105 protein-coding genes and 2 pseudogenes (1 of these 107 running past the window's edge) are annotated in these 115343 nt (G+C 63.6%); 44 read left to right on the forward strand and 63 right to left on the reverse strand.

Features of this window, described 5'->3' with window-relative positions; all coding sequences use genetic code 11:
• Together PXJ20_RS06080 and PXJ20_RS06085 are read right to left on the reverse strand one after the other, a co-directional pair.
• The coding region (locus tag PXJ20_RS06080; protein WP_421057414.1) for a UTP--glucose-1-phosphate uridylyltransferase at window positions 1-381 on the reverse strand (381 nt) is incomplete at its 3' end.
• A 107-nt stretch (window positions 382-488) separates the two neighbouring features.
• A complete protein-coding gene (locus PXJ20_RS06085; RefSeq protein WP_421029542.1) occupies window positions 489-1652 on the reverse strand; it encodes a hypothetical protein in 1164 nt (387 codons plus the stop codon).
• 673 nt (window positions 1653-2325) lie between these two features.
• Here PXJ20_RS06085 and PXJ20_RS06090 point away from each other — a divergent pair.
• Window positions 2326-3327: a GlxA family transcriptional regulator gene (locus PXJ20_RS06090; RefSeq protein WP_017776362.1), complete on the forward strand. Its 1002-nt coding sequence runs from the start codon at window positions 2326-2328 to the stop codon at window positions 3325-3327.
• A gap of 356 nt (window positions 3328-3683) precedes the next feature.
• On the opposite strand, the gene PXJ20_RS06095 is transcribed toward PXJ20_RS06090, so the two are convergent.
• The 5 genes from PXJ20_RS06095 to PXJ20_RS06115 form a co-directional block, all read right to left on the reverse strand.
• Window positions 3684-5066, reverse strand: coding sequence for an undecaprenyl-phosphate glucose phosphotransferase (locus tag PXJ20_RS06095; RefSeq protein ID WP_421029543.1), 1383 nt, complete (start codon window positions 5064-5066; stop codon window positions 3684-3686).
• Window positions 5067-5688: 622 nt separating this feature from the next.
• Window positions 5689-7146 (reverse strand): sigma 54-interacting transcriptional regulator, encoded by a 1458-nt coding sequence (locus PXJ20_RS06100; RefSeq protein WP_421030930.1) that lies wholly within the window; start codon window positions 7144-7146, stop codon window positions 5689-5691.
• A gap of 259 nt (window positions 7147-7405) precedes the next feature.
• Entirely contained in the window at window positions 7406-9199 is a 1794-nt protein-coding gene (locus PXJ20_RS06105; RefSeq protein WP_421029544.1) for an MASE4 domain-containing protein, read from the reverse strand.
• Window positions 9200-9390: 191 nt separating this feature from the next.
• Window positions 9391-12273: a winged helix-turn-helix domain-containing protein gene (locus PXJ20_RS06110; protein WP_421029545.1), complete on the reverse strand. Its 2883-nt coding sequence runs from the start codon at window positions 12271-12273 to the stop codon at window positions 9391-9393.
• 384 nt (window positions 12274-12657) lie between these two features.
• Window positions 12658-13434 (reverse strand): SDR family oxidoreductase, encoded by a 777-nt coding sequence (locus tag PXJ20_RS06115; RefSeq protein WP_421029546.1) that lies wholly within the window; start codon window positions 13432-13434, stop codon window positions 12658-12660.
• Window positions 13435-13502: 68 nt separating this feature from the next.
• Here PXJ20_RS06115 and PXJ20_RS06120 point away from each other — a divergent pair, with 68 nt between their 5' ends.
• Window positions 13503-13994 (forward strand): winged helix-turn-helix transcriptional regulator, encoded by a 492-nt coding sequence (locus PXJ20_RS06120; protein ID WP_277596434.1) that lies wholly within the window; start codon window positions 13503-13505, stop codon window positions 13992-13994.
• A 32-nt stretch (window positions 13995-14026) separates the two neighbouring features.
• On the opposite strand, the gene PXJ20_RS06125 is transcribed toward PXJ20_RS06120, so the two are convergent.
• A complete protein-coding gene (locus tag PXJ20_RS06125) occupies window positions 14027-14782 on the reverse strand; it encodes an SDR family NAD(P)-dependent oxidoreductase (protein WP_421029547.1) in 756 nt (251 codons plus the stop codon).
• 135 nt (window positions 14783-14917) lie between these two features.
• On the opposite strand from PXJ20_RS06125, the gene PXJ20_RS06130 reads away from it, so the two are divergent.
• Window positions 14918-15835, forward strand: a complete 918-nt coding sequence (locus PXJ20_RS06130) for a LysR family transcriptional regulator (protein WP_421029548.1) — start codon at window positions 14918-14920, stop codon at window positions 15833-15835.
• Window positions 15836-16048: 213 nt separating this feature from the next.
• Complete coding sequence (locus PXJ20_RS06135) at window positions 16049-16672, forward strand: flavin reductase family protein (RefSeq protein WP_421029549.1); 624 nt, start codon at window positions 16049-16051, stop codon at window positions 16670-16672.
• A 54-nt stretch (window positions 16673-16726) separates the two neighbouring features.
• On the opposite strand, the gene PXJ20_RS06140 is transcribed toward PXJ20_RS06135, so the two are convergent.
• The 9 genes from PXJ20_RS06140 to PXJ20_RS06180 all read right to left on the reverse strand — a co-directional run bounded on the left by PXJ20_RS06140 (window position 16727) and on the right by PXJ20_RS06180 (window position 27814).
• Window positions 16727-17170: a MarR family winged helix-turn-helix transcriptional regulator gene (locus PXJ20_RS06140; RefSeq protein ID WP_026121766.1), complete on the reverse strand. Its 444-nt coding sequence runs from the start codon at window positions 17168-17170 to the stop codon at window positions 16727-16729.
• Window positions 17171-17262: 92 nt separating this feature from the next.
• Complete coding sequence (locus PXJ20_RS06145; protein ID WP_421029550.1) at window positions 17263-18021, reverse strand: maleate cis-trans isomerase family protein; 759 nt, start codon at window positions 18019-18021, stop codon at window positions 17263-17265.
• A complete protein-coding gene (locus PXJ20_RS06150; protein WP_421029551.1) occupies window positions 18018-19049 on the reverse strand; it encodes a carbon-nitrogen hydrolase family protein in 1032 nt (343 codons plus the stop codon). Before PXJ20_RS06150 ends, PXJ20_RS06145 begins: the two co-directional genes overlap by 4 nt.
• Before the next feature lie 37 nt (window positions 19050-19086).
• The gene (locus PXJ20_RS06155; RefSeq protein ID WP_413212133.1) at window positions 19087-20037 is read right to left on the reverse strand and encodes a fumarylacetoacetate hydrolase family protein; all 951 of its coding nucleotides are present in this window, start codon (window positions 20035-20037) and stop codon (window positions 19087-19089) included.
• A 49-nt stretch (window positions 20038-20086) separates the two neighbouring features.
• Window positions 20087-21211 (reverse strand): cupin domain-containing protein, encoded by a 1125-nt coding sequence (locus tag PXJ20_RS06160; RefSeq protein ID WP_126878408.1) that lies wholly within the window; start codon window positions 21209-21211, stop codon window positions 20087-20089.
• Window positions 21212-21281: 70 nt separating this feature from the next.
• Window positions 21282-23609: a bifunctional salicylyl-CoA 5-hydroxylase/oxidoreductase gene (locus PXJ20_RS06165; RefSeq protein ID WP_421030931.1), complete on the reverse strand. Its 2328-nt coding sequence runs from the start codon at window positions 23607-23609 to the stop codon at window positions 21282-21284.
• A 13-nt stretch (window positions 23610-23622) separates the two neighbouring features.
• Window positions 23623-24048, reverse strand: coding sequence for an acyl-CoA thioesterase (locus PXJ20_RS06170; protein ID WP_413212135.1), 426 nt, complete (start codon window positions 24046-24048; stop codon window positions 23623-23625).
• The gene (locus tag PXJ20_RS06175; protein WP_421029552.1) at window positions 24045-25562 is read right to left on the reverse strand and encodes an indolepyruvate oxidoreductase subunit beta family protein; all 1518 of its coding nucleotides are present in this window, start codon (window positions 25560-25562) and stop codon (window positions 24045-24047) included. The genes PXJ20_RS06170 and PXJ20_RS06175 overlap by 4 nt, the downstream gene beginning before the upstream one ends.
• Before the next feature lie 53 nt (window positions 25563-25615).
• Window positions 25616-27814, reverse strand: a complete 2199-nt coding sequence (locus tag PXJ20_RS06180) for a thiamine pyrophosphate-dependent enzyme (RefSeq protein ID WP_421029553.1) — start codon at window positions 27812-27814, stop codon at window positions 25616-25618.
• Window positions 27815-28310: 496 nt separating this feature from the next.
• Between PXJ20_RS06180 and PXJ20_RS06185 the strand changes: the two genes are divergently transcribed.
• Window positions 28311-29285: an AraC family transcriptional regulator gene (locus PXJ20_RS06185; RefSeq protein WP_421030932.1), complete on the forward strand. Its 975-nt coding sequence runs from the start codon at window positions 28311-28313 to the stop codon at window positions 29283-29285.
• A gap of 83 nt (window positions 29286-29368) precedes the next feature.
• On the opposite strand, the gene PXJ20_RS06190 is transcribed toward PXJ20_RS06185, so the two are convergent.
• The 6 genes from PXJ20_RS06190 to PXJ20_RS06215 all read right to left on the reverse strand — a co-directional run bounded on the left by PXJ20_RS06190 (window position 29369) and on the right by PXJ20_RS06215 (window position 35466).
• Window positions 29369-30163, reverse strand: coding sequence for a cyclase family protein (locus PXJ20_RS06190; RefSeq protein ID WP_277596445.1), 795 nt, complete (start codon window positions 30161-30163; stop codon window positions 29369-29371).
• Between the two features lie 47 nt (window positions 30164-30210).
• Entirely contained in the window at window positions 30211-30756 is a 546-nt protein-coding gene (locus tag PXJ20_RS06195) for a flavin reductase family protein (protein ID WP_421029554.1), read from the reverse strand.
• Between the two features lie 10 nt (window positions 30757-30766).
• A complete protein-coding gene (locus PXJ20_RS06200) occupies window positions 30767-32011 on the reverse strand; it encodes a styrene monooxygenase/indole monooxygenase family protein (protein ID WP_421029555.1) in 1245 nt (414 codons plus the stop codon).
• A 36-nt stretch (window positions 32012-32047) separates the two neighbouring features.
• Window positions 32048-32845 carry an SDR family oxidoreductase gene (locus tag PXJ20_RS06205; RefSeq protein WP_017776339.1) on the reverse strand — a complete coding sequence of 266 codons (798 nt, stop codon included), beginning with the start codon at window positions 32843-32845 and terminating at the stop codon, window positions 32048-32050.
• Between the two features lie 267 nt (window positions 32846-33112).
• The gene (locus tag PXJ20_RS06210; protein ID WP_421029556.1) at window positions 33113-34225 is read right to left on the reverse strand and encodes a porin; all 1113 of its coding nucleotides are present in this window, start codon (window positions 34223-34225) and stop codon (window positions 33113-33115) included.
• A 218-nt stretch (window positions 34226-34443) separates the two neighbouring features.
• Window positions 34444-35466: an AraC family transcriptional regulator gene (locus tag PXJ20_RS06215; RefSeq protein WP_421057415.1), complete on the reverse strand. Its 1023-nt coding sequence runs from the start codon at window positions 35464-35466 to the stop codon at window positions 34444-34446.
• Window positions 35467-35645: 179 nt separating this feature from the next.
• On the opposite strand from PXJ20_RS06215, the gene PXJ20_RS06220 reads away from it, so the two are divergent.
• Window positions 35646-36557 (forward strand): LysR family transcriptional regulator, encoded by a 912-nt coding sequence (locus tag PXJ20_RS06220; protein ID WP_017776336.1) that lies wholly within the window; start codon window positions 35646-35648, stop codon window positions 36555-36557.
• Between the two features lie 63 nt (window positions 36558-36620).
• Here the strand turns inward: PXJ20_RS06220 and PXJ20_RS06225 are convergent, their stop codons facing one another.
• The 3 genes from PXJ20_RS06225 to PXJ20_RS06235 all read right to left on the reverse strand — a co-directional run bounded on the left by PXJ20_RS06225 (window position 36621) and on the right by PXJ20_RS06235 (window position 40319).
• Window positions 36621-38207 carry a phytoene desaturase family protein gene (locus tag PXJ20_RS06225; RefSeq protein ID WP_421029559.1) on the reverse strand — a complete coding sequence of 529 codons (1587 nt, stop codon included), beginning with the start codon at window positions 38205-38207 and terminating at the stop codon, window positions 36621-36623.
• Between the two features lie 20 nt (window positions 38208-38227).
• On the reverse strand, window positions 38228-38770 hold the full coding sequence (locus PXJ20_RS06230; RefSeq protein WP_017776334.1) for a VOC family protein: 543 nt from the start codon (window positions 38768-38770) through the stop codon (window positions 38228-38230).
• A 109-nt stretch (window positions 38771-38879) separates the two neighbouring features.
• Window positions 38880-40319, reverse strand: coding sequence for a purine-cytosine permease family protein (locus PXJ20_RS06235; protein WP_277596453.1), 1440 nt, complete (start codon window positions 40317-40319; stop codon window positions 38880-38882).
• Window positions 40320-40771: 452 nt separating this feature from the next.
• On the opposite strand from PXJ20_RS06235, the gene PXJ20_RS06240 reads away from it, so the two are divergent.
• From PXJ20_RS06240 to PXJ20_RS06250, 3 genes are all read left to right on the forward strand, one after another.
• Window positions 40772-42340 carry a methyl-accepting chemotaxis protein gene (locus tag PXJ20_RS06240; RefSeq protein WP_421029560.1) on the forward strand — a complete coding sequence of 523 codons (1569 nt, stop codon included), beginning with the start codon at window positions 40772-40774 and terminating at the stop codon, window positions 42338-42340.
• A gap of 177 nt (window positions 42341-42517) precedes the next feature.
• On the forward strand, window positions 42518-44062 hold the full coding sequence (locus PXJ20_RS06245; RefSeq protein WP_413212145.1) for a methyl-accepting chemotaxis protein: 1545 nt from the start codon (window positions 42518-42520) through the stop codon (window positions 44060-44062).
• 46 nt (window positions 44063-44108) lie between these two features.
• Window positions 44109-44741, forward strand: coding sequence for a YadA C-terminal domain-containing protein (locus PXJ20_RS06250; RefSeq protein WP_421029561.1), 633 nt, complete (start codon window positions 44109-44111; stop codon window positions 44739-44741).
• Between the two features lie 25 nt (window positions 44742-44766).
• Here PXJ20_RS06250 and hcaD read toward each other — a convergent pair whose 3' ends face one another.
• From hcaD to hcaE, 5 genes are read right to left on the reverse strand one after another with little or no spacing between them, the layout of a single operon-like run.
• Window positions 44767-45999, reverse strand: coding sequence for a 3-phenylpropionate/cinnamic acid dioxygenase ferredoxin--NAD(+) reductase subunit (hcaD, locus tag PXJ20_RS06255; protein ID WP_421029562.1), 1233 nt, complete (start codon window positions 45997-45999; stop codon window positions 44767-44769).
• 20 nt (window positions 46000-46019) lie between these two features.
• On the reverse strand, window positions 46020-46832 hold the full coding sequence (gene hcaB, locus PXJ20_RS06260) for a 3-phenylpropionate-dihydrodiol/cinnamic acid-dihydrodiol dehydrogenase (protein WP_421029563.1): 813 nt from the start codon (window positions 46830-46832) through the stop codon (window positions 46020-46022).
• Entirely contained in the window at window positions 46829-47152 is a 324-nt protein-coding gene (gene hcaC, locus PXJ20_RS06265) for a 3-phenylpropionate/cinnamic acid dioxygenase ferredoxin subunit (protein WP_114811155.1), read from the reverse strand. The genes hcaB and hcaC overlap by 4 nt, the downstream gene beginning before the upstream one ends.
• Before the next feature lie 2 nt (window positions 47153-47154).
• Complete coding sequence (gene hcaF, locus PXJ20_RS06270; RefSeq protein ID WP_413212149.1) at window positions 47155-47697, reverse strand: 3-phenylpropionate/cinnamic acid dioxygenase subunit beta; 543 nt, start codon at window positions 47695-47697, stop codon at window positions 47155-47157.
• Window positions 47694-49052 (reverse strand): 3-phenylpropionate/cinnamic acid dioxygenase subunit alpha, encoded by a 1359-nt coding sequence (gene hcaE / locus PXJ20_RS06275; protein ID WP_199539739.1) that lies wholly within the window; start codon window positions 49050-49052, stop codon window positions 47694-47696. The genes hcaF and hcaE overlap by 4 nt, the downstream gene beginning before the upstream one ends.
• A 126-nt stretch (window positions 49053-49178) precedes the next feature.
• Between hcaE and hcaR the strand changes: the two genes are divergently transcribed.
• Entirely contained in the window at window positions 49179-50072 is an 894-nt protein-coding gene (hcaR, locus tag PXJ20_RS06280; protein WP_421029564.1) for a DNA-binding transcriptional regulator HcaR, read from the forward strand.
• Window positions 50073-50102: 30 nt separating this feature from the next.
• Here the strand turns inward: hcaR and PXJ20_RS06285 are convergent, their stop codons facing one another.
• The 6 genes from PXJ20_RS06285 to PXJ20_RS06310 form a co-directional block, all read right to left on the reverse strand.
• Entirely contained in the window at window positions 50103-50978 is an 876-nt protein-coding gene (locus PXJ20_RS06285) for an alpha/beta fold hydrolase (protein ID WP_421029565.1), read from the reverse strand.
• 98 nt (window positions 50979-51076) lie between these two features.
• The gene (gene dmpG, locus PXJ20_RS06290; protein ID WP_199539737.1) at window positions 51077-52108 is read right to left on the reverse strand and encodes a 4-hydroxy-2-oxovalerate aldolase; all 1032 of its coding nucleotides are present in this window, start codon (window positions 52106-52108) and stop codon (window positions 51077-51079) included.
• A gap of 15 nt (window positions 52109-52123) precedes the next feature.
• Complete coding sequence (locus PXJ20_RS06295; protein ID WP_421029566.1) at window positions 52124-53089, reverse strand: acetaldehyde dehydrogenase (acetylating); 966 nt, start codon at window positions 53087-53089, stop codon at window positions 52124-52126.
• 39 nt (window positions 53090-53128) lie between these two features.
• Window positions 53129-53914: a 2-keto-4-pentenoate hydratase gene (gene mhpD / locus PXJ20_RS06300; protein ID WP_199539735.1), complete on the reverse strand. Its 786-nt coding sequence runs from the start codon at window positions 53912-53914 to the stop codon at window positions 53129-53131.
• A gap of 24 nt (window positions 53915-53938) precedes the next feature.
• Window positions 53939-54880 carry a 3-carboxyethylcatechol 2,3-dioxygenase gene (locus PXJ20_RS06305; RefSeq protein ID WP_421029567.1) on the reverse strand — a complete coding sequence of 314 codons (942 nt, stop codon included), beginning with the start codon at window positions 54878-54880 and terminating at the stop codon, window positions 53939-53941.
• Window positions 54880-56688, reverse strand: coding sequence for a bifunctional 3-(3-hydroxy-phenyl)propionate/3-hydroxycinnamic acid hydroxylase (locus PXJ20_RS06310; protein WP_126878385.1), 1809 nt, complete (start codon window positions 56686-56688; stop codon window positions 54880-54882). Before PXJ20_RS06310 ends, PXJ20_RS06305 begins: the two co-directional genes overlap by 1 nt.
• 152 nt (window positions 56689-56840) lie before the next feature.
• On the opposite strand from PXJ20_RS06310, the gene PXJ20_RS06315 reads away from it, so the two are divergent.
• Complete coding sequence (locus PXJ20_RS06315) at window positions 56841-57635, forward strand: DNA-binding transcriptional regulator (protein ID WP_017776317.1); 795 nt, start codon at window positions 56841-56843, stop codon at window positions 57633-57635.
• A 211-nt stretch (window positions 57636-57846) separates the two neighbouring features.
• On the opposite strand, the gene PXJ20_RS06320 is transcribed toward PXJ20_RS06315, so the two are convergent.
• Both PXJ20_RS06320 and PXJ20_RS06325 read right to left on the reverse strand, forming a co-directional pair.
• The gene (locus PXJ20_RS06320) at window positions 57847-58320 is read right to left on the reverse strand and encodes a DUF2501 domain-containing protein (protein WP_421029568.1); all 474 of its coding nucleotides are present in this window, start codon (window positions 58318-58320) and stop codon (window positions 57847-57849) included.
• A 90-nt stretch (window positions 58321-58410) separates the two neighbouring features.
• Window positions 58411-58563, reverse strand: coding sequence for a hypothetical protein (locus PXJ20_RS06325; RefSeq protein WP_421029569.1), 153 nt, complete (start codon window positions 58561-58563; stop codon window positions 58411-58413).
• Here PXJ20_RS06325 and PXJ20_RS06330 point away from each other — a divergent pair.
• The 4 genes from PXJ20_RS06330 (at window position 58562) to PXJ20_RS06345 (ending at window position 60615) form a co-directional block, all read left to right on the forward strand.
• Complete coding sequence (locus PXJ20_RS06330; protein ID WP_026121761.1) at window positions 58562-59146, forward strand: RNA polymerase sigma factor; 585 nt, start codon at window positions 58562-58564, stop codon at window positions 59144-59146. The two genes, PXJ20_RS06325 and PXJ20_RS06330, sit on opposite strands and share 2 nt — an antisense overlap.
• A 12-nt stretch (window positions 59147-59158) precedes the next feature.
• A complete protein-coding gene (locus PXJ20_RS06335) occupies window positions 59159-59467 on the forward strand; it encodes a hypothetical protein (protein WP_026121760.1) in 309 nt (102 codons plus the stop codon).
• 1 nt (window position 59468) lies between these two features.
• On the forward strand, window positions 59469-59765 hold the full coding sequence (locus PXJ20_RS06340) for a 4Fe-4S dicluster domain-containing protein (protein WP_199539730.1): 297 nt from the start codon (window positions 59469-59471) through the stop codon (window positions 59763-59765).
• A 133-nt stretch (window positions 59766-59898) separates the two neighbouring features.
• The gene (locus PXJ20_RS06345; protein WP_421029570.1) at window positions 59899-60615 is read left to right on the forward strand and encodes an O-methyltransferase; all 717 of its coding nucleotides are present in this window, start codon (window positions 59899-59901) and stop codon (window positions 60613-60615) included.
• Between the two features lie 235 nt (window positions 60616-60850).
• On the opposite strand, the gene PXJ20_RS06350 is transcribed toward PXJ20_RS06345, so the two are convergent.
• Both PXJ20_RS06350 and PXJ20_RS06355 read right to left on the reverse strand, forming a co-directional pair.
• On the reverse strand, window positions 60851-61234 hold the full coding sequence (locus PXJ20_RS06350; protein ID WP_421029571.1) for a cupin domain-containing protein: 384 nt from the start codon (window positions 61232-61234) through the stop codon (window positions 60851-60853).
• 2 nt (window positions 61235-61236) lie between these two features.
• Complete coding sequence (locus PXJ20_RS06355; RefSeq protein ID WP_413212160.1) at window positions 61237-61827, reverse strand: LysE family translocator; 591 nt, start codon at window positions 61825-61827, stop codon at window positions 61237-61239.
• A 101-nt stretch (window positions 61828-61928) separates the two neighbouring features.
• On the opposite strand from PXJ20_RS06355, the gene PXJ20_RS06360 reads away from it, so the two are divergent.
• Entirely contained in the window at window positions 61929-62819 is an 891-nt protein-coding gene (locus PXJ20_RS06360; protein WP_277598115.1) for a LysR substrate-binding domain-containing protein, read from the forward strand.
• A 145-nt stretch (window positions 62820-62964) separates the two neighbouring features.
• Here PXJ20_RS06360 and PXJ20_RS06365 read toward each other — a convergent pair whose 3' ends face one another.
• The gene (locus tag PXJ20_RS06365) at window positions 62965-65124 is read right to left on the reverse strand and encodes a heavy metal translocating P-type ATPase (RefSeq protein WP_421029572.1); all 2160 of its coding nucleotides are present in this window, start codon (window positions 65122-65124) and stop codon (window positions 62965-62967) included.
• 60 nt (window positions 65125-65184) lie between these two features.
• Between PXJ20_RS06365 and PXJ20_RS06370 the strand changes: the two are divergent.
• Window positions 65185-65340, forward strand: a pseudogene (locus PXJ20_RS06370) (MerR family DNA-binding transcriptional regulator); the annotation flags it as partial.
• Here the strand turns inward: PXJ20_RS06370 and PXJ20_RS06375 are convergent.
• The 5 genes from PXJ20_RS06375 to PXJ20_RS06395 all read right to left on the reverse strand — a co-directional run bounded on the left by PXJ20_RS06375 (window position 65304) and on the right by PXJ20_RS06395 (window position 70274).
• On the reverse strand, window positions 65304-66254 hold the full coding sequence (locus tag PXJ20_RS06375; RefSeq protein WP_421029573.1) for an ornithine cyclodeaminase family protein: 951 nt from the start codon (window positions 66252-66254) through the stop codon (window positions 65304-65306). The pseudogene PXJ20_RS06370 and the gene PXJ20_RS06375 sit on opposite strands and share 37 nt — an antisense overlap.
• 117 nt (window positions 66255-66371) lie before the next feature.
• On the reverse strand, window positions 66372-67397 hold the full coding sequence (locus tag PXJ20_RS06380; RefSeq protein WP_421029574.1) for a 2Fe-2S iron-sulfur cluster-binding protein: 1026 nt from the start codon (window positions 67395-67397) through the stop codon (window positions 66372-66374).
• Window positions 67398-67450: 53 nt separating this feature from the next.
• Window positions 67451-67930 (reverse strand): GlcG/HbpS family heme-binding protein, encoded by a 480-nt coding sequence (locus PXJ20_RS06385; protein ID WP_413212164.1) that lies wholly within the window; start codon window positions 67928-67930, stop codon window positions 67451-67453.
• Between the two features lie 67 nt (window positions 67931-67997).
• A complete protein-coding gene (locus PXJ20_RS06390; protein WP_421029575.1) occupies window positions 67998-69455 on the reverse strand; it encodes an aldehyde dehydrogenase family protein in 1458 nt (485 codons plus the stop codon).
• 87 nt (window positions 69456-69542) lie between these two features.
• Window positions 69543-70274, reverse strand: a complete 732-nt coding sequence (locus PXJ20_RS06395; protein WP_017776303.1) for a TenA family transcriptional regulator — start codon at window positions 70272-70274, stop codon at window positions 69543-69545.
• 328 nt (window positions 70275-70602) lie between these two features.
• On the opposite strand from PXJ20_RS06395, the gene PXJ20_RS06400 reads away from it, so the two are divergent.
• The 9 genes from PXJ20_RS06400 (at window position 70603) to PXJ20_RS06440 (ending at window position 77656) form a co-directional block, all read left to right on the forward strand.
• On the forward strand, window positions 70603-70908 hold the full coding sequence (locus PXJ20_RS06400; RefSeq protein WP_017776302.1) for a 2Fe-2S iron-sulfur cluster-binding protein: 306 nt from the start codon (window positions 70603-70605) through the stop codon (window positions 70906-70908).
• On the forward strand, window positions 70905-71243 hold the full coding sequence (locus PXJ20_RS06405) for a hypothetical protein (RefSeq protein WP_421029576.1): 339 nt from the start codon (window positions 70905-70907) through the stop codon (window positions 71241-71243). Before PXJ20_RS06400 ends, PXJ20_RS06405 begins: the two co-directional genes overlap by 4 nt.
• 45 nt (window positions 71244-71288) lie before the next feature.
• Window positions 71289-71567, forward strand: a complete 279-nt coding sequence (locus PXJ20_RS06410; protein ID WP_017776300.1) for a 2Fe-2S iron-sulfur cluster-binding protein — start codon at window positions 71289-71291, stop codon at window positions 71565-71567.
• Window positions 71561-72538: an alpha/beta hydrolase gene (locus tag PXJ20_RS06415; RefSeq protein WP_421029577.1), complete on the forward strand. Its 978-nt coding sequence runs from the start codon at window positions 71561-71563 to the stop codon at window positions 72536-72538. Before PXJ20_RS06410 ends, PXJ20_RS06415 begins: the two co-directional genes overlap by 7 nt.
• A gap of 23 nt (window positions 72539-72561) precedes the next feature.
• On the forward strand, window positions 72562-72783 hold the full coding sequence (locus PXJ20_RS06420; RefSeq protein ID WP_421029578.1) for a hypothetical protein: 222 nt from the start codon (window positions 72562-72564) through the stop codon (window positions 72781-72783).
• Window positions 72784-73246: 463 nt separating this feature from the next.
• Window positions 73247-74341 (forward strand): porin, encoded by a 1095-nt coding sequence (locus PXJ20_RS06425; protein ID WP_421029579.1) that lies wholly within the window; start codon window positions 73247-73249, stop codon window positions 74339-74341.
• Window positions 74342-74440: 99 nt separating this feature from the next.
• The gene (locus PXJ20_RS06430) at window positions 74441-76021 is read left to right on the forward strand and encodes a hypothetical protein (RefSeq protein WP_421030933.1); all 1581 of its coding nucleotides are present in this window, start codon (window positions 74441-74443) and stop codon (window positions 76019-76021) included.
• A gap of 12 nt (window positions 76022-76033) precedes the next feature.
• Window positions 76034-76759, forward strand: a complete 726-nt coding sequence (locus PXJ20_RS06435) for a YjbE family putative metal transport protein (protein WP_421029580.1) — start codon at window positions 76034-76036, stop codon at window positions 76757-76759.
• A 183-nt stretch (window positions 76760-76942) separates the two neighbouring features.
• Window positions 76943-77656 (forward strand): GntR family transcriptional regulator, encoded by a 714-nt coding sequence (locus tag PXJ20_RS06440; RefSeq protein ID WP_421029581.1) that lies wholly within the window; start codon window positions 76943-76945, stop codon window positions 77654-77656.
• Between the two features lie 281 nt (window positions 77657-77937).
• Here PXJ20_RS06440 and PXJ20_RS06445 read toward each other — a convergent pair whose 3' ends face one another.
• Window positions 77938-78873, reverse strand: a complete 936-nt coding sequence (locus PXJ20_RS06445; protein WP_413212171.1) for an electron transfer flavoprotein subunit alpha/FixB family protein — start codon at window positions 78871-78873, stop codon at window positions 77938-77940.
• A gap of 14 nt (window positions 78874-78887) precedes the next feature.
• The gene (locus PXJ20_RS06450) at window positions 78888-79685 is read right to left on the reverse strand and encodes an electron transfer flavoprotein subunit beta/FixA family protein (RefSeq protein WP_421029582.1); all 798 of its coding nucleotides are present in this window, start codon (window positions 79683-79685) and stop codon (window positions 78888-78890) included.
• A gap of 341 nt (window positions 79686-80026) precedes the next feature.
• On the opposite strand from PXJ20_RS06450, the gene PXJ20_RS06455 reads away from it, so the two are divergent.
• Window positions 80027-80482 (forward strand): MarR family winged helix-turn-helix transcriptional regulator, encoded by a 456-nt coding sequence (locus PXJ20_RS06455; protein WP_017776290.1) that lies wholly within the window; start codon window positions 80027-80029, stop codon window positions 80480-80482.
• Between the two features lie 83 nt (window positions 80483-80565).
• Here the strand turns inward: PXJ20_RS06455 and PXJ20_RS06460 are convergent, their stop codons facing one another.
• The 4 genes from PXJ20_RS06460 to PXJ20_RS06475 all read right to left on the reverse strand — a co-directional run bounded on the left by PXJ20_RS06460 (window position 80566) and on the right by PXJ20_RS06475 (window position 86326).
• Window positions 80566-81534, reverse strand: coding sequence for a PDR/VanB family oxidoreductase (locus PXJ20_RS06460; protein WP_421029583.1), 969 nt, complete (start codon window positions 81532-81534; stop codon window positions 80566-80568).
• A gap of 117 nt (window positions 81535-81651) precedes the next feature.
• Entirely contained in the window at window positions 81652-83472 is a 1821-nt protein-coding gene (locus tag PXJ20_RS06465; protein ID WP_126878368.1) for an acyl-CoA dehydrogenase family protein, read from the reverse strand.
• Window positions 83473-83476: 4 nt separating this feature from the next.
• Entirely contained in the window at window positions 83477-85150 is a 1674-nt protein-coding gene (locus PXJ20_RS06470; RefSeq protein ID WP_421029584.1) for a 3-hydroxyacyl-CoA dehydrogenase NAD-binding domain-containing protein, read from the reverse strand.
• Window positions 85151-85156: 6 nt separating this feature from the next.
• Window positions 85157-86326 carry a thiolase domain-containing protein gene (locus PXJ20_RS06475; protein ID WP_421030934.1) on the reverse strand — a complete coding sequence of 390 codons (1170 nt, stop codon included), beginning with the start codon at window positions 86324-86326 and terminating at the stop codon, window positions 85157-85159.
• A 151-nt stretch (window positions 86327-86477) separates the two neighbouring features.
• On the opposite strand from PXJ20_RS06475, the gene PXJ20_RS06480 reads away from it, so the two are divergent.
• From PXJ20_RS06480 to PXJ20_RS06555, 16 genes are all read left to right on the forward strand, one after another.
• Window positions 86478-88415 carry an AMP-binding protein gene (locus tag PXJ20_RS06480; RefSeq protein WP_421057416.1) on the forward strand — a complete coding sequence of 646 codons (1938 nt, stop codon included), beginning with the start codon at window positions 86478-86480 and terminating at the stop codon, window positions 88413-88415.
• Between the two features lie 46 nt (window positions 88416-88461).
• Window positions 88462-89262, forward strand: a complete 801-nt coding sequence (locus PXJ20_RS06485; protein ID WP_421029586.1) for a crotonase/enoyl-CoA hydratase family protein — start codon at window positions 88462-88464, stop codon at window positions 89260-89262.
• A 57-nt stretch (window positions 89263-89319) separates the two neighbouring features.
• Window positions 89320-90537 (forward strand): Rieske 2Fe-2S domain-containing protein, encoded by a 1218-nt coding sequence (locus PXJ20_RS06490; RefSeq protein WP_026121754.1) that lies wholly within the window; start codon window positions 89320-89322, stop codon window positions 90535-90537.
• A 118-nt stretch (window positions 90538-90655) separates the two neighbouring features.
• Entirely contained in the window at window positions 90656-91339 is a 684-nt protein-coding gene (locus tag PXJ20_RS06495; RefSeq protein WP_017776282.1) for an RraA family protein, read from the forward strand.
• Between the two features lie 3 nt (window positions 91340-91342).
• Complete coding sequence (locus PXJ20_RS06500) at window positions 91343-91999, forward strand: RraA family protein (RefSeq protein ID WP_126878364.1); 657 nt, start codon at window positions 91343-91345, stop codon at window positions 91997-91999.
• On the forward strand, window positions 91996-92670 hold the full coding sequence (locus PXJ20_RS06505; protein WP_421029587.1) for a 4-carboxy-4-hydroxy-2-oxoadipate aldolase/oxaloacetate decarboxylase: 675 nt from the start codon (window positions 91996-91998) through the stop codon (window positions 92668-92670). Before PXJ20_RS06500 ends, PXJ20_RS06505 begins: the two co-directional genes overlap by 4 nt.
• Window positions 92671-92707: 37 nt before the next feature.
• The gene (locus PXJ20_RS06510; protein ID WP_126878362.1) at window positions 92708-93703 is read left to right on the forward strand and encodes an extradiol ring-cleavage dioxygenase; all 996 of its coding nucleotides are present in this window, start codon (window positions 92708-92710) and stop codon (window positions 93701-93703) included.
• 52 nt (window positions 93704-93755) lie between these two features.
• Complete coding sequence (locus PXJ20_RS06515) at window positions 93756-94754, forward strand: amidohydrolase family protein (RefSeq protein WP_421029588.1); 999 nt, start codon at window positions 93756-93758, stop codon at window positions 94752-94754.
• Between the two features lie 166 nt (window positions 94755-94920).
• The gene (locus PXJ20_RS06520; protein WP_421029589.1) at window positions 94921-96087 is read left to right on the forward strand and encodes a porin; all 1167 of its coding nucleotides are present in this window, start codon (window positions 94921-94923) and stop codon (window positions 96085-96087) included.
• Between the two features lie 145 nt (window positions 96088-96232).
• Window positions 96233-97690, forward strand: coding sequence for a spinster family MFS transporter (locus PXJ20_RS06525; RefSeq protein ID WP_277596484.1), 1458 nt, complete (start codon window positions 96233-96235; stop codon window positions 97688-97690).
• 93 nt (window positions 97691-97783) lie between these two features.
• On the forward strand, window positions 97784-98677 hold the full coding sequence (locus tag PXJ20_RS06530) for a fumarylacetoacetate hydrolase family protein (RefSeq protein WP_277596485.1): 894 nt from the start codon (window positions 97784-97786) through the stop codon (window positions 98675-98677).
• On the forward strand, window positions 98674-99615 hold the full coding sequence (locus PXJ20_RS06535) for a cupin domain-containing protein (protein WP_421029590.1): 942 nt from the start codon (window positions 98674-98676) through the stop codon (window positions 99613-99615). Before PXJ20_RS06530 ends, PXJ20_RS06535 begins: the two co-directional genes overlap by 4 nt.
• Window positions 99616-99638: 23 nt before the next feature.
• Window positions 99639-100844, forward strand: coding sequence for an FAD-dependent monooxygenase (locus tag PXJ20_RS06540; RefSeq protein ID WP_421029592.1), 1206 nt, complete (start codon window positions 99639-99641; stop codon window positions 100842-100844).
• A complete protein-coding gene (locus tag PXJ20_RS06545; RefSeq protein WP_421029593.1) occupies window positions 100841-102046 on the forward strand; it encodes a CaiB/BaiF CoA transferase family protein in 1206 nt (401 codons plus the stop codon). The genes PXJ20_RS06540 and PXJ20_RS06545 overlap by 4 nt, the downstream gene beginning before the upstream one ends.
• Window positions 102047-102057: 11 nt before the next feature.
• The gene (locus tag PXJ20_RS06550; protein WP_421029594.1) at window positions 102058-102876 is read left to right on the forward strand and encodes a citryl-CoA lyase; all 819 of its coding nucleotides are present in this window, start codon (window positions 102058-102060) and stop codon (window positions 102874-102876) included.
• A gap of 186 nt (window positions 102877-103062) precedes the next feature.
• Window positions 103063-105084: a methyl-accepting chemotaxis protein gene (locus PXJ20_RS06555; protein WP_421029595.1), complete on the forward strand. Its 2022-nt coding sequence runs from the start codon at window positions 103063-103065 to the stop codon at window positions 105082-105084.
• A 51-nt stretch (window positions 105085-105135) separates the two neighbouring features.
• Here PXJ20_RS06555 and PXJ20_RS06560 read toward each other — a convergent pair.
• The 8 genes and pseudogenes from PXJ20_RS06560 to PXJ20_RS06595 all read right to left on the reverse strand — a co-directional run.
• A pseudogene (locus PXJ20_RS06560) lies at window positions 105136-105309 on the reverse strand (Arm DNA-binding domain-containing protein); the annotation flags it as partial.
• Between the two features lie 216 nt (window positions 105310-105525).
• Window positions 105526-106368, reverse strand: coding sequence for an alpha/beta fold hydrolase (locus tag PXJ20_RS06565; protein WP_413212183.1), 843 nt, complete (start codon window positions 106366-106368; stop codon window positions 105526-105528).
• A 62-nt stretch (window positions 106369-106430) separates the two neighbouring features.
• Complete coding sequence (locus PXJ20_RS06570; protein ID WP_421029596.1) at window positions 106431-107555, reverse strand: porin; 1125 nt, start codon at window positions 107553-107555, stop codon at window positions 106431-106433.
• A gap of 104 nt (window positions 107556-107659) precedes the next feature.
• On the reverse strand, window positions 107660-109165 hold the full coding sequence (locus tag PXJ20_RS06575) for an aldehyde dehydrogenase family protein (RefSeq protein ID WP_421029597.1): 1506 nt from the start codon (window positions 109163-109165) through the stop codon (window positions 107660-107662).
• Window positions 109166-109205: 40 nt separating this feature from the next.
• A complete protein-coding gene (locus PXJ20_RS06580) occupies window positions 109206-110579 on the reverse strand; it encodes an MFS transporter (RefSeq protein WP_421029598.1) in 1374 nt (457 codons plus the stop codon).
• Window positions 110580-110711: 132 nt separating this feature from the next.
• Complete coding sequence (locus PXJ20_RS06585; protein WP_421029599.1) at window positions 110712-112262, reverse strand: AMP-binding protein; 1551 nt, start codon at window positions 112260-112262, stop codon at window positions 110712-110714.
• Window positions 112234-112716, reverse strand: a complete 483-nt coding sequence (locus PXJ20_RS06590; protein WP_042263368.1) for a MaoC/PaaZ C-terminal domain-containing protein — start codon at window positions 112714-112716, stop codon at window positions 112234-112236. Before PXJ20_RS06590 ends, PXJ20_RS06585 begins: the two co-directional genes overlap by 29 nt.
• 29 nt (window positions 112717-112745) lie before the next feature.
• The gene (locus tag PXJ20_RS06595) at window positions 112746-113585 is read right to left on the reverse strand and encodes a p-hydroxycinnamoyl CoA hydratase/lyase (protein WP_421029600.1); all 840 of its coding nucleotides are present in this window, start codon (window positions 113583-113585) and stop codon (window positions 112746-112748) included.
• A gap of 137 nt (window positions 113586-113722) precedes the next feature.
• On the opposite strand from PXJ20_RS06595, the gene PXJ20_RS06600 reads away from it, so the two are divergent.
• Window positions 113723-114220, forward strand: coding sequence for a MarR family winged helix-turn-helix transcriptional regulator (locus tag PXJ20_RS06600; RefSeq protein WP_017776262.1), 498 nt, complete (start codon window positions 113723-113725; stop codon window positions 114218-114220).
• A gap of 9 nt (window positions 114221-114229) precedes the next feature.
• Here PXJ20_RS06600 and PXJ20_RS06605 read toward each other — a convergent pair whose 3' ends face one another.
• Together PXJ20_RS06605 and PXJ20_RS06610 are read right to left on the reverse strand one after the other, a co-directional pair.
• Window positions 114230-115225, reverse strand: a complete 996-nt coding sequence (locus PXJ20_RS06605; protein WP_421029601.1) for an ornithine cyclodeaminase family protein — start codon at window positions 115223-115225, stop codon at window positions 114230-114232.
• Between the two features lies 1 nt (window position 115226).
• On the reverse strand, window positions 115227-115343 hold the 3' portion of the coding sequence (locus PXJ20_RS06610) for a hypothetical protein (protein WP_421029602.1). 438 nt of this gene lie beyond the right edge of the window; 117 of the gene's 555 nt are visible here — the last part of the coding sequence; its start codon lies beyond the right edge, outside the window; it ends in the stop codon at window positions 115227-115229.

Below are 115343 nucleotides of genomic sequence, written 5' to 3' on the forward strand. Positions count from 1 at the left end.
GAACGGGTTGTCGCCCACGAGCTTTTCGGCGCACAGCACCGCGTGGCCCAGGCCCAGCGCTTCGGGCTGCCGCACGTAGAAGCAGTCGACGTGGCTCGGCTTGATGCTGCGCACGAGTTCGAGCAGCTTGTCTTTGCCGCGCGCCTCGAGTTCGGCCTCGATCTCGTAGGACTTGTCGAAGTGGTCTTCAATGGCGCGCTTGCTGCGTCCCGTCACGAAGATCATTTCGGTGATGCCGGCGGCCATCGCCTCTTCCACCGCGTACTGGATCAGTGGCTTGTCCACGATGGGCAGCATTTCCTTCGGGCTCGCCTTGGTGGCGGGCAGAAAGCGCGTGCCGAGACCGGCCACGGGGAATACCGCCTTGGTTACTTTGAGCATGTGAACTCCGGAGTGAGGTGAATGCGCGGGGAAGCGGCGGAGGCTTGCGGAGTGCGGCTTCGTGGCGACGTGGTTCGCGTCAGGCTGCGGCGCGGATTCACGGCAGCTCAGGCGCCGAGCCCGATCGCAGCACGCAAGCCCGCGCCGAATGAATCGAGCAGCAGTTCCTGCGCATGACGCTCCAGCGTGTCGCGCAGCAGCGCCATCTCCTTGCCGGAAAACAGGCGCAGCGCGTCTGCACTCGCCACGAGCTGACGCGCGGCCTCGTGATCGAACGCGGCACCGAAGCCGTTCAGGCGCGCCTGTTGCGCCTCGGACAACGGCGTGCGCTCGCACAGGCCATCGGCGCCCGGACCATCAGCAGCGCCGATCAACGAGGTAAGCATGACGTCGGCGGCGGCGAGAAGCTGCACGTCGCACGCGACGTCACCGTGGGCGACAGCGGATCCCGCATGGCTCACGCGCCCGCCAAAACGTTCGACGAGGCGACGCAGCTTCGGCCGGTCGAGCGCGCGGACCTTCCCGTGCAGCGCGAGGTGCACACCCGGCACCTCGGCCAGCCGCTCCGCAGCGGCAAGCCATGGCGCCGGGTCGCCACCCGCGGCGGGATCGAGCGCCGCCGCCATCACCAGCGTCGCGGGCGCGAAGTTGAAGCGCTCGCGTGACTGCCTGCGCTGCGCCAGAGCGAAGTGGCCGTGCCACGGGTCGGGCAGCACCACGATCTCGCGTTGACCAATGCGATGTCCGCGCAAGGCATCGTCGAACGCGATCAACGTGGCGTCGGCCGCATTCAGAGACTTCACCGCTTGCCGCCCTAATGCGCCGCTCTTTCCCGATGCCTTCAGTTCTCGCGCCAGCAGATCCTCTGTGTTCTGCATCAATACGGAAACGCGCGAGCGTGCAAATCGTTGCTTGAGCGAAGAGGCGTGAACAGAAAATGCATCGAGATATTCGTCGGCGCCCGGGAAAATCAGGTGAGCTGTTTGATCATGCGTCACCACTTCCGCGCATGCATTCAGCAACGCGTCCATGCGATCGGCATCCACCCGGCCCACAGCCGCACCGCCGAAGTCGATTGGCGCCTGCACGATATGCACCTGCTGCCACGCTGACATATCGAGCCGGGTCAATTCCGCGCTTGCGAAATCCATACGCGTAATGACGAAAATCGGGTACATTGAACGTTTGCGGATGGCCGATATCGCACTGGCAAGCACCTCCAGGCGAAAGCCGCGCGCCACCGGCTCGATGATCAAAATGGGTGTGGTCACGTCGCGAGACGCTCTCATTGTCGTGTGTGCGAGACTCGATACCGGTTGTTACAGGCGCCCATGCTGATATTTGCACCTCTTTCTGGATACCGAATCACGCAATCAAAAGGCATTACGCACTATTTCTGTCTGCATACGATAAGCCAGCAGCATTGGCATATTCCGACAAAGGTTTGTCATTTACGACCGTCGTGAACAATGTCGCGCGAAAGAATTGGCAACAATTTCAGTCGCGCCAAATGCAGCAAGCCACTCTCCAAAACCAGTATGACGCGGGCACATAAGCCGCGACCCCGGATGACCGTCCGAGGGCCTTCGACCCGGTACGCTCGCGTTGCGTCCGTCGTGCATGGCACGACCTCGTGCAGCCGCACGCGCGTTGGGGCGAACGGCTGCTAATGTCACACGCGATTCAAGCCCCATTTATGCACAATGATGAAAAAGCAAACGTTTCAACCGAAGACTATTGCCGGTTTGGCATAGCCACATGCGCGATATGCGCTTCAATTCGGCATTAATAATTCGCTTATCTGACCGTGGACGATATCCGACAAATTATTGGCGAAATCGGCCAGTAAATTACGCTTGAGATAAACGCCAGGTAGCATCGAGCGACCAATTAATCCGCCTCAATGCCAGTCGGAGTGGACCACCTATCTTTCGGGGAAGTCAGATGGAGTGCATTGTCAACGTCCAGGTCAATCGTGCAGCACCGGCGAGCGTCATGCCTGAAACGCGCATCACAAAACGTATTGGCATCGCGTTGTTCAACGGCTTTGCCCTTCCTGGTGCCGCCACGATCGTGGAAGTCTTCCAGGCTGCGAACGACTTCACCAGTTCGCAGCGCGGCGGCACGCGCTATGAGGTGTGCCTGCTCTCGGCATCGGGCGGCCGCATCGCAAGCTCGTCTTCCGTGTTCGTCTGGACCGAGAGTGTGGAGGCGCATCGCCTCACCGACCCGTTTCATACGCTCTTCATCGTGGGCGGCGTGGGCGTGAGTCACGCGCTGCGCGACGAGCGTCTCATCACGTGGCTGCGCCGCGCGTATCCGCGCAGCGAATCCATCGTGCCTATCGGCGAAGGCCGGCTGCTGCTCGAAGCAGCGGGTATCGCGCAGACGGCAGGCAACGACTCGCACGGCGAGCGCATGGGCGAGCTCACGCGCAATGCACCCGGCAACCGCATCTTATCCGAGTGCGTGAATCCATTGCGCAGGGCGCTTGCTGTCGTGCAGGAAGACCACGGCTCGGATGTGGCGCGGCAGATCGGCAACTGGGTGGCGCCGCCCGCCGAAACGCAGTTCACGGCCATCGTGCGCAAGAACGCGTCCATCTGCATCAGCGAACAGATTCAGGCTTCAGCACGCTGGATCGAGGCGAACGGCGACCGCCAGGTCTCCATAGACGACGCCGCGCAGGTGGCCGCCATGAGCGAGCGCAATTTCCTGCGGCGCTTCAAGATGGAAATGGGCGTAACGCCTTCCGAATACCTGCTCTACGTGCGCCTCGACATGAGTTGCCGCCTGCTTACCGAAACGAATCTACCCGTCGACAAGATCGCACGCCGGTGCGGCATTGGCAGCGGCGGACGTCTCTCGAAGCTGTTCCGCAAACACCTCGGTTCGACGCCGACCGAATATCGAGCAACAAGGCGGCCTGCGGTCAAGACCATGTAGCTGCGCCGCGCACATAGTCCGCCCAGCATGACGTGAAACGACAGAGGGGGTCGCGCGACCGGAGCCGCGGCGCGCAGGTCACGTCATGCAGCTTGCGTATGCGTCTGATGTAACGCGTGAGGTTTGGCCCCGTTTGCGCCCGCCTGTTGTATCGGCGGGTTCTTTTTTGGGGCGAATTCGCGGGGGCGCTACCGGAACACAAGCGCATGCTCGCGCGCCCAGCGTGCGTGGCCTGGACGGACGAGCAAGCGTTGGCTGGGAGACTAACGAAGAAAGCAGAGAACAGCGGAAAGAGCGGAGCCAGCAAGAACCGCCGAGGCGACCGGAGCGCCCGCGCTCCCGCCGCTCAGCCCAATTCAATAAGCATTACGATGCATGAAGCCCTTCGCGATGGTCGCGAAGACGATGCGCATGTCGAGCGCGAAGGACCAGTTGCGCAGGTAGTAGAGATCGTGTTCGACCCGACCCTGCATCTTCTCGAGCTGGTCGGTCTCGCCGCGGTAGCCGTTTACCTGAGCCCAGCCGGTGATGCCGGGTTTGATGCGATAGCGATGGATATAGCCGTCGACGATCTTCCGGTACAGCTCATCGTGCTCGATGGCATGCGGCCGCGGCCCCACTACGGACATATCGCCCAGCAGCACGTTGAAGAACTGCGGCAGTTCGTCGAGGCTCGTGCGTCGCAGAAACGCGCCCACACGCGTGATGCGCGAGTCGTTGCGCGTAGCCTGCCGCACCACACCGGGTTCTTCGCGATGCACGCGCATGGAGCGGAACTTGTAGATACGAAAAACGCGTCCGTCCGCGCCCTTGCGGAACTGCGTAAAGAGCACGGGCCCCGGCGACGAGAGCTTCACGGCAATGGCGATCGCGAGCAGCAGCGGCGAGAGTGCGACGAGCGCAACGGCGGCGAAGCAGCGGTCGAACAGTTCCTTCTTCAGCTTCGCGTGAAGCGGCAGCGGCGAGGCCATCAGGTTGATGGCGGGCACGCCGATCAGCTCGATCATGCTGCTGTCGAACAGCGTCATGTCGCTCACGTCCGGGATGAAGCGGATGTTCACGAGGTCGTCGCGAAACTCGTTCACAACGCGCGCGATCATGCGCTCCTCGGACAACGGCAGCGCGAGCCACACTTCCTGCACACGCTCGGCGCGCACGTACTGCACGAACGCGTCGAGGTTAGCGAAGGCAGGCAGCGTGGCGTGCCCGGCAGCGTTGCCGGCGTCGCGCAGATCGAAGCGTGCGCATGCGCGAAAACCGCTCGCCGCCGACACCTCGATGTTGCGCAGCACCTGATCGGACCGCCCACCGAACCCGACCACTGCGACGCGCCGCAAATTCAGTCCCGCGTTGCGCAGTCGGGCGAGCACGAGGTGCGAGGCCACCCGCGAAGCGACCAGCGCAACGCCCGTCATGGCGGTCCAGTACGCGAACCACAGCCGCGAGATCAGCACGCTCTGGTGCAGAACGAACATGAGCGCCACGCCACAGGCCTGCACCACGAGCCACGCGAGCAGCAACTGGCCCGCATGGTGCAGCGTCGAACGGCCCCGCCACGATTCGTAGATGTCGAAGGCCGGCAGCACAGCGAGCGCAAACGCTGCGGCAAACGCGATGAAGGCAGCGGGAGAATGCGCGTCTGCGAGTTCCTCGAAGCGGATACGCGACGCGAGCGCGCCGCCGCCCACGATCAGCGCGACATCCACTGCGCGCGCGAACACTCCCTGGAATCCGGCCATGTCTGCTTTCTCCGTTGCGAGGATGCGTAGCTCAATTCGAAGCGAGGTCGTGCAGGCGAGGAAGACAACGACCGGACACAAGCGATAAATCGGTTAGCGGATCCATTACCGCATTTGATTTGTCATTGCCATTTTTCGATCAGGCATTCGGCTTGACTTTCAAGATGCCATTTCCAATATCGGAAATAGCTGCAAAAAATCGCCGCGTGAATAGCGCTCCACCGCGACCACATTCGGGTGCGAAATCACGCGCGTGCTCACGCTAAAACGGCAAGCCGCTCCCCTCGCCGCCTACACGATCGATAGACCAAACGGCCTTGAAAGACGGGCCTCACAGCGAAACGCTGCGAGCGCATCGCGCTCGCCCGGCTTGATGCAACCCATGGCTAGAAGGATATGGCAAGCCAAATGTCGAATTCCGTCACGCTCGTGATGGATTCCGCCAAGTTGCTGCACGCGCACATAACGCCGATTCAAGTAAGCATCGGCACGACGCAGGAAAAGGAAATGCCCGATTGAGAAAAACGGGAGAAATGCGAAAAAAAACGCGGAAAAAAAGCGGAAATAAACGCAATGTTCAGGTCAGGCCCGTTGCGGCGCTCAACGCGCCACAACGCCGCCGTCAGACCGGGTTTCCGCTATCGCCGGACGGTGCGCCGGCCTCCGGCGCCGTGCCGCCATCGGGAGACGCCGGGGTTGTGTCGTCATGGGTTGCGTCTTGAGGTGCGTCTTCCGCCGCCGGGCGCATGCCATACGCATTCATGAGCCGGTACAGCGTGATGCGCGACACGCCAAGCGCTTCGGCCGCTTCGCCCACGCGGTTTCGCCGCCGCAACAGCGCGGCTTCGATGGCGCGCTTTTCAGCGGCCTCCCGCACCTGGGCGAGCGTCATCGGCCCCTCGTCGGCAGGACGCAGTTCAAGGTCGTGAGCAGAAATGAGCCGATGCTCCGCCAGCACGATGGCACGACGCACCCGATTGATGAGTTCGCGCACGTTGCCAGGCCAGCCGTACGAGCGCATCGCCTCGATGGCGTCGGGCGTGAAGCCGCGAATGCGCCGCGTGCTGTCCGAGCGGAACTTCGCCAGCATGTGATTCGCGAGCAGTTCGATGTCGGCGCCGCGCTCGCGCAGCGGCGGCTCGTCGATGCGAAGCACGCACAGGCGGTGAAACAGGTCTTCGCGAAAGCGTCCTTCACGCACCGCGCCTTCAAGGTCAACGTGCGTGGCCGAGATCACGCGCACATTCACCGCCACGGATTGCAGGCCGCCCAGCCGTTCGATCTTGCCCTCCTGGAGAAAGCGCAGCAGGCTTGCCTGCGCCTCGATAGGCATGTCGCCGATTTCGTCGAGAAAGAGCGTGCCGCCTTCGGCCGCTTCCACACGGCCGGTCTTGCGCTGCGTCGCGCCCGTGAACGCGCCCGCTTCGTAACCGAAGAGTTCGGACTGCAGCAGGTGATGCGGAATGGCTCCGCAATTCAGCGCGACGAATGGCGCGCCGCGGCGCGGCGAGTGTTCGTGGATAGCGCGCGCCGTAAGCTCCTTGCCCGTGCCCGATTCGCCGGAGATGAACACGGGCGCATGGCTCGTCGCGATCTTGCGGATGGTGCGAAAGAGCTGCCTCATCGCATCGCATTCGCCGATCATCGCGTCATGACTCGCCCCTTCGGCAGTCTGCAGCTGGGCGCCCAGCGCGCCCATGCCGAGCGCATGCCCCAGCCGCTCGGCGAAGCGGTCCCACGGAATGGGCAGCGTGACGTAGTCGAAACAATATTGGCTGATGAGGCGGCGCACGGTGGGATCGGCGAGCTGTTTGGTCTTTGCGGTGGCAACCCAGCCGAGCGGCGAGGTCTTCAGGCAAGCTTCGAGTTCCGCGAAGTCGCGTGGTGCGAAGCCGGACAGGTCGATGAAGCCTGCGGTGCTCGCGCCGCACGCCGCCTTTTCCGCGCGAGCCGGCGTACGCGCGGCCACGACTTCCCAGCCGGCCTCGCGCAGGTAGGCCATCAACGATTCGTCATGCTGACGGGCCACGTAGACGAGCCGCCGCACGTGAGCGTCCGCGCGCGCGTCGTCGCCGGCCACTTCCGCCGCATGCGTCTGAAGCGTATCGGTCTTCCCTTTGGGCACCTTCTGCACGTTCTTGTCCGATGAAAATGGTGTCGCTGGATGCAGCGCGGCCTGTCGTTCATCATAGGCGTCCGCGCGGCGCGGCCAAAATCCCGCAGCATGCAGTGTGGCGATTTCGGGCCGCGTGCTGTATCGGTCGTGGCCGTAATCGGTGTAGGACTTGTGGACCCGGCGTAGGAATTTTCCGATTTCGTGGCGCTCGCGGCACACGCCGTCAGCGGATCGTATTCGGCAGGGTGCCGTTCTGCGGCGCCGGCTGGCCGCTGCCACCGGTCGCGTCCGCGCTGAGCGGAAGATGGACCTCGACGTGCGTCCCCTTTCCCGGCGACGTATCGATGCGCAACGTGCCGCCCACCAGATACGCGCGCTCGCGCAGCCCCACGAGGCCGAACGAAGTGGGTTTGCGCGTGCTGCCCGGGTCGAAGCCAACGCCGTCGTCGCGAATGGTGAGGGCGAGCGTGCCGTCACGATAACGCAGGTCCACTTCGGCGTGCGAGGCCTGCGCGTGCCGCGCGATGTTCGCAAGCGACTCCTGAACGATGCGAAACACGGCCGTTGCATAGGGTTCGGCCAGCGCGAGGTCGGCCGGCTCGATATGCAATGAGCAACCCATCCGGTAACGCTTTTCGAAGTTCTCCACGAGCCATTGCGTGGCCGCGGTGAACCCGAGGTCGTCGAGCATCAACGGACGCAGGTCGGCGGCAATGCGCCGCGTGGACCCCACGGCGTCGGTGAGCAAACCATGCATGCCCGCAATCTTGCGCGCGAGCGCCGCGTCGTCCTGAGGCACGCGCTCCATAAGCCACTCCAGATCGATTCGCAAGGTGGCAAGCGTCTGCGCGAGTTCGTCGTGCAGTTCGCGCGCAATGCGCCGCTGCTCCGCTTCGCGCGCCGACGCGCTGATGGCCGACATCTCGCGCAACTCCTCACGCGACGCGGCAAGGTCACGCTGCGCGCGCTGGCGCTCTTCCACCTCGCGCCGCAGTTCGTCGTTGGATGCGGTGAGTTCCGCCGTGCGCGCCATGACGCGCTGTTCGAGCTGCTCGTTGGCTTCGTTCAACTCGTCGGTCTTCTCCTGTACGAGGCGGTGCTTGAAGCGCTCGCCTTCCAGCGCCCGCACCGTCTTCGCGTACAGCTTGCCATTCTCGAACAGCAGCGCGAACAGCACGACGGTCGAAGCGAGAGAGCCATATACGCGCCCCGCGTAGAAACCCAGGTCGAAGCGGCCGTGATTGAGTACCGCGGACACCGCGATATCGCATAGCCACGCAACGAGCACGATCATCACGCAAAGATCGAGCACCGAGCGCGGCGTGCGGCGCCACACCGCCACGAGCGCGGCCACGTTCAGCGCCCAGACCGTGCCCACCACGACGAATATGCCCGACGCCATGGTCGAGCCGCGCATGATGCGCGGCAGCGCGTCGTGCCAGGTGGTCGCAAGGAGGATGAAGGCGACTGCGCCCACCGCCACGCCGACAACGCACAACGCAACCGGTATGGCGGCACCGCGCGCCGACGCGGGGCGCGAGCCGCCCTCGCCGCGGCTCGATGCATAGCCCATCACCGCGACGGGAAACGCGCCGTGCCAGAACATATAGAGCCAGGCGGTGGTCTGGTCGTGCGCGCCGAGCAGTCCCGACGGCGCGAACAGCCCGGGAAAACTCAGCATGTGCGCGCACGCGATCAGGCTGGAAAACAGATAGCCGCCCGCAAGGAGCAGCAACGAACGGGAACGCAGAATCGAGAACTGGCTGAGCAGCAGCCAGGCCGTGACCAGGTCGATGACGATGATCGCGGTTTCGTAGACGGGAATGAAGGCCCAGACCGCAGGCAACTGCACGCGCGCAAACGGCGCAAGCGCGGCCAGCATCGCCACGGAGGCGACCATCATGACCGCCGCAAGCCGGCGCTGGCGCCGGTCGGGCGGCAGCGTCGACAGGAACAGATGCGATACGTCCGTGAGCGCCCTCAATTCGCCTCCCCCGATGGCCTGACCCGATCGCATGCAATGGCCCACCTACCGTTCGCGAATCGGAAACTTATTCTCGCACATGAAAAACCTGCCGTAACTACCGGGTTTTTGTGGGTTTTCGGGGCCTGTTTTCGCAGGCATAACGCTATGCGCCAGGCATCGTCGTCACGCTTTGTCGCGCGACCTGGAGCCCAGACAGCGGGCGTTTGCCGCGTCAACGGCCGCTACTGCGGCAAACGCGGTGCGCCCATGGCGGCGCGAATCTCGGGCGCCGCCGCGAGCGGCCGGTCGAGGTCGCCTGTCACGGCCGCGACGGTGCGCCGCGCGGCACTATCGCCGTAGGGCGTGCCGAGTATTTCGTCCTGGATGCGCTCCAGCGCCTCCTTGTACCAGCGCGCACCGCTCTGCTCGCAATGACGGCCTGCCTCGCCGATCACCGCGAGCGCTTCACCGTCGCGTGCTTCGTTCATGAGTGCGCGCGCGAGCTGGCCCGAGAGCATCGGCAGCGGCGCGAGAAAGCGCGTGGCCCGCAACGCGGCAATGGCGACCGCGAGGCGCGCCGTGGCGTCAGGCCCAGGCTGCGTCAGCGTGGCGAGCCAGGCGTCGTAGCAGGCGCAACAGGTACTCCAGATCGTGAGGCCGAAACGCGTGGACAGGCGCAGCAATACGCCGATGCCCTGCTTCGCCGCGGCCGCATCGCCATTGAGGAGCGCGAGCGGCACAGCCGCCTCCACGAGCACGTAGCACGTGACGATCTCGTGGTCCGCGCGCATGGCGGCGTGAAAGCTCTGGGCGGCCAGTTCGCACGCGTCGTGCCGTTCGCCTTGCGTCCACAGCACCCGGGCGAGCGTGGCCCGCGCGACGACGCTATGGTCGATGCGAAAGCCCGTTGTGTGCCAGCGCGCAAGCGGCGCTTCGTATTGCCCGATCATCTGTTCGAGCAACTCTCGCGCGCGCGGCTGATTGCCCGCGTAGTGTTCCGCGATGCCTTCCACGCGGGCCGCGAGCACGGCATGAATCGCCTCGCCGGTCGCGCGCGCCTGCTCGCCGAAACGGCGCGCGAGCGTAAGCGCCTCGCGGGCGCGTCCGCCGTATTGATGCCAGTTCCACAAGCCCCAACGCGCGCGCAGGGCGTGCCCCGTGTTGCCGGCGCCCAGCGCGTGATCCAGTACGCGCGACCAGGCCTCGCGTGTTTCTTCGTGCGGGCCGTCCGTATAGACGGCGGCTGCCGCGAGGCCGGCAACCAGCGTCATAGGCGTTTCGGGGTCGACGGGCGAGGCGGCCTCGCCTCGCTGCGCGATGCGTCGCAACGCTGCGCGGGCACGGCTGCAGCACTCCTCCACCAGCGAAAGCTCATACAGCCATGGGACCGTGATGGCCGCGAGTTCGACTCCCACCGCGGCATCCCCGGCGCCTTCGAGCGTCCAGTCGAGCGCAGCACGCACGTTGCCGAGTTCGCGAGTGAAGTGCATGAGCCATTCTTCGACGGGCTGCTGGGTCCATTGCTTCTGCAATTCGCGAAGCAGCGTCAGGACGAGGGAGGCATGCGCGTCGGCGGCGCGGGCGCGCTCGCCCTCGTCGTCGAGTTGCTGCCGGGCGTACGCGCGGGTCGTCTCGAGCAGGCGATAACGGTAGCCCGCGCCTTCCGGTTCCGTGGCAAGCAACGAGCGCGCCGCGAGTCCGCTGAGTGCATCGAGCGTCGCGATTGCGGTGAGGCCCGCGTAGTCGCCCACGGCGCGTGCGGCGTCGAACGTGAAGCTGCCCACCAGCATGCCCAGCCAGCGCAACAGCTTCTGTTCTTCCTCGCCGAGCAGGCGGTAGCTCCAGTCGAGCGTAGCCTGCAGCGTTTGATGGCGCGGCAACGCCGTACGGCGGCCGCCCGTGAGGATGCTGAAGCGGTCGTCGAGGTTCGCCGCGAGCTGGCCGAGCCCCAGCACGGCCGCGCGCGAGGCAGCCAGTTCCAGTGCGAGCGGAATGCCGTCGAGCCTGCGGCACACGTCTGCGGTAAGTCGAACGGCGGCTTCGTCGAGCACGAAATGCGCACCGTCGGCCTGCGCGCGCGTGAGGAAAAGCTGCACGGCGGGCGTGTCGAGCACGTCGCTCACGCCGACCGTGGGCGAAGGTAATGCGAGGGGCTGAACGTGGTGGACCGTTTCGTCCTGCACGCGCAGCGCTTCGCGGCTCGTGGCCAGCACGCGGATGCGACCGTCGGCTGCCACGAGAGACTCGGCGATGGCGGCGGCGATGTCGAGTATCTGTTCGCAGTTGTCGAGCACGATCAGCGCCTCGCGCTGGCGCCATTCGTCAGCGACTTGCGCCAGCGCAGCGGGGCCCGCCGCAAGCCGGCTGCCCATGGCGACCGCGAGCGCATCGAGCGCTGAGCGCCAGCCATCCGCGGCCGAAAGCGGGACGAACACCACGCCATCCGCAAACTCATGCTGCAGGAAATACGCGAGTTCGATGGCAAGGCGGGTCTTGCCGATGCCGCCCGTCCCGACGAGCGTCACGATGCGGTGCGCGCGCAACGCATCGGCTATCCCGGCGAGCGCTTCATGCCGGCCGATCAACTCCGGCATACGCGCAGGCAGCGGTTGGCGCGACCTTGACCTGGCGTCGGATAGCGCCGGCTCTTGAGGGTTGTCCGAAACCGACGGTTGCGCCGTGCCTTCGCGAGCGGGTTGCGATGAGTCGACGGGCGCCTGCACGACGGGCCTTGCCATCGGCGTTGTAGTGGGGCTTACAACGGGCTTCGACGAGCCTTGCCCAGGTCTGCCCTGCTTCACCGGGCCGGGCGTGGAAAGGCTCTGCGGCGCGCCGTCCAGAATCAACCGATACCCTCGCCCAGGCACCGTACGAATACGATCCCGCTCGCGGCCGAACACGCGGCGCAGCGCGCAGACGTGCACTTCGAGGTTGTTCTTTTCGACCACCGTGGTCGGCCAGACGCGGCAAATGATGTCGTCTTTCGCCACAACGTCGCCTCTCGCCGCAATCAAAAGCGCGAGGATGTCGAAGGCCCGGCTGCCTGTGCGCACCTTGCGCCCGTCCACCCGCACTTCGCGGCGGTCGAGCAAGACTTCGAGTTGCCCGATCTTGATCGTCTTCATGAGAAGGAGTGGTGTTGAAGACCATGACGCTGGCAATCAACTGCTGCCCATGCTCACATGCTTCGATGCCGCGTCGAATGGCAACGGCGATCACGGGGACGGCGGCGCACCGCCACGTCGTTGCCCGACGACAGCGGGAGACCGGAGTGTACAACGACAAAAGGACGAGACAGGGTGCACCGCGCACGCCGGAGCGGCGGTGGGTCGCAGGGCGCCAGCGGCGAAGGGAACGCTTAAAGGGGATTGCGGCCGGCGAGTCGTGCTCGATCCCGCACCAGTGCGTTGCTTCGTCGCCGCAGCGACGAAACTCAATTTCAGAACAATGGCCGCGGAGTTTTTTTCAGAGAAGCAGCGCGAACGCCAGACCGTATCGAGATGACCGGCCTAAGGCAGCGCTTCTTCAGACCGGTCGTTGAAGGCCTGAAACTGCTCACGGTATTTGTCGTCACCCTGCTGCGCCGCGAACCGAAGCGGATGCACGCGTTTGACGAGCACTTCGCGCACGTCGGGCTGGGTCTTCAGAATCGTCATGACCTCGTCGATGAATTCGGCAAGCGGCATGGCGTTCGGATCGGTCGCCTGATGTGCGCCCAGCAGTTCGGTCTGCACATAAGGCGGCACGATCTCCACAACATCCACCGACGTATTGCGCAGCTGATAGCGCAGCCCATCGCTGAAAGCATGAATGGCCGCTTTCGTCGCGCAATACGTGGCGGTGGGCGCGAGCGTGAGGAACGCCAGTCCCGACGACACGAACATCACGGTGGAGCGCGCCTGCTTCTTCAGATGCGGCAGCAAGGCAGCCGTGAGACGTATCGGCGCGAGCAGATTCGTCGTGATGGTCGATTCGGCCACCGTGAGATCGACCGGCTCTTTGCGCCAGTCCTCCAGCGCCATGATGCCCGCGTTGTTGAGCACGGCATTGAGCGTCGGATAGTCGTGCACGAGCTTCGCTGCGAAGCGTTCGATGGCGCCGGCGTCGCTGACGTCGAGCACGGCTGTTTCCATGCCGGGATTCGCCTCGGCCACTTCACGCAATGCCGCCTCGCGGCGGCCCGCGATGATGACCTTGTTGCCAAGGCCGTGGAACGCTTCGGCCAGCGCACGGCCGATGCCCGAGCCGCCGCCCGTGATCAGAATCGTATTTCCGGTGACGTTCATCGTGTTCTCCTGGGGTTGACGTAGCGGAGCATAATTCCGTCAGTCTCTTTCCGGAAGTAGGCACTTTTATGGCCGATACGAACACGACGGTAAGTAATGGGACAACTGCGGCGACACCCAGGCAGACACCCACGCAGACCCACTCCGCAGCCGGCAGGCGAGTCGTATTTCAATCGCCACACGGCACGCCGTCCACGCCCGAAATCGACGACATGGTCATGCAGGCCATCGCGCGCATTGCCGACAAGTGGACCATGTGTGTGCTGGAAGTGCTGGCACAGAACGGCGTGCTGCGTTTTACGCGCATCGGCGAACTGGTGGGCGGCATCAGCCAGCGGATGCTGACGAAGACGTTGCGGCAACTGGAAGACGACGGCTTCGTGACACGCACCGTTTACCCCGAAGTGCCGCCACGCGTGGAGTATCAACTGACCGAACTCGGATCGAGCCTGTGCGCGGCGTTTTGCAGCGTGTGGCTATGGGCCGAGGCGCATGGCAGCGAATTGCGCTCTATCAAGGCGTCGCGCCGTCCGTCGCGAGCAGCGAAGGACAGCGCGTAGGCGCTGATGAAAAGCCCGCGTCCGCGGCCACGTCAGATCTGCTGCTGGCCGCCGTCGACGAAGAGTTCGGCGCCATTCACGAAGCTCGAATCATCCGAGGCAAGGAACAGCGCGGCACTCGCGATTTCGTCGGCCTCGCCGAGGCGGCCCATCGGAATCAGCGTGGCGAGATAGTCGAGCAAGCCTTGCTGTTGTGCGGCGTCCGGGCCCGCAAGTTCGGCAAGGCCAGGCGTACGCGTGGCGCCTGGGCTGATGGTGTTGATGCGAATGCCGCGGTCCTTGAGGTCGAGAATCCAGCTGCGTGCGAAGGCACGTACGGCAGCCTTGGAGGCTGAATAGACGCTGAACGCGGCCGTTCCGGCGCTGCCCGCCGTCGAACCCGTCAGGATCACTGAAGAACCCTTGCCGAGCAGCGGCAACGCCTTTTGCACCGTGAACAGCATGCCCTTGACGTTGCGGTCGAACGTATCGTCGAAGTGCTCTTCAGTGATGCTGCCAAGCGGCAGCATCGACCCGCCGCCGGCGTTCGCAAACAGCACGTCGAGACGGCCCTTCTCTTCGCGAATCTGCGCATAGAGGCGGTCGAGTTCGGCCAGCTTCGTCGAATCGACGCGCACGCCCGTGGCGCCCGCGCCGATCGACTTCACCGCCGCCTCCAGTTCCGCCTCGCGGCGGCCGGTAATGTAGACGTGCGCGCCTTCCGCCGCGAAGCGACGGGCGCTGGCGAGGCCGATGCCACTGGTTGCGCCGGTAACGAGTGCGATCTTGCCTTCGAGTTTGTGTGCCATGACGTTTCTCCTTCGTTCGTTCAATGCGTGAATGAGGTACTGCGGTTCGGTGTTCGTACTGCGATGTGAGGAGAATATCGACGACCTCTTCTTTTCGAAATAGAATTAATCGAAAACCAACGTTGCAGAAATGAAATGACGAAACTGCCCGATTTCGAAGGACTCGCGATGTTTGCCCAGGTGGCTGAAGAAGGGTCGTTCGCCGCGGCGGCCCGCGCGATGGGCGTGTCCGTCGCTACCGTCTCACGCGGCGTGGCGCGTCTTGAAGACCGGCTGGGCGCACGGCTCTTCAACCGCACGTCGCGACAGCTCGCGTTGACGGCGTTCGGGCGCACCATCTGCGAGAAGGCGAGCGAGATCTATCGCCAGGCGGAAGAAGCGGAAAGCGCGGCGCGCGAGATGTCGGTGCAGCCGCGCGGGCTCGTTCGCCTCGCCGTACCGATGTCGTTCGGCTTGCGCTGGGTCGCGCCGTTGTTGCCCGGCTTCTTTCGCACGTATCCGGAGGTCAGCATCGATCTGCACCTGTCCGATGCAACCGTCGATCTGGTGGCCGAGGGCTTCGATGCGGCGCTGCGCATCGCGGCGTTGCCCGATTCGTCGCTGGTGGCGCGCCAGCTGTGCACGGTGAAGCAATTCGTTGTGGCATCGCCCGAATACCTGAAACGCGAGGGCCGGCCTACCCATCCGCGCGAGCTGGCCGACCGTCCCTGTCTCTCGTACGCGTACCGCGCGCGCAGCGACGTTTGGCGCTTCACGAACGACGCTGGCGACGAGGAACCCGTGACGCCCGTGGGTCCGCTGCGCGTAACCAATGCCGACGCGCTGCTGCCCACCTTGCTTGACGGACTCGCCATCGCCGAGTTGCCGGAGTTCATCGCGGCGGCGTATCTGGCCGACGGTCGACTGGAGGCCATCCTCACCGACTGGTCGCTGACGACGGGCGGTCTGTATTTCGTCACGCCGTCTGCGCGTGCACGGCCCGCGAAAGTGAGCGCGCTATCGGACTACCTGGTAAAGCATCTGTCCGAGCCTTCGTGGCAGTGGCCGAAGTGATACGAGAATGCGACGCGAAGAGGTAAAGGGCAACGCGCCGCTGCAATCGCTTTTCGACGGCAACCGTTGCATGGCACAGGCAACCGCGCTCGCTGTCCAGCCGCTGCAAGCAACTACCGTCTCCTGCAAGTATTTCGCGTGGGCTCGCCGAACCGCCGCCGTTTCGAATTACGCTTGCTTCATGACTTCGTCCCACTTCAAGCCAGGCGCCCGATGATCAGCAACACGATGCATAGCTACCAACCCGAAAACGGACACGGATTGGTCCACGATCCGATTCCGGCCATTCTCGGTCCGCGCCCGATCGGCTGGATCTCCACGTCCGACACCGAAGGCCGTCTGAATCTCGCGCCCTACAGCTTCTTCAACGTCTTCAACTACCGCCCGCCACTGGTTGCCTTTTCAAGCGTAGGCAAGAAAGACAGCGTGCGTAATGCCGAAGCCACGCGCGAATTCGTCTGCAACCTGGCGACGCGCGACCTTGCAGAACAGCTCAATCAAACAAGTATCGAAGCCGGTCCCGAGGTGGACGAGTTCGTTCTTGCGGGGCTGACTCCAGTTGCCTGTTCTGTCGTGGCGGCTCCACGTGTCGCGCAGAGTCCGGTCGCGCTGGAGTGCCGCGTCACGCAAATCCAGCAGTTGACTCGCGCCGACGGGCACGCGCTCGACACGTGGATGGTGATGGGTGAAGTGGTCGCCGTGCATATCGATCGCGCGTTGCTGCGCGACGGCGTCTACGACACTGTGAGCGCACGGCCCATTCTGCGGGCAGGCGGCCCCGCGGACTACTTCGAGATCCTGCCGCAAGGGCGTTTCACGATGTATCGGCCGAAGTAGGTGTGGCCGGCTGAGGTGTGGTCAGCTGAGGTGTGGCGGAGCGGGTGCGCCACATTACGCCGGCGGCCGATGCCGTTCGATGAGTTCGCGCAGAATGTCCTTCAACGTATCGATCTTCTGCTGGCTGAACGGTTCGAGAATCGCGCGTTCGTGTTCCTCCGCGAGCGCGATCAGCCCTGCGACAAGGCGCCGCCCGTTGCGCGTGACCCGAACCAGCGTATAGCGCCGGTCGTCGCGGCTCGTGGAGCGCTCCACATGCCCCTGGGCCTCAAGGCGCAGCAGCAGACGCGTAACGGTGGGCTGCTTGCTGACCGTCATCTGGGCCAGCACGGAAATGCTCAAGGGTCCGTTACTGGCGAGTGTCGACAGCACCCGCCATTCCAGCACCGAAAGCCCGCGCTGCTCGACCACCGCATGAAACTCGGTGGAAACGAGATGCCAGGCCTGACCGAGCAGCGCCGGCAAATAGTCGTCGACAAACGCCTTGGTTTTGGACATGCCCGTCGCTGCCTCATCGTCTTGCGGAACCAGCAGCGATTCTACCTGCCCCGCGGTGTCGGTCCGCGAGGCATCGGGTTGCGCAGACACCGTCAATGCGTCCCGTCCAGCAGCGACCCAAACCCCGGCACCGCGGCGCTCAAACCCAGCCGCTTGAGCATCTGCCATGTCGTTGCTACGGATGACGAAAGAACGGGCAAACCCACGCGGTCTTCAATCGGCTGAACCGATGCCAGCGACGGCATCTGCACGCAGGCCGAGGCCACCACCGCATCGACGTTGGCCGTGTTAAGCCGCTTCGTGATCTCGATGGGCGCACGCGAGTCCTGACGGCCCACCTCCAGGTTGTCCGAAATTTCCAGCGAAATGCTGTCCACCACCTCGATGCCCTCGTTCTCGATGTAGTCGATCACGAGTTGCGTGAGCGGCTTCATGTAGGGCGTGAGAATGGACACGCGCTTTGCGCCCAGCGCATGCAGGCCATCCACGAGCGCGCCCGCGCTCGTCACGACTGGCGCCGGCCCGCCGTTCTCCTGCGTGCGACGGGCTAGCCGTTCTTCGGACACGCGATGGTAGCCGCGCCCCATGCTCATGATCGCCACGAGGCACGCATAGCCGAGCACGTCAACGCGCGCGTCCGAAAGTTCGAGCGCGCAACGGTCGCTGTCCGCGTCCATCGACGCCAGCTCTTCCTTCGTGACGTGCTTCATGCGCATGCGGCTGGAATGGAACGTGAAGCGCTCCGGCGCCACGGCCTCGCGTGCGCGCAGAATTGCGGGAATTTCCGTTTCCATTGTGGTGTTCGACGACGGCACGATCTGGCCGACGCGGTAAGTACGGGCGGCGCTCAAGGCTGCGTCTCCTGGTTGAGGTCGAAACTCGATTCCGCGGCAACGTTGAGTTCGTCGTATGCCGCGGTGTCTTCGAAACGCGCTGCTTGCAGAGGGCGGCGATTCACGCGCAGATCGAACACGTCGAAGCGGTTGTAGTGGCCGGTGATGTCGTGCATCTGTCGCGGTTGAATGCAGCGCGACAGATCGATATCGGCATACACGATGCCTTCCTCGTCGATGAGGGGCTGCCCGATCACGCGCCCATCCGGACCGAGTACGCCAGAAAACGCGCTGTTCCGACGGGCAAGCAGTTCGCGAGACTGCGGATGCGTCGCGGCCATCGCCTCGATGATCTCTTCGGATACCGTAGAACACGAGACGATGGTGAACAGCTTGCCCTCGAAGCAATGGGCCGCCGCGCGCACCTTGATGGCTTCTGCCATGTCGTAGTCCGCAGGCGCCACGGGCAACGCGATATAGCTGGCCACGTGCACGAGTTCGCCCTGCGCGAGCAACGCGAACCGCGCGAGCGTATTGGTGTTCTCGCCGCACGCCAGCGCGCCGAGCGGCCCGATGCTGGTGTCGTGCACGCGCAGCGCCGAGGCGTCGCCCGGTGCCCACGTGAGCTTTTCGGCCCACGTCGGCACAAGCTTGCGGTGACGCCCCAAAATGCGACCGTCGTCAGCAATGGTGACCACCGTGTTGTAGAGCGTACCGATGCCATGCCGGTTGCGCTCGTTCACGCCGATCACCACGTTGATGCGATGCCGTGCCGCGGCCTGGGCAATCTTCGCGATTTCTGGGCCCGGCAGTTCGATCGCGGAACGCGCGAGCTTTTCGAACCACGGGCTTGCCTCCACCGGGTTCATGATCCAGCTCCAGTACGGATAGCCGGCTACGAACACCTCGGGAAACGCCACGAGCCGGGCACCGCTGTCGGCGGCTTCTTCGATGAGACGGCAGACCTTGTCCACCGTCGCATCGGTTTGCAGAAACGCCGGCGCGGCTTGAACCGCAGCGGCCTTGAATTGCGGAAGTTCGAGCATGACGCGATCCTTCTGTCCGTGTGCGTGTGAGTACGCGTTAAGCGCGGCGCGCGTTGGCGCGCTCGAAGCCGGCACTGCCCACGCCCACCACGGGATTGCGCAGTTCGCCGATCTTTTCCAGCGTCGCTTCGATCACGTCGCCGGGCCACACCCACTCCTGCGGATTGCGGCCTGCGCCCACCCCTTCCGGCGTGCCCGTTGCGATGATGTCGCCCGGCTCCAGGGTGATGCCTGCGCTGATATCCGCGATGAGCGTCGGCACCTTGAACAGCATGTAGCGCGTGTTCGAGCTTTGCTTCGTCACGCCATTCACCTTGAGACTCAAATCGAGCACATGCGGGTCGGGAATTTCGTCGGCCGTGACGATGACGGGACCGAACGGCGCGTACGTGTCCTGCCCTTTCGAGTAAATCCATTGACCCGCACGTCGACAGTCGCGTGCACTCATGTCGATCAGCAGGCTGTAGCCGAACACGTGCCGCAGCGCGTTGCCTTCGCTTACGTTCTTCGCGCGCGTACCCATGATCACCGCCAGCTCCACTTCCCAATCGAGCTGCTTCGTGATGGCTTCGTTGTGCTCGATCGAATCGCCCGGGCCAATCACCGTGGTGGGCGGCTTGCTGAAGATGACGGGCTGTTTCGGCAGTTCTTTGGACGTGTCCAGCGTGCGGCTCGATTCGGCCACGTGTTCCACGTAGTTGAGGCCAATGCCGAAGATGTTCTTGCGTGGCCGCGGAATAGGCGCGAGCAGCTTCACGTTCGCAAGCGGCACCGTTGTGCCGAGCGGCCAGCGTCCGTCGTATTCGGCAAGCAACGCCGTGGTGGCGGCCACCGTTTGCGGGCCGAGGTCGATGAATTCCAGCATGTCGTCCGGCAGCGCGTGGCCCGTCTGCTCGCCGAAGCGCTGCAGGTCCACCACGGTGTCGTTCACGATGGCCCCCAGACGTGCCGCGGCGCCAACGTGAGCGCGGAAGGTTACAAGTCGCATGTCATTCTCCAGAGAAGGTTCGGGCTCTTAAAGGAAAGCGCCGTCGCGGTTACGCCAGCGGCTGAAAGCCGCCGTTGTCGGCCAGCGCTTCTTCGCGATACAGGCCAAGTTTTTCCATGACGGGCAAGTCGTTGAAACAGAACAGGCACGCGTCCTCGCTGTTGCTCGCGTTCGCGTGCTCGTGCCACGCCCATGACGGCACGCAGAAGATGTCGCGCTCCTGCCAGTCGAAGCGGTGGCCGTTGACGATGGAGTAGCCCCGCCCCTTCGCCACCTGATAGATGAAGCTGCCCGTGTGGCGATGCGCCTTGCCGGCGAATCCGGCCGGCAGCAGTTGCATGCTCGCGCCAATCGTCGACATCACATGGCCGCCTGTCACGGGATTCGTGTAGTGCATCAATGCGCCGTCGAACGGATCGGGGGCACACGCTTTGGCGTAGCGCTGCAACGTCTCATACGTGGGGGCCCACTCGTATTTGAAGAGCGGCGAATACGGCTTGTTCCAGCGTGCCTCGTGCGGCCGCAACCCGGCGCCGCCCCAGCGCGACACGGCATCGTCCACGGGATAGCCCACCGCCTGCTGCAAGTCGGGATGCACGGCGTAGAAGCCCGCCTCCAGGGCGTTGACGAGCGGAATATCGAGACCGTCCTGCCAGATGCAGGGCAGGCCATCGGTCTCCACGCCGTGTTCGTGCCACGTACCGTTCGGCGTGAGCACGAAGTCGTTCGCGCCCAGCGTCATCTTGTGGCCGTCCACGATCGTGTAGGCGCCCCGCCCTTCCATGATGAAGCGCAACGCCGACGACGAATGCGCGTGCGCCGACGCCCGCTCGCCGGGGTGCATCACCTGCAACCCCGAGTACAGCCAACCCACCGCCGCCGACACATCGCGACGCCCGGGGTTGTTCAGATAGATGACGCGACGCCCAGCGCGCTCGGGCGTGACGAGCGCGACCGAGCGCAGCACGTGCTCGCGCAGGTCCGCATAACGCCACAGCACCGGCACCGATTCCGACTGCGGCTGCCACGGTTCGATCTTGTTCGCTACGGTCCACAGCGCGCCCGTCTTCAGGCGATCGAGTTCCGCGTAATACGACAGCAGTTCGGGCGTATCGGCCACGTTTGCGCGTCCCGCCACCTCTTCGCGATACTGATCGTACGGTTGAGTGGTCATCGTCAATCTCCCAGGTGTCGATGAAATCCGGATTGCGCGGCCACGCACGCTCGCGCCGGATGACGCGCGCTCATGAGCGGCCTCGCGCGAAGCTGCGTTCCAGCTGGTCTTTACCGGGCAGCCACGGTGCGGGCCATTCCACGTCCTTCCAGCCCATCTGCGCGCTTTCACGCAAGAGCCACGACGCATCCGCGAGATGTGGACGCGACAGCGCGCAAAGATCCGCGCGGCCCGACGCGACGATGCCGTTCACCTGATCCGCTTCGGTGATCGCGCCCACCGCGATGACCGGCACGCCCGCTTCGTTGCGGATGCGGTCGGCCATCGGCGTCTGGAACATGCGGCCATACACGGGTTTCTGCTCTGCCGAGACTTCGCCCGACGACACGTCCACGAGGTCGGCACCGGCCGCATGAAGGCGCCGCGCGATTTCCACCGCTTCGTCCACGGTCGTGCCGCCTGCCACCCAGTCCGTGCTCGATATGCGCACCGAAAGCGGCAGATGGGCCGGCCACGCATCGCGTACAGACGCCAGCACTTGCAGCGCAAAGCGCAGCCGGTTCTCGAGCGAGCCGCCGTACTCGTCGGTGCGGTGATTCGTGAGCGGCGAGATGAAGCTGGACAGCAACTGCCCGTGGCCCGCCTGGAGTTCCAGCCAGTCGAAGCCGGCCTCCAGAGCGCGCCGCGTTGCGGCGACGAAGAGCGAGCGGATCTGTTCGAGATCGGCACGGCTCGCTTCGCGCGGCACCTGCGAAACGCCGGGCAGGTACGGCAGCGCGCTTGCCGAAACGAGCGGCCAGTTGCCGTGCGCGAGCGGACGATCGGGCTGCTGCCAGCCCAGTTGCGTGGAGCCGCGTCGCCCCGCATGACTCAACTGCACGCCGATACGCGCGCTGCTGTGCGTATGAACAAAATCGGTGACGCCTCGCCATGCCTGGCTCTGCTCATCGTTCCAGAGGCCCGGGCATCCCGGCGTCATGCGGCCTTCGGCACAGACCGCCGTCGCCTCGGTCAGCACGAGCCCCGCACCGCCAAGCGCGCGTCCACCCAGATGAACGAGATGGAACGACCCAGGCACGCCGTTCTCGCTCGAATAAAGCAGCGTGGGCGAAACCACGACGCGGTTCTTCAACGTCACACCGCGCACCGTGTAAGGAGTGAGCAGCGGCGGCCGCGGCCGCTCGCCTGCCGCGGCTGGTGTTCCGGCACGTTGTGCGAGCCAGCGCTCGTAATCGTCCAGCCACTTCGGGTCACGCAGGCGCAGGTTCTCGTGCGAGATGCGTTGCGAGCGCGTGAGCAGCGAATAGGCGAACTGTTCTGGCTCCAGGTCTGCATAGCGCGCGACGTTCTCGAACCACTCCGTGGAATTGCGCGCGGCGTTCTGGATTTTCAGTACCTCGACGCTTCGCACCGCTTCGTAATGCGCGAGTGCGTCGTGCAGATCGTCGGGCTTGGCCTTGAGCACATTGGTGAGCTCGATGGCATCTTCGAGTGCCAGCTTGGTGCCCGATCCAATCGAGAAGTGCGCCGTATGCGCCGCATCGCCCATCAGCACGACCGGCACTTCGCGGCCGGCATTTCCGTCTGGCCGCGTCCAATGCACCCACTTGCCGCAGATCACGCGCGGAAAGCGAATCCAGATGGCCGAGCCGCGCAGGTGTGACGCATTCGAGATCAACCGCTCGCCTTGCAGCCACGGCGCGAAGAGTTGCTCGCAGAAGGCTATGCCCTCTTCCTGCGACATCTTGTCGATACCTGCGGCGTGCCACGTCTCGTCGGTGGTCTCCACGATGAACGTGGAGCGACCTTCTTCGAAGCGGTAGGCATGCGCCTGGAACCAGCCGTGCTCGGTCGGCACGAAGATGAACGTGAACGCGTCGAACAGCCGGTTCGTACCGAGCCAGACGAAGCGGCATTGGCGCTGATCGATGTCCGGTTGAAACGTCTCGGCGTAACGCGTGCGCACGGGGCTGTTGATGCCGTCCGACGCGATCACGAGATCGGCGCCGTAATGTCTTGCCACCTCCTGATCGTCGCGCACCTCGGTCTCGAATACGAGCTGCACGCCGACCTGCTCGCAGCGCGCCTGGAGAATGTTCAACAGCTTTTTTCGGCCGATGCCGATGAAGCCATGACCACCGCTGCGAACGCATTGGCCCTTGAAATGAATGTCGATGTCGTCCCAGCGGCTGAACTCGTCGGCAATCTGCTGGGCCGACACAGGGTCGGCTGCGCGCAGATTGTCGAGCGTGGCGTCGGAGAACACCACGCCCCAACCGAAGGTGTCATACGGGCGGTTGCGCTCGATCACCACCACTTCGTTGGACGGATTCTGGAGCTTCATCAGCAACCCGAAATAAAGCCCCGCCGGGCCGCCGCCGATACACGCAATTTTCATCATCGTCTCCTTCTTACCCGTTGACCGCATCGACGGTCAGAGCCCGCCGCAGAATGTCGGGAATATCGATTGCACGGTGCGTCTCCAGCGACGTGGAAACCACCACCTGGGTCACGCTCATGCGCACCTCGCCGTCCGCACCCACGCAACTGAGCGCGAGCGTCAGCGACTTGCCGCCGAGGCGCGCCACCTCAAGCGTCAGTTCGACGTCGTCGCCCATGCGGCTGATGGCACGGAAATCCGCTTCGAGCCGGACCGTCGGCAAGCCGAACCGATGCTTGCCGATATAACCGGCGAAGCCCTCCGGAATCAGGCTGTCGATCCACGCTTCCAGCAGGTTGTTGAACATCACAAAGTACTGCGGGTAAAACACAATGCCCGCGGGATCGCATTCGGCGAAGCGGATGCGGTGCGGCTTCGAAAATTTGCGCGGGCTCATGCCGGCTGCCCTCCGAGCGAAAACGCGTGGCGATCGAGGCATGCGCGAAGCTGGTGACCGTGCTCGTCGGCAAGCGCGGCCTCTCTGAGTTCGCGCAACGTGCGCGGTGCAAGCGAGCGCAGATGCCGATCCACTACAGCCATCAAGGCTTCGTAATTCTTCAGACCGCGTGCATGGGTGTCGCCGTAGCCTTTCACGAGCCGCTGGCAACGGGCGATTTCGAGCGCCAGGACTGCATCCACACCCGCTGCGCCGCGAATGCGAGCGAGCCAGGTCTCGATACGCGCGTTTTCGAGCGCGTAGCGCAACGTGGTGCGCCGCCCGCGCTTCCAGCGCGCCAGCAGATACAGCAGCAGGAAGCCGCCCAGCCCGCTCGTGCGCACCACGCGGCCCGCCGTGGTGAAGCGCGCCACGAATCGGTGCACCGCGTGCGGTCGCGCAAGCCAGCGGCCCAGCCGCGCAGGCAAGGTTTCGCAGATCTCCTCCATGCGGGGGTGCATGAACTCGTTGATCTGCAACAGCTGGTCGGCCTTCGCGCGAACCTCGCCGCGCACCCGCTCGAAGCGGCTCGCGCGAGTCTTCAGGTCTGCCACACGAATCGTGTCTTCGTACGACATCCACAGTGCGAGGTGCCGCGCCGTTTCGCCCAGCAATTCGGCATCGGCGTCGCGCGATGCGAGGCGCACCGCATCGAGCCGGTCCAGATACAAGTCCGCATACGGGACGTCCTGGTAGTCGAGCAGGCGCCGCACGCCTTCGAGCGCGAGCGTTTGAACGTCGGCGGGGAAAGCCCGTACCCGCTCGACGAGCGCGGCAACCGCAGGGTCGCGCGGGATGCCGACCGTTGAGGCCGGCGTCGCGGTAGCCTCCGCCCCGCCTGCCGGGCGCGCCGCGCGTGCAGCCGTATAGCCCGCATCGAATGCCTTGAGACTCGGCTTGACGCCTACGCCGCCGCGCTCGATGGTCGCCTCGAACTGCGCGCGATTAAATGGCAGCACGTCCGCGGCGCTCAGGGCGCCGAACAGCACGGCGCTGATAACACTGCCGGTTCGTTCCGCCACCTGCGCCATATCGAAGCTGACGAAGCGCTTCGCGGCGCGTTGCGCGTGATGTGCCAGCGCATCGCTGTTCACGCGGCCATCGCCCATCGCCGATTTCTCCGCGATGGAGTACACGCGATGGCTCGATGCGATCAACGTGGTGCGTTCGGGCGTGACGATGCCGCGCTGCACTGCGCGCCCAGCTTCCATCAGTTCGGACGCCAGCACGATATCCACGTCGCCCGGCATGGGCATCAGCGCGAGTACCGGTGCACGCGGTGCAGGTTCGGCACCGTGCGGAAACAACTCGACGTAATAGATCGTGGCGCCGGTACGTTGCGCGACGCCGGGCACGGAGGTGGTCTGCGCGAAATAGCCGTTCTCTTCGCCCAGGTTGACGACCCAGTCGGCCAGTACGCCGCCGCCTTCCCCACCCATGGCGAGTATCGCGATCTTGATTGGCTCAGCAACCATGGTGGAACTCCTGCAATGCGTTGTTACGGGTGCTCGTTTTCATGGCGCTGCCCTCAGAATGCATACCGCGCGCGCCGCTTCGCTTCGCCGCGCTGCAACCAGCCGATGACGGCGTTGCGAACACGCTGACGCAGCCGGTCGATACGCGTCGGATTACTGACGATCTGCGCGCGGTAGAACGACGGGCACAGTACCGCCGCATGCGAAACCTCGCCGCACAAGCCGCACCCCACACAGCTGTCCACCACCGTGGCAACCGGATCGCGACGCAGCGGATCGGGATTCGGCTTGATCGAAAGCGATGGACACCCCGAGAGCCGGATACACGAGTGATCGCCTGTGCACGTATCCGGGTCTACGCCGAAGCGCTCGCGCACCACGCGCTCGCCCGCGGCAATGGCCTTGCGCACCTTCGGCTTCTCGCGCCGCTGCTTGTTCAGCATGCATTCGCTCTGGGCGATCAGCACCTTCGGCCCCTTCACCTTCGTGGTCAGGGCTTCGCGCAACGTCGCCGTCATGGCCTTGAGGTCGTACGTGCGCTTGATCGTACGAACCCATTGCACGCCCACGCCACGCACCGCCCGTTCGATTTCGTGTCCGGTGCTGCGCGTCGGATTGAGCGCCGTGGAAGACAGAATGTCCTGCCCCCCCGTTGCCGACGTATAGCTGTTGTCCACGATCACGGTGAGGTTGTCGCTGCGATTGAACACCGCATTGGCCACACCGCTCGTGAGCCCGTTGTGCCAGAAGCCGCCGTCGCCCATCACCGAGATTGCGCGCTTGCCGGCCGGCGCATTGAGCGCGGCAGCGCCGGCACCACCCAGGCCATAGCCCATCGTCGTGTTGCCGAGGTTGAACGGCGGAAGAATGGAGAACAGGTGGCAACCGATGTCGGCGCTCACGTGATGCGGGCCCAGTTCACGCTCGACGAGTTTCATCGCGGTGAAGATGGGGCGCTCGGGACAACCGGTGCAGAAACCGGGCGGCCGCGCATGCACGGCGTGATCGAGCGCGGGCAGTTCGTTGGCGTCCTCGCTTTGGCTAGACGCGGCCACCACCGGGATGACCTTGCGCTGCGGTGCCACGGCCTCTGCCGCTGGCTGCACCACGGATTGTGCCTGGAGCACGCCGTATCGTTCGAGAAACGCCCGCACGCCGGCCAGTACCGTCGCGGTGTTGTATTCGCCCGCAAGCGGCAACAGGTCTTTGCCGTGCAGTTCGATCTCGATGCCCAGCGTGCGAAGAATGCTGGCCACGTTCTGCTCGACGAAATTCGGCTGGCCCTCTTCGAGTACGAGTACCGCGCGCTTGCCGCGACAGAACCGCTCGAATTCGTCGTCCACCAGCGGATACGCCACGTTCATGACGTAAAGCGGAATCTTCGTTTCGCCGTAGACGTCGGCGAGACCCAGCTTCGTGAGCGCGCGGATCAGCGTGTTGTAGGTGCCGCCCTGCAATGCAATGCCCACGTCCGCCACATCTTCCGCGAAGAACTCGTTGAGCTTGCGTTCCTGGATGAAGCGGATGGCTGCGGGCCAGCGCTGCTCCACCTTCTCCTTTTCGTGTTGAAAGCTCGCAGGCGGCAACACGATGCGGCTCAGGTCGCGCGTGGGCTGCTCCAGCGCGTCCTTGATCGTGAATGCCGAGCGTCGGTTCGCCGAGGTCACGAATTGACCGTGCACATGGCACGCGCGAATGCGCATCTGCAACATGACGGGCGTGCTGCTCGCTTCGGAAAGATCGAAACCGTCTTTGACCGCCTGCACGATGCACGGCAGGTTGGGACGCGGATCGAGCAGCCACATCTGCGACTTCATCGCGAACGCGTGGCTGCGCTCCTGCATGATCGACGACCCCTCGCCGTAGTCTTCGCCCACGATGATGAGCGCGCCGCCCAGCACGCCGCCCGACGCAAGATTCGCGAGCGCGTCAGACGCCACGTTGGTGCCCACCGTCGCCTTGAACGTGACGGCACCGCGCAGCGGATAGTTGACCGAAGCGGCCAGGGTCGCAGCCGCCGTGGCTTCGCTCGCGCTGTTCTCGAAGCGGATGCCATGTTCGGCAAGCACGTCTTGCGCGTCGGCAAGCACATCCATCAGGTGCGAAATCGGCGCGCCCTGATAGCCCGCCACATAGGCCACGCCCGATTCGAGCAGCGCTTTCGTCACGGCGAGAATGCCCTCGCCGCTGAACAGCTCGCCGTCGCCAAGACGCAGCTTCTTCACTTCCTCCACAAACGACCGCTCGGCCATCGTGCTCCTCTCTAGCGTTTCGTCCCACACTCAGTTCATGGGTGCACTTTCGTCGGCCACATTGCGTGCGTCAATACATGATTAATCATGTGTTTATACTTTTTGCAGGCCGCGGACAAACGCTGCACGATCGGGATAGGAAGTGGCTCCGGGGCCGGTCAGCGGACGCCGTCTCACGCCGGAATGGGTGGCGAAACGCACCTCCGATGCCAGGTTTTCTGCGGATTCCCGTTATCCAAACTCAGGCGTACGATCGAACGCGATTCATGCAATCGCTGCGCTGCGCCGCACGCTTGCATGAAAAATCATGTACAGCGGCATGGTTCTTGCGTAACGACTCTCGCGTCACGCACGCCGCTACAGAAGAACACCTGGTGCCTGAAGCCACCGAACGGCAGCTTCAGGCACCGTAATGCACACCCGCTGTTCGTGGGGTACCGCCATGCTCACTGCCCTGTCATCCACCACCGTCGTTCGCGCGGTGCCTCTTTCCGGCATGCCGGTCGAACGCGCGCTCAGCGATCGCGAACGGCTGCTGTTCGCCTCGGCCGATATCGACGAAGTACGCTCCATGGTGGGAAGAGTGATGAAACCGCACCGCCTTGGCGTGGTCGGGCACGGCCCGCGGCTGGACGCACGGATGTACCACGCGGCGCTAGGCGACCTCTCCGTGAGCCGCTTGCGTTATGGGGCAACGGTCGAGATCGAACCCGGTCCGCTCGAAAGCTTTTTTCTGGTGCAGATGCCCCTCACTGGCGGCGCAGAGATTCGAAGCGGTGCACAGCAAATCGAATCGACGCAGGAGCTGGCCTCTGTACTGAGTCCCGACGACGAAACACGCATGCGGTGGGAAGCGGGCAACGAGCAGTTCATGCTGCGCATTTCGCGTTCGCTCGTGGAACGTACGTTGATCGGCTACCTGGGTCACCCCCTGGACCGCCCGCTGCGCTTCGAACTCGGCTTCCGCTGGCGCGACACGGTAGCGTGGCGTTGTCTGATGAACTATCTGGCGGAGTGCTCCGCGCAGTTTCCCGAACTTGCACAACACAAGCTCGTGATGGACCAGATCGAGCAACTGGCGGCCTCCACGCTGCTCACGGCGCATCGTCATAACTACAGTGAAACGGGCCCCGTACGCCGCACGACCATCCTGCCCCGGCACATCCGGCGCGCCCAGGATTATCTGAAGGCGAATGCGCACGAGCCGATCAGCGCAGAGCAACTCGCCCAGGTAGCGGGCGTCAGCATGCGCAGCCTCTATGCCGGCTTCAAAGAGTTTCTGGGCGTGAGCCCGATGCAGTATCTGCGCGACCTGCGCATGGAGTGCGCCCGCACGGAACTGATGACGGGCGAGGTCTCCAACGTGTCGGGTGTCGCACTGCGCTGGGGGTTCGCTCATATGGGTCGCTTCAGCAACGAATACAAGCTGCGGTATGGGGAAAGCCCGAGTCAGACACTGCGCAGACGATAGACGTCAATAACACAGAGAACAAAAAAACCGGCCCCAACCACGGGCCGGCGAGTCACCCTCTTGCAGATCTCAACCGGGTCGGCCTACGCTTCCACAAGCGCGAGCACACGAAGCGGACTGCCCGAGCCACCCTCAATCTTCAGCGGCGCCGACACAATCAGCGCCCCCTGCGGCGGCAGCTGATCGAGATTCTTCAGACATTGCAGGCCATAGCGATTCGCCCCATGCATCAGGGTGTGGCACGGATAGGCGACCGGCCACGCGTAGGACTGGCCTGCATCGGTGTTGATCGTCTCCACACCGAAGCCGTGCACGTCGCGCTGCTGGATCAGCCATTCCACGGCTTCCTGGCTCGGCCCGGGCGTATGGGCGCCGTCTTCGCGCACATTCAGGAATGCCGCCGGATTGTCGGCGCGCTTCGACCAGTCGGTGCGAAACAGCACCCACGCATGCGCCGGAATGCGTCCATGCGCCCGCTCCCATCCCTCGAGGAAATCCACCGTGAGCACCCAGTCCTCGTTCTCGCGTACCTGCGCGCTCGCATCCACGACGACGGCTGCCGCGACAAAGTTTTCCGGCGCGATGGTATCCACGCTGTTGTTCGGATAGTCGCGACCGCTCACCCAATGCACGGGCGCGTCGAAATGGGTGCCCGTGTGCTCGCCGCACGAGAAGTTGTTCCAGTACCACGCCGGCCCGGATTCGTCGTAGTGCGAAATGCGCTCCATCTTGAACGGCTGAACCTGCCCGAACTGCGGCGGCAGTTGCAGCGCGGGGAACGACGGCGACAACGTCTGCGTGAGGTCGATCACGCGGACGGCGCCGCTTGCAAGTTGCGCGGCCAGCGCGGGCAATATCGATTGGGCCGTGGACGTCATGGGATGTCTCCGTCAGTATCAGTCGAGGGTGTGATGTGAAATGAAGCTCAGGAAACCGGGTCCAGCGATGTGAACCGGCCCGCATGGAACACCAGTGGCGCGCCGCCGTCTCCGGCCGTCCGCACGATGCGCCCCACGAAGAGCAGATGATCGCCTGTCTGCCGGCAATGATCGTGCGCGCACACCAGTGTGGCAATAGCGCCTTCGATGGCAGGTACGCCCTCCGGCGTCTCCGCCACCGCTACGTCCGCGAACTTGTCAGCTATCGCCGAACTCGCAAAGCGTCGTGCCAGCGCCTCATGGTCGCTTGCCAGGATATTGATCGCGAAATGCGAGCAGTCCTGAAAAGCAGAGAGACTCGGGGAATGCTGGACGAGGCTCCATAGCACGAGCGGCGGGTCGAGCGAGAGCGATGCGAACGAATTGATAGTGAGTCCGATCGCGCGACCTTGCGGTCCGCGCGTCGTGACGATCGCCACACCCGTGGGATAGGCGCCAAACAGCTTGCGCAAGGTAGCGGGCTGAACATCCACGCTGCCCCACGCCGAACCGGAATCCGTGGAGGCCATATCAGCGGCAATGCAGGTCGACATGCTGTTCTCCTCAAGCCACGGAAGCGGCCGTCTGATGGCTGGCGATGAAACGTTCGCACTCGGCCTCGTCGGCCCACCACGGGAAATAGCGCGGCGGATGGTTGAAGCCGTTCACCACCGCGCTCGCGAGCGACGGCAATTGCCCCGCCGCACCAAGCAGATTGAGGATATGCGGCGGCGGTGGCGTGAGCAGCGAGTTGGTCCATTGCACGACCCACTTCGCGTAGTCCCAGAAGCGCTCGAACGTGTCCTCCATCCACTCGCGCGTGTACGGCTGCTCGCCGCGCGTGAGAATCGCATCGAGGTACACCTTGCACGCCTTCGTCGCGTTGTTCGAACCTTGTCCCGTAATGGGATCGTTCGTGGCCACCGCGTCGCCAAGACCGAACACCGGGCGCCCCGAAGGTAGCGTCAATACCGGTTTGCGCACGGTCGGTGCGAAGGCGCCGGCCAGTATGCCCTTGTCGTCGGTCAGCTCGACGTGCTTTGCACGCTCGGCTTCCCAGGGCAGATAGCCTTCGAGAAAGCGCTTGCTCGCGGCCAGGTGCTCCTGCGGCGTGCGCACGTCGCGCCAGCAATCGAGCGGGCCGCCCGGCACGCCCTCGAACACCATGATGTCGCAGGGTCCGCTGAGCGTCAGCGCGGGAAACACGAAGTATTCGCCTACGCCCGGAATCATGTTGAAAGAGATGCGCGCATAGTCTGGCGTCTTTTCGAGGCCGTGCACGTAGGTCAGCGCGAGCGCACGTTGTGGCTTGTCGAACGGCGAACGCGACGCGTCGCGCTCGAAGAGCCGCACCACTTCTCCCTTGCCGCCGGCGAGAACGACGAGGTCGTGCGTGTCGGCGAGCGCTTCGAGCTCGGCGACGCCTGCATCCTGAATCACAAGACGGCCGCCGCGCGCTTCGACCTGCTCCAGCCACGCCGACATCTTCACGCGCTGGTCGACCGACTGCGCCGGCTTGTCGAGACGCGCGTTCCAGTCGATCACCTTCGCGCCGCGCTCCTGAGGATGCGGCACCGCGAAGCCAATGCCGTGCACCTCGGGGCACGCGCGCTCCCAATCGTTGATACCAAGATCGCGCTCGATCTGCAGCGCCGGGTCGAACATGCACTGACTCGACATGACCTTGCCGCCGCGGATGTCCTCCGGCGTGCGATTGCTCACCACAGTCACTTCGTAGCCCTGTTCGAGCAGCCCGAACGCCAACGGCAGGCCTGCCTGGCCGCCCCCCACAATTGCGATTCGACGCATGGCTAGTTCTCCTTTCAAATTGACGTGGTTCGCGGGCTACACGCCCTCGCTGGCAAGACGGGCAATGGCCGGCACGGCCTGCTCGGGGCCCATCGCGGAGTAGCCGCCATCCACGGCGTAGTCCGCCCCTGTCACGAACGAAGCGTGTTCCGAGAGCAGAAAGGCCACCACGTCGGCCACTTCGCGCGGGTCGCCTACACGCCGCAACAGGTGATAGTCCGCAGCCACGCGGTCCGTCTTTGCCCGGTCGCCATGCGTGAGTTCGTCCATCACGCGCGACCACGTCCAGCCCGGCGACACCGAATTCACGCGAATGGTGTCCGCGGCGAGATCCATCGCCATGTTGCGTGTCAGTTGAACCAGTGCTGCCTTCGAAACGGGATAGAGCCAGCGCCCCGTCTGCGCAACCTTCGACGAGATACTGGTGAAATTGACGATGGCGCCGCCGCCCGCGGCGACCATGTGCGGACGTACCGCGTGCGCGGCCATGACGGCGCTCACCACGTTGACGTCGAGCGCAGTGAGCCAGTCGCGCCGGCCCGATCGCGCGCCGTCGTCGAGATATGTTGCGGCGAGGTTGACGAGAAAATCCACGCGCCCGAAGTGTGCCGCCGCCTCGGCCACGCCTGCGCTCAACTGCTCGTCGTTGACGATATCGACGGGCCAGAACCGCACGGCCCCGGCATGCGCCGATGCGGCTTTCTCTCCGCCCGCCGCGTCGATGTCGAATAGCGCCACCTTTGCGCCGTAACTGCAGAGCGCCTGCACCACAGCGGCTCCGATGATGGTGGCGCCGCCTGTCACGATTGCCACTTTGCCCTCAAGACCTTTCACGAGAACCTCCTCCTGATCAACGAATTCGAAGCCCGCGGCCACCGCTTATAGGGACTGCCCGGAAACCGCCCGACGAGATGTCGTGAAAGGATGATGGCTCGCCACAATGGCATGGACCTATCCAGGACCCGCAGGCGCTATCCGCTGTCTGCCGGTATTCGCTCGAGGTCCGATGCATGTCATCTGTGCAGATGCAGCAACGCGCCCAACTGCGGCCTTTGTGCTATGCACTCGTGGTGCCGGCGCTGCGCGCGTTGCTGCCGGGCGTCAGAAAACGTGGCGCATCCCTACGCGCAACGCCATCTGGTTCTTGCCGTCAGACGGGCCGAACAGGATGATCTGCGCCTGTGCGCCGTCGCCTGTGGCGTGCTGGTACGTCACGCTCGTGTAGACGTCCGTGCGCTTGGAGAGCGAGTAGTCGAGCGTGAGGTTGATCTGGTGCGCCTTGTTGTCATTGAGCACCTTGTTGCCGTCCATGAACTGGTACGCGCCGACCAGATGGAATGCGCCGCCGAAGTTGTAGATCCCGCCCAGTTCATACACGTCGACGCGCGCCCCCGTGAACGTGTTCTTCGTGTAGGTGTAGAGCGCATCGAGATAGGCGTTGCCCAGCACGATACCGCCGCCCGCACCGAAGTTACGGATGCCTGAATTGCCGTTATTGATGCCCGGATACTTCACGTACGTATACGCCGCGTCCAGATTGAAGACGCCGTTCGCATAGTCGATGCCGAAGCTCTGCGAGCTGTTCTGTGAAAACGAACCCGCTACGCCACCCAGCCCGTACATCGCACCGAAGCTCAGGCCGTTGAAACTGGGGCTCTCATACTTCACCGAGTTCGTGATCCGTTCGCCGGCCACGCGATCGAAATCGAACGCACCCGTGGACTGGTTCGGCACGCCAAGGCCGTTGAACGGACCCTGCCGCAGGTTCTGCAACGAGACAAACGGGAATTCCGGCCCGTAACGCTTCACCGCGAGCGAGGTGAACATGAAGTCGTACTGGTTGCCGGCAACCAGCGTGCCCCACTTTGTATCGCTCAGGCCCACATATGCCTGCCGCCCGAATTCGTTGCCGATCAGCGCGCCATTGCCCGCGTTGAACTGCCCCTCCAACAGGAAGATGGCCGACAAGCCGCCACCCAGATCCTCTTTGCCTCGGAATCCGAACAGATTCGGCGACAGGATCCCCGTACCCATCGACACCTGATGCTTGCCGCCTACGTTCGTGTTGTAGTCGATGCCCGCATCGATCAGGCCATACAGGGTCACACTGCTTTGTGCACGCGCCGTGAAAGGCACGAACGACGCAGCAGCACACAACGCCATCGAGATGGCATTACCCCGGAATTGCCGCATTTTTCGATTTTTGCCGCTCATCACCACTCTCCTCAGACAGTCAGTTGTTTTGCTCCGTGATCCTTTTCATGCTGGTGCAGCAAAGCTGCTTCGCATGTGCGGATCATCAAATTCCAAAACGAGACTGGCTATCCGATTCCTGCAGCGTGCATCCGCGTGGTGAAGAAGACTTCGTCACGCGCCGCAACGTGTGTTCGAAACACGGCGCGGCATGATGGGAAAAAGCGCTCCGAACGAGGCTAGCTGCCGCGCGAGTGAAGCGTGTCTTGAGGGCGAACGCCGAAACGGCGCCGATAGTGCGAAGCGAAATGCCCGTAGTGGGCGAAGCCCCAACGCATGGCGACGTCGGTGAGGCGTATGGCGGCCGGATCGCCGGATTTCAGTTCGGCATGCACGGCCTTCAAACGCAGTTCGCGCAGATAGGCCATCGGCGTCTGGTCGTAGGTCTGCCTGAACGCATAAAACAAGGCACGAGAACTGACACCGACCGCACGCGAAATTTCGTCGACCGACGTCACATCGGCAATGTGCGCACGCATATAGTCTTCGGCGCGCCGCACGTAGGCAGGCGTGATCGTGCGCCGATTCTGTCCGCCGCGAAAGTGGTCCGAGAGATTGTGCGGATGGGCGAATAACAGGGTGTCGATCAACATGCGCTCGCAGCGTGCCGCGTAAGACGGGCACTGCAGCAGCGCGGGAAAGGCAACGTTACCGACGACGATGTGTTCCAGCGCGCTGCGCCACGCAACGCCCGCGGGCGTGCCCAGGTCGAGCGTGGGATGAAAGCGGATGGCCTTGCCCGGCAACGCGTCGAGATGCTCGACGCAGGCGCGTTCAAGCGCCTTCTGGTCGAGGCGCACGATGATCTGCCGCAGGTCGGCGGGAAAATGCAGACGCGTGGCCTCACGCGGCGACAGCACCGCTGCGGTGCCCGGCCCGCCCATCACTTCCTCGGCCCCGCTCACGTACCGCGCGAAGCCGTGAATCGGCATCTGGATGAGCGTGAAGTCGTCCAACGTGCCTGGATCGACGTCCACGCGCGCGCCGTATTGCAGATAAAACATCTGCAGGTTGCCCACCTTGAGCGAGCGAAACGCCGCGTCCAGCGAACGCGCCGGCTCGGCAATCGACATGCGGTGCGGCTTGAACGCGCGCGCCACTGTGTCGACCACGAGATCGGGGTCGGCGTGGCCTTCGATCTCGACGCTGAAATGATCGAACGCGTCCAGCTTGCGATTGAAGGTAGACGGGAGGATGTCCATCGCGGCGTACCCGGTTAGGTGGGAGGTACCCGAAGTATATGAAAATGGTGGCATTTTCCCGAATCGATCAAATTTCGGCAGCCGGATAGAATGATTTATTGGCAATCCAGACTGACCGCCAGACAGAAGCCGCCATTTCAAGGCGGCCATTCAACGCGTCGACCACCCGCGAGCCCTCTTTGGATACCTCCCGCATCGATCTGAACCTGCTGCGCGTCTTCCACGCCATACTCGACGAGGGCAATCTCACGCTCGCGGCAAACCGGCTGGGGCTGTCTCAGCCCGCGGTGAGTTATGCGCTGGGCCGGCTGCGCGCCATTCTCGACGATCCGCTTTTCATGCGCAGCGGCAATGAGATGCAACCCACCTCTGCGGCACTGGAAATGCGCGAGCCGTTACGCCGCGCCATGGCGGCGGCGGAGTACGCGCTGCAATTGATGGTGCCGTTCGAGCCGACCACCAGCACACGGGTTTTCCGGATCTCCATGTCCGACATCGGGGAACTCGCGTTTCTGCCCACACTTTGCGCCGCACTCGAAGAATGCGCGCCGCACGTGCGCCTCGACATCCAGTCGGTCCCGCTCGGGCAACTCGAAGAAGCGCTTCGGGTAGGACGGCTCGATCTCGCCATCGGCAACCTGCCGGCATTGACGGCACGCACACGCCACCACCCGCTCTTTCACGAGGATTACGTGTGCATGACGCGGCGCCGCACCGGCCTGCCTAAACGCACGATGACGCTGGAACGCTATCTGGCTTCGCCTCATGTGCTGGTTGGCTCGCTCGAAAGCGCTCATCACCAGATCGAGGAAAATTTCCGCAAGCGCAACATCCATCGGCAGATCGCGCTACAGGTGCCGCATTTCACGGTGGTGCCGCACATCCTCGCCCGTACCGAATGGATCGTGACGCTGCCGCGGCGCGCCGTTCAGTTGCTCAATCCTGCGAACGAATTTGCGGTCTACGATTTGCCCGCGGAAATTCCAGGCGTCACCGTGACGGTGCACTGGCACGCGGACTTCGACGACCACGCAGCGAACCGCTGGATCAGGGAACTCGTCATCGCGAAGCTGAGCGACGCGCGCGCGTGAGCGTCCGCGCAGCGCGAACCTGCCCGCGCCTGTGTATGAGCACACACGCGCGCAGGTGCCGCGTCATGCGAGCCGGTTCGCGACCATCCATCCCGACGCGCCACCAAGCCCGGGCCCCGGGTGCGTGGACGCACCGATCTGATAGAGGTTGGCATAAGGCGTAGCGTGAACGCGGCGCCCCTTCACGCCGGCGAAAGGCCGCAGCCAGAAGAACTGATCCGGCGAACACACACCCGAATAGGGATCGCCGCCCACCAGGTTGCAATTAAGGCGTTGAAGGTCCGCCGGCGAATAGGCGCGGCGCCCTACGATCTTGTCCGCGAGCCCCGGCATCACGCATTCGAGTCGCCGTTGCACGCGGTCTGCTACGCGCTCTCGCACCGCGTCGGTCCAGGTGCCGTCGGCCGGCACGTCGATCTCGCCCAACGCGTCGCCGCGCAAACGCGATGGCATCTCCTGGAGTTGCAGCCACAGAATCGCGCCGCCCGCGGGTGCGCGACTCGAATCCACCGCCGTGGGCTGTCCGATCGCTATGGTCGGGTGGCTCGGAATAAGGCCATTGTTCGCTTGAGCCACCGAAAGGCACACGGACTCCATGCTCTCGGTCAGATGCACGAGCGGCACATGGGCCAGTTCGCCGTTCACCCAGTCGGGCGGCGACGAAAGTGCGAAATGAATCTGCATGTCGCCGCGGCCGAAGTAATAGGCATCGGCGCGCTCACGCCACTGCGGCGGGGCCTCGGGCAGCAACCGTCCATAGAGCTGGCCCGGCGTCACGTTGCACACCACGGCCTGTCGCGCGCGCCACGTCCGGCCACCCGCATCCACGCCAACGGCCCTACCCCGCTCGATCACGACGCGTTCCACTTCCGTGTCGGTCAGCACGATGCCGCCATTTCTTTCGATAACCGAACGGAATGCCTTGACGATATTCGCGCTGCCGCCCTTCACCACCGGCATGCCACCGGCTACCACCGCGGCGAACGTCAACTTGCCGATCAAAGCCGATCCCGCATCGTCCGGCCCCAGCCCGGTATGCAATGCCCACGGCGCAATGGCCGCGCGCACGAGGTCCGAATGCAGTTCACGCGCGCTCCAGCGTCGAAAACTCTCCAGCGCACTGCCCGCGAACGCCGCGAGGCCGTCCACACCGCGCGCGCGCCACTCGCGCCACAGCAAACGGGCCATCTTCCAGCCATAAGGGTTCTCGCCCATCAGCCCGAAGGTCAGCGCCGCATCGGCACCGAACAAACGGCCCGCTGCTGCGGCGAACGCCGCGCCGTCTCCCGAGTGCCGCTGGTCGAACTGCCGCGCAGTGTCGTCGAGATCCTGGCGAAACGCCATGGACCGACCATCGGGCGTGACGACGCCCGTTGTGTAGTTACCCTGAACGAATTCGAGGCCAGCTGCATGCAGATCGTCTTTCAACTCCCCGTAGCCCGGGCTGCCCACGAAGAGCGGATACCACGACGAGAGCACGTCGTGGACGTAGCCTGGAAACAGTTCCTCGCTGCGAATGCAGCCGCCCGGCTCGGCATTGCGCTCGATAACGACGACGCGCTTGCCCCGCCGCGCCAGCACCGCTGCGCAGACGAGCGAATTGATCCCGCTGCCCACAATGACGACGTCCGCTTCTTCCCGCATCTGCATACCTGTCTGTGTCTGTTTGCTTACGCGCGGCCGAACAGCGGCGCGTCCGTACCGTCCATGAACGGCAGATGGCCGTACTCCACCAGTTCAAGCTGGTTGCCGAACGGGTCGAGAAAGTAGTTCACCCTCAGGCCGGCGCACGGGCCGCTGTCCACCACGATGGGCCCGTCCATGACGCGCACGCCTCGCTCGCGCAGGAACGCCAGGGCTTCGTCCAGGTCCTGGACCTTGAGCGCAATGTGGCTCGCGCCGATATCGCAATTGCGCGGCGGCTTCTGCGCAGCATCGAGCGGCCGTTCATAGCGGAACAGCTCGAGCATCAGGTTCTTGCCAAGCGCCATCATCACGAAGTTGAGCCGCGCGCCGGCGATGTTCAGATGTGCCGCAGTCCAGTCCGTACCGTCCGCTGTGGCAGGCAATTCGGCCGCGTCGAACGGGCCCATCCGGTAAAGCTCGATTGCGCCCAGCATGTCGCGGTAAAAGCGCACGGCCTCATCGAGGTCCGGCACCGTCAATGCGACGTGATCCACGTGCATCACGCCGGGCAAGCTCGCGTGTCCCATTCTGTTCTCCTGTCGTGCCGCCGCGGGATTTCCTGCAGCCCCGCGGGCGGCTTTGCTTTTGATTTGGATCGCCAGGCAATAGCCTGTCACCCGATCGACTCAACTACGCTCACACGCCTGCTGAAGCCGTCTGCGTGCTCCGTGCCGGCTTGAGCACGGTGAGGCGCAGCGCCGGATACAACACGATGCAGATAGCGATGGTGGCGAGCGCCTCCACCGGCACGACACGCGCAAGCAGATAGTGCGACACCCCGACTGCGACGATCGAAGTCAGCACGCCGGCCCAGTTGACGATTTCCGCAGGCCGATCAGCACCCGTATCCAGCGACGGCGCAAGGCGCCTCACGATAAAAAAGTCGGCAACGATCACGCCCGCGAATGCTGTCGTGAGCACGCCGAGAATGGTGATCCACGAATTGACGAGCGCAAGGATCTGCCCGTAGAGCATCAAGAGCCCGATCACGTTGGCGACGATCACGAACGTGAGGCGGCCAGGGCGCACGTTGAGCGCGTCGAACAGGTTTGAAAGCGACAGTGACGCGCTATACGTGTTGATGACCTGCGCCTTGCTCTGCGCCAGCACCATGAGAAGCGCGCCCAATGCGCCGCCGAACACGACGAATGCCGCCGTGATGCTGTCCGGGCTTTGCAGCGCCGCATGCATCGCCGCTTCGTGGGACATGCCTGCCGTGCGCATGTAGAAGTCCACCAGCGCCGGGATGCCCGCATACATGATGACGCCGCCCAGACCCAGCATCAGCACGTCCATCATGATGTTGCCGATCAGCGCCGCGATGCCGATGTCGCGCGAACGCCGCGCGTAGCGGCCAAGGTCGGCATCCACGAGTGCCAGCGCGCCAGCCGAACCGATCAGCACGTTCACGCAGAAAATGAACTTCTTCACGTCGTCGTCCGCGCCCATGGCTTTGAGCACGTCGGCCGGAAACTGCGAGCCGAACGAGACGAGTTCGGAGAGCGAGTGCCCCGCCCCGGTGATGACGCTGTGCGCGATATAGGCCAGCACAGCGAGGAAAAACACCAGCGTGATCGACGAAACGCGTGCGACGAGCGCAAACCCGTACGCCGTCAACAGAACCCAGGCAATGCTGAGTAACCCGTAGATCACGATACGTGCCACCACGGTATCCGCAATGCCGAGGTAGAAGATGAAGCCGCGATACAGCAGCGCATTCTCCAGTGCGAGAAAGCCGATGATCATGAACGCGAAGATCAGCGACGAGATGATCGATCCCTTCTGCCCGAACCCATAGTGTCGCGACATCACCGTGCTCGACAGCCCCGAACGGTATGCCACGTGCCCGCATGCCCAGCCGAGCAGCGCGCCGAGAACCGTCACGCAGACCCCCGCCAGCAACGCGATCTTCAATCCCGCGACGAAGGTGACGAGCGCGCCGAGAAAGAGCTGCACGAGCGTCGTCACGATTCCTGCCGTATTCCAGGACAGCGCGAGCCATCCCTGACGGGCGTTGTCAGGTACCCGTTCCAGCGCGTGATCTTCCATCACGCTGCCGAGGCTTTCGTCCTTCATGCTCCACTCCTCTTCGATTTGGTCTCTTCGTATGCGGCGCGAGATTCACCTCGCACCGGCCTGTGCTCCGGCGTATGTTCGAGGTCCACAAATCGTATGGCTATCCGGTTCCGGCAACAGATATCCCGCAAGTGAAGAAACCACGGCGCCTCGCCTGCGCCCGGCTCGATGCACGCCTGCCCGAATCGGGCCCGTTTGTTCTATGCGGCAAAGAGGTGTGTCGACATGCAAGACAACGATAGGTCGTCCACCCGCCGGGGGTTATCCATGCAGCGCATTCACTGTCCACGGCTGGCGTGAAATTGGGTTTTCCCTGCCTGGGCGCACATGTCATGCAGATTTGTGCACTGGGCGGATCTTTGAACGTCCGCTTGCAGTGGCGGGATGGTCGCGGCGCGCAAGGTTACGCACCATCGGAGCCATTGTTCCGACTCGCGTTCCCACCGCTACTCATGAAAAACACTTCGCCCGCGTTACCCGACCTCCTCGACGATGAGGAGTACCTCATTACCCGAAACGACGCCCAAGGGAAGATCACGTACGTCAACGAGCGCTGGGAACACGTGACCGGATACACGCTCGACGAGTTACGCGGCGCCTCCACCAAGGTGCTCTATCACGCCGACATGCCCGACCAGGTGGGCGCGGACGTCTGGGCCACGCTCGCGCGCGGCTGCACGTGGACAGGTCTGCAGAAACTGCGGCGCAAAGACGGCAGCGGTTTCTGGACGCTCACCACGGTGGCGGCCGACGTGCGTCATGGCACGGTGGTGGGCTACGTCAGCGTCAGAACACGTGCTGACAGTGAGCAGGCAGCGTTGGCCGAGACAGCCTACGGTCAATGGAAGGCCGGAACGAAGGGCCGCTACGCAATACGCGCAGGCGCCGTCGTGGCGCGCGGCTCGGTGCAGTGGCTTTTCACGGCGCTCGGCCCACGGGCGTGGCGCGTGCTCGCTGTCCTCGCCTCGGGGGTTCTCGGCGGTAGCGCTGCATTCGCGTTGCAGCGGCTCTCGCCGCTCGACGCAATGCAAGGCGCCGATACCGCGCTCATCGGTGCGGCGACCGGCGTCCTGCTCTATGTCGCACGCGAGGGTCGCAAGGCCGCGCGTTCGCTTACCGAAGCACTCGACGCGGTGAGGCTGTTTTCAGCCGGCGATCTCTCGCGTGCGGTGCCGGCGGGCAAGCAAGACTATCGCGCCGGGCGGCTTGCCCACACCCTCGATGTGATGCGACGGGGCTTTCTGCTCGCCGTCTCCGACATGCGTGCGGGCTCCTTCGCCACACGTCATGCAGCCGGCGAAATCGCGTCGGCTACGGCGGATCTCTCGAATCGTGCGGCGCGACAGTCCGCTGCGCTCGAACAGGCAGCCGTTGCCATCGAAGAACTCAGTCAGGCCGTGCAGAACAACCGCGACAACACGACCGAAGCGCACGCACGAATGCGCGGCGCCACCGCGCTGGCCGCGCAAGGGCTCCATTCGGCCCAGGAAGCGGACAACACGATCCTGGCCGTCAGCACGCAGGCGCACCGGATCGCGGGCATTTCCGCGACCATCGAATCGATCGCCTTTCAGACCAGTATTCTTGCCTTGAACGCGAGCGTGGAAGCCGCGCGTGCCGGCGCCGAAGGACGCGGCTTCGCGGTGGTCGCGGCAGAGGTGCGCGCGCTGTCGCAACGCAGCGCGGAAGCTGCCAAAGAGATCAGCGAGGTGGTCAGCAATGCACTCGCGCAGATCGACGCGGGAGCAAGCCAGGTGGTGGCCAACAGCCGCACGATCGAGCGGCTTGCCGCAGCGATTGCCGAAGTGGAAGGCATCGTGGCTTCGATTGCCGATGCCACGCACCAGCAGAGCCTCGCGGCCGGCGAGATAGGCGGAAAGGTCTCGGAACTCAGCGAATCGGTTGCGCAAACCACGGCAATGGTGAACGAAGCCGCCACGGCCGCGCAGGCGTTGCTCGATCAAAGCAGCACACTCGACGTTGCGATGGCGGCCTTCAGGCTCAGAGAAACAGACCGCTGATACGCGTGCAATGCTGCGGGCACGCTGCGAAAGATAGTACTAATCGTATGGAGGTTTGAGGAAATATTCTTGCGCTAAACCCTCACGTTTTCGAAAGGATCGTCGTAAACACTGACATAGCAGAAGAGGCGCGAGCCGACGGACTCGCGTTCGTTTCCCACAAGGAGTGTGTCGGTGATGAAGTTGTCTTTTTCGCAGAAGTTATGGATGCCGCTTTTGGCCAGCCTGCTCTGTCTCGCCACGTTGGCGGTGACCGATGCGTGGCGAACACGCACGATTCGTCTGGATGAAAGAAAGACCGATCTCGTGCATGCCACCCAGGCAGCACTCAGTGTGGTCAAGACGTTCGCCGCGCAGGCGGCAGCCGGCAAGATCACCGAAGACGAAGCGAAGAAACGGGCACTCGACGTCATACGCGACATCCGCTACGGTGATTCGGGCTACTTCACGATTCTCGACTCGCAACCCGTCGTACTGATGCACCCGTTCAGGCCTGAGCTGCAAGGCCGCAACATGGCTTCATTCGCCGACCCCAACGGCGTGCTGCTCTACCGCGACGTGCTCGATCAGATCAAACGCGATGGACACGGCTTCACTTCCTACTCGTTTTCCAAGCCTAACGCGACAGGAGTCTTTCCAAAGCTCTCATATAACGACAGCTATCGCCCGTGGGACTGGGTGTTCATGACGGGCGTCTACATCGACGATATCGACACCGCCTTCCGGTCCGCGCTCTATCAAAGCATCGGTTTGCTGGCCGTGGCGGCTGCGCTCCTGAGTGCCATCGTCGTGGTCATCAACCGCGGCATCCTGCGCACGCTCGGCGGCGAGCCGGCGTACGCCGCCGAAATCGCCGAGCACATCGCCAACAACGACCTCGCTCTCAAGGTGCAGACCGCGCCCGGCGACAGCAGCAGCCTGCTCTTCTCGATGAAACGCATGCAGGACCAGCTGGCTGGCACGATCCGCTCGATCAAGGTATCGACCGATTCGATTGCTACTGCAACCAGCGAGATTGCGGCCGGCAATCAGGACCTTTCGCAGCGCACCGAGGAACAGGCGGCTGCCCTGCAGGAGACCGCGGCCAGCATGGAAGAGCTGACGGGCACCGTCAACCAGAACGCCGAGAACGCGCGTCAGGCGAGCCAGGTCACCGCCCAGGCCATGGAGGTTGCCGAGCGTGGCAGCCATATCGTGAGCCAGGTGATCGAGACGATGAACGGTATCCATGCAAGTTCGGACCGGATCGCCGACATCGTCGGCATGATCGAGGGCATCGCCTTTCAGACCAACATCCTGGCGCTGAACGCCGCCGTGGAAGCGGCACGCGCGGGTGAACAGGGACGCGGATTCGCGGTGGTCGCCGCCGAAGTGCGCTCGCTGGCCCAGCGCTCTTCGTCGGCTTCGAAGGAGATCAAGGAGCTGATTCAGGAATCGGTGGACCGTGTGCGAGACGGTACGCAGTTCGTCGACTCTGCGGGCGCGACGATGAAAGAGGTGACGCAGTCCGTACGGCGCGTGACCGACATCATGGGCGAGATCGCCGCCGCATCGGTTGAACAGAGCAAGGGGATAGGCCAGGTCAACCAGGCGGTCTCGCAGATGGATTCGGTGACCCAGCAGAACGCCGCGCTCGTCGAGCAGGCGGCAGCCGCCGCGTCATCGCTCGAATCGCAAGCGGGCGAGTTGAAATCGGCCGTGGCGATCTTCCGGGTTCAATAAGGCATACCAATCATCTTCGGGCGGCTGCTGCAACGGCGAGCCGCCCGTGACAGCTAGCCTCTCGACTTCGACTTCGACCAGTTCACTCTCGGCCGGCGTGAGTTCGCTTTCCACCGGCCTGAGCACAACCGACAGCACGGTAGCCGACCTCTCGACTTCGATATCGACCACCGCAAGTTCGCTGCTCTCCACGTTGCCGGCATCCACCTTTGCGAGCGTGAGTTCTCTTTCAACGGTCGTATCGGCGTCAGCCACGCACTATTACAGCGTGAACGATAGTGGCTCGACATTGGACAACCACGACAACAAGGGCGCAACGGGCTCGTATGTCGTAGCGGTGGGTGCCGACGCCTCCGCGGCGGGTGCGAGTGCAGTTGCTCTCGGTAACGGCGCCACCGCAAGTTGGGACGGCGCCATCACCATTGGCCATGCCGCCGTCGCTCAGAACGGCCGGGCGGCTTACACGGGCATTCCAGCGACCACGGCGTTGACGATGATCCCCGAGGTCGACCGGGGCAAGACGCTCGCCATCGGAATCGGCACAGGGAGTTACCAGGGCTATAGCGCCGCTGCGCTCGGCTTCAGTGCCCAGATCGCCAACAATCTGAAGAGCAAAGGAGGCATGAACGGCGGCGCCGGAGGATATTCCTACGGCGCCGGCGCGAGCTATCAGTGGTAACGGAGAGACGAAGCGCGCGTCGCGCTCAAACCGTCTCTTGCAGACGCTTTGCCAACGCGCGCAAGTTTTGCGTACTGTCGGTCAGCACCTCGGGCCCTACCGCCGCCCGCATCGCGATCAGATCCTTGAGACTGCGCATGTCCTGACCGCGGTTCACCGTGACGGCGCCTGTGAGCGTTTCGCCCTGCAGGCCGCACAGCACGAAGGCGGGATCGTCGAGCGTGCCGCGCACAACCCACGTGGGCGCCTGCATGTCGCCGGCAAACTGGATGTTCATGCCGTATTGATCGGTCCAGAACCAGGGTACGCCGCCCAGTGCCGGCGTGTGGCCCAGCATCGCACTCACCGCGGTTTCGGCCTGCCTGTTCGCGTTTTCCCACGTTTCGCGGCGCACATGCCGTGCCGTCCACGTGTCCCATTGACACGTGTTATCCCCTGCAGCGAACACGTCCGCGTCCGACGTGCGGCAGTTCGCGTCGACCACGATGCCATTGCCGACCGCAAGGCCCGCGTCGCGCGCCAGTTCCACGTTGGGCTCTGCGCCGACTCCGTAGACCACTGTTTCCGCCCGGACTTCCGTGCCGTCGTCGAGTATGAGAGCGAATGCATCGCCGTCGCGGCGCGCGTCCACGAGGCGGCGCCCCGTAAGCAACGCCACTCCACGTTGCCGATGCACGCTTTCAAGGTAACGGCTCAGCACAGCGGGCGCGTTGCGCGCCATGACGGCATCCGCCTGCTCGATCACGGTCGCCTCCACGCCCAGTTCGACCGCGCTGGACGCCACTTCGAGCCCGATGACCCCGCCGCCGACAATCGCCACGCGCCGCGCACGGCGAAGCGAGGCCGCCAGTGCACGCGCCTCGTCGAGCGTGCGCAGCGTGTGCACGCCGGCACCTAGCCGGTCGAGCAGCGGCAGGCGGCGCGCCCTTGCGCCCGTGGCCAGCAGCAGCTTGTCGTAGACAAGCTGGTTGCCGTCGGCCAGCGTCAACGCGTGTCCGCGTAGATCGAGCGCTTGCACCGCCACGCCCGACATCAGCACGATGCCAGTCTCACGCTCGAATTCGCGAGGAAGAATACCGGGTTGACACTCATCAGGATTCCACAAGACTTGCTTCGAAAGCGGCGGCCGCTCATATGGCATATGCGGCTCGTCGCCGATCAGCACAATGCGGCCTTCGAAGTGCTGCCGGTGCAACTCCATCGCTGCTCTCGCGCCGGCCTGGCCCGCGCCGACGATAACGAATGTGGGCTGATCCATGATGTTTTCGTGCGCAAGTCTCACAGCGCCAGTCCGCCAGCAACATGGCGGATGCCGCGAATGCCGAGCCCAGCGTCCGCATTGATCATCACGCCGCTCAACGTGCGGTTGTTCGCACGCGAGGCGAGCAGCACGAATGGCCCGGTGAAATCATCCGGATTCGGGAAGAACTGCAACGGCAGGATGCTCGCGATGTCTTCAGGGCTGCGCGAATCCATGATGCGTATGCCGTCCTGCCCCAACGAAGCCGGGCCGCGCAGATCGCTTGCCATCCCGCACGGCGCGACGCCGTTGACGCGCACTTTGGGCGCCAGCTCGTAGGCCAACTGCCGGATCAAACCGGCTGCCGCATGCTTGCTCGCGGTATAGAGCGGCCCGCCACCACCCGGATAGAACGACGCATTCGAGAGCGTGAAGATCATGCTGCCACGCGATGCGATGAGCGCGTCCGCGGCGGCCTTTGCTCCGAGCAGATATCCCTTGACGTTGATCGAGAAGAGTTCGTCGAAGCCCTCGGCAAGGCGCTCTGGAGAAAGGCTGATCAGCGATGCGGCATGGTCCCAGATCGCGGCGTTGCCAACGAACGTGTCGAGCTTGCCGAAGCGCGCCGTCACCGCTGTCACTGCGCGCTCGTTGTCGGCGTAACGCGTCACGTCCCCCTGCACGGCAACAATTTTTTCGCCGAAGCGTGTTTGCAGTGCCGCAACCTTTTCGGCCGAGCGTTCCAGCACGCCCACGTGCGCGCCCTCGTCGAGAAAGCGCTCCACGAGCGCAAGCCCGAGGCCGGAGCCGCCGCCCGTGATGAGTGCCACCTCTTCCTTCAGCCAGCTCATGCTTCGGCCTCCGCCACTTCGACGTAGATCGTGCCGTCTTCCACCGTTACCGGATAAGTGGCGAGCGGCTCCGTTGCAGGCTGGCAGAGCGCCGTGCCGGTCTTCAGACAGAAGCGAGCGGCATGCAGCGGGCACTCCACGGTGCCGTCGTCCTCGACATATCCCTCGGACATCGAAGCATTGCCGTGGCTACAGCGGTCTGTCGTCGCATAGAACACGCCCTGCACGTTGAAGACGGCGATCGCCTCGGACGGCCCGTCAATCTTTACGGCTTCGCCTTCGGCCAGCGTGCCGACCGGGCAAACGGTAATACGGCTCATGATCAGAAAATCACACTGAGGTTATGGGACGTCAACACCACCTGGTCGAGCACGATCTCGCGGCGGCAGAGCAGCCAGCCGTGTGCGGTGTCCGCGCGACGCACGCGATCGCGGCGCATGCCGACGTAAAACGCTTCGTCGCGCTCCTTCTGCGAGCGGTACAGCAGATAGTTCACGCGCACGTCGAATTCGCCGGGCGCATCGGTGGCTTCGATCTGGACGTTCGAGACCAGATGCCGCGTGCGCGACGGCGGCTCTTCCGCCCATGCCATGCCGGTTTCAAGACGTGCTACGCGCCGCTCCAGCTGGAACTTCGTGTCGTTGAAAATCCACGTGGTGGGCGGCTGCACGCCTTTGCGCCGATCGCGTGTCTGCGCGTTCACCACCGTACGCATCACGTAGCCGATGTCTTCGGCAAGCAGGTCCAGCCAGTCGCGAAATTTCCAGTCGTCGAGCAAAGCGGCCTCGCGATACAGAAACTGCGAGATCTCGTGATGCAGTTCCAGAGAGACAGCGGCGGTTTGCGGTGCTTCGAGCACATTCATTTCAGCACCTCCTGCTTGTACGCGTTCGTGCGTTCGTTGACCTCTTCCCAGCTTTCCGACATCAGCAGGTCGGCCCAGCGCCGGTACATGCCGCGAGCGGCCGTCTCGGAAAAGATGTAGTTCGTTATGCCAGGCACGCCGTCTTCGCGCACGCGCTCGCCGTGCAGCCCCATTTCGAGGCAGAGCCGCGTCTTTTTCGCGCGATGGCCGCGCAGTACCTTCTGTACCTCAGCCCAGTTCTCCGAGTCGTCCTGCTCGAGAAAGCCCGCGGGACCGAACGCACGCGTGGCGCTGCGCTCGAACGCCGCTTTCACATCGTCGGGTGCGTTCTTGTCGGCGATGCAGAATGCCCAGACTTCCACCTGGTGCGGCCCGCGCGGATGCCACACGCGCAGCGTCGCCGTACCGTTGAGCCACGACAGCGTGGGGAACATGTTGTTGTGACCGGCAAGACGCAGCGCGCGCACTTTGCCAAGGCGTGCCTCGGCCTCGGAATACGTGTCGCGGAAGTATTGCGACACCTCGCCGTCCACCCACACGTTCGCGTCGGGTTTTTCGGTAAAGAAGAAGCCGCTGCCGTGACCGTCTTCGCCGTATTGCACGGCGTCCTTCGCGGTCTCCCAGACAGGGCGCGCGGTCTGGCCCGAGCCGAGCGCCTTGTTCGCATCGCCGCTCTTCGCGCCGAGCACCTCGACTGCCGATGCATGTGAGAAGAGCGCGTGATACTGGTCGCTCGCAAACTGCTCGGCCGGAAATTTCCAGTTGCAGTCGATCACCCACTTCTGCACACCGCCGATGATCTCGGTGCCGCCCTCGCGGCGATCGAGCACGCCGTCGAGATACCACGCGATATCGCCCATGTAGCTGCGCAGGTCGGGGGCCGTGGCATCCCAGTTGCCGAATACGAGGCCCTTGTAGGTCTCCACGCGCGTCACTTCGAGCAGGCCCCACTTCTCCTTGCACAGTCCCTGCGGGTAGGCGCGCGGTTCGAGCGGCACTTCGATCAGCGCGCCGTCCACGCCGTACGACCAGCCGTGGTACGGACACGTGAAGGCGCGCGTGTTGCCGCTATCGGCATGGCTCACGCGCATCGAGCGATGGCGGCATTGGTTGAGGAATGCCTTGATCGAGCCGTCCTTCTGGCGTACGACGACGATCGGGTCTTCGCCCATGTAGGTGTTGAAGAAGTCGCCCGCCTTCGGAATCTGGCTTTCGTGCGCAAGAAACAGCCAGCAGCGCCCGAAAATGCGCTCCATTTCGAGTTCGTAGATTGCGGGGTCGGTGTAGATTGCCGATGTCACGCGTCCGTTGCCGGCATCCACGAGCGCGTCGACGTTGAGTTTGGTGGTGGTCATCCGTGTCTCCTCCGTGGCATTACCCATTCCATATCGGTAAGCACGCGGTGCATGATCCTTGTTCGCGCCTGCGCTGTGAAATACTTTGTTTGTAGGTTCTGAGACTTTTCGACGATCATTCATCCAATGGAACTCCGACACCTGCGTTACTTCGTTGCCGTCGCGGACGAACTCAATTTCACGCGCGCAGCGCTTCGCCTGAATACGGCACAGCCTTCGCTCAGCCAGCAGATTCGCGATCTCGAAGAGGAAGTGGGTACGCCGCTATTCGTGCGCTCGAAGCGCAAGGTCGAACTGACGGAGGCCGGCAAGGCATTTCTGGAAGAGGCGCGGCTTGCGCTCGCGCAGGTAGAGCACGCTATTGCGCGTGCACGGCAGGTGGGCGAGCAACGCGCGCTCACGGTGACGATCGGTTTCGTGCCCGCTGCCGAGATACGGATCTTTCCGACCGTGTTGCCGAAACTGCGGCTTCAGTTTCCGGAACTGAACGTGGAGTTGCGCAGCCTTCCAACGATGGAGCAGGAAGACGCGCTGCTGCGCGGCGATATCGACATCGCGTTCATGCGTCGACCGGTGCGCACGGCGGCGCTACAGACGGAGACCGTGCTGACGGAGCCGCTCATCGTATTGATGCCGGCGAACCATCCGCTCGCGGCACACGAATGCATCACGCCGGCGATGCTCGACGGCCTGCCGTTCATTCGCACCGACCCCGCCTATGCCGGCCAGCTCTACGACATCGTGCAACGCTACTTCGAGACGCACGGCATACACCCCGAGGTCGTACAGGTCGCAACGAACATCCTGCTCAACCTGAACCTCGTGGGCATGGGGCTCGGCGTTGCGCTGTTGCCCGAGTACGTCACGGCACTCACGGGCGAATCGCTGTGCTGCCGCCCGCTCGCACAGCCCGCGCCCTCCATCGATCTGTTGATGGTTTCGCGCCCGGGGCCGCACTCGCCGCAGATCGAAGCCCTCATCGAGCTGATGCGGCGAGCGTCCTTTCGTCCGGGTGCGTGAGGTGTCGCCTGAAGCGCCCCATGACGTGCGTTAATCCTGCAAAAACTCCAGCACCATGCGGTTGAACTTGTTCGCATGTTCCCACTGGGCCCAGTGACCGCAGCGGTTGAAGATGTGCATCTCCGCGTTCGGCATGCCCCACAGCAAACGCAGGCCGATATCGAACGGCACAAAGCGATCGTCGCGTCCCCAGATGATCAACGCGTGAGCCTTGATTTCCGCCAGGCGCGGACCGTAGTCGCTGAATTGCTTCGGCTGTGCCGCGAGACTCTTGACCCAGTTTTCCAGATGGTCGCGCCGCGCCAGCATGTTTTCCACGCGCAGTTGCAGCAACTCGTCAGTGAGCGCGCTGGCGTCGTAGACGAACACATTCATCATGCGCTTCACGTTTTCGAGCGTCGGCTCGCGGTAGACGTGATTCAGCAGCTTGATGCCTTCGGTTGGCATCGGCACGAACTGGCTCGGGCCGCCTGTGCCTCCGCCCATCAGTACGAGCTTGCCGATACGTTCGGGGTTCGCGAGCGCGAAAGCCGTGGCGCTGTGGCCGCCCATCGAATTGCCCACCACGTGTGCGCGTTCGATACCGAGATGGTCCAGCACGAGTTTGACGATGCGGCCGTTGAAGTCCGAGCGCGATCCGCTGGTATTGAGGAATGCGTCGCTTTTTCCCCAGCCCGGCATGTCGATCAGCAGCACGCGGTAGCCCGCGGCGGCGAACGCATCGATATTGCGGTGGAAGTTCGCCCACCCGGTCGCGCCCGGCCCGGAGCCGTGCAGCATCACGACGGCCTGGCCCGAGGCGGGACCGACGTCGTTGTAGTGGACGTTGAACTCGACCTCGCCGTCGCGAACCTTCGCGAACCGGCTGGAAGAGGCTTCGGTAGAGGCAGATGCGTTGGCACTCATGTGCAAATCCTTCATTTGAATATGCTGCTCGTGCAGCGATAAAACGACCCTAAGCGGCGCAGCGGAAATCCGCGCGCCGCTCGTGTTCATGTCCGTTGTTATGCCTGTGCGGCTTCCTGCTTCTTCAGCAAGTCGAGCGCGACGTCGACGATCATGTCCTCCTGGCCGCCCACCATGCGCCGCTTGCCGAGTTCGACCAGGATGTCCACCGTCTTGAGGCCGTACTTGTTCGCCGCCACCTCCGAGTGACGCAGGAAGCTCGAATACACGCCGGCGTAACCGAGCGCGAGCGTCTCGCGGTCCACACGCACCGGACGGTCCTGCAGCGGGCGCACGATGTCGTCGGCCGCATCCATCAGCGTGTACAGATCGGTGCCGTGGTTCCAGCCCATGCGCTGCGCCGCGGCGATGAACACTTCGAGCGGAGCGTTGCCGGCGCCCGCGCCCATGCCGGCAAGCGATGCATCGATGCGGTCGCAGCCCTCCTCCACCGCGACGATCGAGTTCGCCACACCGAGGCTCAGGTTGTGATGCGCGTGGATGCCGGTTTCGGTTTCCGGCTCGAGCACGGCTTTGACTGCACGGAAGCGGTCGCGCACATCGCTCATGCTCAACGCGCCGCCTGAGTCAACCACGTAGATGCACGTCGCGCCGTAGCGCTCCATCTTCTTCGCTTCCTGCGCGAGATTTTCCGGCGAGGTCATGTGGCTCATCATCAGGAAGCCGACCGTGTCCATGCCGAGTTCGCGCGCGTATTCGATGTGCTGCTTCGAGATGTCCGCTTCGGTGCAATGCGTGGCCACGCGCACCACGCGCGCACCGGCCTCGTACGCGGCCTTGAGGTCGTGCAGCGTACCGATGCCAGGCAGCAGCAGCGTGGCGATCTTCGAATGCGTGACCACGTCGGCCACCGCCTCGATCCATTCAAGATCGCTGTGCGCGCCAAAGCCGTAGTTGAAGCTCGACCCTTGCAGGCCATCGCCGTGCGCCACCTCGATGGAATCCACCTTCGCCTTGTCCAGCGCGCGCGCAATGTCCTGCACGTTCTGGATCGAGTATTGATGACGGATTGCGTGGCTGCCGTCGCGCAGCGTCACGTCGGAGATATAGAGTTTCTTGCTCGTGTTCATGCGTTCCTCGCTCTCTTATTCAGCCACATCAGCGGCCAGGGTGGCGGCCACGTCAGCGTGCGCCATGCGCTCCGCAGTGGCGAGCGCGGCGGAGGTCATGATGTCCAGGTTGCCCGCATACGAGGGCAGGTAGTGCGCCGCGCCTTCCACTTCGATGAAGATCGAGGTCTTCAGGCCGCTGAACTTGCCATGGCCCGGAATGTTGAGCGGCGCGCTCTCGGGAATCACGTCGAACTGCACCTTCTGCTTGAGGCGGTAGCCTGGCACGTAGGCGTTCACGGCTTTCGCCATCTCTTCGACCGAGGCTTCGATGCGCGCCGGGTCCGCCGCTTCCGAAAGCACGTAGACGGTGTCGCGCATCATCACGGGCGGCTCGGCCGGGTTCAGCACGATGATCGCCTTGCCCCGCGCAGCGCGCCCTACCACCTCGATCGCCATCGAGGTTGTTTCGGTGAACTCGTCAATGTTGGCACGCGTGCCGGGCCCCGCCGAGCGGCTGCTGATGGAGGCGACGATCTCCGCGTAATGCACGTGCGCCACGCGCGATACGGCCGCGACCATGGGAATGGTGGCCTGCCCGCCGCAGGTGACCATGTTCACGTTCTTTGCGTCGAGATGCGCGTCGAGGTTGACCACGGGCACGCAGTACGGACCGATCGCAGCAGGCGTGAGGTCGATTACGCGAATATCGGGCTTGTGCTGGCGCAGAAACGCGTCGTTCTTCACGTGCGCGCCGGCGGAGGTTGCGTCGAACACGAAGTCGATGTCGTTGAACACGGGCAGATTGACGAGGCCCTGCACGCCTTCGTGTGTGGTCGCGACGCCAAGACGCGCGGCACGTGCGAGGCCGTCCGAGTTCGGGTCGATGCCGACCATTGCGCCCATCTCCAGATGCTTGCCGTGGCGCATGATCTTGATCATGAGGTCGGTGCCGATGTTGCCCGAGCCGATGATCGCCGCTTTGAGTTTGGCGGAAGCCATGTCGAATTCCTTGACGAAATGAATGTGTCTCGCGGGGAGTTATGCGAAGCTCGCACGCACGCTGCCGAGCCCTTCGATGTGCGCGGTGTAGGTACCCGGCTGGGTCACGGCCACCATCGGCCCCAGCGCGCCGGTGAGCAGCACGTCGCCTGCGCAGAGCGGTGTGCCCAGTTGCGCCATGCGGTCTGCGAGCCAGACGGCCGCGTTGAGCGGATTGCCGAGGCAGGCGCCCCCGTTGCCGCGCGACAGCACTTCGCCGTCGCGCTCGAGCGTCATGCCGGCTGCCACCAGATCGAGGTCGGCAAGCGCCACCGGACGGCTGCCCAGCACGAAGAGCGCGCTCGATGCGTTGTCGGCCACCGTGTCCACAAACCGGATGTCCCAATTGCGAATGCGGCTGTCCACCACTTCGATGGCGGCAAGCGCGTAGGCGGTCGCGTCGATGAGGTCGGCGAACGTATGCTTGCCGGCGGTGAGATCGCGTTTCAGCACGAGAGCGATCTCGGCTTCCACCTTGGGCTGGATCAGGCTCGCAAGCGGCATCGGCTGGTTGTCGCCGTAAGCCATGCTCGCGAACAGCGTGCCGAAATCCGGCTGATCCACGCCAAGCTGTTTTTGCACTGCGAGCGAAGTGAGCCCGATCTTGCGGCCAACAATGCGCTCGCCCGCCGCCACGCGTGCGTCGACATTGGCTTGCTGCACAGCGTAGGCGCTCGCCATGTCGTCGAGCGCGATCTCGCCGCGCACGGGCTCCACGACTTCACGCGTACGCCCTGCTTCACGCAGGCGAACGGCCAGCGCTGTTATGGCGTCCTGATTCAGCATTCCTGATTCTCCTTTCCTGACCGTTCAATTTGCGGGCTGCGCGTGCATCACGGCAAAGCCGGCGATCCACTCCGGAATCGCGCGGTAGAAATCGACGTGTGCTTCATAAGGACCGCAGGCCGCCAGCGCGCCGAACGCGGCCACCCACGTGCGGATCTCGTGCGCCGACCGGCCCCCCTCGCGCGTGATCGCGCTGTTGGTCATGCCGTCCACAGCCAGTAAGTCATCCTTGAGATGTGCGAGGAAGGCCTGATCCCACTCGGGATTGAGCGCACGCATGTTCGGCGCGTCGCCGGCGGAGAACGCCCGGGCTGCGGCCACCGTCCGTTGCTGGCGCTGCGCCCGCGCCTCGGGCGTCGGGTTGCGGCCTGAAATCAGGCGTTGCGCCACTTCGTCGTTCGCGCCGGCAAGTTCGGGCACCGGCGGTTCATGCGAAATTCCGCCCGAGCCGACCAGCAACACGCGTTTGCCGGTGCGCGCCGCAAAGCGGCCCACTGCCTGGCCCAACAGGCGCGAGCGGCGCAGCGTGGCCATGGGCGGCGCAACCGAGTTGATGAACACCGGAATCGAGGGATAGCGGTCGAGACCGCCCGTCAGCACTTCGAGCGCCTGCGCACAGCCGTGATCCACCTGCATGCGGTACGAGAGGGCCACGTCGACATCGTCGGCGAGAACGCTTTCGGCCATCTGCCGTGCGATGTCGGGCGGTACGTCGAGCGCGCCAGCAAGGCTCTTGAAATCGCCCACCGCGGTCGCCGCCGCACCGATACAGAACGGCGGCATCAGGTCATAGAAGAAGCCGTTGTAGTGGTCCGGCGCGAACACGATCACGAGTTCGGGATCGAACCGGCGCACGCGCTCCCGCGCAGCCGCGCCCGCGCGCTCCACTTCGGCCACGACTTCAGGCGCCGGGTCGTAGTAGCCGTGCAGCGGTGTGTGGGACAAACATTCGAGGTGAATCGGCATTACAGGGCTCCAACGGTCTCGCGGACGGCAGTGTGTTGCTTCGGTACAGAGGGCGCGGCGCGCAAGTCGAGCTTGCCGGCCAGTTCGACAATGGCGCGCGACACTTCGTGCGGTGCACACAGGCCGGCGACGAAGCGGTCCGGGCGCAGCAGCACGACAGATGCCGGCTGGGCGCCGAACCAGTCCTTGAGGCGCCCCTGAACGTCGCCGAGTGCCGTCACGCCGGGCGGCACGTCGTTTGTATAGGTCATCTGAACATCGGGTTTCGCGAACACGAAGCGGCCGCCCAGGCGCTCCCAGATGCCGCGCGCTTCGTCGGTCAATCCGAAGGTGGGGTCCGCGCCCCAGGCCAGCACCGTGAAGCCGTTGCCGATGGCATCGTCCAGACGCACGACCTCATTGGCCGGCGTGCGCACGTACGGCTGGATGAACATGCGGCCAACCGGCGACTTCTCGAGCGGATCGCGGCCATAGGCGAGGCGGCCGATCAGCGACGCGCGATTCTGCGACATCAGGTTGAGCAAGCGCCCGAGCGGGCCGTCGCCCGCCCGTTCGAGACGGCGCGCAAGCCAGCCGCCCGTCTGCTTCGGCTCGGGCAGCAGCACCACGCCGCGCTCGTAGCGTGGCATCGGCTTGAAGCGCATCTCCACGAAATAGCGCTTCACGGACGGGAAGATCGATGCGCTTCTGATCAGCACGGCCCGCATCGCCTTGCCGAGCGTCGACAGGGGCGCAACGATGTCGCCGGCCACTTCGGACAGGTGAATCATGGAGCGCGCATGCGCGCGGCGCTCGGCGGTGTAGCTGTCGAGCAGGCCCGGTCCCGCCGTGCCCTTCACCACCATGGCGAGCTTCCAGCCGAGGTTGCTCGCATCGCGCATGCCGCTGTTGTAGCCCTGCCCTTGCCAGACCGGCATGATGTGCGCGGCGTCGCCGGCCAGCAGGATGCGCCCGACGCGAAACGTGCTCGCGAGGCGCGCGTTGTGCGTGTACACGCGCTTGCGGATGTAGTCGACCTTGTCCGGCTCCGCGACGAGCTTGCGCATCAGCTTGGCGAGGTTCTCCGGCTTCGAGAGTTCCTCTTCGGTCTCGTCGGGCATCACCATGAACTCGAAGCGGCGGATGCCGTGCGGCAGCGCCGCGGACACGTACGGCCGCTCGTTGTCGCACACGAGATAGACGTGCGGCGTGCCGACCGGGTCGTTGCGCACGTCCACCACGATCCACTGGTTCGGCTTGGTGCGCCCCTCGAATGGCAGATCGAGACCGCGGCGCACGCTGCTGCCGCCGCCGTCGCAGCCCACCATGTAGGCCGCGCGAATCGTGCGCCGCGCGCCGTTCGAATCTTCTGCTTCGATGGTCACGCCCTGGTCGTTCTGGATGAACGACACGACGCCGTGCCCGAACAGCACGTCGACGTGCGGGAAGCGCTTCAGGCCGTCGTACAGCACGCGATCGGCGAGCGGCTGCAGGAAAGCGTTACGGCGCGACCAGCCGAACTCGTCGGTGCGCGGTTCGATGGAGGCGAAGCACTGGCCGTCGCCGGTGGTAAAGCGCATCCAGTGATCGGGCGTGATGTGCGGCAGCAGCGTCGAGGCGAGCCCGATGGACTGGAACACGCGCAATGCTTCGTCATCCAGACCGATTGCGCGCGGATAGTCGATGATCTGATCGAGCTTCTCGATCACGATCACGCTGACGCCTTGCTGTCCGAGAAGGTTGGCGATCGTGAGTCCGACCGGCCCGGCGCCGATGATGGCGACGTCGGCCGAGAGCGCGCCCGTGCGCGCTCCATTGACTGGGGACATGTCTCTCTCCTGTGTCGACGCGGCATGGGGACTGGCATATGGCGATGCGTCCACGCCGCTTTTGAGGAAAGTCTAAGGAGCGCCCCCGTCGTGCTCAAACAATTGACAAGAATGTGCACTGAATGCACATTACTGTTTTTAAAGGATTTTTCGTGACGAAATACGCCAACGTGCGCGGTCTCGCGCGGGGCCTACAGGTGCTTCGGGCGCTCAACGCGATGGAGGGCGGGCGGGCCACGAGCCAGCAGATCAGCGAAGCGACGGGGCTGCACCGCACGACGGTGCGCCGGCTTCTCGAAACGCTCGTAGACGAAGGCTGCGTGCGTCGCAGCACGTCCGACGACAGTTTCCGGCTTGCGCTCGGCGTTCGTTCGTTAAGCGAAGGATTCACCGACGACGAACGCATCGCAATGGTCGCGCCGCCCATCATGGGGCGGCTGCTGCAGCGCGTGGTCTGGCCGTCCGATCTCACGACGCCGGACGGCGACGCCATGCTGATCCGCGAGACGACGCACCGCTTCAGCCCGCTCTCGTTTCACCGTTCCATGGTGGGACGGCGTCTGCCGATTCTGCTGACGGCCGCAGGCCGCGTGTACTTTTCGACGTGCCCCGACGCCGAACGCGAAGACATGCTCGACCTGCTGCGCTCAGGCGCGGGCGGCGACGCCCAGCGAAGCCTCGCATGCGACGACGCATACATTCGCAACCTCGTGCGTCAAACGCGCGAAGACGGCTTCGGCTCCAATCATGGCGACTGGTCCGAACAAAGGAAGATCGGCGCGCTGGCGGTCGCCGTGGGATCGAATGAACGCGTGCTGGCCAGCCTCAATGTGATCTACCTGTCGAAGGCCATTGCTGCGAAAGAGGCCGTGAAGCGCTTTCTTCCCGCGCTGAAAGAGGCGGCCGGAGAAATCGCGGAGGCGCTTGCGGGGCCTGCCATTGCGTAGCGACGAGCACGCCGGCGGAACGCACCGCGCGAACGGTGCCCACGGTGAAATGGCGGCGAGCGGCACGAGCGGCACGAGTGGCCGTGTGCCGGGCCGAGGCTGCACGGGCAGCGGTCCAACGTAGACACTGGCGAGCGCCGGGACGTCGAGCGTCGCGACGTTGACGCGGTCGACGGCCGTCACGCGGCAATGCAGCGCGCCGGGCTTCGGGTCAAAACATCGACTTGGCCTGCGCCAGCACCCGGTCGCACACCTGCTTCGCGAGCGCCCGTTTCACCCCGTCGCCGCTCAGGTCCAGCGTCTTGCCATTGCCTGCATCGAGCAGGCCGCTCGTGCCGCTCGTGTAGCCGGGACTGGACGAGGGATTTCCGCCAAGCTTGCCCATGAGCGCGTTCTGTATCGACGACGTGCCATTGGCACTCAAGTAGTTGTTCTGGACGCAGTACTGCAGCAGCCCTGCGACATTGCCGAGGCTGCCGGGCATAAGCGACGTGCCGCCGCCGGTCAATCCACCCGCAAGTGAGCCGAGGCCCGATAAACCCGAGCCCGCGCCGGACCCGCTGGCGGCCGCACCGCCCGCCTGATTGAGAAAATTTCCGAGCTGCGCCTGCGCAGTTGACCATGGCAGCGCCACCGCGAGCGAGGCGACCAGGGCGGATCGACAAATGAGCTTCTTTGTGTTCATGGCAGTTCTCCGGACAGGCCGCCGTCGTGCCAGGCGCGGCACGATACGTTGCCTCAACGTCACTATATCCGTGCACTACGGCTGGAAAGGTCAGGGAAGGACGTCTTCCATGGGTTTTCGTCCGCTCATCGCGTCCTCCCGCCCAGTCTCAGTAAATGGGATCACCGCCAGCCCGACGCGTTGCGCGGCACTTTTTTCGCGCTCGCCACAATATTCGCGCGCCTGAAACGTCTTCAGACGCATGGAATCGCCACCCACTTCGCGCCCGATGACCGACCCAGACCGCGACATCACCGCGACCGTGATGCGTGAACGAACAAGGCTCGTCAATTTCATCCGGCGCCGAATACGCGACCCGGACGATGCCGAGGACATCCTGCAGGATGTATTCCACGAATTCGTGCAGGCCTACCGGCTTCCTGCACCGATCGAACAGGCGAGTGCATGGCTTTTCCGTACCGCACGCAACCGCATCGTCGATCGGTTTCGCAAGAAGAAGGAGCAGCCGCTCACCGAGTTGCTCGAAGCCGAAGACGACGACGCCAGCGGCGAGTATCGCCTCGACCTCGCGCTACCGGCGCACGATGCCGGGCCTGAAGCGGTGTACGCACGCGCGCTGTTGCTCAAGGCCTTGCAGGACGCGCTCGACGAGTTGCCGCCGAATCAACGCGAGGTGTTTATCGCGCACGAACTGGAAGGCCGGTCCTTCAAGGACATGGCCGCGCAAAGCGGCGTCACGCTCAATACCCTGCTCGGGCGCAAGCGATACGCAGTCTTGCATCTGCGTGCCCGACTGCAGCCCATTTATGACGAACTGGATCTCTAGAGGAGTCGGCGGATGAATTTTCGAATCAGATGTATGGGTAAAGCGCTGTTCGTGGTGATCGCCATAGGCGTGCTCGGATGGATTGTCATGACGCTGTGGAACTGGGTGATTCCGGCGCTGTTCGTCGGCGCCCGCGCGATCGACTTCGCCCACGCGCTGGGCCTGCTGGTGTTGAGCCGCATTCTGTTCGGCGGATTCCGCGGACACCGTGGCTGGCACGGCCGACGCCATTGGCGCAAATGGGAATCCATGACGCCCGAAGAGCGCGAGCTTTTCCGCACCGCATGGCGCTCGGGCCGCACCCGGCGCACAGGAGAGTGACGTGCGCGAGACATCAACGAGCGGCTGCAAACAGAAGCCGGGCGTAATTGCGCCTGTCGTCGATCTGAAACGTTGCGAAGGCAAGGGCGATTGCGTCGCAGTCTGCCCTGAGAACGTATTTGAGATCCGGCACATCGATAAGGCCGATTACCTCGGCCTCAATGTGATGCATCGCCTCAAGCAGCGGGTGCATGGAATGAAAGTCGCCTACACGCCGAATGCGCACGCCTGCCAGTCGTGCGGCCTCTGTGTAACGGCATGCCCTGAACGCGCAATCACGCTGGTCCGAAGGGCATAGCCTCCCACCGTATTCGCCGGAGACGGAACGACAGCGCAGGACGCCCGACGAAGGGGCCAGTCGCTAGCTACGTAATCGACATCAGCGACATCAGCGCCGCCAGCGCCGTTATCGATCTCGCCAAGGAACGCACATGGTTTCATCCACCGCCCTTCTGCTGCAACGGCTTCACGAACAGAGTCAGACCGAAATGCTGGCGCGCGCACGCGCGCAGTACCCGGGGTCGAACGAGGCATTTCTGACGCTCGCTGAAGAATACGAAGCGCTCGCGCCCCGGTTGCGGGGACGGTTTCTCGAAACGCTCGGGCTGTCCAGCGAAGACTTCGAATCCTCGCAAGGCAGTTCTCTATTGTTGGCCGTGTCGGCGGAGACGGGAAGATTTCTGCGCAACATGGTGCTCTCGCGACAGCCGGCCCGAATCCTCGAACTCGGCAGCTCCTGCGGCGTGTCCACGCTGTATTTCGCCGAGGCCCTGCGCACTTTGGGTCGTGGCGTGGTCGTAGCAACCGAATGTGACGCGCTCAAGTGCGCACATCTGCGCACCCACGTCGAAGCCGCGGCCCTGGACGCTTATGTCGACCTGAGGGAAGGCGACGTCTTCGAGACCGTTGCACGACTGGACGGTACGTTCGACATGGTATTCATCGACGTCTGGGCTGACACCTATCTCAGGCTGTTCAGGCAAATCGAGCATCTGCTGCGCCCGGGATCGATCGTGCTCGCCGACAACATGTACACCGCCGAGGACGCCGTTCGACCGTACAAGCACTACCTCGACAGCGATCCGCGTTTCTCGACCACGACGCTGGACTTCGAATCGGGCATCGAATTTACCGTCGTCGTTTCCTGAGCGGATGTCGTCGATGGAATACGCTGCGGACCAGGCTGACCGTGCACGCCAGTGACCGAAGCCACCTCCCGCGTCTCGGCTTGCCGGCTCTGGCGACTGCATATCGAGCCAGCGAAGATGGTCGGCTCTACGCGCCCCGAAGAGGTCGGATTCGACATCGTCCATCAATGTCCGATAGCGCAATGTCCGATAACGGACAGGACTTCGACATCGCGTAGCGACGAACCGAACGTACTCAGCGCAACTGCTCCTCGATCGTCTTCGTCAACGGCGACGCCACGTCGCCCGTGTGCTTCGTTTGCATCGGTTCGATCAGCACGATCCAGCATTCCTCGTCGGCGACCGGGTTGTGCAGCGTGCCGCGTGGCACCACGTGCATCGAACCGGCAGGCAGATCGACAACGCGCCCTTCTTCGTATTCGATCTTCAGATGGCCGCGCACGACGAAGAAAAGTTCATCCTCGTTCGCGTGGTCGTGCCACACAAGCTGGCCGCGTACTTTCGCGACTTTCACGAATTGGTCGTTGACCTGTGCGACGACTTTCGGCGACCAATATTCCGACACATCGCCGAACGCGGCTTCCAGCGCGAACGACTCGGCAAATGGATGGACTGACACGATCACCTCCAGGTCGGAATGATGGATGAAGCGAGCAGCACGCCCATAACAAGATTGAGAATGCGCCAATGAAGCGGCGTGCGGAAAAGCCGTGCCAGCAGCATGCCAAGCGCACACCACAGGGCGAGCGAGACGCATGCGGCAAGACCAAACGCGGTGCCCAGCAACAGAGCGAGTCGGCTCGGACTGCTTGCGAGCAGCGCAAAAGACGCTGCGGCGCCCACCGTCATGGCCCAACTCTTCGGATTGAGCCATAGCAGCAAGATGCCGCTCATGAGCGTGACCGGCTGCGCGGGGCCGGCGCCGGCGTTGGGCGAACCGCTTCGCGCGATGCGCCACGCGAGCCACAGCAGGTAGGCGGAGCCGATGGCTTTCACGGTGGTCTGCAGCGCAGGTATCGCAAGCAGCAGCTTGCCGAGGCCGAGCGCCGCGACCGCGGCAAGCGAGGCCAGTGCGATCGCGATGCCGAGCATCAGCGGAATCGAACGCGCAAAGCCGAAGCGGCCGCCCGATGCGGTAGCCAGCATGGTGGCGCCGCCCGGCGTGAAAGTCGCGACGGTGACGAACAGGAGAAGCGGCAGGATCGAGCTCATGGGTGCACGTGCGGGTAGTCGTGGCTCGTACTGTACGGATTGCCAACGCATCAGAACAGGCAATAATACTGATGCCATCCATTAAGCCGCATAATGCGTCGATGACCCGAAATCTTGACCTCGATCTGATCCGAACCTTCGTCAGCGTTGCCGACAGCGGCAGCATGACGGTGGCCGCAAATCGGCTGCACCGGACGCAGGGCGCCGTCAGCCAGCAGATCAAACGACTGGAAGACGGGCTCGCGTGCCAGCTGTTCATCCGCAAAGCACGCAAGCTGGAACTGTCGCGCGAGGGCGAACAACTTCTTGCGAAGGCGCGGCAGATGCTGCAGCTCAACGACGACATCTGGGCCGACATGAACGCGCAGTCGCTGCAGGGCGTCCTGCGCGTCGGTGTGCCATACGATCTCGTGACGCCGCTTGCGCCCGCCATGAAAGCATTCGCCGAAGCGCATCCGCGCGTGGAGCTTTCGCTCGTGTGCGCCGCGTCGCCGGAACTCGGCGACGCCGTAACCAGCGGACGCCTCGACCTGTCACTGGTCGAATGTGTCGCGAGTGAAGCCAGGGGAGAAGTGATCCGCATCGAACCGCTGGTGTGGGTGAGCTGCCGCGGCAGTGCAGCTTGGCAAAAGCGGCCGTTGCCGCTTTCGATGGTGGACGAGCGCTGCGCGTTTCGTCCGGTGGTACTCGGCGCGCTTGCGAGCGAGGACATTGCCTGGCGCACGGTGTTCGAGAGCGGGAATATCGAGGCGACCGCTGCAACGGTGCGTGCCGGCCTTGCGATCACGGCGTGGCTCGCCTCGACGGTCCCCCCCGACCTCGAAACGATCCAGCCACATGCGGCCGGTTTGCCTGCACTTCCGGCGTTCGCGATCTGTCTGCGGTTGCCCTCGACGGCGCAGCCGTCGGCGCTGGCGTTCGCGCGCTACGTACGCGAATCGATGTCGAACAATGCAGGCGCCCCACACTCGCGGCTCGAGAAAATCGCGTGATGCAGGACGCGATGGGCGCGCCTGGATGGCGAATAGCCGGCTCACCCTGTCGTTGAAGGTGCAGCTTTCGTTGTGCGTTGTGATGAGGCAGATAGCGGTCTCGAACTCGAGGGTGCGCAGCGCGGCGAGCCGGAGATCGCCATCGTCACGCCGCAACTGCGCTCCGGCGGAGCAGCCGCAAGGCATTCGCGGTCACGAGCACCGTCGCGCCGGTGTCGGCGAGAATGGCCATCCACAGTGACGTCACGCCAAGCAGCGTCGTGCAGAGGAACACGGCCTTCAGTCCCAGCGCAAGCCCGACGTTCTGCCAGATGTTGGCCAGCGTCGCTTTGGCCCCGGCGAGCAGTTCGACTACCCCCATCATCTCGTCGCGCAGCAACGCAGCTTCCGCCGTTTCGAGCGCGATCTCGGTGCCGCCACCCATCGCGATGCCGACCGACGCTGCAGCGAGCGCAGGCGCGTCGTTGATGCCGTCGCCGACCATCGCGACCGCGCCACGCTCGCGCAGCAGCGCGATCTCCGCGAGTTTCGCGTCGGGAAGCAATTCCGCAACCGACCGCACGCCGAGCACACCAGAGATCGCGTCCGCCGTGCGGCGGTTGTCGCCCGTCAGCATCACGGTGTCTACGCCCATCCGGTGCAATGTCTCGACTGCGCGCTTGGCATCGCTGCGCGGTTCGTCGCGCAGCGCGATCAGCCCCAGCACGCGTTTGCCCTCCAGTACGACGACGACCGTCTTGCCGTGCTGTTCGAGCGCCTGCATTTGTGCGGCGACAGCATCGTCAAGGGCGGCCTGTTCGGCGGCGTAACGCGGCGAGCCGACGGACACGAAGCCGGTCTTCAGACGCGCCGTAATCGCCTTGCCCGGCACGGTCAGTGCAGCGCCAAAACTCGCCGGCAGTTCGAGCCTGCGTTCGCACGCGGCCGCGACGATGGCCGCGCCCAGCGGATGGCTCGCCTTGCGCTCGACGGCGGCTGCCTTCGCGAGCAGTTCGTCCGGCGTGGCCGCCAGCGCGACGACGTCGGTCACCTCCGGGCGGCCTGCGGTCAGCGTACCGGTCTTGTCGAACGCGACCGTCCGGATGCGTCCGAGCGTTTCGAGCGCCGCACCGCCCTTCACGAGGATGCCGCGCCGCGCGAGTGCGGCGAGGCCCGACGCGATCGCCGCCGGCGTCGAGATGACCAGCGCGCACGGACACGCGATCAGCAGCGTCGCGAGGCCGCGGTAGATCCACGTTTGCCATGCCCCGTCGAGCGCGAGCGGCGGCACGATGGCGACCAGCAACGCGATCGCCATCGCCGCTGGCGTATATCGTCGGCTGAAGCGGTCGATCAGCCGCGCGGTGGGCGCCTTCGATTCCTGCGCGACCTCCACGCTATGCACGATCCGCGCGATGGTGTTATCGGCGGCCGCGCGTTGCACGTCGATGCGCAACTCGCCGTTGATGCTCACGCTGCCCGCATACACGGCAGCGCCCGCCGCCTTCGCGACCGGCACAGACTCGCCGGTGACCGGCGATTGGTCGACGTCCGCCGCACCGTCGACCACGTTGCCGTCGGCCGGGATGCGATCGCCAGGACGTACGACGACGACGTCGCCAATCGCGAGCCGACCGACCGGCACTCGTTCCAGGGTGCCGGCGCGCTCGCGCAGCGCATCGCGAGGCACGAGGGCCACGAGTGCCTCGATGCCGGCACGCGCCTTGCTGGCCGCCACGCCTTCGAGCATTTCGCCCACCGCGAACAGGAAAATCACGGCCGCGGCTTCCTGTGCCGCACCGATCAACAACGCGCCCAGCGCGGCGACCGACATCAGCGTCTCTATGCTGAACGGCGTACCGGACACCATGCCGGCATACGCGCGCCGCACGAACGGCGCCATCGCGACGACAGCCGCGACCGTCCATGCCCACCGCGCGACGGTCGGCGTGAGGTGCGCCGTCCATGCCGCGGCAATGAACAGTACGCCGATAGCGGCAACAAGCCTGGCCTTGCGCGTGCGCCACCAGGGCGAACGGCCGGATCCACTGGAGCGCCCGGCGCCAGCGGGCTCGCCTCCGCGACCGCCGACTGGCGTAAAGCCGAGTGTGCGAACCACGTTCTCGATCGCGGCAATTGACGTACGGCCCTCTTCGAACTTCAGGCTCAGGCTTTCCTGACCGAAGCTGACACTGATGTCAGACACGCCGGGCAGCCGTTTCATCGCGTTCTCGATCTTCAGCGCGCACGACGCGCAGTCCATGCCTTCAATCCGCAGTTTCAGCGCAAGAGGAGCGTTCACCGTTTCGACCTCGACAGTTTTCATCACGGCAGTTTTCATCACGGTCACTACGATAGACCCTGTCGTCACTCCAGGGGCAAGGGCATGCCACACGAGCCGCCGGCGATCGAACAACTCGCGCGTGCGACGGGCACGAAGGTCGAAACTATCCGCTTCTACGAAAAGACAAGGCTGCTGCCGGCGCCCGCCCGAACCGAAGGGAATTACCGCGCGTATACGAGCGAGCACCCCGGCCGTCTGAGATGCTTCTCCCACGCGATGCCGGCGAGAACGATGTCCTGCAACCCGATGCCCACCGCCTTGTAGACGATCACGTCGTCGTCCTGTACGCGGCCCTTCGCGTTTCCCACCAGGACGTCACCAAGCTCGACGGTGTCCGCCCATCGGAACGTTCCGGGCTGCGCGAGCAGAAGATCGCCCGCCTCCTCACGCGCCTGCTGCCGCAACTCGACCACGATCCGTGACGCCCGCGCGATCAGCGCGTCGTCGAGTTCACGCGTCGTGGGCAGGCTGGAACCGATGGCCGCCACGACCGTGCCCGGCGCCACGGTCGTGCCGTCGAACAGCGCGCCCGTGGCGCGGGTCGCCGTCACGATAACGTCTGCACCACGAACCGCGTCCGCAGCGTCGCACACCACGGCCTCCACGCCTCGCGACGCGCCCGCGGCTTCGACCTGCGCCGCCAGTTCGTGCATCGCCTCCAGACCGACAATGCGAAATGATCGGAGCCCCGTATGCCCGGCCAGCGCCAGCGCATGCGCCCTGCCCTGCACGCCGGTGCCGAAAATGGCCGCCGTCTTTGCGTGCTTTGCCGCCAGCGCGCGCACCGCCAAAACCGTCGTCGCAGCCGTACGGATACGCGTGATCGTGTTGGCGTCCAGCGTGGCGAGAAGGCGGCCGTCGACGGTGGAAAACAGCACGATCGAAAAATTGAAGCGCCCGCCAATGGTCGAATAGACCTTCGCGCCGGCAACACCCTGCTCAGGCAGCACGGCCCCCAACGTCGAGAGCTTCACGCCGCCCGCCTCCGTACGTATGCGCTGCTGGACGGCCGCGCGGCCGTTCGCCAGATCGCGGAATCCCCGTTCGAGCGCCGGGATGGCGTCGTCGATATCGATCAGTTCGTCGATCTGCGCATCCGTAAAATGAATCATGGAATCGCCCTTTCTCAACCAGAATAGGAATGCCGGAAAAATGCAGTCCACCCACCACTGCATGGTGGATTGGGCCCGGCACGACGAACACGCGCCCTGCCGGGCCATAAGCAACGCTCACAGGCTGCTGTTTGCCAGCGCTTTTGCGTCGTGCTGAAAAGTGAAGCTGTCTGCGTAGAGGTGATCGATGCTCGCGCCTTTCTCCAGGAAATGCCGCCGCGCGTCGTCGATCATGGCGGGGGACCCGCACAGATAGATCGAGTATTCGGAGAGGTCCGCGAAGTCTTCGCACACCGCGTGCTGCACGTAGCCCCGTCTTCGGGTCCATCCCGCGCCCGGGCGCGAAAGCACCGGCACATACTCGAACTCGTAGAGACGCGCGCCCCATTGCTGGATCTCATCGTGCAAATACAGATCCGCTTCGCTGCGCGCCCCCCAGTAGAGCCATACCGGCGGGCAGTCGGGATCGTCCATGAGCGATTCGAGAATGGCCTTGACCGGCGCCAGCCCGGTCCCGGTCACGACCATCAGCAGCGGACGATAGTCCTCCGCGTGGAAATGGAAACTGCCCAGTGGCAGCTCGACAGCGAGGCGATCCCCCGGTTTCAGCGACGACAGCCCATCATCGGTGAACCGGCCGCCCGGCACCCGCTTGATATGGAAATCCAGTACAGGCAAACCGGCGAACGAGGCCATCGAAAAACTCCGGCGTTCGCCATCGCCCAGCAGCACGTTCATGTACTGTCCGGGATTGAATTTCAGGTCCACCTGCTCCGGCAGCGCAATTGCGAGGCGCCGGACATCCGGCCCGAGCGGGCTAATGTCGACGACGCGGGACTCGATCCGCATCGGCGCCGACACATCTGCACCCGCCTGTGCAGCAGCGATCACCATGTTGCTGCGCGCACGTGCCTGGCAGGCGAGCACGAAACCCGCATCGGCCTCCTCCTGCGAGAGGCCGAACGGAAATTCGTCGTACTCGTGCGCGCCACTCACCACCTTCACACGGCACGTCCCGCATCCGCCCAACTGGCAATCGTGAGGAATCGCGACTCCCGCCGTGGTCGCGGCCTTGAGCAGCGACTCGTCGGCGCGGGCCTCAAATCGCTCGCCGGTTCCCGCCATTTCTATCTGATAGACCATATCGCATCTCTAACGAAACAATGGACCGGCCTGCTACCAGGCGGCGGGCAGCGTCACTTCTTGATGTCGGCTTCCACGACGACGCGATGACCGCTCGCGCCAAGCAGGTCGTGCAGCGCCTGCAGCGCCGCCACGGCGCACTGCGTGTCTTGCTCGCCGTTGCCGCCGCTGAGTCCGACGCCGCCAATCACCTGATCGTCGACGACGATCGGAAAGCCGCCGACGAAGGCGGCAAAGCGCCCCTCGAAGCTCAGTTGAATGCCGAACGCTTCGTTGCCCGGCAACGCGGGACCATTGGGCGCCTTCGTGAACAGATGCGTGGAGCGCTTGTGGCCCGCCGCGGTGAACGCCTTGTTCCATGCGATCTGCGGCCCGGTGATGCGTGCGTCGTCCATCCGTTCCAGCACGAGCGGATAGCCGCCGTTGTCGACGATGCAGACCGACTCCGGCACGTTGATGGCCTGCGCTCGCTCCAGCGCGGCCCAGGCCATCACACGCGCCTCGGCCAGTTCAAGTTTGAGAGAACTCTTCATGATGCGTTTCCGATTGAATGGGATGTCGTTGTCGCGAACCGCGCGCAACGGTTGGCACATGTTCGCGTTACAGGCCGCGGTAGACCGTCTTGATCTGCGTGTAGAACTCGAGCCCTGCGCGGCCCGATTCACGGAACGTCGAAGTGCTGGAGCGCTTCAACCCACCGAACGGCGCATTGATCACGTTGCCGGTCGTCGTGCGGTTGATCTTGACGGTGCCCGCCTCGATGTCGTCGGCGAACCGGTGCATATAGCGCGGATTCGACGTGGCAATGGCGGCTGACAAACCATATTCGGTGTCGTTCGCCCTGGCGATCGCGTCGTCGTAACTCGTCACGGCAACGATGGCGAGCACGGGCCCGAAGATTTCCTCGCGATAGATGCGCGCGCTTTCCGGAACGTCCGTGAATACCGCGGGCGTCACGTAATAGCCATGCTCGAAGCCATCGGTCGTCAGTCGATCCCCGCCGATCAAGTGCGTCGACTGCGCCTTGCCCGATGCTACGTAGTCGAGCACCGTGTCGAGCTGGCTGCGATTCGCCAGTGGACCGAGGTCCATGCCCGGCGTGACGCCGCTGCCGATCTTGAGGCTCTTGACCCGGGCCACCAGCTTTTCCGTGAATGCGCGGCGCACCGCCTCCATCACGAGGAGCCGGCTCGTGCCCGTGCAGGCCTGCCCGCTCAGCGACAGCCCGCCCTTGATCGCGAGATCCACCGCGCGGTCGAGATCCGCGTCCTCCATGACGATCAGCGGATTCTTCCCGCCCAGTTCCATCTGCGTGCGCGTCGTCATCGGCACCGACCGATGAATGTGCTCGCCCGCCGAAGTCGACCCCGTAAACGAGATCGCCCGCACGGCCGGCGATTCGGTGATCGCCGCGCCGATGTCCGACGCGCGCCCCGTGACGTAATTGAGCACACCGGCGGGAATGCCGGCCTGCGCGAACGCCTCCGCGAGCCGGTAGCCGATGAGCGGCGCGTCCGACGACGGCTTGAAAATCACCGTGTTCCCGGCCATCAACGCCGGGGCAATCTTGCGCGCCGGAATCGAGATCGGAAAATTCCACGGCGTGATGACGGTGACCACGCCGAGCGGCTCGCGTTGTGTGAACACCTGCTGGTCGGGATCGTCGCCCGGAAACGTCTCACCGGTGAACGTCTGTGCTTCGACCGCGTAGAAACGCAGTACCTGAGCCGACCGGAGTATTTCATCCCGGCTCTGCGCGAGCGGCTTGCCTTCTTCGCGCGTCAACTCCGCGGCAAATGCATCCGCACGGGCCTCGAGCCAGTCGGCCGCCTTGTTGACGATTCGGGCCCGCGCGAAGACCGGCGTGCGGCGCCACTGGCCGAATGCAGCCGACGCCGCGTGGATCGCCGCCCGTGCATCCGCTGTCACTGACGACTGGAAATGACCGACGACGTCGCGGGTATCGGCGGGATTGATATTCGCGAAAGTCTTCCCGCTGACGCTGTCGGTCCACTCCCCCGCGATCAGGTTCTTGAATACGGTTGCGGATTCGCTCATCACACCACTTCCCTTTTTATGCGGCGCTCACCTGGCCGCCGCTACACGAACAGAACGGCCGGGCCGTAACGCCCGACCCGGACGGACTCAGGCGGCGAGCCCCAGTTCCGGCAGCGGAATTTCCTTTTCGACATAGTCGTAATAGAGCGCCGTCGTATAGAGCAGGCGCATCTGCGCGCCGATTTCGCAGATCTTCAGACAGCGTTGCTGAAGATCCGGCGTAGTCGCGTTTTCGAGCACGATCTGGTAGCCGCGCTCGCCGTGGATCTCGTCAGACACGATATGCAGGTCGAAGAACTCGACCTCTTCGTCCGTGAACTTGTACTTTTCCCGCAGCGTCGGCGTCTGTTTGCGATAGATCGAGGGCACCTGCGATTCGAGCCCGACCACGAGCGCGGCGACGGCGACGACGGGATCCTCGCGCATGGCCACCGAGTAGCACCAGGCCTGCAGGCCGCGCGTGGTCGGCGACATGTTGTCCGGGTCGATCACACGCTCGCGCGTCGTGCCGCACGCTTCGGCAAAACGGATGAGCAGGTCGGTATGACGGTCGCCGCCGATCTCCTCCTCGTACATGTTGGCCAGCAGGAAGTCCTTCGCCTCGGTCATATGGTCGGGCGTGCGGGCGTACAGGTAACCGAGGTAGTCGGCGAACGGGCCGACATAGTGGTAGTGATTCTCGGCCCAGCGGGCGAGGTGCGCGCGGCTGAGCTTGCCGCTCGCCCACGCAACGCTGAACGGTGCCTTGTTGGCGCTCTTGCCCTTGATGGCTTCTTCAAGCGCCTTGCGGAATTCGTCTCGATTCATCAATTCGGCCATCTCTTTGCTCCTTATCCTGGTGGGAACGACGTCTGCCGAACGCGACCTCGCGGCTCGAACAGCAGACAGCGGGGATAGAATAGATGAATAAAAGAATACTGTATACTTTAAAGTTGAGATGCGCAGGTGAGCAGTATTTCATTCAGGTGCCGAAGCGCCGGTGATAAAGGCTTATCACCCAAACCACCGAAGAGATGACGCGGTTGCCCATATCGGCCATCTTGAGTGATTTGAACAAAGTATACAATGTTCCATTGGGTTGATACAATTCGCCGCAAGACTGGTCGACGCCAGATCGCACCCCATCCGACGCAGAGGAAGGACGGTAATGCCGATGGTCACATTTCACCGGGACGGACAGACCTACCGGGACGAAGTCAAGGAACACACCAATCTGGTGGTTCGCGCCGGAATCAAGCAGTTCCCCTACCCGCATCTTCGTTACGAGTGCGGCATGGGAAAGTGCTCCCGATGCGCGTGTGTCGTCCATGCCGGCGGCGAACATCTTCCGCCGCCCAACTGGAAGGAAAGGAAACAGCTCGGCGAGCGGTTGGAGCAGGGCTACCGTCTCGCCTGCCAGCTGTGGATCGAGCACGACATCGAGCTCGAACAAACCGACCGGGAGACGACGTGAACGGCACGGCAATCAGTCCCGTCGCCTACGTGATTCTCACCAGCAAGCCGGGGCAGTACCGGACCGAAGCCATCGGCAAACTGGCGCCCGCGGAGGCATGGGACTACCTGTATTGCGAGCGCCATCTCGCGACATTCGTGATCGCGGCGGTGTACGGCGAGGCCAGAATCCGCATCGTCGATGAGTCGGGCGACGCGACGGTCAACGACATGCCGATCCGGTTCCTCGAAAAATTCTCCAACCGCGACACCGCGTTCGGCGCCCTCCAGGTACTGGTCGGCACGCGCAATTCCAATGCACGGCTGGTGCGGCGAACCGATGTGTCCGCCGCGTGACGTTTTCGTTTCGATCCCGCCACGTGAACAGAACAGGCTTTCTGCATGATCCAGATTACTTTCCTCAGCAACGACAACAAGTGCGTGAGCGCTCCGCCCAACAGCAATCTGCTTCGCGTTTCCCTGCGCGAAAAAGGCGGAATCCCTTTCAAGTGCGGCGGCGGCCTTTGCGGGACGTGCAAGTGCAAGGTCGAACGGGGTCTTGAAAATACCGACGCCGTGAAGGACAAGGAAAGACGGCACCTGAGCACGGCCGAAATCGCGGCAGGCTACCGCATGGCCTGCCAGACATTCGTGAACGGGGATGTGTGCATATCATGGTGACCCGACGATCGACCCTCGAGCCGCTGGGCTCCCTGCCCGACGACCAGCGCCGCCTGCTGCTGGACATCGGCCCACGCTGGGGACACGACATCCTCGGCCATCGCCAGACCGTCATTCAATGCTATACGCCGCTCGTTGCGGCTGCGCCCAGGGACGGCATCGTGGTCGAACGCGACGTGCGCTACGGCCCCCACGAGCGACACACGCTCGATACGTTTCTGCCGGCCGCCCGTCACGCGGAAAGCGGCCGCCGCACCGACGATGGAAAGCTGGACGCAGTGGTATTCGTGCATGGCGGCGCGTTTGTTCGGGGCAACAAAAGCGTCAACGGCGAGATATACGACAACGTCTGCTACTGGTTCGCATCGCAGGGGCTTGCCGCGATCAACGTCGAATACAGGCTCGCCGACGCAGCGCCTTACCCCGGAGGAGCGCAGGACGTGGCCGACGCGCTGGCCTACGTTCATCGGCATGCCGCCAAGCTGAACATCGATCCGGACCGGGTCTTCGTTATCGGCCATTCGGCAGGCGGCGCCCACGCCGCAACCTGCCTGTTCGACCCGGCCGTCACGGACAAAACTCCGCCGCCGCCCGTCGCCGGCCTCGTGCTGATCAGCGCGCGGCTGGTCGCAGACACCCGCCCGGGCAATCCGAACGCGAAACCCGTGCGCGCCTATTTCGGCGACGACGAGACGCGCTACCACGAGCGCTCGCCGCTCACGCACGTCGCGCGATCCACCGTCCCGCTGATGATCGCGGTGGCCGAATTCGAGAACCCGTATCTCGACGAGTATGGCGTGCAGTTCTTTCTGGAAGCGCTACGCCATCGGGGCGTCCCGCCACGCCTGATTCAATTGCGGGGGCACAACCATACGTCGATCGTCGCGCATTTCAATTCCGGCGAAGAATACCTCGGGCGGGAGATCCTGCATTTCATTGGCAACGCGGGAAACCCCGCCATCGCCGTATAGCGGCACTCCCGTGGTTGACGCGTATGACTGCGGCCCGTTTGCAGCCCGTTTGCAGCCCGTTCGCAGCAGGCCTGCGCGATCGGCGGTTCAGCGGTTTGACGACGCACGGCGTCGCCGGCGATGGTGACGGCGGCCGGATCGAGATCGGCGAAAACCATTCGATGCGCGCCCGCGCTTTGCCGAGCTTCGTGATCGTGCGGCATGAGAAATCCATGTCTCAGGATTCCAGCAAAAATCGCCATTGATTTTCGAGCACGGCAAACCGTCAGCGCAGGGCCGCCAGAAAACCGCTGACTGCTGGCGCACCAGCAACGGAAGCGACTACGCAAAGGGAACGGCCACGTGGGCGAACGCGCTCGCCCGAGCCCCGACGTAACCAGCGTCGACGCGCCAAAGTTTATGGCGCCTCTCACGGTATACGATGTACTTAAAAACCGATCGACGCTGAAAAGATCCGGGCTTGCCTTCTTACACCGGTCATTCCGTCGTCCCTGCTGACTCGCGCTGCTTTTATGGACAGTGCCCGCCAGCGCGCCGTTCCGACGCACGCCAAAACAATTTCCGCAATCCGCTCGACTGCTACCAGGGGTACACCCGAATCAAAATTTGCGTTCGGCTTTTTTGTATACGACATACTTTGTACAGAATTTCCTCTTGGCGATTCCCATTCCCGAGCTTCATGCACCCACTCTCAAGACAGGAATATCGATGAACAAGACGCTCTGTACCGCTGCCGTACTTTCGTGCACCGCCGCCGCCGCGCATGCACAGGGAAGTGTCACGTTATATGGTCTGATTGACGCCTCGATTCAGTACACAACCAACCAGGGAGGCGGGAAAACATGGGCAATGAGCAGCGGCACGACGCGCGGCAGCCGTTTCGGGCTGCTCGGCAGGGAAGACCTGGGCGGCGGAACGCAGGCAATTTTCCGGCTCGAGAACGGCTTTGACGTCACGGACGGATCGCTCGGCCAGGGTGGCCTGATGTTCGGCCGTCAGGCCTACGTCGGAATCCAGAACGACCGCTGGGGTGCGTTGACCTTCGGCCGTCAATACGAATCGATGGTGGATTACGTTGCTCATCTCACCGCCGCGGACTGGTCCGTCTACATGGAGCATCCGGGCGACATGGATCTCACGAACCGCGGCGTACGCGTCGACAATTCCGTGAAATACACGAAAACCTACGGGGCATTCACCGGCAGCGCGCTGTACAGCTTCGGCGGCCAGGCCGGAAGCTTCGGCAAGGACAGCATGTGGAGCATCGGCGGCAGCTACGACGACGGTCCGTTATATGTCGGCTTCGGCATGACCTACGCGCGGCAGCCCGGAGACCGGTCGGCCGGGACGTTCTGGAAAGCCACGAACTCCGCCATCGGCCAGTTCGTGACGGTCGCGCATTCGTTCCTGACGGTCGGCGGCGGCGCGGCCTACCGGTTCGGCCCGGTCAAGCTGGGCGGCGACATCACGAGCACGACCTACAAGGCCGGCTTCGAAGGCCAGAACGTCAACTTCATGAACTACGAGGTCAACGGCGTCTACTTCTTTACCCCGGCGCTCTCCGCCGGACTCGGCGTCACGTATACCGATGGCAAGATCGACGCCAACGATGGCGACCCCCGCTACCTCCAGTACAACGCGACGGCGACCTACAGTCTGTCAAAGCGTACGGATCTCTATGCGTTCGCCACGTTCCAGCGCGCGATGGGCGATGCCGCGGTCGCCCAGGTCACGCAGTTCATCGAACCGTCGAGCAACCAGAAACAGGCCTCGATAGGCGTCGGTCTGCGGCACAGCTTCTAACGGTATAGCGGCACCGAAGTGCGTCCGACGGTCCTCGAAAGAGGCCGCCCCACAAAACCACGTTGTCTGCACACCCCACTATCCGAGCCGAGGTTCCTCATGCACCCTCTCACCGCCCTCACGCCGGCCCACTTCTGTTATCTGGTCGGCGTAGTGGCCATTGTCGTCACCATGATTTTCCGCGCGAACGTTGTCGTTCCCGCCATCCTCGCCACCTTCGCTGTGGCGCTCGCGTACTCGGGCAAGGTACTCACCGCGTTGCAGGCCATCTTCATGGGCAGCCTGACCGCCGCTCACGAGCTCTTCAACATTTTTCTGGTCATCGCATTGATGACGGCCCTGCTCAACGGGCTGCGAGAAATCGGCGCCGACGTGAGGATGGTGCGGCCATTCAGAAAGATCATGGTCAACGGTCACGCGGCCTTCTTCATTCTCGCGTTGATCACTTACCTGATTTCGCTGTTCTTCTGGCCAACGCCGGCGGTGCCGCTGGTCGGCGCGATCCTTATTCCAGCAGCGATCTATGCAGGACTTCCTCCACTGGGCGCCGCCGTCGCCATTGCCATTGCCGGCCAGGGGATGGCCCTGTCGTCGGATTACGTGATCAAGGTTGCGCCCGGTATCAGCGCCAAGGCGGCGGGAACCGACATGCTGCCCGTAGCGAACACCGCGCTGCTGCTGTCCATCATTGCGGGCGCTGTTGCGCTCGGTCTCTGCTGGTACTTCACGGTGCGCAAAAACGTCAAGGAAGCCGGCGCGAAAAATCTGACCGAATGGGAATTCTCGGGCGAGCTGTACCCGGGCAGCGAGCCCGAGGCTCATCAGGGCAGCTTTGCGAAAGCCGAACTCGCACGCAGCACGAGCGGGGCACACGACGACGCCACAGATGTCGGCGAAGCCGTGCCGGAACTTTCCTCCGGGGCGGCAGTGCTCACGCTGCCGTCGATGGTGGATACCGTGTTCCCGCCAAGAAGGGGAATGTGGTCGAAGGTGTTCTCCATCATCACGCCGCTCACGTTCCTTGCGGTGGTGATCGTGATGACCCGGCCGGATCTCGTCGGAGCGTCCGTCATTCGCGGCGGCGATGCGGCTTCGCTGATCGGCGGAATGGCAGCAGTCCTGATGATGCTGACGACGCTTTCCTACGGACGCAAAGGCTTCCTCGACCGCACAGCGTCGCACATCATCGATGGCTTCGTGTTCGCGTTCAAGGCCATGGGCGCCGTGCTGCCGATTGCCGGGTTCTTCTTCGTCGGCGACAGCAGCACCGCGGGTCCGATCCTCGGCATCGAGTCCGGCGCCCACGTCCCATCGCTGCTCTTCGAACTGGTCCAGGCGTGCAGTCAGTTCATTCCGCACAGCCCGATACTCGTGTCGTTCGGCGTGCTGTTGACGGGGATGATCACCGGCATCGACGGTTCCGGCTTCGCCGGTCTTCCGCTGACTGGCTCGCTGTCGGGCGCGCTGGCTCCGATGGCTCACATGCCGGCTTCCACGCTCGCTGCCATCGGCCAGATGGGCGCCGTGTGGACCGGAGGCGGGACGCTCGTTGCCTGGTCCTCGCTCATCGCCGTCACGGGCTTCGCGCGCGTGCCGGTGCTGGATGCGGTGCGTGCCCTTTTCGTGCCCGTGGTCTGCGGCCTGATCGCCGCCACCCTTTTCGCCGTGGCGATCAGTTGAACGGTACCTTCCATGACCCTGTTCGTTTCGGAAACGCTGGCGCATGACGGCTGGGCGGCTATCCAGATCGTCTTCGTCAACGTGCTGCTAGGGGGGGATAACGCCATCGCCATCGCAATGGCCTGCCGCTCCCTCCCCGCAAAGCAGCAGCGTCTCGGGATCCTGCTCGGCACCGGGCTTGGCATCGTGCTCCGAGTCGTGCTGATCGGGGTGATCGGCAAGCTGCTCGCCATCCCCTTCATGCATCTGATCGCCGCAGCGCTGTTGATGTGGATTGGCGTGCAGCTCGTACGACCGGGCGAGGACGGTGCATCTGTCAGCCAGACCACCGCGTTGTGGCGAGCGGTGACGACCATCATGTGGGCCGATCTCGCGATGAGCCTGGACAACGCGCTGGCCACGGCCGCGGTGGCCCAGTCGCTACCGGAGAAATCCCAGCTCGTCGTCACATTCGTGGGTCTGGCAATGGGCGCCCCCGTCATTGCGTTCGGCAGCCGGCTTATCCTTGCGGTGCTCGAGCGCGTGCCGGCGCTTGTATACGCTGGCGCGGGCCTCCTCGGCTGGATCGCTGGCGAACTGGTGCTGGCGGACCCCACGGCTCGCGGCGTGTTGCGCGGGCTGCTCCCATTGATTCCGGGCTTGAGTCTCGCCACCGTTAGCGCGCTGACGTGCATTGCGGCGGCGATCATCGTTCCGCTATTGGGCCGTGTGGCTGCGAGCCGTGTGCACGCGGGGTAATGCCCTCGGTGGGCGAGCGCCGCTCAGGCAAGCCGGCCGGCGCAGCGCCGGCCGGCTGCACCTGGCGCGTCGGTCAATGGTCCGCGCGAGTGTACTGTCTACAAAAAACCGGGAGTGCGCTAGAATTGGCGACTGATTTTGTATAGTCGGCAATCCGGCCGCATTAACGAGCGTGAACGCCCAATGAACACACCGTCGGATATCGCAGCGACAACGGCAGGCAATCCGGCAGACAATCGGGAGCGACCCGGTTCCGCTCCGATTCTTCACCGCCAGCTGTCCGAACTGGTCACCGCGCGGATCAGGGAGTCCATTACCTCAGGGTCCTATGCGCCGGGCACGCGTCTCATCGAAGGGCGCATCGCGGAAGAACTGAACGTTTCGCGTGTACCCGTTCGCGAGGCCTTGCGTGCGCTGGCTGCGGAGGGGCTGGTCGAAGTCAGGCCCCGCCACGGAGCAATCGTTGCATCGCTTGACCCCGCTTCCGCGCGCGAAATGGTGCAGATCCGGGCTACCCTCGAGGGGCTAAACGCCCGACTGGCCGCGGAGCATTGCACCCCCGAACTCGCCAGCAAGGTCGCCGAAGTTCTGGCAGAAGGCAATGCCAAGATGGCATCTGGAGAAACGGCGAAACTGCTCGACCTCAATGCCCGCTTTCACGATCTTCTCTATGCAGCGGGTGCAAACACCATGCTCGCCGACCTCATGCGAACGCTGCGCGATCGCACGCGGATGCTGTTCGTGAATGCGGCGGAAGACGAAATACGGCAGACCTGGGAAGAGCACGCGGCGATTCTGCGCGCCGTCCAGTCCGGCGACGCGGCGCTCGCTGCGCTGCTCGCCGAGCGGCACGTGATCCGCGCGGCCCAGCATTATCTCGATAGAACGTCCAAATAGCGTTGCGGGGTCACGACCAACTCCATCAACATCATGAAGCAGTTCGCCCTTTCCGAACTCGGGACGCACGTTGTCCGTTGCGTCGAACAAGATGCTGCAGATGATCTCGTCGCAAATGGGCGCGTTTCGCTAGCCGGTCGCGGCAGGAACAGCCCCCCCCCCCGGCCCAGGACAAGGGCAGCGGAGACCAACATGGGCAGCAATCGGCCAGCACATCAGTTTTCATCGCCGTGCAAACAGGTGGACGCTGCGGTGACGGGCGTCCGCTTGTTCCTTGCCGCTTACGAGGCCGTGGCGACGAGTTCGGGCACGAGCGCAAACAGATCGCCGACGAGGCCGTAATCGGCCACGCTGAAGATCGGTGCTTCGGGGTCCTTGTTGATCGCGACAATCACCTTCGAGTCCTTCATGCCGGCCAGATGCTGGATCGCACCCGAGATGCCCACTGCCACGTACAGCTGCGGCGCCACGATCTTGCCCGTCTGGCCCACCTGGTAGTCGTTGGGCACATAGCCCGCGTCCACCGCCGCGCGCGAGGCGCCCAGCGCTGCGCCGAGCTTGTCGGCGAGCGGCTCCAGCACCTTCGTATAGTTCTCGCCGCTGCCGAGACCCCGGCCGCCCGAGACGATGATGTTCGCGCTCGTCAGCTCGGGACGGTCAAGCTTCGTCACTTCGCGGCTCACGAACTGCGAGATGCCGGCGTCCGGCGCGGCCTCGATCTTCTCGATGGACGCGCTGCCGCCTTCGGCCGCCACGGCGTCGAAGCCCGTGGTGCGCACCGTGATGACCTTGATCGGGTCGCCCGACTGCACCGTTGCGATCGCGTTGCCCGCGTAGATAGGACGCTCGAACGTGTCGGCGCTGACCACGGCCGTGATGTCGCTGATCTGCGCCACGTCGAGCTTCGCCGCGATGCGCGGCGTCACGTTCTTGCCCGCCGCCGTGGCCGGCGCGAGGATGTGCGAGTAGTCCTTCGCGATGTTCAGTACCGTCGCCTCGACGTTTTCCGCGAGGCCCGCTTCGAGCTGCGGCGCATCGGCGAGCAGCACCTTCGATACGCCCGCAATCTTCGCTGCGGCTTCGGCCGCGCCCTGCGCATTGTGGCCGGCTACCAGCACGTGCACGTCGCCACCGATCTTCGTCGCAGCCGCCACCGTGTTCAGCGTCGCGCCCTTCACGGTCGCGTTGTCGTGTTCCGCAATTACCAGAATCGTCATTTGTCGTCGCTCCCTTACAGCACCTTCGCTTCGGTCTTCGCCCTGCATGGGGCCCCAGTAAGTGCTAAAGCACTAACTGAGGCCGACAGCTTCTCCACCAGCGTCTTCACGTCCGGCACCTTCACGCCGGCCGAGCGCTTCGGCGGCTCGGCAACCTTCAGCGTCTTCAGGCGCGGCGTCACATCCACGCCGAGGTCCTCGGGCTTGATGGTTTCGAGCGGCTTCTTCTTCGCCTTCATGATGTTGGGCAGCGTCACGTAGCGCGGCTCGTTCAGGCGCAGGTCGGTCGTGACCACGGCGGGCAGCTTCAGCGAGAGCGTTTCGGCACCGCCGTCCACTTCGCGCATCACCGTGGCCTTACCGTCTGCAACCGTCACCTTCGAGGCGAACGTCGCCTGCGGCAGGTTCGCGAGTGCGGCAAGCATCTGGCCGGTCTGGTTGGAGTCGTCCTCGATGGCCTGCTTGCCCAGGATGACCAGCTGCGGCTGTTCCTTGTCCACGAGCGCCTTGAGCAGCTTCGCCACAGCGAGCGGCTGCAGGTCTTCGTTCGATTCGATCAGGATGGCCCGGTCCGCGCCGATGGCCAGCGCCGTGCGCAGCGTCTCCTGCGCCTGCGCCACGCCCGCCGACACCGCGATCACCTCGGTCGCCACGCCCGCTTCCTTCAGGCGCACGGCTTCCTCGACGGCGATTTCGTCGAACGGGTTCATCGACATCTTCACGTTTGCAATGTCGACGCCCGTGCCGTCCGTCTTCACGCGGACCTTCACGTTGTAGTCGACCACTCTCTTGACTGCGACTAACACCCTCATATCCGTTCCTTGTTTGTCGTCAGGGGACCGGCGCCAGTCCGCTGACTGGTCTGAAGCCCCGCGGAATTCTTCCGCGTAAGCGGCGCCAGGATTCGAGTCATTTGTGCGCCCGTTCCGCTGATTCGGGAAATACTGGTAACAGGCTTCTTCTGCCCGCCCGGTGTGCTGCCGCCGGACTCCAGCGTCACCGCGGCGCCCAATGGCCCATCAGCCCTTACCTCGCCGAACGGTTCCGGCTTTTCTCTACCCAACGGACCATTTTCGTTATCCGGAATAGCGGTATACTCTTCTGATTCAACGCTCGGAATGGGCCCGAGCCGCAAGACAACAAGTGGGATCCGATGTCCGTTAGCGCTCGCACCTTCTTCTACATCCAGCAAGTCGAGCAACTCATTCGTCGCAGGCTCGACGAATGTCTGCTGGCGATCGACATCACGGCTGGTCAATACATGGTCCTTAACCTGATTGCGCACCACGAGCCCGTATCGTCGGCCGACCTGGCACGCAAGACGATGATGACGGCACAGTCCATGGGCGAGTTCATCCGCGCGCTTGAGGCCAAGAAACTCGTCGAACGGAAATCGACCCAGCTCAACAAACGCACCATGCTGATCTCGTCCACTGCAGCGGGACGCAAGGTTCTGGTCCGGTGCGAATCCCGGATCGACGAAGCCGAACGTGACTTCTTCAGTTGCCTCAGTGGTGAAGATGTCGCCAGTCTGCGCATCCTGATGAGCCGGGTGCGCAGTGCCCAACTCGCCAGGCAGGCTGTGGAACTCGACCCGGCCACACCTTGAAGCTGGCAGTTCACCTCCTGCACGCTGTCGACGCGCAGGCGGCTGCCAACGTCCTCGACAGGCTGGACGATGCGAAAAGAAAATCACACGTCGAGCATCAGCAGGGGGGTCGCGCTTCGCGAGCAGCAGATGAGCATGCTTTGCCCGGCAGCCCGGGCCTCCGCAGACAACACGCTGTCCCGATGATCAGGCGTCCCACCAAGGACGCGCGTCTCGCAAAGCCCACAGGCCCCCTGCATGCAGCCATACGGAACGTCGACGCCGTTTTCGAGCAGCACGTCAAGAATCGACTGATGATGCGGAACTTCGAATGACTGCCCCGATTTCGCCAGTACAACCGTGAAGTCCCGGCTGGCACCCTGTTGTTGCGCGGGTGCAAACCGCTCCAGATGTACCGTCTCCGCAGGCCGGCCCGCCGCTGCCGCTTCGAACGCGTCAAGCATCGACTGGGGGCCGCAGCAGTATGCATGCGCATCGCTCGGGGTTTCGCGAAGAACCGTCGCAATATCCAGCCGTTGTCCGCCTGGCTCGTTGTCGAAATAGACGTGCAGTTTGCCGCTGTCCGAAGCCGCAGATAGCTGTTCGATATCCGACATGTACGCAGCCCGGCCACGGTCACGCGCCGCGTAGTGCAGTACCCAGGGACGTCCGAGTGCTTCGAGTCGCTGCACCATGGACCAGAGCGGCGTAATTCCAATGCCGCCAGCGAACAGCACACTCAAGCTCGCGTTCTCTACCAGCGCAAACAGATTGCGAGGCTCACCGATCTGCAGGACATCGCCCACGCGCAGCGTTTCGTGAATGTGCCGCGACCCGCCACGACTACTGGCGTCTCTGGCGACCGCGATTTCATAACGCTTTGGCGAGCCATCCCAGCGCACGACGGAGTAACTTCGGGAGAGCTTTGCAGTCAGGTTGACATCAACATGCGAGCCAGCGCCTGCGGCGGGCAGGTCGCGACCGTCCAGCGCCTCCAGTACGAGGCCAACAACGCTATCCGCAAGCAGTGTCATGGACTTGACGCGGACCTTGGTCAGCGGTAATTCGCTCATAAAATTCCTGATCCGTTCATGGGATTAACAAAATCATCGAGCCAAAGACCCGCGCGCGCAGTCCACCCTCATTGCCCTGACCGGAGCCGGCTTCACGGGCGCACACAGACGGTCTTGTCAAATCCACTCGTCGGGCATGGACAGAAGGCTGTCGTTGCCACATTCAATGCGACGGCAGATAGCCTCGAGCAGCGGCATCTGTCTTTGCATCCACGTCTTTGCCAATGCCAGCTTGGTCAGGCGTGTGGTCTCGTCAACGAACCGGCATCCCGAACCGTCGAGTACTACCGCGGCGATTTCGCTCCAGATCCAGCCGACGTACAGGATGCCCATTGCAGTGAGAACGTCGTATGACGCGGCATCGGCAAGGCCATAGCTCGCGCGGCCGTCTGTGTTCAGCCACGTGATGGACGCGCCAAGGCGTTGCAGCCCATCGCGCAGCGGGACCGTGTATGGCTTGAGCTGCACATCATCTGAATGACGGTCGACGAAACCGGAAATCGCTCGCGCAAAGTGTTTCCAGGGGCGACCTTCGTGCGCGAACAGCTTGCGGTGTACGAGATCAGTAGCCTGAATTCCGTTTGCGCCTTCGTATAGCTGGCCGACCCTGGCATTGCGTACGAACTGTTCGATGCCGTAATCCTTGATGTAGCCGTGTCCACCGAACACCTGCTGGCACGCGACTGCAGCATCGAAGCCACGGTCCGTAAAGAATGCCTTCATCACGGGCGTCAGGATATCGAGCATGTCGGCGGCCGCCTGTCGCTCCTGCAGGTCGGGTGCCGACCGGGCAATCGACTGCCACATCGCCGCGCGCATGGCGCCTGCACGCGCCCCTTCAGCAAAAGACCGCGCTTCGAGCAGGAGGCGCCGCACATCTGCGTGCGCGATGATGGGGTCCGCCGCCTGCGCCGTGTCGCGCAGCTTTGAACCCGCACGTCCCGAGCGGCGTTCGCGCGCGTAGTCCGCCGCGTTCTGCCGGGCGATCTCAGCGTATCCAACCCCGGACAGGGCGGTGCCTACGCGGGCGTAATTCATCAGATGGAACATTGGCGCCATGTTGGCGGCGGTACCTCCTCCGCCCGTATCGCCAATGCGCCACGCCACCGCGCCTTCGAAATCGAGTGCACAGGTTGCACTGCCTTCGATCCCCATCTTGTGCTCAATGGAGCGTGCGAAGACGTTGTTCAGTTCGCCTTGTGCGCCGGTATGAGGATCAATCATGTTCCTCGCCACCAGAAACACGTGCACCGATGAGAGGTCCGCCGTCACGCGTCCCTGCGCATCGGGTACCTTGGCAAGCACGATGTGAATGATGTTGTCAGTCAGGTCGTGATCACCGCCGGAGATGAAAATCTTGCGTCCGTGAATGCGCCACGTCCCGTCCGGCTGGCATATCGCGCGCGTCGAAATCTGGCGCAGGTCGGTACCGGCCTGCGGCTCCGTCATGCACATCGTCGCGGTCCAGTCACCGTCCGAGAGACGAGGTACGACATGGCGTCTGATCCATTCAGGGGCCAGCGCTGCAAGCATGCTGGCCGCGGGTGCGCAGAAACTGCTGTACATCGAAAACGAATGGCCAGTGGACGCGCGCATCTCCGACACCGGCACCGCCATGACCGGCGGAAGTCCAGCGCCGCCCAGTTCCTGTGGGAGACTGAGGCGGTGCCAGCCGGCCTCGCGATAGGCGTCCCAGGCAGCCTTGAAGCCGCCAGGCGTGCGGACCCGACCATCGAGAAAATGGGCTCCCTCGCCGTCACCAGCCTGATTGAGCGGGTGCAGGACTTCCTCATGAAACTGGGCTGCGGCTTCGAGAACGGCCGAAGTCAGATCGGCAGTGAGTTCGTTAAACCCGGGAAGGTCCTTGCGTTCCTCCACCCGCAGATAATCGTGAAGAATGAAGAGCCAGTCCCTGACTGGCGCGCGATAGGTTGGCATGGGGTTATCTTGATATCTTGATGTTGCTGATGCGACCCGAAGCTTCGGCGAGCTGTACGAGCAATTCCGCAGGCCGGAACTGCTCGCCATGTCGGGCGCAAAGTGCTGTAAGTCTCGTGACGACTGAAGGCAGTCCGAGCATGTCCGCGTAATACATGGGGCCGCCTTTCCAGTCCGGCCATCCGTAGCCGAGCTGCCACACCAGATCGATGTCGCTGGCGCGCTCGACAACGCGTTCGGCGAGGAGCCTCGCGCCCTCGTTAATCATCAGGAGCACGAGACGGTCGTGTACTTCTTCATCGGGAAGCACACGTCGCTCGATACCTTCCAGCCGTGAAGCTTCCTCGATCAATGCCGTCACCTCCTGGTCCACGAGCGCGCGCCGCTTGCCGGGCTCATAGCGGTAATAGCCGCGCCCGGCGCGTTGTCCGGTACGGCCACGCGCATGGAGCTGTTCGATCAGCCAGTCTCTTTGCCCCGCCCGCTGTCGGGCGCGGTATGTCAGTTCTATCCCTCCCGCCATGTCCTGCAGCTCGAACGTTCCCATCGGCAGGCCGAGCTTGCGCAGCACACGGTCAACCTGCTCCGGCAGCGCCCCCTCGAGCAGAAGGCGCGCGGCCTGCCGCTCGCGGGCGATCATCATGCGGTTGCCCACGAAACCGTCGCATACACCCACCACGATCGCCACCTTGCCGACCGACGAAGCGAGACTGCGCGCAGCTTCGAGCGCTTCAGGCGACGTCGACGATGTGCGAACCACCTCGATGAGCCGCATTACGTTTGCAGGATTAAAGAAATGAAGACCCACAACGGAATGCGGACGTTGCGTCGCGGCCGCAATCAGGTTGACGTCCAGCGTGGACGTGTTGGTCGCAAGCAGCGCTCCGGGCGCGGCGTGTCGATCGATCTGGGCAAACAGCTGCTGCTTGAGCGCAAGATCTTCCCAGACCGCCTCGATTACCACGTCGGCGGTTGCAATGTCCGCCATGTCCTGACCGCACGAAAGACGTGCGAGTCTAACGTCACGCTCAGTCTCGGTAAGACGTCCACGCGCTACATCACGGCTGTACGACCCGGCGATACGATCCGTCGCAACGGCAAGCAAAGCCTCGGACTGGTCAATGAGGTGCACCGAAAGGCCACCCGACAGCATGGCCATTGCAATGCCTACACCCATGTTGCCGGCGCCGATTACCGCGGCGTGTCGGAATACGCGCCCGCCCGGCGGCTGCGGCATTTCCAGCGCCGCCCGCGCGGCCTCTGAGTACGCTCTGGCGGCCTCCGCGGCAAGTGTGGTGAAGGCGGGCACGTGTTGTCCGTCGTGCGCTGGCACGACATGCAACGTTACCGGGTCTCCAATATTCAGCGCACGCACGTCAGCGTCGAGGATCGCGGAGCTGACACGCAACCCCTCCTCCAGCTCGATAATCGCAGGGGCCATGGGCCGGGGACTGCGTTCGACAATCGAGTACGAATAAATCTCACCCCGCCCCGACAAACGCCGCCACGATGTCTCCTGGCTGCCACAGAACGGGCAACGCACCCTCGGGTAGTAGTGCAGCGTGTCGCAGGCGCCGCAGTGCTTCGCGAGCAGTTGTCCCGAACGCGTCGCCTCCCAGAACGGCTCGTCGCCGGGAAACACGACCGGTGCCGGCGGATATCCCTGATCCGGTTTCATATGGTTTTACTCCGCTTGCAGAATTAAGGTACCGGCCGCATGCGCGCCGGCCAGATTGCCGCCCGTGCCGTGCGCCAGCACAAACTCACGGCGAGCGACCTGGACGGCCGGATGCGCCTCACCCCGGCACTGGCGAACGGCCTCGAGAATCTTCGTCATCCCGCCTTTATTGCCTGGATGGTTGTTGCACAGGCCGCCGCCATCTGTGTTGAATGGCAGGCGGCCCTCGCCTGCAATCAGGTTGCCGTCCGCAACGAACGGGCCGCCCTTCCCCTTCGCGCAAAATCCGAGATCTTCAAGCTGCACGATTACCGTGATGGTGAAGCTGTCGTACAGCGACGCATAACCGATGTCCCCTGGAGTAATGCCTGCCCCCGCAAATGCCGCAGCGCCGGAACGCGCGCCGGCCGAGACCAGCAGATCGATACGTCCGCCGTCAGGGTGCTTCACCGCCGCACCAGTCCCGATGACCTTGACCTTGGGACGCCTCAGCTGCTTCGCGATTTCCGGGCGCGCGACAACCACGGCACCCCCGCCATCCGTCACGACACAACAATCAAGGCGATGCAGCGGATCGGCAACCAGAGGCGAATCGAGCACATCGCGTACGGTTACGACTTCGCGATGCACGGCGTTCGGGTTGTGCCGGGCATGATGCGAGGCGGCAACCCGCACCCAGGCGAGCTGCTCGGGCGTCGTGCCGAATTCATGCATATGGCGCCGCGCCACCATCGCGTACCCGTACATCGGATGAGGTGGCACGGCGGCCTGGAACGGCAGGTTTGGCATCGTGTCGCGATCGACCCCGGCGAGCCTTGTGCCCGCGCCAGCCGCGAGCGGGCGATCCGCCATCGTGATCAGCGCCACATTGCAGTGGCCCGACGAAATCGCCTCCACAGCGTGCGCAACGTGCAACAGATACGCCGAACCGCCCGATTCGGTCGTGTCGACATGGCGCAGGTTGCGCAGGCCAATGTATTCGGCCATCGTGAGGGCGCCGAGGCCAGGCGCATCCGCGCCGCAAAAGTAGCCGTCCACGTCATCAAGACCCAGCCCTGCATCCTCCAGCGCACCAAGCGCGACGTCCGCGTGCATCTGCGCAGTGGTCAAACCCTCGGCCCGGCGTACGGGATGCTCGTAGATGCCGGCGATATATGCGGCGCCCTTGATACTCATGTTGACTGACCCCTCCGTGGTTGGTGCGCGGCAACGGGTGAACGGGAAGCTGCACGCCGCGCCTTGAGGTGCCATACACCCCAAATAGTAAGGTTACCTTATATCATGTGTTGCCCGACAATTCCAAGAATGCGCCGATAGGGTTTGTACCATGTGGATTCGCTGGCCAACTTTATATAAGGTAGCCTTACTACGTGACCTGATCGTGCCGTTGCACGATTTCGAAGATGGCCCGCTGAACATGACTTCCCAGTTCCCTTTCATCAATCTCCCGTTCCTTGAGCGGAACCTCGACGTTGTCGAGCGGGCCGACGGCGCAGTCCTGATGCGCAGCAAGGTGCCGCTGGGTCCGGTCGAGGTGCATCTGCCCGCCGTGCTGAGACGTCGTGCGCTCGAACGTCCCGCGCGGCCATGGCTGAAACAACGCTGTACGCAGACGGGCGACTGGCGCACGCTCAGCTACGGCGCGGCCGGCCACCAGGTCGATGCCGTGACCCAATGGTTGCTGTCACAACGGCTCGACGGGCGCAGCGTGATGGTGCTGAGCGGCAACACCCTGGAGCACGCCGTCATCGAGCTCGCCGCCATGCAGGCGCGCATGCCCTATGTACCGGTGACCCCCGCCTATTCCCTGCTGAGCACCGATTACGCGAAACTCAGGGCGATGGTCGCGTTGATCAGGCCCGCAGTGATCTTCGTGCAGAGTGCGCAGCAGTTCCGCGCAGCACTGCACGCCATCGCCCCACATGGCGCGCGCGTCGTATATGTCGCCGATCCAGCCGATGACATCCACGGTACGGCGTGGCACACGGTTCTCGAGACGCCCGTGAGCCCGCAGGTGCAGGCATCGCTCGACAGCATTACGCACGATACGGTGGGCAAATACCTCTTCACCTCGGGCTCGACTGGAGAGCCCAAGGTCGTGCCGGTCACGCAGCGCATGCTTTGCGTATCGATGGCCATGCACGCGCAGACCGTGGGCCACGATCCCGTCGCACCGGAATCCGTGCTGCTCGAATGGCTGCCGTGGAGCCACGTCGCTGGCGGCACCGCCATCTTCAACAGCATCCTGAACGATGGCGGAACGATGTACATCGACGACGGACGTCCCGTACCGGGCGAGTTCGCCAGGACGCTGCGCAACCTCCGGGAGGTTTCGCCCACCCGCTTCAGCAGCGTACCGGCGGGCTACGCCATGCTCGCGGACGCGCTGGAAGCCGACGAGATGCTCGGCCGGCAGTTCTTCGTGCGTCTGCGCCGGCTGACCTCGTCAGGCGCGAAGCTGCCCGACAGTCTCTACCAGCGCCTGCAAGCCCAGGCCGTGCGCCATCTCGGGCACCGCATTCCGTTTGTGTCCAGCTATGGCTCAACCGAGACATGCGCCGCGACCACGGTGGTGCATTGGCCGACCGGGCAGGCGGGACTGGTTGGTCTTCCGCAGCCCGGCGTCGAACTGAAGCTGGTGCCGCTGGACGAAGAACGATACGAAATCCGTACCCGTGGCCCTTCTGTCATGGCGGGCTATCTGGAACAACCGGAGTTGACACGTCTCGCCTTCGACGAGGAGGGCTACTACCGTCTGGGCGACGCCATGACCTTCGTCGATCCGGCAAGACCGGAGGAAGGACTCGCCTTTGCCGGTCGGGTCGCCGAAGAATTCAAGCTGCAGTCCGGCATCTTCGTGCGTGTCGGGACGCTGCGCGTCGAGGTGATCAGCAGCACCGCTCCCCTGCTGCGCGACGTAGTCGTGACAGGCGCGGACCTGCCCTATGTGGCGCTTCTCGCGTGGCCGAACCCGGACGCGTGCCACGAACGTTTCGGCCTGCGCGACGAGCGGCAGCTTGCCTGCCACGCGCCATTGCACGACGCGCTGCGCGAATCACTGCTGCGCCATAACGAACGCCACACCGGTAGCAGCATGCGCATCCGGCGCGTGATGCTGCTGAACGACCCGCCATCGAGCGATGGCGGCGAGATCACCGACAAGGGCTATATCAATCAGCGTGCCGTGCTTGCGCGGCGCGCGGGCGACGTAGAAGCGCTCTACGCCGATAAACCCGACGCCAACGTCGTAATAATCGAAGCGTAGCGTCGAGAAGAGATTCCTTTTCCTGTAAAGATCCATGACTACCGATATGTCCACAGCAGCTGTGCCACTGATTGACGTCCAACGCGAAGATGAGGTCGCGCTCGTCAAACTGAATCGCGCAGACAAGCGCAACGCCATCAACGACGCGTTGCTTGACGAACTCGAGTCCGTGTTCTCCACCGGCCTGGAAGGCGCGCGTGTTGTCATTCTGCATGGCGAGGGCGAACACTTCTGCGCTGGCCTGGATCTTTTCGAGCTCATGAGCAAGCGCAGCCCCGACGTGCTCGCCGGCATGCGTCGCTCCCGGGCATGGCACCGTACCTTCGACCTCATCCAGTACGGCGAGCTGCCGGTCATCAGCGTTCTGACCGGCGGCGTTATCGGCGGCGGCTTCGAGCTTGCCGCGGCGACACACGTTCGTGTCGTCGAGCGGTCGGCGTTCTTTCAACTGCCCGAAGGGCAGCGCGGTATTTTCCTCGGAGGCAGCGGCTCCGTGCGCATCCCGAGACTCATTGGCGCCTCGCGGGTCACCGAAATGATGCTCACAGGCAGTGTGCTCAATGTGAACGACGCGTACCAGATTGGCCTCGCGCACTACGTCACCGACGACGGAGCGGGTCTCACAAAAGCACGCGAACTGGCAAAGCGCATTGCCGGCAACGCGGCGGCCACGAATTACGCAATCATCAACGGCATCAGCCGGATCTCGGAGATGCCGGTCGGTGAAGGACTGTTCGCGGAAACCATGATCACGTCCATGACGCGCTCCGCCAACACGGACGTCGCGAAACGGATTGCCGAATTCTTCGACGCACGCCGCAGCCAGACGCCGCCCCCCGGCGCCTGACGGAACGTACGTCTTTCGGATATCTGTTAAACCGGATCTCATCATGAGGAGTTCTAAATGCTGACCAGGGAAGAAAATGATCTGCTGACCCGCGTAAGTAACGGCGCGCCTATGGGACAGATGATCAGGCAAAACTGGTGGATTCCTGCGGCGCTGTCGGACAAGCTGGAGGCCGACGGCAAGCCACTTCGGGTGCAGCTGTTCGGAGAGCAGTACGTTGCATTTCGTGCAACCAGTGGCAAGGTCGGATTCTTCGATGAAGCCTGCCCGCACCGGCGCGCGTCGCTCGCGCTGGGGCGCAACGAAGACAACGCGCTGCGCTGCATTTTCCACGGATGGAAGTTCAACGTCGACGGTGTGACCGTGGCGGTGCCGACCCAGCCGAATAACGAAGCCGAGTACTGCAAACACGTCCCGCTCAGACACTACCCGGTGCGGGAGGAAGCCGGGATTGTCTGGGTGTGGCTGGGCGAGGGCGATACGCCGCCCAGATTCCCCGAACTGCCGTTCGTCGGCCTGCCGCGCGAGAACTTCGTCGTGTTCCGGCAGAAGGTCAACTCAAACTGGCTGCAGGGCGTCGAGACCACCATGGACTCGGCCCATCTCGGCGTGCTCCACCAGAGCTGGCTCGTCGGTTTCGGCGACATCGAATTCTCGTCGGAAAACATGGCGCCCGTGTACCACATCGCGCAAAAGCCGTTCGGCTTCCGCTATGCAGCCGTACGCGCGCTCAAGGACGGCCGCGCCTACGTTCGCACCAACTCGTTCGTCCTGCCGTGGTTCGGGATCGTTTCGCCGAACCGTGCCGACATCCAGGGCGGCAGCATCTTCTTCTCCGTGCCCATTGACGACGAGAACATCTACTACTGGCAGATGACCTATCGCGTCAACGAGAAGCTGGTGCCCAACAAGACCCACGCGTACGAAGATCCTGATTCGTGGCCGCCGCTGCCGCCGGGGCCGCCCGAGGACAACTGGGGGCAGGACCGGGACGCAATGAAGCAGGGACACTTTACGGGCTTTACGCAGATGCTCGGCACGGAAGACTTTGCCGTCATGGTGAGCATGGGGCCGATCGTGGACCGGTCGAAGGAATATCTCGGCGCCGGTGACGGCGCGATCCTGGCGGTAAGACGCTGCCTGCTGAAGGCTCTGCGCGAATTCATGGACAACTCTGTGCCGACCCTGGCGCGCCATGAGGAAATCGACTACCCCAGCACCGGTCCGATCTCCGGCGTATTCAGGGACGAGGTTGAATGGCGGGCCCTGCTCTGACAGGCATCCAGATCACCTCGACGAAGCGGCCGTGCACATGCCATGGCGGTCAGCCTGATGACTGCCGCACGTCCCGAAGATGGCACGCCGCATGCCCCCGGTTTAACGAGCGTTACTTATGAACAACGATCTCATTCAGCGCCTGAAACGGCTTGATACATGCTCGGTCTCCGACGCGCTGGATCGCCTCGGAATTGCAGGACAGGTCACGACAGATCTGCCACGACGGACATCGAACCAGAAGATCGCGGGCGCGGTCGTGACGTTCCGGCTCGTGCCCGCGGGTGCAGCGGTGCGCCGCGACGGGCCGGTTCGCCACCTTGGCACGACAGCCATCGAACTCGCCGGTGCGGGAGACATCATCGTCGTCGAACAGCGCACCGGTATTGATGCGGGTTGCTGGGGCGGCATTCTTTCGCTCGCTGCGGCGCTCAAGGGAATCGGTGGCGTTATCGCAGATGGTCCCGTGCGGGACATCGATGAAGCGCACGAACACAACCTGCCCGTGTTTTGCAGGGCGCTCACCGCAAGGACGGCACGCGGGCGGGTTGAGGAAGACTCGGTCAACGCGACGGTTTGCGTGGGGGGCGTGGTCGTACGGCCTGGCGACCTGGTCATCGCAGACGGTAGCGCCGTCGTCTTCGTGCCAGCGGGCGGCGCGGCGGCAGTCATTGCCATGGCGGAGCAGATTGCGGCACGGGAAGCGGCCATGACGAAGGATCTGCTGGCAGGACGCCCGGTCACCGAGGTGATGGGAAAAGACTACGAGCACATGCTGCTTGGCGACGCAATACAAGGATGAATCATGAGTGACACCAATGTGGAGCGAACGGGCCGGCTCGACACGGCGACATTGAGCGATGCACTGGATCGATGCGGTATCAACGGTCAGTGCTACCACATCAAGCCATCTTCGCCCGATTTCCGTATGGCGGGCCGCGCCTGGACACTTCGCTACGGCCCGGCAGGCAAGCCAGCTGGCACGGTTGGCGACTACATCGACGACGTGCCGGACGACTGCATCATTGTTCTCGATAACGGCGGCCGTGACGATGCGACGGTGTGGGGCGACATTCTGACCGAAGTCGCCCATCGCCGTGGACTCGCGGGCACGCTCATCGATGGCGTCAATCGCGACGTCGCGCTCTGCCGCGAACTCGGCTATCCGGTCTACAGCCTCGGGAACTACATGCGCACCGGCAAGGACCGGGTTCAGGTAGAAGCGACCCAGGTTCCGGTCAATATCGGCGGCGTCCGCGTTGCGCCTGGCGATCTCGTGCGCGGCGACGCCGATGGTGTCGTAGTGATTCCCCAGGAGCACGAGGCCCGGGTGCTGGACATGGCCGAGGCCATCGAGTCCGCGGAAAACGCCATCCGTTCCGCCGTACGTCTGGGCATGAGCCTGCGCGAGGCAAGAGAGCTGCATCGTTACCATCACCTGCAGACGCGGGTGGAATCATGAGTGCACCCTTCACATGCGCACCCGGACAGTTCCCGACCGTGCGCGACACGATCGAGCGACCCGAAACTCATATCGTTGCGCAGGCATCGCGCATGGCGTCATCTACGCTGCACGAGGCGCTTGGGCGCATCGGCGCACTGCCGTCAGCCATCAAACCGGTTGCCGCAAACATGCGGGTCTGCGGACCTGCCGTCGTCGTCCATTCCCCGGGTGGTGACAATCTGTGGCTGCATCGCGCGCTCTACATTGCCGGTCCAGGCGATGTTCTCGTCGTTCACGTCAGCGGTAAGCCCGACTTCGGGTACTGGGGAGAAATCATGTCTACTGCCGCGCGCGAACGCGGCCTGGGCGGACTCGTTATCGACGGCTGCGTGCGCGACGCGGACCAGCTCGAAGCGCTCGGCTTTCCCGTGTTCGCGGCAGGGCTCTGCATTCGGGGCACCGGCAAGGACGCGGGTGCACGCGGCTGGATCAACTATCCGGTGCGACTGGGTGATGTCGTCGTCCAGCCGGGCGATCTCATCGTCGGCGATCGCGATGGAGTCGTGTCCGTCCCGCGCGTCCGCGCGGCGGAGGCAATATCCAGCGCCGCGGCGCGCGAAGCCAGGGAAACCACAGTGATGCAACGCCTGCGCTCAGGCGAGCGCACGCTGGAACTCTACAACTTCTGAAGCCGGACCACGCGTCCGCGCCTGGGGAATACATCATATGGCCAGCATTACTCTCGCTGTCGGCACGTCCCACAGTCCGATTCTCGTCCTGCCCGGCGATCACTGGCAGCGACGCGCTGAAGACGATCTTCGCAGTCGGGCGCTCTACACGCTCGACGGCCGCAAGCTCACCTACGACGAGCTCGTTGCCGAGCGCGGCACGCCGTACGCGAGTGAGAGCGATCCAGGCGCCTTCCCCAGGCTAGCCCGCGAGGCCGAAGCAGCCCTCGACCGCGTCGAGGCCTACCTGCACGCGGCGCGTCCCGACGTCGTACTCGTAATCGGCGACGACCAGGATGAACTCTTCGGCTACGACAACCTGCCCGCCATCTCGGTCTACCGCGGCGAAGAAGTGGTGATGAAAGAAACGGAGCTGCCCCACCCGAAGCTGACCTGGAGCGACAAGGCGTTCTGGGCAGGCTACGCAATGGATCTGCCTCGCCGTTTTCCGGGCGCGCCGAAGCTGGCCGAGGACCTGATTCGCGGGCTCATCGCCCGCGGCGTCGACGTGGCGACGAGCAACGATGTGCCCGACCCGCAGCGCCGTGCGTTTGGTCACGCCTATGGTTTCGTCTATCAACGGCTCATGAAGAACCTTCGTGTTCCGATGTTGCCCGTGCTCATTAACACCTACTTCCCACCCAACAACCCGACCTCGGCGCGTTGCCATTACATCGGCGGCTGTATTGCCGAAGCGTTGGCCGCGTCCCCCATCGATGCCAAGGTGGCAATCATCGCCTCCGGTGGACTGAGTCACTTTCTGTGCGAAGCGGCGTTCGACCGGAAGATCATCGACGCCATCAAGAACCGCGACAAGGACACGCTGACCAGCATTGCGCAGGAATCGCTTTGCTCGGGATCGTCCGAAATCCGCAACTGGATCACGATGGCCGGGGCTCTCGGGGAACTGGAGTGCGTCTACGACCATTACATTCCGGTCTACCGCACACGCGCCGGCACCGGTATCGGCCTCGGGTTCGCGGTCTGGCAATGACGCCAGACGGACCACCGACTACTGACAACATCACTTTCTACACGACACAGTCATGATTATCGATTGCCACGGCCACGTCAGCGCCCCAGCCGAACTTTGGGTCTACAAAGCCAATCTGCTTTCGCATCTTGGCGCGCACGGACGCCGCATGCCGGAAGTGAGCGACGCACAGATCATCGAGGCGATGAATCGCAAGGAAATGGGCCCGTGTGGCCACGTCGAAGCACTGGACCGTATCGGTACCGACCTGCAGATGCTCTCGCCCCGCCCCTTCCAGATGATGCACAGTGCCAGGCCGGGCAAGCTCGTGCACTGGTTCACGGAAGAGACCAACAACATCATCGCGCGAACCATCGCCCTGATTCCTGGCAGATTCGTGCCGGTGGCTGGCCTGCCCCAGGTCGCGGGCGAACCCGTTACCCAGACGCTGCCGGAGCTCGAGCGCTGCGTGAAGATGGGCTTTCGCGGTGTGCTGTTCAACCCGGATCCATACGAGAACACCGGCACCGAAGCGCCACCGCTCGGCGACCGCTACTGGTACCCGCTCTACGAGAAGCTCTGCGAACTCGACATTCCGATGCATATTCACGCCACGGGTTCACATTCGGAGCGCTCCCCCTACACCCTGCACTTTGTCAATGAAGAGTCGATAGCGGTCTACGGACTCGTGCATTCGAACGTCTTCAAGGACTTTCCCTCGCTGAAGGTGATCTGCTCGCATGGCGGCGGCGCGATTCCCTATCAGATCGGCCGCTTCCAGTCGAGCGCGGGCCGCCGCGGCGTTAACTTCCTTGATGGGATGCGCAATCTCTACTACGACACGGTGCTCTATTCCGAAGAAGCGCTGCGCCTGCTCATCAAGACCGTGGGTGCTGACCGTTGCCTCTTCGGTTCTGAATGCCCAGGTGTCGGCTCGACCATCGACCATACCACCGGGCGAGCACACGATCACATCGCGCCGACCATCGCCGGGTTTGACTGGCTTGGCCAGAGCGACAGGCAACTCATCTTCGAAGACAACGCACGCAAGGTTTTCGGCCTCACCAGTTGATAACCCACGGCCGTCCTGAGGACCGGGACTCGCAGGGCGCCGTGAAAAGGGCTTGCTTCTGGAGTTCTCCCGGTCCGACTTCCTGAGCTATGGAGAGCGTAGTACACGGTGCCATCGCCTTCGGGCGGGCCCCTGCTGGTTTTGTATCCACTCTTATAACGACGCAATGGAGACACAGATGAAGACCGCATTACGCAATACGGCGCTACGCCGCAGCGCAGCACTGGCTTCTTTGGCCGCCCTGCTCTCGGGCGGCTCGACCGCGCACGCGCAGAGTTCGGTTTCGCTCTATGGCATTCTGTCCACAGGCGTCGCCTGGACCAGTAACGTGGGTGGGCATGCGGCCGTGCAGATGATTCCCGGCACGATGCAGAACAATCGCTGGGGCCTGCGTGGTGTTGAAGATCTTGGAGGCGGTCTCTCAGCTCTTTTCGTGCTCGAAAACGGCTTCGACAGTACCAACGGCAAATTCCAGCAAGGCGGCCGCATGTTCGGGCGCCAGGCTTACGTCGGCCTGGGCAGTAATTCATGGGGCACGGTGACGCTAGGTCGCCAGTACGACATCCCGTTCGATTATCTCGACCGTTTCGAAGCCCCGGTTGCCGCACTCGGCTTTGCAACACACATTGGAGATAACGACAATCTGTTCGGCAGCTACCGCTATAACAATTCGATCAAGTACCAGTCGCCTACAGTGAATGGCCTGCGTGGCTCCGTGATGTATGCGATGAGCAATGCGCCTGGCCAGTGGGGCGTCAATCGCTCGGTAAGCGCGGGTGCTGCCTACGAGAACGGTCCGTTAAAGCTGGCGGTGGCTGCATTGAATACCGATTACCCGGGCACCACGCAGAACTCCAGCGGCGCGGTCACCGACGATTACGCCGGGGCACCGTTCCTGCTTTTCCATACAAGTCCCATTCACAGGAATGTGGGCGTGCGCCGTCAGCGCGAGTTCGGCGGCGCGGCGCAGTACTTGCTGGGGCAGGTACGCGTGAATGGAATGATCACTGACGTCCGTTACGACTATCTCGACAATACCTCGCTGCATCTCGACAACTTCGATGTCAACGCTTCGTACTCCATCACGCCCTACATCATTCTGGGTGCGGCCTATGTCTACACGAAGGGGCAGTACGGCGGCGGATTCAATGCGGCGCCGCACTGGAACATGGGGCAGCTGAGCGTGAACTACCTGTTCTCGAAGCGCACGAACGTCTACGTTTTTGGCAACTATCAGCATGCGACGGGGGCGACTGCCGACACCTATCTGCTCGCCCCTTCGAGCAATGCGACGCAGACAGTCGTCGTGGCGGGAATCCGTCACCTCTTCTAGAGCGACCCTTTGTCTCGTTGTGCCCCGCTTCACCGCCTGAACCACAACGGCTGCGTACCCCGTCCACGATTGGCCGGACGGATGCGTCGAGGCCGGGAAGCGTGGCCGTTCCGTAAATGATCTGCCCATGCCCCTGGAGCACACCATGTTGCCCCGTAAGCTCACCGAAGCCACTGCCGCCCCGCACGTGAACTCACATGCCGGCGTTTCCAGACCGTACGCACTATGGGTGCTGGCGATTACCACATTGATCTACGCGTTCAGCTTCATGGATCGCGTATTGATGTCGATTGCCGCACCAGCCCTGAAAGCAGAAATGCATTTGACCGACGGCCAGCTTGGCCTGTTGATTGGTCTGGCGTTTGCCCTGTTCTACACCATTCTTGGCATTCCGATTGCGCGACTCGCCGAGCGTTTCAGCCGCGTGGTCATCATCTCCCTCACCATTGTTCTCTGGTCGGTCATGACAATCGGATGCGGAACGGCGACGACGTATGCCGGGTTGTCAGCCTTCCGTCTCGGCGTAGGTATTGGCGAGGCGGGATCGGCCCCTGCCGCCTACTCGCTACTCGCCGACTATTTTTCAGGCAAAAGGCGTTCGTTGATATTTGCGGTCTACGCCGCGGGTGTGCCAATCGGAGTACTGATGGCCTCATTCATCGGCGCACCGCTTATCAGGAACTATGGATGGCAGCATGCGTTCTTCTACGTCGGCATTCCTGGCGTGCTGGTTGGTGCACTTGCATACCTGACGGTCAAGGAACCGGTGCGCGGCAATAGCGCCACCTCAGACAGTGGCGTCGGCGTGCCGCCGCTCACCGAGGTCATCCGCAGGATGCTGGGCAATGTCGCTTCGCGTCATATGCTTTTCGCCGTCATGCTTGGCATGTTCGCCATGTCTGCAATCTTTCTCTTTCTGCCTCTCTATTTCGTACGTGTCTACGGCATGAACTTCGGGCAGGCAGGTCTCGCCTTCGGAATAATCGGCGGTGCGGGCGGTCTCACGGGCAATCTCCTGAGCGGCTATCTCTCGGACAGGCTCGGAAAGCGAAACGCCGCGTGGAACGGTTATATCCCGGCGCTGGGATGCGTCGCCGCCGCAGTGCTTGCCGGCATCTCATTCCTGCAGCCCGTTGCTGCCACAGGTGTGGCACTTCTGGTCGGCTTTGCAGTTGGCATGAACTTCTGGAACGGCCCTGCGTTTGCAGTGATTCTCTCACTGCTTGAGCCCCGTATGCGTGCCACCGCGTCTGCGTTGACTCTCTCCGCCATGGCGCTGGTCGGACAGGGACTTGGTCCCGGGTATCTTGGCTTTCTCAGCGACTTTTTCGCGAGGCGCATTTTCGATCGTCCCGACTTTTCACATCTTTGCGTGGTTGCGGGACATGGCGCGTCGGCTGGCGTCCACGCGGCGGCTGACGTGCCAGCGAACATCGCTGCGTTGTGTACTTCCGCCAGCGCCTCAGGCCTCCAGTATGCGCTGCTGAGCGCCACCCCGATCCTCCTCTGGGCTGCCATCCACTACGGGTTGGCAGGCAGGAAATACGCGAGTCTTAAAGACGCCGAACGGCAATACAGCCTGCAAACCAGCCCGAGCGCGTGATTTCCCGCCGTCCGACAAGACCGATGCCGGATCAAGTCATGCCGGACGACCCGCGGTCCCCATCGGCGCTTACCCACCTCTCTTTCGACTGCCATGAAAATTGCGCGATTTAATGAAGGACAACTCGGTATCGTCGTCGACAGTCATTACATCGTCGACGTCACGAGTACCGTCGGTGAGGACCCGGCCATGTGGCCTCCCATCGGCGCCACGCGCCTCATCGCAAACTTCGAACAACTCAAGCCGTCCATCGAGGCTGCGATGGGCCAGCTCCCGCGCGTCCCTCTCAAGGATGTGACGCTGCTCACGCCAGTGCCCTGGCCGAACAAGGTCATCGCCTTTCCGGTGAACTACCACGACCACGGGCGAGAAATGCAGGCCAGCTATCGGGCCACGCACCAGGGTTTTTTTCTGAAGCCGAACTCCTCGCTGTCCGGTGCCGACGAACCTGTCGTCCTGCCGAATGTTCCCACCCGCGAGGTTCATCACGAGTCTGAGCTTGCAGTCATCATCGGCAGGCAGGGTCGTGACATTGCGCGTGACGACTGGCAGCAGTACGTGTTCGGCTACGCCTGCCTGCTGGACATGGTTGTGCGTGGACGGGAAGAGCGCGTATTTCGCAAGGCTTACGACACGTTCTGCCCCGTTGGCCCGTGGATCGTCACGGCCGATGAGGTTGGCGACCCCGCCGATCTCGACATGAAGCTGTGGGTCAATGGCGAACTCAGGCAACACGCCAATACGCACGACCTGGTGCTCGACATCCCCGGGATGATCGAGATGGCATCTGCGGTCATGACGTTGTATCCCGGCGACATCGTGGCCACCGGCACACCCGCAGGTGTCGGGAAAGTCGGCGACGGCGACAAGGTGCGTATCCGGATCGAGCGGGTCGGCGAAATGACCGTTGACGTCGTGGCCGGCACAGGTGGCGCAACCGAGGTGTTTGCGCAGCCCTACACTCCTGACATCATCAAGCAAAAATGAGCGACCTCGAAGAACTTTATGCTGCAATCGACGCCCTCAACCTGGAGGGCGGATGGCATCGCAAGACCCCATCACTGTGGAGCGAACCGCGCGAAAACTTTCTGCCCATGCTCTGGCGATACGCCGACGTCAAACCGATTCTCGAACGTGCCGGCCACCTGGTGGATCACCGCATGGCAGACCGCCGCAACCTCACACTCCGGAACCCCGTGGAAGGGAACCTGTATGCGACGGTACGCACGCTTGTCGGCGCATACCAGTCGATCAAACCGGGCGAGGTCGCCGACGCGCACCGCCATACACCCAACGCGCTGCGGATCATTCTCGAAGGACAAGGCACCTACACGGTTGTTGACGGTGTGCGGGTTGAAATGCGGCCGGGAGACGTTCTCCTGACGCCCGGCTGGTGCTGGCATTCGCACGCGAATGCAGGCCCGGACGAGTGCTTCTGGGTAGACGTACTCGACGTGCCGCTCGTCCACCTGCTCGAGCCGATGTTCTTCGAGCGCCACCCTGACAGGCTGGAGCAGAACGTCGTGAGCGTTGCGGAGTCCCCGATTGCGTTCAGGTGGGAGGCGTCGCTCGCGGCGCTTGACAAGGCGACAGCACCCACAAACGGCATGGCGCAGCGCGAGATCGAACTCGGCGCGCCAGCGCTGAAGAGCACGGCCGTCCACGTGCAACGCATGCCAGCGGGATTCGTTTCGCCACGATACCGCACCACCGCCAACGCAATCTTCACTGTTATCGAAGGCCGCGGTACGACGCGTTGTGGCAACTCCGAAATGCGGTGGGCGAAGGGCGACATGATCGCCATGCCGGCATGGCGTACCTATCAGCATGAGGTGGACCGCGACACGCATCTCGTGCGTGTCAGCGATGAGCCCGTCATGCGCGCCCTGGGCCTTCTGCGCGACGAAGTCGCGGCCGCCGTGTAGCACCAGATACAAGAGGAAACTTCATGCATATCCTGATAGCGGGTGGTGGAATTGGCGGTCTTGCCGCAGCAGCCGCGTTGCTGCAGCGGGGGATCGACGTCGATGTCTACGAACGGGCGTCCGAGTTGCGGGAGGTAGGTGCCGGCATCCAGATCAGTCCGAATGGCAATGCGGTACTCGATTCGCTTGGCGTATTCGAGCAGCTAAGGGCTCTCTCCTGTGACCCGGCGCGCAAGGAATTCCGCCTGTGGAACACGGGCAAGCCCTGGCCGATGTTCAGCCTGGGCAAGTCCGTCATCGAGCGCTATGGCTATCCTTACCTGACCGTTTACCGGCCCGATCTACATCAGACACTGGCTGATCGCGTACGCGCGCTCAAGGCCGACGCAATTCATCTGGACAGCGCCGTAACCGGCTGCGGGCAGCATGACAGCGGCGCCACCCTGATCCTGCAAAACGGCCAGCGCATCACCGCAGACGCGTTGATAGGCGCCGATGGCGTGCGTTCGGTGGTCCGCAATGCATTGTGGCCCGATACCGACGCAGCGTTCTCCGGCATGGTGACGTGGCGCGCGTTGATCCCGATGAAGAGCTTGCCGGAGCATATGCGCCAGTCGGTCGGATCGACGTGGATCGGACCTGGCGGCCATGCTGTCAACTATCCGCTGCGTGGCGGCGAAATCATGAACTTCGCCGCCACTATCGAAGGCAAGAGCTGGACCGCCAAAGCCAGCTTCGAGCAAGGCACCGTTGATGAGTGCCTCGATGATTTCGGGGGATGGCATGAGGACGTGCAGACCATGATCCGGCTGGCGCCGACCCTGCTGAAGTGGGCTCTGATGAAACGCGAGCCCATTCCGCAATGGACGCAGGCGCGCATTTCGCTGCTCGGCGATGCTGCACATGTGACGTTACCGTTTCTCGCGCAGGGTGCAGTCCACGCTATCGAAGACGGCACGGTGCTGGCACGTTGCCTTGCGGGCGAGGAGCCATCAGGCGTCCCGCGGGCGCTGTTGCGTTACGAACATGCGCGAATCGGACGCACCAGCCGGATGGTCCGAGGTGCGACGGACAACACGGAGCGCTTTCACAGCCAGGAACTCGCCACTGAGGCGTCGGCGGCCCTGTACCTGGAACGGGAATGGAGTGCCGCGCCAATAGCCGAGCGCTACGACTGGCTCTATTCGTACAACGCGAATACGGTCGAAATCCAGTCAGGGCATCCATGAGCAGCAAACTACTGGCGGGCGTCCGGGTGCTCGACCTGACCAACGTGCTGGCCGGCCCGTTCGCCGGCTATCAGCTCGCGTTGCTGGGCGCCGACGTTATCAAGATCGAAACACCAGATACCGGCGACCTCGCACGTCAACTGGGCGCGGATGCCGGACTGAACCGGCGCGGCATGGGCACATCCTTCCTGGCGCAGAACGCCGGCAAGCGTTCACTGTCGCTCAACCTGAAAAGCGAGGACGGCAAGACTGCTTTCCGACGGCTCGCGGCCAGCGCGGACGTCTTGCTGGAAAACTTCCGGCCCGGCGTAATGGACCGGTTAGGCCTCAGCTACGACGCCCTCAGGGAGGTGCGTCCCGAGCTTGTCTACTGCGCGATCTCCGGCTTCGGCCAGAGCGGGCCGCTCGCCTCCGCACCTGCGTACGACCAGATCATCCAGGGGCGCGCCGGCGTAATGAGCGTAACCGGTGATGCGCACTCCGCCCCACTGCGCGTCGGCTATCCAGTGTGCGACACGATCGGCGGCATTACCGCGGCATTTGCCATCGCAAGTGCGCTCGTGCGCCGCGAACGCGATGGTATTGGCGGCTTTATCGACGTGTCGATGCTCGATTCCGCCATCGTCACGATGGGCTGGATCGTGTCGAACCAGCTAATCGCCGGACGCAGTCCGATGCCGATGGGAAACGACAACTTCACCGCGAGTCCGTCAGGTACGTTCAGAACCCGGGAAGGACTTCTTAACATTGCCGCGAACAAGCAGGAGCAGTTCGAAACGCTGTGCCGGCTGCTCGGCGCGCCGGAGCTTGTTTCCGACCCGCGCTTTGCTGAACGCGAGGCACGCAAGCTGAACCGGGCGCAGCTCACCGAGGCGCTCGAGGGGTATCTCGCCGCGCATGACGCGTCATGGTGGGAAAAGCGCCTGAATGACGCGGGCGTTCCCGCCGGGCAGGTGCTGGACGTATCGCAGGCGCTCGCGCAACCTCAGGTGGCCCATCGCGAGCTAACGATGACGTTGCCGATCAACGATCCCGAGCGGGACAGCATCGCAGTCACGCGCTGCGGATTCCAGGTTGACGGCACACCGCAGTCGGTCGAACAGGGACCGCCGACCCTCGGGCAGCACAGTGATGAAATCCTTCTTGAAGCAGGCTTTACGATGGATGAGATCGCGCTATGGCATGCCAATGGAACGATATAGGGTGAGACGACATGAACATCCCTTATGAGAGAGCCATCGACCTGTTATCGCAGGTGAAGACCTGGTGGACCACGCGCATCATCGACATCCGGCCGGGCGTCATCCGTATCAAGGGCAGGCCTATCGAGACGCTGATCGGCAACGTCAGCTACGCGCAGATGGTCTGGCTGATGCTGCGTGACGACGAGCCGACGCCCGCGCAGCTCGCATTGCTGGAAGCCGCGCTGGTGGCAGCTGTGGATCACGGTCCTCAGGCGCCGTCTATCTCGATTTCGCGCATGAGCGTAACGTGCGGCGTGCCGCTCAATGCCGCGATGGCGTCGGCCATCAACGTGCTCGACGGCGTGCATGGCGGTGCCGGCGAACAGTGTCTGCAACTCTATGAAAGCGCCCTTGCGAAGGCCGTCGCCCAGCCGCTCGAGCGGGCGCTGGAAGAAGCGCTCGCGGAATTCACGATGGCGCATGGAAAGATGATTCCCGGCTTTGGCCACCGGTTTCACCCGGTCGATCCGCGCTCGGTAAGGCTGCTTGCACTCACCGACGATGCGCAGCAGCGCGGCGTGATTGCGGGCCGTCACGCCGCAGTGGGACGCCTGATTGAACGCACGCTCGAGCAGCGCACCGGCAGGAAACTTCCGATGAACATCGACGGCGCGACCGCGGTGATCTACGGCGAGCTCGGCTTTGAACCGGCGCTCGCGCGAGGGCTCTTCATCCTCTCGCGCTCAGTTGGCATCCTTGCGCACGCGTGGGAGCAAAAGCAGCAAGGCGGCCGTATCAAGGGGCCCCTGCCGCCCGAGCTCGGTTACACGTATGCCGGCAAGGATTGAACCGTCCCGGCCGTGGGCTTCCCACATCGTCACGCGCGGCACGCCCGGCACGTCCCTACTCACGGCCTTGAAATCGCCTGGAGAAGCACTGCGAGAATACAACGGACCAGCGTCGCCCACGTCGGCAACGCACAGGCCTTCGACGCGTAACAACAGGTCGTGAGTCAATCCCGAAGTGAAGCAATCATGAAATCGATGACATCGTTTATTGATCGCCTGCCTATCGCCCGAAAGCTTCTCGTGTTGGGAATTGCGATTCTTCCCGTCATAGCCGTACCGACATACCTCCAGTTCATGTCATCGTTGAACGCCGTCAGCGCCGCCAATACCGAACAAGCTGGGCTGGAGTCGGCACGCGGACTCCTATCGCTGATTCAATTGACACTGCGGCACCGGGCGTTATCCGCAACCATGCTTGGCGGAGACAACTCTGTCCTCGCGGCTCGCGAAGAGACACGGGTAGCAGTGGACCAGGCCCTCGTCAAGATCGACCTCCGTCTGAAAGCACAAGGACTGCCCCCCGATATGGCGCGCGCATGGGAAAGCGCTGCCTCTCAATGGCATGAGCTTGCTGCGGCGGTCGATGCGCGCAGGCTCAGCGACAGGGAATCCGCCGTGCGGCACATGGCCGTTATTGGCCAGTATCTATCGGTCGTTGATCTCCTGCTTGACGACACTGGACTGGCGCTCGATTCCGAGGGGGGAACGCACTATCTCGTGAGGGCGGCACTCGTCAGCTTGCCGAAGCTCACCGAAACGCTGAGCCAGACAAGGTCGAGGGGCGCCGGCATTCTGACAAGGGGAGAGGCCAGCCCGACGGATCGGGCCATGCTGGCCTCGCTGTCGCAGATAGCCTCGGACCAGATGGAAGATCTTCGCAAGGCTTTCGACAAAGTCTTCCGGGCGAAGCCCGAACTCCAGACCGCACTCGCAGCGGCGCGGGATCGTGCGAACGCACCGATCAGCAAGGCGCTGGATCTGGCCAGTCGAGAGATCGTCAATGCCGGCGCCGTGCACTACGCGGCAATCGACTACGTCAAAACGTTCACGGCTGCAATCGATCCCCTCTTTGAACTCAATGCCCGCGCGCTGGACAGTCTTCAGGCCCGACTGGACGCGCGCTTAAACCGCGAGAATCGAGCGATGCTGATCCAGTCAGGCCTACTGATCCTGATGCTTCTCGTCGCAATCGGACTGTCCAGTATCGTGGTACGGCGCATTACGGGGCCTCTCGCTCGTGCCCTTGCCTTAGCGAACCGCGTGGCCGACGGGGATCTCACCAGCCGCATCGAGGTAACCACTGTCGACGAGACGGGCCAGTTGCTGCAATCACTCAAGGCGATGAACAGTAACCTTGCTGGTATGGTTTCCCGGATTCGAACTGGCGCCCAGACCATTGCCAGCGCTTCAGGGCAAATTGCGGCAGGCAACGCCGATCTGAGTTCGCGCACGGAAGAACAGGCCGCGTCACTGCAGGAAAGCGCGGCGAGCATGGAGCAGCTAACCGCAACGGTGCGTCATAACACCGAAAGCGCGACACAAGGCACCGTGCTCGCATCGCGTGCATGCAAGGTCGCTGCGCACGGCGGCGAAGTAGTCGGGCGCGTGGTTCATACGATGCGCGACATATCAAGCAGTTCCGCGAAAGTCGCCAACATCACCGGCACAATCGAAAGCATCGCGTTCCAGACGAATATTCTCGCGCTGAACGCAGCCGTAGAAGCAGCACGCGCTGGTGAACAGGGACGCGGCTTCGCAGTGGTCGCGAGCGAAGTGCGCAGTTTGGCCCAGCGTGCGGCAACAGCGGCGAAGGAAATCAAAGAGCTGATCGGAGAATCGGTGAATCGCGTGGCGGCCGGCATGGAACAGGTCGACGAAGCCGGTCGTACGATTAACGAAGTGGTGTCCGCCGTACGCCATGTGGCGGAGTTGATGGGAGAGATCGCTGCTGCCTCGGCCGAGCAGCACAAGGGTATTGAGCAAGTGAATTCGGCGGTGGTGCGGCTCGATGAAGTCACGCAACAAAATGCGGCTCTGGTTGAGCAGACATCGGCAGCCTCAGAGGCGATGAACGAACAGGCACGCCTTCTCAAACATGCGGTTGATGTATTCAAGGTTTCCGACGAGATTCTGCGAAGCCGCCCGCTCGCTGTGTGCGCGAGTGAGGTTTTGCCCCTATGCGCCGCAAATGCCCGGGCAATCGCATAGCAATTCTGCCCCTCCCCGGTTTTAATTCGGACCACAGTTAGAGAGCGATGCGGATTGACCATAGCGGCCGATTGTCAGCGTTTCCCATCGCCCATTAACGCGGTAGTCGTATCGAAAAGAAAGGGTGCCCACCGGAGAGACTGCGACGTACATGCCGTCACGGTCGGCGATCTTGTACAAGGCTGTGCGGGGTTTGAGGTTGCGAAGTGCAAACTCCGTGAGCATCGATTCTCGCTCTCGTGGTTGGTACAACTTTACCGTCACCAACCACGAGCCCTCAATGTGCCTGCAAACCCGCACCACGCCTGGCTTTCTGGAAAAATTTATACCGTCACGCCCGAATCTCGCTGCCGGTAGATTATCGAGTCCGAATATTGAATGAGATGGATATGAGCGAGGTCCGCCACCGCTCAACGTCATCTGCCGACAAGCCGAATGTCGTCAGGGTCTAGACGAACGCTGCGGCAAACGAAGCCAATCGGCAATTGCCTTAATTACCGCAGTCGGCTGCTCGGGAATCAGCGCATGGCCCGCGTGTGGAATCACTACCACCGACACACGCTCACCCAACTCACGACGCAAGTCTTGCGAGTATCTACCCGGTATCACCGCATCCTCTTCGCCCTGGATGTCGAGAATGGGAACACGTCCTCCGGCCGTGATGTATTCATCAGGCTTGCTAGCATTAAACGCTTTCCACTGGCGCTTTTGAAGGTCCGGATACCACCCGTCTAGCCAAACCCTGGCGTCGTTGCCTTTCGCGAAATACGCAACCTCCAGGCTTTGCAGCCGCTGCGCAGCGGGCACCGATAGATCAGAAGCCTTCGCAATAGCTGCACGAACATCTTTGTCGAGGGGCGCTCGTCCAGATGCGGCGACGAGAATTACACCGCTAACCAGGTCTGGCCGGTCCGCAGCTAACGTTCGTGCAACCGTATTGCCATAAGCATGGCCGAGAACCACAGCAGGCCCTGTTCCAGTCTGCTCGATTACCGCCGCGACGTCCGCGGCATAGTCATGCAGAGTCATCGGATTTGATGGGCTTGTGCTCTGCCCGATGCCGCGAGGTTGAGGCGCAATCACGCGAAAACCCCGGTCGGCGAGTTCGGAGGCGATTACCCCAAAATCCTCTGCGCCGCGCCCCAGCGAGGCAACCATTACTATCGATGGGCCGCTGCCCCAATCCAGATATTCAATCGCGCCATCGCCTGTTGCGATTGTGCGCCGATGCAAGTCTGCCGCCGCTGATGCAAGAGGGAGCGCGACGAGCGCAAGCAGGAACATGAAACGCCTTCGCATACCTGTAATTCCTTTCTCAAAAAGGTTACCCGGTTACACCAATTTTCTTAAAAACGTTGACGAATCCCTGCGATTACGTTGACCTGTTGCTTCGTTCTCGACGGCGAATTAAGCCACGTGACTGCAGTCGCCCGCGCGCCGTACGCCCACATGGCATCGCTGAAGACGTAGATGTCGGTGCGTTTCGACAGCGAATACGTCACACTCAGCGAGCCGGTCTGCCAGTGCATCGGGGCGTTCGACGGCACGCCGCCGTAGTTGCCGTTCGTGTAGATGTAGGATGCACCGAGCAGGATCGACGGCGTGACCTGCCATGTCAGCGAGGTGTCGTAGTTGTCGAGGTGCAGCGACGTCTGATCGAGATATCGAAAGCGGACGTCCGAGAACAGCACGTTCCACGTCACCGGGCCGAACATGTACGCGCCGCCGGCTCCGAACTCGCGCTGCCGCTCGACGCCGATGGCCGTACTAAGTGGGCTGGTGTGGAACAGGATGAATGGCGCACCGACGTAGTCGTCGGTGACGGCGCCTGTCGGAATCGCGTTGCCCGGTCGGTCGATGTCGAGATACGCGGCGGCGGCGCGGAAGCTCGTCTGTCGGTAGCTGATGCCGAAGCTGGTCGCGCGGTTCGCGCCGAACGAACCGGCCTGATTGCTGAACGCATACAGACCTTGCACCGACAGTCCGTGGACCTCAGGGCTCACATATTTGACCGAGTTGTTATAGCGAAAGCCACCGAATGCATTGTCGTTGTCGCCGATATGCACAGCGAGACTGTGGGACGCAGTAGCCGCTTCGAACTGCTGCAGGTCGTCCCAAAACAGGTCGTACTGCCGGCCGAACGTGATCGAACCGAACTGGTTCGACGACAAGCCGATGAAGGCCTGCCGCCCGAACATGCGGCCACCCTGCTGGAACGCGCCGCTGGTGATATCGAAGCCGTTTTCGAGCTGCGCGATCGCCGCGTAGCCGCCCCCCAGATCTTCACGGATTTTCAGGCCCCAGCGCGAGTTCTGCATCGTACCCGACAGCATCTTGATGTTCGAGTGTCCTTTCTCCGCATTGACGTATTCGATTCCAACCGACATCAGCCCGTAGAGCGTGACGCTGCTCTGCGCTGCGGCGAGCTGGCAGAACAGGATGCCGGCTGTGGCGGCGACGATCTTCTTCATTGTGCGTCTCCTTAATAATTTTTGCTTTATATTATTAGGCATACTAAATAACAAAAATACTCTGATGACTTGCCGACCACTGCTTCGCTACATTGATAAAACCGCTAGTCGGCCAGCGCGACGTTGACGTTCTTCAGGCGCGTGAATTCGTACAGTTCTTCCTTCGACTCTTCGCGCCCGATGCCCGATTGCTTGTAGCCGCCGAACGGCGCGCCCGGAATATGGATCGAGCAGTCGTTGATCCACACATAGCCGGCTTCGACGCGCGCCGCGCCGCGATGCGCGGTCTTCAGGCTCGTCGTCCAGATCGATGCCGTCAGGCCAAGTTCGAGCGCGTTGACCGCGTCGAACAGCTGCGCTTCATCGCGCCAGCGCATCACCGACAGCACCGGCCCGAAGATTTCCTCGCGCGCGATCGACATCGACGCGTCCACATCCGCGAAGATCGTCGGCTCAACGAACAGGCCGCCGTCGAGCCGCGGGTCGTCCGGCCGTTTGCCGCCGCACACGAGCCGCGCACCCTCTTCGACACCCGCGCGGATGTAGCGCATCGTGCGGTCGAACTGTGCTTTGCTCGCGAGCGCGCCCATCGTTGTGCGCAGATCGGTCGCGGGACCGGGTACGTAACTGTCCTTGACGCGCACTGCGAGGGCTTCGACGAAGCGGTCGTGAATCGAATCCTCCACGAACAACCGGCTCGTCGATCCGCACGACTGCCCACACCACGTGAAATTCATGCCGCGCGCCGCGCCCGCGACGGCCTTGTCGAAGTCGGCGTCGGGGAACACGATCATCGCGTTCTTTCCGCCGAGTTCGAGCAGCGCGTGCTTCATCGTGTCAGCGGCAGCGTGCAGCACGGCCTTGCCTGCCGGCACGCTGCCGATCAATGCAATTGCGGCTATGCCGGGGTGCGCGGCAAGCGCCGCGCCCGTGTCGCGGCCGCCCGTCACACAGTTGAGCACGCCGGGCGGGAACAGATCGGCGAGTAGTTCCATCAGACGCACGGTGGACAGCGGCGCCTGCTCGGGAGGCTTGACGATCACCGTGTTGCCCGCCGCGAGCGGCGCCGCGATCTTGCCCGCCGCGAACATAAACGGATGATTGAACGGGAAGATTCGCGCGATCACGCCGAGCGGCTCACGCACCGTGTAGTTCAGCGAGCCGTTGCCCGTTGGCAAGGTTTCGCCTTTCACTTCCAGCACGAGACCAGCGAAGTATTCGAGCTGCGTCGCGGCAATCTCAGCGTCCGCGCGCATCGCGCCGACCGGATTGCCGCAATTGGCGGCGTCGAGCAGCGCGAGATCGAGCGCGTTCGCGCGGATGCGCGCAGCGGCTTCGCGCAGGCGACGCGCGCGCTCGAGCGGCGGTGTTGCAGCCCACGCGGGAAAGGCGGTGCGCGCGGCAGCGACTGCGGCATCGACGTCGTGCGGAGTCGCTTCGAACACCGCACCGAGGCGCGCGCCCGTCGATGGATTGATCGTGTCGAACATGCGCGCGCCGGCGGGTGTATGCCACTCGCCGCCCCAATACAGCCCCTTCGACGCAGGGACGAGCGACGCGACACGCGACGAGAGATCGTGGACAGGCGGCGTGCCGAAAGCGGACGTCATGTGGATTCTCCAGGGATCGTGAGGTGCGGGAACCGTCGAATCATTGCGGGAGCGCGTCGGCGGGCGCGGCGGGTTCGCTGCGGCCACGGCGCGTCGCGGCGCTGAGCACCGCGACGCAGGCGGCGCCGATCAGCGAGGTCATCCCCATAGCCACGAACGAGCCCCGCGCGCCCGGCTGCATCGCGATCGCGCCGCCGATCAGAAGCGGACCGATGAACGAGCCGATGCGTCCGACGCCGACCGCCGAGCCTACCGACGTCGAGCGCAGTTCCGGTGGGTACGTCATCGCCGCGATCGCGACGAGTCCGGCGACGGCTGCGGCGATCGCGAGACCAAAGACCAGCACGAACATCATCGTCAACCAGTACCCGCCGGTGAAGAGGCCGATTGCGGACGACGACAGTGCCGCCACGACCAGCGCTCCGACGATCGCCGCGTACGCGCCGAGCCACTGCATCAGCTTGCCCATGAACACGGTGCCGAGCGTCGCGCCGACCATGCTCATGGTCATCGCGACGCCCGTCTGAGCGGGCGTCATCCCCGCCATCTTAAGCAGCGACGGCGACCACGCGGTCATCGCCGTCAGCGTGAGCCAGACGAAGAAGCACGCGGTCCACAGTGCGGCCGTGCGGCGACCGTTGCCGTGCGAGAACAGCACGCTGAGGGGCACTTTCTCGCGTGCGTCCTGCGCCGCGACGAAACGCGCGTCGGCCGGCAGCGCGATGCCCGGTACCAGCCGTTCGACGATGCCGCGCAGCTTGCCAACGGCCTCCGTCGAATGCGGCGTACGGGCGAGCCGCGTGTACGATTCCGGCACCGTCAGCACGATCAATACCGCGAGCGCGCCAGGCACCACGCCACCGACGATGAAGAGTGACTGCCAACCCATCAGCGGCATCACGTTGGCGGCGAATAGACCGCCCGCGATGCCGCCAACGGGAATGCCCGTCCACATCCACGCGATCACGTTCGAGCGCGTCTTCGCCGGCGCGTATTCGCACGCAAGCCCGACGAAGCACGGCGCCGCGCCCCCCACCCCCACGCCGACCAGCAGGCGATACGCGAACAACGCCTCGAACGATCCCGCCGACGCGGTCACGAACGAGAACACCGAAAAGATCGCCACGGACAGCACCAGCGTGCGCTTGCGTCCCCAGCGATCCGCGATCAGCCCGAGCACCATCGCGCCGATCACGAAGCCCCCCTGCGACGCCGAGAAGACCGGTCCGAGCAGCCGGTGATCGAGCTTGAGCGCGGCGGCGATCCACGGCGCGCCGATGCCCATCGCCATCGAATCGAAACCGTCGAGCACCGCGACCAGAAAGCAGGCCGCGAAAATCCAGTATTGCAACTTCGAAATCGCGTGCTGATTGATCAGCCGCGAAACGTCGATCGGGGTGTCGCGTGAAGCCATGTCCGTCTCCTGTTGGCCGGCGTGTGCGCGCCAAGCGCAGCGCCGGTCTCGTTCGGCCTGCCTATCCGGCGCGCAGGCGTGCCGGTCCGTCTCGTCCTGTCTCGTTGTTCGCTGCTGTCTTCTTTCGCCGTGCTACGACACCAGCCGCGCCTGGCCGCGCCAGTACGCTTCGCGCAGCGCCATCTTGTCGACCTTGTCGGTCGATGGCTTGCGCGGCAGCGCGGCGATGAATTCGACGCTGCGCGGTTTCTTGTAGCTCGCGATCAGCGTGCGGCAATGCGCGAGAATGTCGGCTTCGGTGAGCGTCTGGTTCGCGCGACACACGACAAATGCCTTCACGCACTCGCCCCACACGTCGTCAGGCACGCCGACCACGGCCGCTTCTGCGACCTGCGGGTGGCGCATGATCGCTTCCTCGACTTCGCGCGAATAGATGTTTTCGCCACCCGACACGATCATGTCTTTCTTGCGGTCGACGATAAACACGAACGCGTCGTCGTCGAGATAACCGACGTCGCCCGTATGGAACCAGTCGCCGGAAAACGCGCAGCGCGTGGCTTCCGGCGCGTTCCAGTAGCCCTTGAACATCGCATCGGAGCGGATGCAGATTTCGCCGATCTCGCCCGGCGCTGCATCCTTGCCGTCGCCATCGACGATGCGGACCTCGACGCCGTGACACGGCTGTCCGCCCGACGCGAGCCGCTGGGCCGCGAGCTCGCCGCCGTAGGGATCGTGCTGGCACGCGAGCAGCGAACTGATCGTCACTTCCGTCATCCCGTAGACCTGCGTGAACACCGCGCCGAAGCGGTCGATCGCGCGCCGCAGCAGACTCACCGACATCGGTGCCGACGCATACACGACCGTGCGCAGCGACGCGACGTCGTGCGACGTCGTTTCCATTGCATCGAGCATGCGGTGGATCATGATCGGCGCGAGATGCGCGGCTGTCGACTGATGCTCGCGGATCGACATGAGCACGGCGAGCGGGTCGAACGCGCGATGCAAATACGTGACCGCGCCGACCAGCGCGTACGCGTGCTGTTCGGTGAGACCGCCGATGTGATAAAGCGGCATCACCACTTCCATCCGGTCGTCGGTTTGCGACGCATGCGCGAGCGCCAGCTTCGCCGCCTGCAGATACTGCCCGCCGTTGGACAGCATCACGCCTTTGGGTTTGCCCGTGCTGCCGCTCGTGTACATCAGATAGACGATGTCGTCGTCGGTGGCACGCGTTGCGGGTGCATGCGCATCGGCACCGGCGAGCAGGTCTCCGTACGCTTGCGCCCAGGCGGGTGCGTCGTCGAGGCAAACGAAGCGCACGTCCGGCAGCATGCCGCGAAACGCTTCGACGCGCTCGCGATACTGCGCCTCGAACACCAGCACGGCGGGCTGGCAATCCCCGAGTACCGCGAGCTGTTCGGCCGCCGACAGCCTGTAGTTCAAACCGACGGCAACGAAACCACCGAGTTCCGCCGCGCCGTAGCACTCGAGATATTCCGTGCGGTTCTGCGACAGGATCGCGATGCGGTCCTGATGCTTCGCGCCGAGCGCAACGAGCGCATTGATGAGCCGCACGACGCGATCGCGAAACTCGCGATGCGTGGTCGCGCGGCCTTCGAAGACGATCGCAGGCTGCGCGCCGAACAGACGCGCATTACGTTCGATCAGTTGACCGAGATTCATCCTGTGTCCCCAGTTGGATCATCGTGCCGATAGTCCCTTCCTGAATCACGTCGTCGCGCTGGTTGCGCAGAATCAGACGGCGCTCGACGATCGCGCGCGCGCCGTCCGACGTGATCCGCTTGTCATGAACGATTACGTCGATATGCACGGTGTCGCCGACGCGCAGCGGTTTGCCGAAACGCCACTCGCGCAGCCCCGTCGCACCAATCACGCGTTCGGCGAACATCGGCAGCATGGTGGCCATGCCCATCGCGAGCATGATGCCGAACGAGCCGTGCAGCAGCCGCTCGCCGCCCGTTTCGGCGCGGCAATATTCGACGTCCGCGTGAATCGGGTGCCAATCGCCGCTCAACATGCAGCTGAACGACAGATCCGTTGGCGTGAGCGTGCGGCCTGCGCTGCGAAAGCGCTGACCGATCGTGAGCGCATCGAAGGCGGCGGTGGTCGGATGCATGCGTGCGGTTCCGTGATCGTGCGATGACGTTACGAACGGCGCTGCGCGCTCTGGCCATGCGTTTCCAGGCCCGGCTTGTATTCGCCCTTCAGGAAATCGTTGATGCCGGCTTCGACCCAGTCGCCGCTTTCCATGCTCGCCTGCAGGGATTTCAGTTCGACCTGCTTGGCGAGCGTGTAGTTGATCGACGCGTCCCAGCTCATTTCGAGCGCGTAGCGATAGCCGTCCTTTGTTGCGCGCAACGCAGTGAGATCCTTCTGCGCGATCTCCTGCGCGATGTCCATCGTGAAGGTGCGCAATTCGCTCGCGGGCACCGCGTAGTTGATCAGGCCGATGCGCGCCGCTTCCGTGCCGTCGAACGGACGGCCCGTCAGCGCATAAAAGAGTGCTTCGCGCGGACGCAGCAGATTGGCGAGCGACTTCGACACCGTGCCGCCCGGAAACAGCTTGAAGTTCACTTCGGACAAGCCGAACGTCGCGTTATTCGCAGCGACCGCGAGATCGCAACCTTCGACGATCGAAAACGCGCCGCCGAAACAGAAGCCGTTGATCATCGCGATCGTCGTCTTCGGGTAGTAGCGCAGCGTGCGGCCGCGCCATTCGCACGCGGTGCGGAAGATTTCGTCGAAGCGCGCGGGCGAATCTTTCGTTTCGAAGAAGAACTCCTTCAGGTCCATCCCCGCGCAAAAGGCTTCGCCCGCGCCCGTGAACACCAGCACCGAGACGTTGTCGTCGTAGCGCAGTTTCTCCAGCAAATCCGTCATCTCGCGATGCAGTTGCGGGCTCATACAATTGCGCTTGTTCGGACGATTCAGCGTAATCGTGGCGGTACGGTTATCGATGTCGACGCGCAAGGTTTCGTAGTTCATGTTTTCTCCGGGTAACGGGTATCGTTGATCATGTATCATTGATACGTATCTTAGATACGCGTTTGCTTGCACTCCATGGGTAGTTCTACTTAGACTGCCCCACTACTTCTATCGACCGCTTCAGGACAGACTCACCCATGCCTTCCGACGACAACCTCGACGTCACGCTGAACACCAAAGCGCTGACTCCAGGCGGCTGGAGCAGTGCCACGCTCGATCAGCGATTCCTGCAGCGCCGCCTCGGCTATCACATCCGCCAGATAGAAAACTTCAAGAACGCACTACTCGAACCCGTGTTCGACCAGCACGGCATTCGTCCCGTCGATTACTGCATCCTCGCGCTGCTCGAAACGAACGACGGCGTCACGCAGACCGCCATCGCCGATACCCTGCACGTGCAGCGGACCAACCTGGTGCGCAGCATGTCACGCCTCGAAGGCCTCAATTATGTCGGGCGCGCCACCGACGAATCGGACAAACGCAATCAGTTCCTCGTGCTGACGAAAGCGGGCCGCGAAGCGCTCGCGCGGCTCGACGCGGAACTGGAGGCGTACGAAGCCGCATGGACCGCGAATCTCACCGAAGCCGAAGTCGCCCTGCTTGGCAAGCTGATGCAGCGCCTCTACGACCGCTGAATCGGCCGCTCAATCGAGCCGCGGTGCTTCGCGGCGAGGTTGCGGCAGCGGCGCGCCGAGTCCGCGTTCGCGCGCCAGTTCGACGAGCCGCATGCCGAGCGCCACATCGGAAACACCCATTCCCATCGCCTTGAAGATCGTCAGATCATCGTCCGCATCGCGCGCGATTCGTTTCGCGACGACGTCGCACAGCGGCAGCACACGGCTCCAGCCATCGGCTTCGTTTTTCCCCGTGGAAAACGCGCGAATGTATTCCGTCGACAGACGCCGCGCCGTGCCGGTGTCGTCGACGACCGCTTTCGTGCAACGCGCGAACACGTCGTCGGCGAGCTCGACGCGGTCGCTCGTGATCGCACCGACCGCGTTCACGTGCGTCCCACGCGCTAGCGCCGACGCGGACAGAAACGCTTCCGTCGCGCGCGTGACCGTGGTAACGATCGGTGCATTCGCGACGGCCTCTTCCACAGACTTCGCCTCGACGATTTCGATGCCCGTAAACTTCGCGCGCGCCTTGTCGATGAACGCGCGCCGCTTGTCGGCCGTAGGACTGAACACACGCGCGAGCTTCAGCTTCCGCACCGCCGCGACGGCCGCAAGCTGCGAGATCGCCTGCTTGCCCGTACCGATCAACGCGAACACGTCGGCGTCCGGCCGCGCGAGCCATTTCGTCGCAACCCCCGAAATACCGCCCGTGCGCATCTGTCCGAGCGCGAACGCTTCGACGATCGCGCGCAACTGACCGTTTTCACTATCGAAGAGAACCAGCAGCGGACACGCGCCGCCGTCCGTGTGCGCCCAGGTCTTCGTGCCGATCATGCCCGCCTGCGGAAACGCCGCACCGATCGCGTGAAGATTGCTGTGTCCCCAAGCGACATGCGTCTTGCTCATGTTGGTCGCCGCACCGCTCGCCTGTTGCGCGAGGCCCGATTCCAGCGCGGCGATCGCGCCAGACAGGTTCATCATCGCGACAACCTGTTGCTCCGAAATCCAGACCGGTTCTGACATATCAGCTTTCCTTGTCGAAAATCGACGGCACGGGCGGCTGCAGGCCCAGCGTATTCACCGCGATCGCATGCGTGACGTAACGGCCGATCAGCAACACGAACGCCATCGCCTCGGCGGG

Source organism: Paraburkholderia sp. A1RI_3L (assembly GCF_048957895.1).
Lineage (GTDB): Bacteria > Pseudomonadota > Gammaproteobacteria > Burkholderiales > Burkholderiaceae > Paraburkholderia > Paraburkholderia kururiensis.

Coding starts and splice junctions, on each gene's coding strand:
- PXJ20_RS06335 (WP_026121760.1), top strand. CDS start 59,159: ATGAATTTTCGAATCAGATGTATGGGTAAAGCGCTGTTCGTGGTGATC.
- PXJ20_RS06415 (WP_421029577.1), top strand. CDS start 71,561: ATGGTGACCCGACGATCGACCCTCGAGCCGCTGGGCTCCCTGCCCGAC.
- PXJ20_RS06435 (WP_421029580.1), top strand. CDS start 76,034: ATGACCCTGTTCGTTTCGGAAACGCTGGCGCATGACGGCTGGGCGGCT.
- PXJ20_RS06595 (WP_421029600.1), bottom strand. CDS start 113,585: ATGAACTACGAAACCTTGCGCGTCGACATCGATAACCGTACCGCCACG.
- hcaB (WP_421029563.1), bottom strand. CDS start 46,832: ATGAGCTGGCTGAAGGAAGAGGTGGCACTCATCACGGGCGGCGGCTCC.
- PXJ20_RS06390 (WP_421029575.1), bottom strand. CDS start 69,455: ATGAGCGAATCCGCAACCGTATTCAAGAACCTGATCGCGGGGGAGTGG.
- PXJ20_RS06115 (WP_421029546.1), bottom strand. CDS start 13,434: ATGAACGTCACCGGAAATACGATTCTGATCACGGGCGGCGGCTCGGGC.
- PXJ20_RS06215 (WP_421057415.1), bottom strand. CDS start 35,466: ATGGACATCCTCCCGTCTACCTTCAATCGCAAGCTGGACGCGTTCGAT.
- PXJ20_RS06530 (WP_277596485.1), top strand. CDS start 97,784: ATGAAAATTGCGCGATTTAATGAAGGACAACTCGGTATCGTCGTCGAC.
- PXJ20_RS06240 (WP_421029560.1), top strand. CDS start 40,772: ATGAAAAACACTTCGCCCGCGTTACCCGACCTCCTCGACGATGAGGAG.
- PXJ20_RS06245 (WP_413212145.1), top strand. CDS start 42,518: ATGAAGTTGTCTTTTTCGCAGAAGTTATGGATGCCGCTTTTGGCCAGC.
- PXJ20_RS06510 (WP_126878362.1), top strand. CDS start 92,708: ATGGCCAGCATTACTCTCGCTGTCGGCACGTCCCACAGTCCGATTCTC.
- PXJ20_RS06150 (WP_421029551.1), bottom strand. CDS start 19,049: ATGCTCGAACTTCCGCAATTCAAGGCCGCTGCGGTTCAAGCCGCGCCG.
- PXJ20_RS06210 (WP_421029556.1), bottom strand. CDS start 34,225: ATGAGCGGCAAAAATCGAAAAATGCGGCAATTCCGGGGTAATGCCATC.
- PXJ20_RS06170 (WP_413212135.1), bottom strand. CDS start 24,048: ATGAGCCCGCGCAAATTTTCGAAGCCGCACCGCATCCGCTTCGCCGAA.
- PXJ20_RS06440 (WP_421029581.1), top strand. CDS start 76,943: ATGAACACACCGTCGGATATCGCAGCGACAACGGCAGGCAATCCGGCA.
- PXJ20_RS06180 (WP_421029553.1), bottom strand. CDS start 27,814: ATGGCCGAGCGGTCGTTTGTGGAGGAAGTGAAGAAGCTGCGTCTTGGC.
- PXJ20_RS06495 (WP_017776282.1), top strand. CDS start 90,656: ATGAACAACGATCTCATTCAGCGCCTGAAACGGCTTGATACATGCTCG.
- PXJ20_RS06355 (WP_413212160.1), bottom strand. CDS start 61,827: ATGAGCTCGATCCTGCCGCTTCTCCTGTTCGTCACCGTCGCGACTTTC.
- PXJ20_RS06525 (WP_277596484.1), top strand. CDS start 96,233: ATGTTGCCCCGTAAGCTCACCGAAGCCACTGCCGCCCCGCACGTGAAC.
- PXJ20_RS06570 (WP_421029596.1), bottom strand. CDS start 107,555: ATGAAGAAGATCGTCGCCGCCACAGCCGGCATCCTGTTCTGCCAGCTC.
- PXJ20_RS06455 (WP_017776290.1), top strand. CDS start 80,027: ATGTCCGTTAGCGCTCGCACCTTCTTCTACATCCAGCAAGTCGAGCAA.
- PXJ20_RS06285 (WP_421029565.1), bottom strand. CDS start 50,978: ATGAGTGCCAACGCATCTGCCTCTACCGAAGCCTCTTCCAGCCGGTTC.
- hcaF (WP_413212149.1), bottom strand. CDS start 47,697: ATGAATGTGCTCGAAGCACCGCAAACCGCCGCTGTCTCTCTGGAACTG.
- PXJ20_RS06460 (WP_421029583.1), bottom strand. CDS start 81,534: ATGAGCGAATTACCGCTGACCAAGGTCCGCGTCAAGTCCATGACACTG.
- PXJ20_RS06345 (WP_421029570.1), top strand. CDS start 59,899: ATGGTTTCATCCACCGCCCTTCTGCTGCAACGGCTTCACGAACAGAGT.
- PXJ20_RS06375 (WP_421029573.1), bottom strand. CDS start 66,254: ATGATTCATTTTACGGATGCGCAGATCGACGAACTGATCGATATCGAC.
- PXJ20_RS06400 (WP_017776302.1), top strand. CDS start 70,603: ATGCCGATGGTCACATTTCACCGGGACGGACAGACCTACCGGGACGAA.
- PXJ20_RS06120 (WP_277596434.1), top strand. CDS start 13,503: ATGGCCGATACGAACACGACGGTAAGTAATGGGACAACTGCGGCGACA.
- PXJ20_RS06515 (WP_421029588.1), top strand. CDS start 93,756: ATGATTATCGATTGCCACGGCCACGTCAGCGCCCCAGCCGAACTTTGG.
- PXJ20_RS06105 (WP_421029544.1), bottom strand. CDS start 9,199: ATGCGATCGGGTCAGGCCATCGGGGGAGGCGAATTGAGGGCGCTCACG.
- PXJ20_RS06450 (WP_421029582.1), bottom strand. CDS start 79,685: ATGAGGGTGTTAGTCGCAGTCAAGAGAGTGGTCGACTACAACGTGAAG.
- mhpD (WP_199539735.1), bottom strand. CDS start 53,914: ATGCTGAATCAGGACGCCATAACAGCGCTGGCCGTTCGCCTGCGTGAA.
- PXJ20_RS06585 (WP_421029599.1), bottom strand. CDS start 112,262: ATGAATCTCGGTCAACTGATCGAACGTAATGCGCGTCTGTTCGGCGCG.
- PXJ20_RS06190 (WP_277596445.1), bottom strand. CDS start 30,163: ATGACGTCCACGGCCCAATCGATATTGCCCGCGCTGGCCGCGCAACTT.
- PXJ20_RS06385 (WP_413212164.1), bottom strand. CDS start 67,930: ATGAAGAGTTCTCTCAAACTTGAACTGGCCGAGGCGCGTGTGATGGCC.
- PXJ20_RS06200 (WP_421029555.1), bottom strand. CDS start 32,011: ATGCGTCGAATCGCAATTGTGGGGGGCGGCCAGGCAGGCCTGCCGTTG.
- PXJ20_RS06605 (WP_421029601.1), bottom strand. CDS start 115,225: ATGTCAGAACCGGTCTGGATTTCGGAGCAACAGGTTGTCGCGATGATG.
- PXJ20_RS06490 (WP_026121754.1), top strand. CDS start 89,320: ATGCTGACCAGGGAAGAAAATGATCTGCTGACCCGCGTAAGTAACGGC.
- dmpG (WP_199539737.1), bottom strand. CDS start 52,108: ATGAACACGAGCAAGAAACTCTATATCTCCGACGTGACGCTGCGCGAC.
- PXJ20_RS06090 (WP_017776362.1), top strand. CDS start 2,326: ATGGAGTGCATTGTCAACGTCCAGGTCAATCGTGCAGCACCGGCGAGC.
- PXJ20_RS06360 (WP_277598115.1), top strand. CDS start 61,929: ATGACCCGAAATCTTGACCTCGATCTGATCCGAACCTTCGTCAGCGTT.
- PXJ20_RS06580 (WP_421029598.1), bottom strand. CDS start 110,579: ATGGCTTCACGCGACACCCCGATCGACGTTTCGCGGCTGATCAATCAG.
- PXJ20_RS06420 (WP_421029578.1), top strand. CDS start 72,562: ATGACTGCGGCCCGTTTGCAGCCCGTTTGCAGCCCGTTCGCAGCAGGC.
- PXJ20_RS06600 (WP_017776262.1), top strand. CDS start 113,723: ATGCCTTCCGACGACAACCTCGACGTCACGCTGAACACCAAAGCGCTG.
- PXJ20_RS06395 (WP_017776303.1), bottom strand. CDS start 70,274: ATGGCCGAATTGATGAATCGAGACGAATTCCGCAAGGCGCTTGAAGAA.
- PXJ20_RS06130 (WP_421029548.1), top strand. CDS start 14,918: ATGACGAAACTGCCCGATTTCGAAGGACTCGCGATGTTTGCCCAGGTG.
- PXJ20_RS06320 (WP_421029568.1), bottom strand. CDS start 58,320: ATGAACACAAAGAAGCTCATTTGTCGATCCGCCCTGGTCGCCTCGCTC.
- PXJ20_RS06475 (WP_421030934.1), bottom strand. CDS start 86,326: ATGAGTATCAAGGGCGCCGCATATATCGCCGGCATCTACGAGCATCCC.
- PXJ20_RS06540 (WP_421029592.1), top strand. CDS start 99,639: ATGCATATCCTGATAGCGGGTGGTGGAATTGGCGGTCTTGCCGCAGCA.
- PXJ20_RS06445 (WP_413212171.1), bottom strand. CDS start 78,873: ATGACGATTCTGGTAATTGCGGAACACGACAACGCGACCGTGAAGGGC.
- PXJ20_RS06575 (WP_421029597.1), bottom strand. CDS start 109,165: ATGACGTCCGCTTTCGGCACGCCGCCTGTCCACGATCTCTCGTCGCGT.
- PXJ20_RS06185 (WP_421030932.1), top strand. CDS start 28,311: ATGCCGGTCGAACGCGCGCTCAGCGATCGCGAACGGCTGCTGTTCGCC.
- PXJ20_RS06125 (WP_421029547.1), bottom strand. CDS start 14,782: ATGGCACACAAACTCGAAGGCAAGATCGCACTCGTTACCGGCGCAACC.
- hcaD (WP_421029562.1), bottom strand. CDS start 45,999: ATGGATCAGCCCACATTCGTTATCGTCGGCGCGGGCCAGGCCGGCGCG.
- PXJ20_RS06565 (WP_413212183.1), bottom strand. CDS start 106,368: ATGTTCCTGCTTGCGCTCGTCGCGCTCCCTCTTGCATCAGCGGCGGCA.
- PXJ20_RS06545 (WP_421029593.1), top strand. CDS start 100,841: ATGAGCAGCAAACTACTGGCGGGCGTCCGGGTGCTCGACCTGACCAAC.
- PXJ20_RS06430 (WP_421030933.1), top strand. CDS start 74,441: ATGCACCCTCTCACCGCCCTCACGCCGGCCCACTTCTGTTATCTGGTC.
- PXJ20_RS06520 (WP_421029589.1), top strand. CDS start 94,921: ATGGAGACACAGATGAAGACCGCATTACGCAATACGGCGCTACGCCGC.
- PXJ20_RS06155 (WP_413212133.1), bottom strand. CDS start 20,037: ATGCGACTTGTAACCTTCCGCGCTCACGTTGGCGCCGCGGCACGTCTG.
- PXJ20_RS06590 (WP_042263368.1), bottom strand. CDS start 112,716: ATGCATCCGACCACCGCCGCCTTCGATGCGCTCACGATCGGTCAGCGC.
- PXJ20_RS06555 (WP_421029595.1), top strand. CDS start 103,063: ATGAAATCGATGACATCGTTTATTGATCGCCTGCCTATCGCCCGAAAG.
- PXJ20_RS06505 (WP_421029587.1), top strand. CDS start 91,996: ATGAGTGCACCCTTCACATGCGCACCCGGACAGTTCCCGACCGTGCGC.
- PXJ20_RS06135 (WP_421029549.1), top strand. CDS start 16,049: ATGATCAGCAACACGATGCATAGCTACCAACCCGAAAACGGACACGGA.
- hcaR (WP_421029564.1), top strand. CDS start 49,179: ATGGAACTCCGACACCTGCGTTACTTCGTTGCCGTCGCGGACGAACTC.
- PXJ20_RS06165 (WP_421030931.1), bottom strand. CDS start 23,609: ATGAAAATTGCGTGTATCGGCGGCGGCCCGGCGGGGCTTTATTTCGGG.
- PXJ20_RS06410 (WP_017776300.1), top strand. CDS start 71,289: ATGATCCAGATTACTTTCCTCAGCAACGACAACAAGTGCGTGAGCGCT.
- PXJ20_RS06230 (WP_017776334.1), bottom strand. CDS start 38,770: ATGGGACACGCGAGCTTGCCCGGCGTGATGCACGTGGATCACGTCGCA.
- PXJ20_RS06095 (WP_421029543.1), bottom strand. CDS start 5,066: ATGGCCGGATTCCAGGGAGTGTTCGCGCGCGCAGTGGATGTCGCGCTG.
- PXJ20_RS06110 (WP_421029545.1), bottom strand. CDS start 12,273: ATGAAGACGATCAAGATCGGGCAACTCGAAGTCTTGCTCGACCGCCGC.
- hcaC (WP_114811155.1), bottom strand. CDS start 47,152: ATGAGCCGTATTACCGTTTGCCCGGTCGGCACGCTGGCCGAAGGCGAA.
- PXJ20_RS06380 (WP_421029574.1), bottom strand. CDS start 67,397: ATGGTCTATCAGATAGAAATGGCGGGAACCGGCGAGCGATTTGAGGCC.
- PXJ20_RS06425 (WP_421029579.1), top strand. CDS start 73,247: ATGAACAAGACGCTCTGTACCGCTGCCGTACTTTCGTGCACCGCCGCC.
- PXJ20_RS06365 (WP_421029572.1), bottom strand. CDS start 65,124: ATGAAAACTGTCGAGGTCGAAACGGTGAACGCTCCTCTTGCGCTGAAA.
- PXJ20_RS06305 (WP_421029567.1), bottom strand. CDS start 54,880: ATGCCGATTCACCTCGAATGTTTGTCCCACACACCGCTGCACGGCTAC.
- PXJ20_RS06500 (WP_126878364.1), top strand. CDS start 91,343: ATGAGTGACACCAATGTGGAGCGAACGGGCCGGCTCGACACGGCGACA.
- PXJ20_RS06330 (WP_026121761.1), top strand. CDS start 58,562: ATGGAATCGCCACCCACTTCGCGCCCGATGACCGACCCAGACCGCGAC.
- PXJ20_RS06535 (WP_421029590.1), top strand. CDS start 98,674: ATGAGCGACCTCGAAGAACTTTATGCTGCAATCGACGCCCTCAACCTG.
- PXJ20_RS06325 (WP_421029569.1), bottom strand. CDS start 58,563: ATGCGTCTGAAGACGTTTCAGGCGCGCGAATATTGTGGCGAGCGCGAA.
- PXJ20_RS06225 (WP_421029559.1), bottom strand. CDS start 38,207: ATGCAGATGCGGGAAGAAGCGGACGTCGTCATTGTGGGCAGCGGGATC.
- PXJ20_RS06310 (WP_126878385.1), bottom strand. CDS start 56,688: ATGTCCCCAGTCAATGGAGCGCGCACGGGCGCGCTCTCGGCCGACGTC.
- PXJ20_RS06195 (WP_421029554.1), bottom strand. CDS start 30,756: ATGTCGACCTGCATTGCCGCTGATATGGCCTCCACGGATTCCGGTTCG.
- PXJ20_RS06465 (WP_126878368.1), bottom strand. CDS start 83,472: ATGCCAACCTATCGCGCGCCAGTCAGGGACTGGCTCTTCATTCTTCAC.
- hcaE (WP_199539739.1), bottom strand. CDS start 49,052: ATGACCACCACCAAACTCAACGTCGACGCGCTCGTGGATGCCGGCAAC.
- PXJ20_RS06175 (WP_421029552.1), bottom strand. CDS start 25,562: ATGGTTGCTGAGCCAATCAAGATCGCGATACTCGCCATGGGTGGGGAA.
- PXJ20_RS06550 (WP_421029594.1), top strand. CDS start 102,058: ATGAACATCCCTTATGAGAGAGCCATCGACCTGTTATCGCAGGTGAAG.
- PXJ20_RS06140 (WP_026121766.1), bottom strand. CDS start 17,170: ATGTCCAAAACCAAGGCGTTTGTCGACGACTATTTGCCGGCGCTGCTC.
- PXJ20_RS06470 (WP_421029584.1), bottom strand. CDS start 85,150: ATGAAACCGGATCAGGGATATCCGCCGGCACCGGTCGTGTTTCCCGGC.
- PXJ20_RS06160 (WP_126878408.1), bottom strand. CDS start 21,211: ATGACCACTCAACCGTACGATCAGTATCGCGAAGAGGTGGCGGGACGC.
- PXJ20_RS06485 (WP_421029586.1), top strand. CDS start 88,462: ATGTCCACAGCAGCTGTGCCACTGATTGACGTCCAACGCGAAGATGAG.
- PXJ20_RS06295 (WP_421029566.1), bottom strand. CDS start 53,089: ATGGCTTCCGCCAAACTCAAAGCGGCGATCATCGGCTCGGGCAACATC.
- PXJ20_RS06480 (WP_421057416.1), top strand. CDS start 86,478: ATGTGGATTCGCTGGCCAACTTTATATAAGGTAGCCTTACTACGTGAC.
- PXJ20_RS06235 (WP_277596453.1), bottom strand. CDS start 40,319: ATGAAGGACGAAAGCCTCGGCAGCGTGATGGAAGATCACGCGCTGGAA.